Origin of the sequence: Pantoea phosphatilytica (assembly GCF_051025615.1) — a bacterium.
Lineage (GTDB): Bacteria > Pseudomonadota > Gammaproteobacteria > Enterobacterales > Enterobacteriaceae > Pantoea.
Window position 1 is genome coordinate 1 of sequence record NZ_JBPFDF010000007.1, and the last position, 115,343, is coordinate 115,343.

The following is a 115,343-nucleotide window of genomic DNA, read 5'->3' on the forward strand; positions in this document are numbered from 1 at the left end:
GACCTGATCCCTTCCACTGTTTATCAGCACAGTGACTTCCTGCTTAGAGGATGCCCCTACCCAGGTGTAAGTTTCGGGATCATGAGATCCAGACCGCATTCAGGGAAGCGATACGGCGCGATGACGTGGGCGCGCTGTTCTGTCACTCCCCGCGACTTTGCGACAGCACAACGCGCGTGGCAAATCAGTGAACCCTGTCTCTGCTTTCCGTGACATCTCCGTTGAGGCGGGGAAGTGCCGTCTGTGTCAGGTTGCCGCGATGCGCCTTTCAACGCGCCGCAGCACCAGAACAAAGATAAAGGCAGGCATCCCAGGGCCGGCCGCCGCTGAAAACGCCGGCCTGTTCTCCAGTCAGGCTCTGGAGGCAGACTGACGCTGTGCAGCCCGATCCTGATAGTTTGCACTGGTAACAGCGCTTTTCTCACAGGCGATGCTGGCCCGCTTCATCGCGATTTTGCGTTTTTTGAGCTTTATCTTCGGTAACCCTTCTTTAAACTGCGCTGTCAGCGAGGCGGCCTGCTGCTCATTTGCAACGCGACAGATGAACAGCTTGCTTTTGGTCTGGCGGCTGACATCGATGGCGTAGATCTCCACGCCTCTGCTGCACACTTCATATTCAACGTCCGTAAATTGCATGTGTGGCCAAAGACCGGTTCTGGTTTCAAATTGAGCTAAATTCATGACAACGACCTTTTTTATTGTACGCGTTATTGATTCCTGACAGGCTTAAGCCTGGTCGGGCCAGTGAGCATAGACCAGAATCAGCATTCCGCCAGCCGATTCACTGATTTAATCTGGCCCTGCCACAAATGGCTAAAATCTCAGCCTGTCGCGGTCAGCAGGCTGACCGCTGAGTTCGCTGTTAAGTTAAACAACCGCAGGGCAGCCTATTCGCGTCTCTTCTCTTTATGTCTGATCAGGCAGATTACCTGAACGTGCCTGAACCCGGAGGGCCATCTTATAGGTGACGATCCGATCGCCGGCAGCGTATCACTCCGGCAGGGAGACCAGAGCAGGGGCGAAAGGGTGTCGGATGCGCAGGGCTATACAGCAGAGAGAGGTAGCCCGGCATGGCCGGTGGCGTTGCCACCAATACCGCTAACAGTCGCACGCAGCCTGCAAGCGTCGGGCTCTTACTTAGTTCATTTTTTGACAGTCGCAAGATAAAAATAACGGCGCTGTGATCCGTTAAAGCCCCGCACTCGGCCGCCGATAAGAATGATCGGCATGTTGGCCATTTTTAGTTTTATCTTCTACCGGGGATCTCTTCATGACTATTACACAGCGTCTTATGCTAATCTTCTCACTGCTTGCAATGTCGCTGATTGCATTGGTGATTATTTCTTTATCTGTCATTTCGGGCTTTCAGTCGCGTTTCGAATATGTGCAGACTAATGCGGTGCCCAGCATTCGCGACCTGAACAAATCGATCAGCGTCACCAATCAGTTGGGCATCGCGCTTTATCGCCATCACAGCACCCGCGATGCGGAAAAGTTTCCGGCTGCGGAAGAGCGTATCGAGAATCTGCTGCAGCAGATTAAGGCGTTGAATGCCTATTACATGGCGAACGACATCTCGAATGAAGAAGACAGGGCATTAACTGAGCAGGCTGAAAAAGACCTGGATGCCGTGCGCAGCGCATTACCCGCCTTTCTGGCCGCATCGCGCGCCCATGATGACAACGTCACGTTGCCACTGCTACAGGGCGAGAATGGTATAGGTGCCGCAGCCCGCAAGCTGGAGTCCGATTACACCCGTCAGATTCAGTTGAATATCGACATTGGCGAACAGCTCCGCGCTGAGAACAAGCGCATCTACGCCCGGACCCTGTGGGGGATGTCGGGCGGCTCACTGCTGTTGATCCTGATACTGGCTGCCTTCTCCACCAGGGTTATCCTGGGCATCAGAAAAAGTCTGACTGGCATGGTCAATACCATGACGCAGGTGAGTCATACCCTTGACCTGACCCAGACGGCTGAGGTTCGCGGAAAGGATGAAATCAGCAAAACGGCGTCAGCCTTCAACCAGCTGCTGGCCCGGGTATCCGGCACGCTGCTCTCTGTCAGTCACGCAGCACAATCGGTCAGCACCGGTTCGACGCAGATCGCAGCGGGCAATGAAGATCTTTCGGCGCGTACCGAAGAGCAGGCGGCTTCGCTGGAGCAGACGTCCGCCAGTATGGCGACGCTGAGCGAAACGGTGCGGCAGAACGCAGAAGGCGCAAATCAGGCCAGCACACTGGCCAATAGCGCCAATCAGATGTCAATCCAGAATGGCACAGCCGTGAAGCAGATGCTGACAACGATGGATGATATCCGCGCCAGCTCGGCCAAAATCTCTGAAATCACCGGGCTGATCGAGGGTATCGCGTTTCAGACCAATATTCTGGCACTGAATGCGGCGGTTGAAGCGGCGCGTGCCGGTGAACATGGCCGCGGCTTTGCGGTGGTCGCCTCCGAAGTGCGTAACCTTGCACAGCGCTCCTCTTCTGCCGCACGCGAGATTAAGGATCTGATTTCAACGTCCGTTTCACAGGTTGAACAGGGCTTAGAGCAGGCAGGCGGAGTCGGTTCAAACAGTGAAAATGTCCGGCAGGCAATTCAGCAGGTCGCCGATCTGGTCAATGAGATTGCAGCGGCAACGTCTGAGCAGAGCAAAGGCATTGAGCAGGTTCATCAGGCGATTGGCCAGATGGATGAGGTGACACAGCAGAACGCCTCGCTGGTGGAAGAAGCGTCATCCGCCTCGAAATCGCTACAGGAGCAGGCGGAGACGCTGTCAGGCCTGGTCGCCAGCTTTACGCTGGAGAGTAACAGACGTGCCGCGCCGCAGCCGCAGGCGGCGTCTTTGCGTCGACCGGCTTTTCAGCCGCCCTGGCCTGAGCGCCAGCGCATCGATATGGCGCAGGCAAACTGGGAAAGCTTCTGATTGCTGATGCGTCATATCATGGCCTCCACACTATGGGGGCTTTTTTTATTCCTGCGAAAAGTAAAACAGACGCCTGTGTTAAAAATGGATGAAAACGATTTCATAATAAAAAAGGAAAGAACAGATTACCTCTTCAGAGGTACAGGCGGTGGCGGCGCTATTTCAGTTGAAAGAGGGGATAGTGGTTAATAGCGGAATGATAATTGATAAGACAGAGCGCGAAGCGCAGTTATCGGCGACGACCTGTTTATCTTGAATTTATTTTTTTTCATCGCACCCATGCTGAAGTCAGGCTAACGGCCAAAATGATTTAATGCAGTACTATTGATTTATCTCTCTGTTTTGTATGTATATTATCGGGTTTGGCTTAAGCGAAAGTTGCAGTAAATATCGTCATTTTATCCACTGTAAAATAACAGAACGCAACCTATACTCCTTTCCGTTGTGATATGTATTTCTGAACGTTTAAAGGAATCCCCTTTGTTCATAGCATTATTTCGCCAGATAGGGCGCGTATGGCTATGGCACAAAAAAGGTAAAAATAAAATTACATCACACATTTTGTGCATGGCTCCCCTGCACACCTCACACACATCAGAGCGGAAATAATGAAGAAAATACTCGACCGGATTAATTTACCTGCGAAGTTCCTGTTACTGGGTTCATTTGCGTTAATACTGTTTATTCTCCCTACCTTCCTGTTTATGCAGACGGGCAATGAACTTATTGAAACTAAAAATGTTGAGCTATCGGGTATACCGGTTGAGAAAAAAGTCCTGAAACTTCTCAACCTGTTGCAGCGCCATCGTGCAGAGAGCGCTATCGCCATCTCCCTGAATAAGGCAGATAACGCACCCCGTATGGAACTGGTAACACAAATCAACACGTTAATCCGGACGATTGAGGACGATCTGCGCAAGGATGATGAACAGGCGCCTCCGCTGAAGTTGCTGCAGCGGGTTACTCAGGAGTGGGATCAGTTGCAGAATGATATCAATGCGGGCCAGCTGACGCTGGCAACCAGCCTGACACGCCACGCGCATCTGATTCAGAGTCTGCTTGATACGAATCAGGATGTGCTGGATTTCTATCAGCTCTCGCTGGATGCAGATTTAAATACCTATCAGCTGATCGTCAGTATTTACAGCCGCCTGCCGCTGCTGACTGAAACCCTGGGTCAGATCCGCGCCAATGGCACCTCGCTGATTGCGTCCGGTAACATCTCAGATACCGATCGCAGTCGTCTGGCGTTTCAAATCGACAACGGCAGAACGGCGCTGACGCAGTTCAGCAAAAACATGGACAAAGTTTTTTCCATTGAACCGGCGCTGAAAAGTGCCTTTTCCGGGCTGGCTCAGGAAGCCGGTCAGCAGGCACAGGATGCGCTGCAGCTGGCGGATAGCATTTTTGTCAGCGGGCACGCCAGCGTGGCACCGGTTGAATATGTCCGGGTCTTCACGCAGGCGATCAACCGTTACGCCGAACTGGGCAACCAGAGCAGCATCCGGCTGGAGCAGATGATGGAGGTTCAGATCGAACAGAAACGCCAGTCACAGTATCTGCTGCTGGCAGGCCTGCTGACGGTGGCGCTGCTGGCCATTATTGTGGCTGTCATGATCACCCGCTCGGTAACGCGTCCGGTCAAAGAGGCGGTAGAAGTGGCCAGCCGTGTGGCAGCAGGCGACCTGACGGCACTGATGACCGTTTCCGGCAGCAACGAAATGGCGGAATTGCTGAATGCACTGCTGCGCATGCAGCAGCGTCTTTCCCAGCTGGTGTCCGATATCAAAACCAACGCTGCCACGATTGCAAATTCATCGGAAGAGATCGCGCGCGGCAATGGTGACCTGTCGTCACGCACCGAGGAGCAGGCGGCTTCACTGGCGGAAACGGCGGCCAGTATGGAGCAGCTGGCCGCCATCATTCAGCAGAATGCGGATAACACCCGCTTTGCCTCGGATCGCGCCGAGTCCGCGACCCAGGCGGCACTCTCCAGTGGGGCCGCCATGGATTCCGTGATGGAAACCATGCATAAAATCCGTGGCAGCTCGGGTAAAATTGAAGAGATTACCTCGGTCATCGACAGCATCGCCTTCCAGACCAATATTCTGGCGCTGAATGCGGCGGTGGAAGCGGCGCGTGCCGGTGAGCAGGGCAAAGGGTTTGCGGTGGTGGCCTCCGAAGTCCGGGCGCTGGCACAACGTTCGGCCAGTGCAGCAAAAGAGATCAAGGGCCTGATCGAGCAGTCAGTGGGTCATGCGCAGGAAGGCATTGCGATGGCGCAGAACGCCAGCGACAAGGTGAAGCAGAGCGTCAGCGCCATTGAACAGACCTCTCAGCTGATGCGTGATATCTCCTCCTCATCGGAAGAGCAGAGCAGCGGCATCCTGCAGGTCAATATTGCGGTGAACCAGATGGATCAGGTAACGCAGCAGAACGCCGTGCTGGTGGAAGAGTCAGCCTCGTCAGCCGATGAGCTGGCCGCGCGGGCAGGGCAGCTTCGCACGATGGTGGCCGTGTTCCAGACGGCATAACGGCGCCAGACAGCCACCTGCGGGTGGCTGTCTGCTTTCAGGCATTCCATCCCGCTATGCCTGATGATCCCGCAGACAGGCCAGATAGCGTTTTCCCGACCGCATCACCTTCTCTTTAGCCTGGTAAGGCATATCCTGACCGTCAAAAGCACCATAGAGCCGATCAAACGTCACGCCGGAAAGCCGGTGCAGAATATCGCCTGCCGTTGCGGCCGACAGCGGTAGCATATTGGGATAGCTCCACATAAAGGACGCGCCATGCGCACCCGGCGTAACCTGAATAATGTCACCCGCCAGCACGACGCCGCCATGCTCATCCCAGTGCAGCACGTTGCCGCCGGGAAAATGTCCGCCCAGTCGTATCAGCGTAACGGAGGGCATCAGCGTCAGTGATTCCCCCTCCCAGAAGCGGATATGCGGACTCTCCCGCACAATCCACTGCCGATCGCGGGCGTGCAGATGAATGGGCGCGTCAAAGGCTTCGGCCCACTCCTGCATGGTGGTGTAGTAATGCGGATGCGAAATCGCAATCGCATCAATGCCGCCCAGCGCCGTGATCAGGGTGCAGGTGGCGTCATCCAGATTGGCAATGCAGTCCCAGAGCACATTGCCGTGCGGGGTGCGCAGCAGAAAGGCGCGCTGATTAATGGCAAAGGCCGGCACGGTTTTGATACTCAGCAGCCTGTCGCTGTGCGCCTTCCACTGATTGGCATGGGTCGCGCGCAGCGCGTCCAGCGCGATCCAGTGCTGACCGTCGGCCGGAACAAACTGGCGCTCATCCTCACAGATTTTGCAGTGCGGATAGGTGGCCTGAAGAGGGTAACCGGTGCCGCAGGCGGTACATAACATCGTCATAGTGATCTCCTTTATCTCACTCAAGCTTATGCCGTCCGGCGAAATCCGCCCACTCATCGGCTGGCGAGAGGCTACTGCGGCTGACGACGCAGGGTGATCCGCGTCAGTTCCGAGGGGCGGCCCAGCCGGACCGCCATGCCCGGCCAGAGCGCCGTGCCGTTATTCACATAAAGCTGCATCCTATCGACCTGATAAAGCCCGGAGACGAAGCCAGCGTTGGGCTTCGCAAACAGCCGATCCAGCCCGATAATCAGGCCGCCATGCGTATGACCGGAGAGCTGCACATCCACGCCCCGTGCCGCGTTCTGACGGGCATTGCGGGGCTGATGATCCAGCAGGATCACGGGCGCGTCGTCTGGTGCCTGGTCCAGCGCGCGCGCCAGATCGGGTCCGGTCGCGTTTCTGCCGGGCGCGGAGGCATCCGGCAGACCGGCGATCACCAGCTTCGCGTTGCCGCGCCGGATGACGGTATGACTGTTAAGTAGCGGCTGCAGCCCGAGCGACGCCAGATGGGCTGTCCAGATCGCCTGATGAAAGAAATATTCGTGGTTGCCGGTAATTGCCCAGACGCCGTCAGGAGCGGCAAGCCCGCTCAGCGGCGCAACATCATGCCGCCGGTGCGCCAGGCTGCCATCAATGACATCGCCCGTCACTACGATCAGATCGGCGTTCAGGGACATCGCCCGTTCCACCATCGCGCGGGTCCAGGCGGCATTAAACAGCCGGGTAATGTGCAGGTCCGTCAGTTGCAGAAGCTGATAACCCTCGAACTCCGCGGGCAGGTTGGGTAACACCAGCGTCACCTCTTTCACCGGCGGAACCCGGATAGCCTGCTGCACCCCGACCACCGCCAGCCCCATCGCCAGGCAAACGGCCAGGTAGCGCACGCCGGGAACCAGCTCCAGCGGATGACGCAGCAGCAGGGCGAGCAGCATCACGGCATCCATCAGCATCTGTAACAGCGCCAGCAGCAGAACCGTGCTGTAAGCCCAGTTGAACAGAATGATGATGAGGCGGGGCATTTCAGCGGAGAAGAGGCCGCCCGACGTGAAGCGACTCACCAGCAGATACTGTGAGGCCAGCAGCACCAGAGCGGAGAGCAGGAGCTTCAGGGCCAGAGGCAGAGACAAAGGAATAATAACGCGCGCAATGACATACCAGCTGGGTAAGCTGAAAATCAGGTGAAACATGGCAATTTTCCGGTAGGGCGCTGACCGTCAGCGCAGGCAGTAAAGAGATGGTCGTTCATGAAAGCGGTATTCCGCTTTGTAGTGTATACGATGCCGCAACAGATGATGCTTCACGCGCTGTGCTTAACGGGAAAAACCGGCAAGGAAGAGGGGAGAAGCTGAGGAAAACAGCGTGACCAGGCGTCCGGTCACGCTGACAGAACAGGAGGTTAACGTAACATGCCCGAGGTGGTTTCGGTTTCGTCAGTGACACGCGTCATGGCGATGGGGATGCTCTTGTACGCCGGAATGCCGCTTTTGGTATCGTGACTGTCGAGCGGAACCATCACGTTGGCTTCCGGGTAGTAAGCGCCAACTGAACCTGGTGCCATATCGATAATCACGATGGTCAGGTTCTTCATCTGGCGCGACGTGGGATTACCCGCCGGATCCAGCGCCACCAGATCAACACGGTCACCGCTCCGCACCTGCCGTCTTTCCGCCTCTTCGCCGTTAATAAACAGCACATCGCGACGGCCCGTCACGCCACGATAGCGGTCATTAAGCCCGTAGAGGGTGGTGTTGTACTGGTCATGACTGCGCAGCGTGGTCAGCACCAGATCATGGCACTTGAGCGAGCGGGGATCTTCATTGATGCCCTGCATCACCTTAAACTGCGCACGGCCAGAAGGGGTCAGCCAGACGCGCTCTGACGCCGCGTTGTAGAGCCGGAAGCCGCCAGGATGTCTGATACGCTGGTTAAAGTTTTCAAACGCCGGGAAAACCGCCTCGATGGCGTCACGGATGCGGCTGTAGTCGGCAACCATGGCTGACCAGTCCACCACGCTGTCTGGCAGTGTTGCTTTGGCCAGCGAAGCGACCAGCGCCGGTTCAGATTTCAGATGCGGCGACGCCGGATCCAGTGAGCCGCGCGAGGCATGCACCATCGACATTGAATCTTCCACGGTCACGCTCTGTGCGCCGGTTGCCTGCATATCGGTTTCAGTACGGCCCAGCACCGGCAGCAGATAGTTGTGCTTACCCAGTAGCAGATGTGAACGGTTCAGCTTGGTTGCCATATGCACGACCAGATCGAGGTTGCGCATTGCCGGGAAGGTCACCTGAGGATCGGAAATCGCCTCCGCCAGGTTGCCGCCGAGGCAGAGCAGGGCTTTCGCTTTGCCATCGCGCATTGCCTTAATCGCCTCAATCGCGCCATGACCATGCTTCTGTGGCGGACGAAAACCAAACACTTTCTCCAGGTTATCCAGCAGCGATTGCGGCGGGATCTCGGTGATACCTACCGTGCGGTCGCCCTGCACGTTAGAGTGACCGCGTAACGGACAGATGCCCGCACCGGGCTTACCGATATTGCCGCGCATCAGAAGCAGGTTCGCGATTTGCTGAACGTTCTGGGTGCCATACTGATGCTGGGTGATCCCCATGCCGTAACAGATGATGGTGCGTTCGGCGCTGGCGTAAAGACGTGCGATATGCTGGATCTCTTCACGCGCCATGCCGGAGACTTTCAGGATATGCGCCCAGTCGGTGCTCTCCAGGTCCGCTTTCAGCGTCTCAAAGCCTTCTGTGTGTTCACGAATAAACGCTTCATCGATCACGCCGGGTTTGCCCGTGCTCAGCGCCTCTTCATGCATGCTAATCAGGATCTTCATCACTCCTTTCAGCATCGCCGCATCACCGCCAACCCGTACTTTGTAGTAGGTCGAAGCCAGCTCGGTCGAACTCATGGAGAGCATCTCGATCGGGCTCTGCGGCGAGGTGAATCGCTCCAGGCCGCGTTCCCGCAGCGGATTAATTGCGACGATCGTCGCCCCGCGTTTAGAGACTTCCCGCAGCGTGCCCAGCATGCGCGGATGGTTGGTGCCGGGGTTGTGGCCGATGCAGAGCACCAGATCGCAGTGATCGAAATCTTCCAGTTCGACCGTACCCTTTCCGACGCCAATCGACTCCGGCAGTCCGACGCTGGTCGGCTCATGGCACATGTTCGAACAGTCGGGGAAATTGTTGGTGCCATACTCGCGGGCGAAGAGCTGCCACAGAAACGCCGCTTCATTGGAGGCGCGGCCCGAGGTGTAGAACTCCACACTATCCGGGTCATCATAGCTGCGCAGATGCTCACCGATTTCGCGGAAGGCCGTCTCCCATTCGATGGGCTGATAGGTGTCGGTTGCGGCATCATATTTCATCGGATGGGTCAGGCGGCCTTCTCCCTCCAGATGCAGGGCACTGCGCTCCCACAACTCGCTTACCTTGTGTGCGGCAAAAAACTCTGGTGTGGTGCGTTTGCTGGTGGCTTCCCATGAAACAGCTTTTGCACCATTTTCACAGAACTCAAAAGAGGACGCGTGCTGCGGATCGGGCCAGGCGCAGCCAGGGCAGTCAAAACCCTGTGGCTGATTGACTTTGAAAAGGGCGATCACATCCTGTTTTACCGCCATCTGGCCGCGGATCGCGTCTGCAACGGCCTTTAAAGCCCCCCAGCCGCCAGCCGCTCCGCTATAGGGTGCGATGCCCTTTGTGCGATTTTGCTCTTTCATAATGCTCCACATTGTCTCTATTTTGTTATGGGTTAATTCTGGTACAGAAAAGCGCATAGCGATGTGGGTTCCGGCTATTATTTACCGAAAATCTTTCTCAAAATGTTTCGATAGACCGCTGCTGGCATAACAGACGCACGAAATAAGAAAAATCGCTTACGGGATTAACGGGGAAATAACCGGAACGGCCTGCCGGAAATTGTTCAAGACGTGGTGAAGGATTATGCTAAGCAACAGGCGGATTAAAGCTAATTGCCTGTTTTAAAATAGTCATTCCGGGAACCACTTATTTATGGTACGGAAATGCCTTTCTGCCAGGCTTCTGTTATGTGCGCATCGGCGTAAATCGGCGGCCCGGAAAGCGTTATTAGCGTAACGAAGGCAGGATAGTGCAGAAGTTTATGGGTAAATAACGGCGGGTTATTACCGCACGTTCTGTTCAGTGCATTATTTAACTGCAGATGACATACCCGGCTTCGGTTTATTGTTATCCGCGTCAGGGAGGCAAATAACGCTCTGGCCGATCGGCCATACCCGGTGGCGCTGACCGCCGGGTCAAGCGTTACTGATAAACCGGCCTGAACAGGCAGAAGGCGGGGCGGATGCTGCCGTCATGGCCTGAGCCGTTGTCCGGCTCACCTGTCAGGGAACATCGGTACGATCTCCCCGCGTAGTAGGATGGGAGATCACCATAAACTCTACCGGTTCATCGCGGTTATTGCGGGCCTGGTGCTTCGACTGTGGCGGGATCTCGATACCCTGCTGCGCAGCGATATCGTGGAGGGTGCCGTCCAGTTCCATTGTCAGCACACCCTGAAGGACAAAAAAGAACTGCCTGGATGAAGCATGAAAATGTCTTTGCTCACAGGTGCCGGGCGGCATTCTCTCGTGAATAATTAACATATCCGGACGGTTCATCAGGTACCAGCCATCGCAACCGTCGCCCCAGTTATAGTGCTCTGCGTTCTCTTTAGCGATCATCCTTCTGCTCCTCGTTTACTTTCGAATAGTGAGTCTGTTAACTCCTGACTGTTCATCCTGTCAGGTGCGCAGACCGCACAAATTTTATGGAACAGCGACACCGCCCCGGGAGAAGTGCGGGATCGCATGTTCAGGACGGAAATGTTCCTGTCAGACCAGACTGACGCGTCTGACAGGCAGCAGGAGCGGATCTTACTTCTTGCCGTTCAGCATCGACTTCAGGTCGGCGAACGGGTTGTAGGTCGCCTCACCCACATCTTTCTGAGCATCTTCGCCAGCCACCACGCGGGTACCATACTGATCGGCCTCGGTGTACTTCGAGTGCTCGTGGTCATGACAATAAAGACAGAGTAACTCCCAGTTACTGCCATCTTCCGGGTTGTTCGTATGGTCGTGATCGATGTGATGTACCGTCAGTTCACGCAGATTAGAGTAGACGAACTCGCGTGAGCAGCGTCCACAGACCCACGGATAGATTTTAAGGGCTTTCTCACGGTAGCCACTTTCCAGCCGCGAATAGTTTTTTGGGATCAGAGCCATTGCCGATGTTACCTGTTATCCAGAGATGTTCACGATAGTGCTGCCACTATATCGCACAAGACCGCCCGGGGAGAACTTCTGCTGCCGTGCGGCAACCGGAAAGATTTTAGCGGCCGCTATTCACCTTCCGTGGCGCAGAGAGCGGATGTCGTCAGGGCAGGGGCCGGATAACGTTAAATTCCAGATTTCCGGACCTGATTTATCATCACGATAGCGCTGATACGGGCGAGTTTTCCCGCTTTGCCGGTCATCCTGCCCTAAATGTAATTCAGAACGCCATAAACCGCCCAGAAGATGGCGTTAGCCCCCAGATAAGTCCAGCAGCCCCAGTAGGCAATAGGTTCGCGCCGGGTGCGAAGTTTGGGCAGAAACACCAGCAAATAGAGCGCAGAGGCGATAAGCGAAACGAAGTAGAAAAATTTCATCATTCTCTCCTGATAGTCATCCTTTCTTTCAGGATAGTCAGGGATCCCAGTTTTGCGTGCCCGGTACGGGAAGTTTCCTTCAGTCTGGCATCGCTGAATGGGAGCGGGGCGATGCTGTCAGCGGTAATGCCCGCCCGCAGATAACCGCAGGCGGGCGTGAAGAAGAGGGCAGCACTACAGATGTTGTTTAAAGAAGCGGGTCAGTTTGTCGAACGGGATCAGGTCAGTGCGATCATAGAGGTCGACATGGCCCGCATCAGGCACGATGTATAACTCTTTGGGCTCTGCCGCACGCTGATAGGCCTCTTCGCTGAACTCGCGTGAATGCGCCTGATCACCGGTAATAAAGAGCACTGGTCGCGGAGAGAGGGTATCGATGTCATCGAACGGATAGAAGTTCATGAACTTCACGTTGCTGGTAAGCGTCGGATGCGTGGTCAGCGCAGCGGAACTGCCTTTCGGCGTGAACTCCCCACGCGGCGTGCGGTAAAAGTCATAAAACTCTTTTTCGACGGGTGAGGACGCCGCATCGATTTTATGCGGCGTGCCGCCGGTGTACGCCGTTTTACCGCCGGTAAACTCTGCGTAACGCTGCTCTGCCGCCGCCGCAAGGATCTGTTTGCGCTGCGCCAGCGTCTGGCTTTTATTCAGCGCATGGCGATTAGCCGCGCCCATGTCATACATGCTGACGGTTGCAATCGCCTTCATGCGCGGATCAATTTTTGCGGCGCTGATGACGAAACTGCCACTGCCGCAGATCCCCAGCACACCAATCCGGTTGCGATCGACAAAATCGCGGGTGCCCAGATAATCCACAGCGGCACTGAAGTCTTCGGCGTAGATATCCGGCGAGACCGCGTTGCGCGGCTGACCGTCACTTTCGCCCCAGAATGAGAGGTCGATGGCCAGGGTAACAAAGCCCTGTTCGGCCATCTTCTGCGCGTAGAGGCTGGCACTCTGCTCTTTCACGGCCCCCATCGGATGGCCTACCACAATAGCCGGAAGGCGCGCGGTCTGACTGGCCGTTTTTGGCCGGAACAGCGTGCCGGTCACACCCATCTGATACTGATTTTTAAAGCTGACTTTTTCGCGTGTCACCTTATCGCTTTGATAAAAGTTATCGGCTCCGCGCGACATATCGGCCGCGCTGGCCCCAAAAGCACTGATCAACAGGCCAAACAGCAGGGTTAATGCTCTCATAACACGATCCTCAGAGGTTAACGACAGGGGGGCAACGGTGTGCCCGGTTAAACAGCAATCCGGTTATCAGATCCTGCGGGCCTGGCGGGCGGTGATCGTCACCATTCCGGCGGCTGCAATCAGCAGTGTGGCGCTGAGGACAAAGGTGATTTGCCAGCCCGCATGGTCAAAGGCGAGTCCTCCCAGCATTGATCCTGCGGCGATCGACAGCTGGACGATAGCAACCATCAGCCCGCCGCCGGCCTCCGCGTTGTCCGGAAAAGCGCGGGCGACCCAGGCCCACCATCCGGCAGGCGCGGCGGTGGCCACCAGCCCCCAGATCGCGAGCAGCGGCGTCACCTGCCACAGATGATGGCCCGACAGGATCAGCAGCATCGCCACGCCCGCCATCACCAGCGGGATCATCGTCAGGGTGAGATAGAACCCACGCTGTAAAACGCTCCCGACGATCACGGTTCCGGCAAATCCGGCCACGCCCAAAGTCAGCAATACCAGCGACAGCGTCGATACCTCAACCTGCGTAACGGTTTCCAGAAACGGGCGGAGATAGGTAAACAGGGTGAACTGACCCATAAACAGCAGGCCGCAGGCGGCCAGCCCGGATATGACTTGCTGCGAGCGCAGCAGCTGCAGAGGGCTTCTGCTGCGCGGCTGTGCCCGGTCAACCGGCATCGACGGCAGCGCCACTGCCTGCCAGAGCAGCGCGATCAGCGCCACCGGCATCAGGCTGAAAACAGCCCCGCGCCAGCCGATAACCGCGCCAAGATAGCTGCTCAGCGGAGCCGCGATGACCGTCGCCAGCGCATTGCCGCCGTTGAATATGGCCAGCGCGCGAGACACCTGCTCAGCTGGCACCAGCCGGATAGCCACCGCAGCTGACATCGACCAGAATCCGCCGATCACCACGCCTGTTAACGCCCGGCCAGCCATATAGGTCAGATAATCGGATGCCAGTGCCACAATCAGGCCGGACAGGGCCAGTAACAGCGTCAGCGCCAGCAACAGGATTCTGCGATCGAGATGACCGGCGAGCCGGGTAATGGAGAGGCTGGTGATCACCGCCAGCGCGCCAGAGATCGCAATGCCCTGTCCGGCCAGGCCTTCGCTGATCCGCAGATCCTGCGACAGGGGCGACAGCAGGCTGGCCGGCATAAACTCCGTGGCGATCAGCGTGAAGACACAGAGTGTCATCGCCCAGACGCCGCTCCAGTGCGCTGCTTGCTGTTGAGGGGAGGCGCTGAAGGTGCCGTCAGACGTCATGAGTTGTCCTGTTTCAGTGGTTGCCGTAATGAATGCAGGCAATCTTACTGTTTCGCTTTATATTGACTAGCTAATGAAACCTTAATGAGGTTATAACCAGAGCTTATTAATCGCAGAGAGAGTGGGCAGCATGAAGCGCAATATGAACGATCTGCAGGCGTTTGTTACCGTGGCGCGAGAGGGCAGCTTTACCCGCGCAGCGGCGCTGCTGGGTGTCACCCAGCCCGCGTTGAGCCAGACGATTACGGCACTGGAAAACCGGATGGCGATCCGCCTGCTGACCCGCACGACCCGCAACGTTTCACCTACCGCGGCGGGTGAGCGGTTGCTTGAGGCTATCGGTAACCGGTTCGATGAGATCGAAGCGGAGCTGGATATGCTGACCGCCTTGCGCGACAAGCCCGCCGGAACGGTCCGCATCACCTGCGGCCCCCATATTCTGAGCACGCTGCTGCTGCCGAAACTGACGCCACTGCTGGCGGCCTACCCTGATATCCGGCTCGAATTCGACGCCAGTCACGGCTTTCGCAATATCGTGGCCGATCGGTTTGATGCGGGCGTCAGAATGGGCGACACCATCGATAAAGATATGGTCGCGATGCCGATCAGCCCGCCGTTACGGATGGCCGCTGTGGCCACGCCCGACTACTTTCGTCGTCATCCTGCCCCCCGGGTGCCGCATGATCTGCTGCAGCACAACTGCATCAATATGCGGCAGGCATCGGCCGGGGGACTCTACGTCTGGGAGTTTGACGGTGAAGAGGGCCCGCTGAATGTGCGGGTGGATGGGCAGCTGACGTTTAATACATCGGCCCACATCGCCGAAGCGGCGCTTGCCGGACAGGGGATCGCTTTCCTGCCGGAACAGGAGTTTGCTGACGGGCTGGAGAAGGGCAAGCTGGTCCGGGTGCTGGAGCGCTGGTGTCAGCCCTTCCCCGGCTATTACCTCTATTATCCCAGTCGCAAACAGCATTCACCGGCCTTTGCGCTGGTCAGGGAGGCACTGCGGCTTAAAGAGGAAGAGTGAAGGCGCGAGATGCCACTCCATGGCGTAAAACGTCCTAAAGCGCTTTATTCAGAATTACTTAGAAGGGCGTCGACTGACCTTGCCTCCTTTCCGGCCGGCTTCCCTGGCTTTTTCATGATCATTTTTGAAATTGCCCCCACTGACTTTGCCTCCTGCACTGCCAGCTTCACTCGCACGTTCCGGATCGTTGGCAAAATTGCCGGCACCACCTCTGTACTTCTGTTGTGTCATAGGAAGACCTCATATCAATGTTCCGTTAGATAAAAAGGACTAGCTAGTCACAGCAGCAAGCATAGCCTTCCGCTTCGGTTATGCCAATTCGTGGCAAGACATCGTTGATAAGGCGGCGGTTTATCAGTCGCCCTGGTTTATGTGCAGCAGAGGAGCGATGAATAAACTACGCTTAAAGGCCTGAAGAAAAAGGAGAACGCTATGGCTGACGCGACCTTAATCGACACATTAGAGCTGGGTTCTGACGACCAGAAACAGAAATATGAAATCTACGGCGAGGATGCACAAACGCCCACGCATGCTGTGATCTACCGGCAGCAGGGCAGTGACTGGCAACCACTGGAGGAGACGCTCACCTTCGCCGCGCAGGATGAGCAGCAGGAAGCCACCGGATCGATGGGCTATGGTTCCGGTGATACGCTGCCGGACCTGCGCGATCTGCCTGCCGAAGCGCGCGAGCGTTGCGAACAGCACTTTCACGAGCAGCAGGGAGAGTAATTTCGCCTGTATCGCCTGGACGCACGGATGCGATGTAAACGCCATTCTGATGCGTCCGGCTCCCTTGTCTGCCGCAGGATAGATCGCCGTAAGCGGGAGTCGTCCCGCTTTTGACGCGGTCGTCACCCCCTTCGGGCACGCTCAGACCACCGACTTCCCCTCTGATTCTGTCCTTTCGAACGCTTCAATTATCGACAGCCTCGCAAGCTGTAAAAAAGTGTGACCTGAACCGCTGGATATCCTCTGCGCAATCGATGTATAAGCCTATCTTCTGCTACAAAAATGCAACAACTTCAGAGATTAAACTGATTGCAGCAATCGCTAAAGGTTTTCTCACTGCTGGCGATAACCCATTGGCGCTGAACACGTTGATCATTGATGAACCCGACCTTCAGCGCCGAGTTCTGAATGCGAACGGACCTGCCTTTAGCCCTCCCTTTACACACACCAGAAAGCGCTGACTCAGGCGCAGATTACTCAAATAAGAAGCGAAAATATTACTATGTCGATCCTGAAGACGATCAAAAGATGCCTGCCTGTTTCCCGTCTCCGGCGGAGCAGTCAGCCAGCCAATGGCACCTGGGATTGTCGTGCATTGCCGGATTCACTGAGCGCGATTGGATTAAGCTCACGCGCCGGCGGGATCCTGATGACCTTTGTGCCACCTGAGGCAGATTTTCAGCGGGTCAGTCAGGCGTGGCAGCGCTTCAATTCTTCCAGCCTGACGGTGCTGACGCTCTCCTCCAACGGGGCGCTGAGCAGCAGCCGGGCGCAGAGCACCTACTGTGACGGTCATGGCCCGGAGGGGAGCTACCTCTGGCTGCCGGACAGCCTGATTGCCCGTCATGAGACACATATCGTCGATCTGCACGTCAGCGACACGCAGACCGCCACTCAGCGCATCACAGCCATTCAGCAGGAGCTGATGCGACTGCAGGTTCGTATGCCGCTCTCGGCCGAGCACACGTTCGCGATGATTTACTGCGATGGGCTGTCAGCCTCAGAAGGCTTTCTGATGCAGGCCTGGTACAACAGCGGACGCTTTCCCTGCCTGGCGATTGGGGGTTCAGCGGGCGGAAAAGTGACGTTTGAGGGTACCTGGATCGGAGCCGGTGGCCGGGTGTTACAGGGCAAAGCCGTGATTATCTTCTGCCAGATGGCCGCCGGAAAATCCTTTGCGCCTTTCAAAAGCCAGAACTTTACGCCACGCGACCAGAGCTGGCTGATTGCCGAGGCCGATCCGATTGCGCGCAGCGTCACGTCGGTATTTAACAGCCAGGGGCAACAGCAGCCGTTTATTGCAACGCTGTGTGACTATCTCAGCTGCACCGAAGCGCAACTGACCGACCGGCTGAAGGGATTAACCTTTGGCGTGAAAGTTGGCGGCGAATTTTTTATTCGCTCGATCGCCAGAATTGAGCCGGGCGGCGTAACCTTCTTCTGCGATCTGGAGTTTGGCGACAGGCTTTACCTGATGCAGGAGAAGGATTTCCGCCAGGCAACGCAACAGGAGTGGCAGGCGTTTACCGCTCAGCATGGCAAACCGGCCGCTATTCTGATGAACGACTGTATCCTGCGTCGTATCGGTAACGCTGAACAGCTGCATAATGCCCATTTCTTCAAGGGGATCGCCGCCGCCGGTTTTTCCAGTTTTGGCGAAATCCTGGGCGTGCCTATTAATCAGACGCTCTCTGCGCTGGTGTTCTTCAACCATGATGTCAAAGCGATGCGTCAGTTTCCGGTCGAGTATGCCGGTTATGCCGCGCACTACGCCCAGCGGGCGTTACGTCGCTGGGAAGCCCTGAACAGTGTTCAGACGCGGGTGCTGGATCGGGTCATCAATTATCAGCAGGCACTAACGCCGCTGATGGAGGCCCTGCCGGTGCTGGAAACGGCGACCCAGAGCCAGGGCGAAACGCTGAGCCTCGCGGAAAGCAGCATCCGTAACATCAGTCATATTGCCACAGAGAGTCAGCAGGCACAGGGGCGGCTGGATAACGGGCTGGACGACCTGGAAAAAATCTCCCACGGCATTAACGAGATTACGCACGGCATCAGCAATATTGCTTTCCAGACAAATATTCTGGCGCTGAACGCTGCCGTGGAAGCGGCCCGCGCCGGGGAAGCGGGCCGGGGATTTGCGGTGGTCGCGGGCGAAGTGCGTCGTCTGGCGCACTCTTCAAAAGAGCAGGCCGAAGCCACAGCCAGTAACATCGGCGAAGCGGTTTCCACTATCTCGCGTATCCGTCTGGTCGCCAGCGACTCTGCGCAGACTGCCGCGCAGATGGCAGAGCGCAGCATCAGCGCGGCCGATACGCTGGCCGCCATGAATCAGCAGACCCGGCATGAGCGCGCCGATATTGCCAGACATCTCGGCAGTCTGCGTGAACTGACGCAGGGAATGGACGCGATGCAGGAGGCGGTCGCGCAGCTTAAAGTGTTACAAACGCTTTCCGGCGCGCAGGTTAAGGCCTGATTTATCTCAACAAAGTGACAATAAAATGCGGTATAAGCGTAACGGCCAGGCAAAGCCGCCGCCAGGTTGTTACACTTGTCGGTGATTAACCACGCAGAGGTAAGAATGAAAATCAAAAGTTATGCAGCCATGCAGGCTGGCCAGGCCCTTGAACTCTACGAATACGATGCCGCTGAACTGGCAGCCGAAGAAGTTGAAGTCCAGGTCGAGTACTGTGGTGTCTGCCACTCGGATTTGTCGATGATCGACAATGAGTGGGGCATCTCGCAGTTCCCGGTGATTGCAGGACATGAAGTGATTGGCCGCGTTTCTGCGCTGGGCGCTGCGGCTAAAAACAAAGGTCTCTCTGTTGGTCAGCGTGTAGGGATTGGCTGGACGGCGAAAAGCTGTCAGCACTGCGATGCCTGTATCAATGGCGAGCACGTTAACTGCCATCAGGGCAGCACGCCTACCATCATGAACAAAGGCGGATTTGCCGAGAAGCTGCGCGCAGACTGGCAGTGGGTGATCCCGCTGCCTGAAAAACTGGATGCCGAAACGGCGGGTCCGCTGCTGTGCGGCGGGATCACCGTCTTCAAACCGCTGCTGATGAGTAACATCTCTGTTTCCAGCCGCGTCGGCGTAATTGGTATCGGTGGCCTGGGCCATATCGCGATCAAAATTCTGCACGCGATGGGCGCGGAAGTGGTTGCATTCAGCTCCACGCCGGATAAGAAGCAGTCGATTCTGGATATGGGGGCGGATGAGGTGGTTAACAGCCGCGATCCTGAAGCCCTGAAGCAGCAGGCGGGCCGTTTTGACCTGATCCTGAGCACCGTTGCCGTCAATCTGGACTGGAAACCTTATTTCGCGGCGCTGGCGCCGCACGGCAGGTTCCATACCGTGGGTGCAGTGCTGAAGCCGATTGAAGTCAGTGCGTTTGAGCTGATCATGGGCGACAAAGCCGTCACCGGTTCGTCAACCGGCTCACCGGGCCAGCTGCGCTCGCTGCTGAAACTCGCTTCGCGTGCGGATATTGCGCCGCAGGTTGAGTTCTTCCCGATGTCAGACATCAATAAAGCGCTGGATCATGTTCGTGCCGGTAAAGCGAATTACCGTGTGGTACTGAAAGCCGATTTCTGATTTTAAAATGCCGCAGCGTACTGCGGCATTTTTTTTTGCATTTGTTAGCCATTTGCCTGTCCGGCTTGTGCGTGCAGCTGCACGCTGATACAGCAGGCTACCCGCCGGCCGAAAATTATTGCGCCGGGATCAGGAAATCATCCAGTGAGCCGCCATTATCAATAGCAGCTTTAATCACAGAGGGGGTGCGTCCCTGACCTGTCCAGTAACATTCCTGACCATTTGCATCGCTGTAGCGATATTTTGCCGGACGCTTTGCGCGTTTCTTTTTGCCGGTGTCGGCTGGAGAGAGGCTAATGATGAGTTCGGCAGGATTAATCCCCTCTTCCATTAACAGCTCCTGGTAAAACGCCAGTTTTTCCGCTTTTTCACGCGCTTCTGCTGCCCGCGCACTTTCTTCTTCACGGCGTTCATTTACCACGGTCTCAAATTTCTGGTGTAATTCTTCCAGCACAGCCAGCTCAATATTGCGCGCCCCGGCACGAAGAGTGCGGATATTGTTCAGGCTGTTCAGGTTCTTACTCATAAAATTCCTCAAATACTCAAGTTAATCAATTAAGTGCTAATTGTTCAGCGGGCAAGGGTAACATTACCCTGCCTGGAAATTGAAGCGTCAGTGTAGCTTTATTCGCTACTAAATTTTTATCAGAGATGCTGATTTAGCCGGTCAGGTATAGGATTTAAGCGAAATCTGCTGGATAAATGTAAATCAGCGCGATGGTGGCGTGATTAAAGACGGGGCATTTTTGCTTCTGGTTAACTGTGATTAAATCGTGCAAAAGGTTTATTAAGGACTGGCATGAATTTTCGCCGAAAAAATGATGGCCCGACACCTGAAATCTCGCCGCTGCTGAGAAGCATTATGCTCTCGGGAATATTGCTTACCGCAACCGTGGTTGGACTGGATCTGTGGACGCTGCGCGAAGACTGGTATGAAACCGTTGATAAAGCGGAAGATGCGGCGGTCAATCTGTCGTTATCACAGGCACGTCAGGCGGATGATACGTTTTTGCAGACCGAAATCGCGCTGCGTGAAGTCCAGCGCGAACTGGAAAAGCAGATGGCCACGACCGGTGTGGATGGGGAGGCGCTCAGTCAGACGATGCGGCTGTTACAGAGCCGCCTGCCGCAGCTTCACGGTCTGTTCTACTATGATGCCAAAGGCGCATGGGTTGCGACCTCGATGAGCAGCGTGCCGCCGGGGATTGATAACTCCGATCGCGAATATTTCGATTATCATCGTGCCAGTCCGCGCAATAATCTGCACGTCGGTCCGGTGCTGCGCAGCCGCACCACGCACGAGCTGGTTATTCCGGTTACGCTCCGCGTTAACGACGCTTTCAACAGCTTCCGGGGTGTCTTACTGGCCACCATCAAAGTGGACTATTTCCGTCGGTTCTACAGCTATTATGAGCTCAGCGAAGGGGATGTTCTGGTGCTGATGCTGGCCGACAGCACGGTGCTTTACGCCCGCCCGATGCCGGATAGTTACATCGGTAAAAATCTCTCCGTCAGTCCGCTGTTTCTCAGAATACTGGCGAACTCGGATAAGGGTAGCGGCCAGTGGACGGCCGCGCTGGATGGCAAACAGCGCATCTTCGGTTTTGTCCGCTCACAGCGCTATCCGCTGGTGGTGGCCGCGGGCTATGACAAACATGCGCTTTTCAGTCACTGGCTGAAGAGCTGGGTTCAGGATCTGATTCTGAATGCGGCGCTGCTGGGCGTGATCCTTTTGCTGGGTTCGTTTGTACTGCGTCAGGCCCGGCATACGCTGCGTTATCAGCTGGAGCTGACCCGATTACGTGATGAACTGACCGCGGCTAATCGCACACTGGAAAACCTGGCGCATAATGACGGGCTGACCGGAGTTGCCAACCGGCGTCATTTCAATGAAAAGCTGGCCGAAAGCCTGGAGCGCGCAGCGCGCAGCGGAAAGCCGGTGTCGTTAATCCTGTTCGATATCGATTACTTCAAACGCTATAACGACACCTATGGTCATGTCGCCGGTGACGACTGCCTGAAAAAAGTGGCCACTGTTATGAAAAACGCGGTCCGTCGCAGAGATGAACTTGCAGCCCGTTATGGCGGCGAAGAGTTCGCCATTATTCTGATGGAACAGCCGCTCTCTGCGGCGGTGAGTCTCGCGGAATCCATCACTGCGTCTGTCAGTAAGCTCGCCATACCACATCGGGCCTCTGAATTACCGCAAAAGCATGTCACGCTGAGTGCAGGCTGCGCCGTATATCTGATGTCTGATCCAGAAGGATGGAAAAAAACGCTGATAGAACGGGCAGACGAAGCGCTGTATCGGGCTAAGCGGGCAGGGCGTAATCAGGTTAAAAGCGAAGAACGTCAGGAGTAATCCATTGCCCGGTTTTCACGGGATAGGGTGGTATTAAGAGGAAACGGCAGCGGAGTTCATCAGACAATAGATGTTAAACAAACCGCCTGAGTACTCTCAGACGGTTGTCATTCGGGCAGCCGGTATCAGATGAGGAAATCGTCCAGCGATTTACCCGCATCAATCGCGGTTTTAATAGCAGAAGGCGTACGGCCCTGGCCTGTCCACTGTTTAACTTCGCCATTTTCATCAGTGTACTGATATTTAGCCGGGCGAGGCGCGCGCTTTTTCTTCTCTGTGGGTGCCGCCTGCATGCCGTTTAACAGTTCGTTTGGATCAATACCTTCCTGCAGCAGTAATTCACGATATTTTGCCAGTTTCTCTGCTTTTTCACGGTTAGCCGCTTCAGAAGCCTGCGCTTCTTCACGCCGCTCACTGACGACAACTGACAGTTTTTCAAGCATTTCTTCCAGGGCAGCAAGGTCAAGCTCGCGAGCATTGGCACGAAGGGTGCGGATATTATTCAAGCTGTTGAGAGTGTCACTCATCAAAGTCACCATAGTCATGTTCAGATAATAAAATACAGAAGAGCGGGTTCACGCTGATGCTTTTCGTCAGACCTGCTTTTTTGAGAATGCTTGCCTTCGAATAATCATAATACAGAACCGGGAGTTCAACGCTGACATATTAATCGCTTTCTCTGAGAGTTTAAACTCTAATTAACGTCTTCACCTTAAACAAAAGTAAAGTTACTCTTTTTTTACGATTATCGCTCAAAGTGACAAAAAGACGCATCAACTGATACGCCTGATAATTGAGTTCCGTGAGGGATTGTTCCCCCTTCCGGGGCATTTTTCGCCACCGTCGCTTCGCTAATCCCGAACTGCTGAGTTCTTCGGGTTAAATGGCGTGACCGGTGTAACCTGCTCAGTCTGATATGCGCTGGCGCTGAGCCTAATAGAGGAGAGGGGCGCTGGTAAAACGTCGAAAAATTAATTCATTGTCCGCTCATTAATTACGGTTATCTGTAACCTTATGATAATCAATTATTTTATTATTAACGATTCAGCCCGGCCGCTCTGGCTGCGCCGGGCTGGTGAGTGATTAGTGCTCAGAGAAGAGGAGGGGAAAAAATAAATGGACAGACACGCATCCCTCAGACGATAAACCGCGTTGTTTCTGAATAAACTATTTACGTGCGTAATGATTTCTGAACAGGCATGAGGGTAATGTGGCCGGTTTTATCCGGCAGATTTAATGGCTGCCCCCTATCAGGCCAGATTATTGTCTAAATCCGCTGCGTGTTATGTGTCGGGCTCTCTGGCGACCACGCGATAGTCATTCAGGACAATCTGAGGCTCACTGACGGACGCAAAGGCCAGGAATTATTGGCGCAGGTATCCAGGCAATCTATCAGGGCTTGCGGTTAATTTACTGTCGCCGTTTATTCATCTGATAAACAACGTGACGCAGAGTGTGTCAGAAGCGGTAGAAGATCAGAATCTGGCAGTAACAGAAATGACCTCAGGAAAGCCGCGAACTGACTTTGTGATATTCACCCTCTGGCTTATCGCAGAAGGCGATGGGCTATACTTACAACAGCTGCAGCAAAAGGCTTTATCAGAGGGGCTGACATGTTTAAAGGCAATAAAAAGTCGTTACCGGTTCGCTACTGTAAAACGTGCAAAAAACCGATGACGTGGCGGAAAAAATGGGAAAAGTGCTGGGATGAGGTGATGTACTGTTCAGAACGTTGCCGGCGACAGCGCAATCAACCGTCTGATGAGAATTCAGTGTCCGCCAGACGTGATAGCGGACACTGAATCGAGCGGGCCAGGGCGCAGCCCGCCCCGACCACCCCGCGTATGTTATTGCTGGACCTCTATCTGCTGCCAGCCTTTTCTGAACATACAATCTTTGACCAGAATTTCCCGCTGGCTCTCATTAGCATCGCTGGTTGAGTAGTCCGTGTCTGTGGTTTTGTACTTACTGTCTTTTGAGGTGTATTTACCGCTCACAATATTATCTGGCGGTAAGTCGCGCAGCGCCTGAGCCTGACAGGCCGTTTCTGCCACGGTTTCTTGCTGCTCTGATGCATCGGGTTTGACCCATTTATACTGCACGCAGCCGGTCAGACAGAGAGTAAAGAACATCAGCATAAACGTTTTCATAATCTGCCTCTCAGTAATCCCCGTCTGAGATAAGACGAGAAGAAGAGCAAGGAAACCAGACCCTGTAACGGCAGATTTCCTTGCGGTATCAGGTGGCATTGTTATCCGGCGTCAGAATGTCAGGCCGCCACCAATATAGGGGCCATCGATCAGGGTATGGCCCGGACGCCCGTCTTTGCCATCCACACCCGCATAGCGATAGCCTGCTTTCAGCACCAACGGTCCCAGCGGCGACCAGCTGATCCCGCCATCCGCTTCCACAAAGTTTTTGACGCTGTTGGCCAGCCCTTCAGGAGCGGAGTAGCCTTCGCCATAGATTGCAAAGTCAGCAGGGAGCGAGAGTTTTATGCCTCCCCCGACAGGAAAGGCGACGCCATCATCGCCTTTCTTACCACCGATGTAAGTGGCCTTTACGCCAGCGGTCAGCATCAGCGGACCAAGCTCCAGGTTATAGCCGGTTCCCGCCTGCCCAATCTGCACGCCATCCGAGGTGTTTTTGATCCACTGGCTGTCCAGGTAAATCCCGCCGGACGAACGCCCCATTTCTGCATCAAGCACAGAGTAATTTTTGCCCTGTTCTGCAGTCAGGCCCATCGCCATTGCAGAGGAAGAGACGCACAGCAGTACGCCAAGGCTGATAACTGACATTTTCATTGCTGATTTATTCCATAGGATAAGGTTTCAGGACGGCATAACCGATCGCTGTCTGAAACGAATTACTTTTGAACGATCTCTTTAACATCGTGCTGTTGCATCTGATGCGTATTTCCATCCGTGTCACGGTAGGAGATCATGCCGGTTTCTTTGTCTCTGGCTGGCTTGCCGTGGGTGGTAATCATATGCCCGTCATTGGTGGAGATCACATAATCACTGGAGCAGGCTGAGAGGGTGAGCGCGGACGTCATCATCACAATCGCGAAGGCGATTTTTTTGCCAGAATCTGAAGGTGTCATTTTACTTACCTGTCATTACTTTTTAAGAAGATGCGGCATTATTTGCTCTGATTGTTAAACGCTATGATAACAATACGCCTCTCCGGCTATTAATACGGGAAAGCATGATCTGGATCAATTTCGCAGGTGACGAGTAAAGAAAGTGATATTACAGCGCAGAAAGGGCAGGTGCGGGTCATTTTAAATATCAGTACTATGAAGAGGCAATACCTTTCCGTATTGTTTTCTTTATTTTCTCAGCAAGAGGTGGGAATAAGGGTGAAATAAAATAGAAATGTCATGTTTCAGTTAATCTTTGTGGGTTTTGTTTATTTAAATATATTGATGGCAGATAAACTGAATGGTCTGTTTTAAAAGGGATTTAACATATGAGAAAGACAATCATTTTGGCGGCACTTGCCTCATTGCCGTTTGCAGGATTTGCGGCGACAGATACCTGTCGGGTTCAGCTGGCCGATATTTCGACGAAAACGGAACTGGCCAAAAGCCGTGGGGATAGTGCGGCCGTTGCCCGACTCAACATTGCCCGTGATAAAGTACAGACATACTGTTCTGACGACCGCCAGGCAAGACGTGCTTCTCGCGATGTCGGCCAGCGCGTGAGAGAGGTAAAAAAGGCGGAGCTTGAGCTTCAGGAGGCCCAGCTGGAGCTGAAAGAAGCAAAAGCAGAGGGAGGTATCGACAAAATCAGAAAGAAGAGCAGCAGGGTTGAAGAGAAAAAACGCAGACTTGAATCCGCAAAAATGGAATTGCAGGACTCGCAGGCTGACGCACGGCGTCTGAACTAATTTCGTTATATTCTAAGGCTCAAGCAGTGAGCCTTAGATCCTCTACTGCTAATGGGATACAGTCAGCCCTGAGATCATCAGTACCTTTTCCGATTGAAATTCCGCCTATCCCCTCACAGAATTTACGCCTCATGCCGACAACACAGCCTCATGAAAAATCCGATACGCAATCCGGAGCTTTGCCGGTAAACAGCCTATCCAGACAGGCAGTTTTTTTGGCGGCATAGAGTAAAAAAAACCACTCCGAAGAGTGGTCGTAATCAATAAAAATACTCAACGAGCAAAATTGTTGAATAAAACTTTCAAGACTGGGATGCGTTTATGCAGGAAAATATTAGCGTCGAACGGCCAGATAACCGAAGCTTTTTTTTACGTAATATCAGACCACTGAATTTTAATGATTGTCAAATTCAATAACAGGTTAAAACTGCACCATAAAAATTAATGACTTGTTTATTGTTTATCCTGGTTGTTAATCCCGACTATTTTATCTTTTTATAGCCAAAGAAGAATCTCACCGCGATGTATTCAGTAATGCTCAGGAATAAATATCGATGACTACCGCCTGCTGGAGCAATCAGGCCCCACCAGGCGACAAGGTTCATCCCGACGGAGAACTGAGAGAAACCGGAAAGGCATAGAGGGAGGTGGAAACTGTCCCTGCCATTACGTGACATTAAAGTACAGCATAATCCTGACCTTCAATCTGGCTGCACTCTTCAGTGAATCCCCTGCAGAGCCGGGCAGCAGAGGAATCACCACAATAGATCAGAAACCCGGCTGCACAGGGGCTCTGATAGTCAGACACTGGCGGGACCATTACCTGCGAATCTGTGTCATTCACTCAAAGTAGCCGGGAGGGTAAGTGTTATCAGATATCGTCTGAGTTTTGTACAAAAGCAGAGGCGATTAGTTACAACACCCTATTTATTGTGACCTCAACCCTTAATAGTTCTGTAAACCCGTGCCTAAAACCTGAATGGAGCCGATCCGAAAATCCGAGTGCTCTTTGACAAGCCGCCCGCCGCGGCCCGAAGGGCCGTAAGGAAGTTTAAGCGGCTATGTATGATGTAACTAAATTGATTCTCGTTTCGTCAGGGCCGTGCGTCAGCTCTCCTATGCCACTCCGTTATCGCACCTCTGACTGCCTTTATTCACCGCCTGTTGAGCTGTTATTGACGCTGGCGACAATTTTCTCCGTTGCCAGGATGCCAGATCAAAAATCGAAACGCTTATCATTTATAGAATAAGTGCTTCTTACAGAGAGGCGGGGCGTGAAATGACAGTAAATATGGGCCGTACTTACCGGATTCTTGGCTATCGCTCTTCGGTTAATGCCGCCTGGCGCCAGAAATTGCTGACGATGGGCATCTTACCGGGCGCCACAATCGACATTATTCGTGTGGCACCCCTGGGCGACCCGGTGCAGATTCGTACCCGTCGTGTCAGTCTGGCAGTGCGACAGCGTGATTTGGCCGACATCATCCTGCAGGAGATTGTCTGATGAAAAAGATAACCATTGGGTTAATTGGCAATCCTAACACCGGTAAAACAACGCTCTTCAACCAACTTACCGGGGCCCGTCAACGGGTCGGTAACTGGGCTGGCGTCACGGTTGAGCGCAAAGAGGGTCAATTTTTCACGGCACGTTCCGATGTACGGCTCATTGATTTACCAGGCACCCGTTCGCTGACGACGCTATCCGCTGAAAGCTCAATTGATGAGAGCATCGCCTGTCAGTATCTCTTTCAGGATAACGCCGATCTGGTGATTAATGTTGTCGACGCGTCAAGTCTGGAAAGCAATCTGTTTCTGACTTTGCAGTTACTCGCGCTGGGTGTGCCCTGCATTGTCGCCCTGAATATGCAGGATATCGCTGCCAGCCAGAACATCGTTATCGATGTCGCTGCGCTGTCGGCCCGGCTGGGATGTCCGGTCGTCGCCCTGACCTCGACAAAAGGTGAGGGTATTGCCCGTCTTAAAGCGATGATCGATCAGCCTCATATTTATCAGGCTCCGCAACCGATCTCTTATCCGCCAGCGATTGAAAGAGCAGTTGAGCAGCTCTGCCAGCTGATGCCTGCTGAGATCGCTTCCCGGAAAGGTTACTGGCTGGCGCTACAGCTGCTGGAGGGCGATATTAATAGCCAGAAACTCTGTCCGGCACTGCTGCCGCATCTGCCCGAAGTCATGGCGCAGGCGGGGGGCGACCCGGGCGTGGAGATTGCCGATTACCGTTTTCGTGCCATCAGTGCCATCTGCACCGCCGTCAGTAACATCGATCAGGCTCTGCCGGCCACGCTGACCCAACAGATTGATAAAGTCGTTCTGAGCCGCTGGCTCGGCATTCCGATATTCCTGGCCGTGATGTACGTGATGTTCGTGCTTTCCATCAATATCGGGGCCGCACTGCAGCCCCTGTTTGACAGCAGCTCGGTAGCGATATTTATTCACGGTGCGCAGTGGCTGGGCTATACCTGCCATTTCCCGGACTGGCTGACGGTTTTTCTGGCACAAGGTATTGGGGCCGGGATCAATACGGTGCTGCCGATCATTCCGCAGATTGGCCTGATGTTCCTGTTCCTCGCGTTTCTGGAGGACTCCGGGTATATGGCGCGTGCCGCCTTTGTTATGGACCGTCTGATGCTGTCGCTGGGGCTACCGGGCAAATCCTTCGTGCCGCTGATTGTCGGTTTCGGCTGTAACGTTCCGGCCGTGATGGGGACGCGCACGCTGGACACGCCGCGTGAGCGACTGCTGACCATCCTGATCGCGCCTTTCATGTCATGTGGCGCACGGCTGGCCATCTTTGCAGTTTTCGCCGCCACCTTCTTTCACGTTCATAGCTCCAGCGTGGTTTTCTCGCTCTATCTGCTGGGTATCGTCGTCGCAGTCGTGACCGGCCTGATCCTTAAACACACCCTGCTGGATGGAGAAGCCACGCCGTTCATCATGGAAATGCCGGTTTATCACCGGCCTCATCTTAAAAGCCTTCTGCTGCAGACCTGGCAGCGACTAAAGATGTTCGTGATACGTGCGGGACAGGTCATCATTCTGGTGAGTATGCTGATTGGCCTGCTGAGCAGCTTTGCCTTTAATGGCCGGCTTGTGGATGACATCAACCATTCGGCGCTGGCAACAACCAGTAAAATGATCACTCCCGCACTCTTACCTATCGGGGTGACTGAGGATAACTGGCAGGCTACCGTGGGCCTGGTCAGTGGCATCATGGCGAAAGAAGTTGTGGTCGGTACCCTTAACAGCCTTTATACCACGGAGGCGCTTCAGAGCAGCGCGTTTGATCCACAAACGTTTAATCTGCCCGGTGAGCTGAAAGCCGCACTGGCAGAGACCCGGGCGGGGTTGTCTGCTGCGTTCAGCATTGATGCGCTGTCTCACCCCCTTGATGCCAGCAAAGGCGACGGCGAAATGGCATCCGGTCCGATGCGTGTGATGTCGGCTAAATTTGGCAGTGGTTTTGCGGCCTATAGCTACCTGATCTTCGTGCTGCTCTATGTTCCCTGTGTATCGGTGATGGGTGCCATCGCACGCGAAGCGGGTAAGACGTGGATGACCTTCTCCTTTTTCTGGGGGCTGAATATTGCCTACACCACGGCCACGCTGTTCTATCAGACGGTGACGTTTGCGAAACATCCCGCGTACAGTGCGATCTGTCTGCTGAGCGTGCTGGCAGTAAACGGCATCATCCTGCTGGCAATGCGCCATGCGGGTCGCCATTTTACGCTGCCGATAATACTCAAAAATGAGAAAGGTGGGTGTTCTGGCTGTCACGGCGGTTGTGAGAAGCAGGAAGGTCTTGCGCAGTGAGTTAAGAAAAAAAGAGTGTTCAGCGCTGTTGAAGAGCGAGTGAGACGCAAAAACGGCCCCCGTCTCAGGTTTATCTGTTATTACCTGTCGTCGGTTCAGAGACTTCTGTGCCAGCGACAGGCTGCCGAAGTTAAACGAACCGTTATCTTCTTTTGCCGTCCCCGGGCAGAGTAAATATACTGCCGACTGATTAGCAGAAAATGAAACGCCTTATTTACCATAAATTCCAGGAATAAACAGGTATGGTTTGTTAAAAATCGGTTATTTTAACCAGCCAGATGAAAATGCAGGGTAGCGTATAAGTAAACGGGCTACCGCTGATCGCAATGTAGAGTGTCATTAAGATGTCGTAGCAGAAAAGGGCGATAATGAAATTCAGGTTTATTATTTTTACAGGCGTCATGCTGCTGGCTGTTGTTTCAGTCATGGTACTTTCAGATATCATTTCTGGCCTGAAAAATTCACCCGAGATCGTTTTTTACAAAAGCCATCCGGAGCGGGCTTATGCCGTTTTCACTGTTTGCAAAAATCATCCTGATCCCATTGATGACTGCTATGCCGCCTACAGCGCCGCCGTTTCTCTGGCCGATTCAGAAGATTGCAGCGTAACGGGTAAAGAAACTAAACGACGATTCAAGCGGCTTGTCGAACATGCAAAGGAAGAGACGATTACTGAGGAAATAGACTCAGATTGCAATTCAGTTAAAGAACCCTCGTTTTTTGAGAAATGGAGCCGGAAAAAGGGATAGCGTCGTTAACGAAAAAGAGGTAGTGCTGCCGTCATCCGTCTGAAACAGCCCGAAATAAGTGACTGTTCTCACGATTGCAGCGGCTACCCAGTCGCACCAGTTGTGTTAACATTCTGCCAATGGGAACTCTATTAATTAGAGCTTATGTTAATCTGACTTTGGGTGGGTGCTATGAAAAAGACGCTTGTGATAACGCTAATCCTGACAGCGCTGACGGGTTGCGTTGACTATCAGTGGGTTAAACCGGGCATGGACAAACGGCAGGAAGAGATTGCGGAAACGCAGTGTAAAGCGCAGGCACTCAGAGACTTACCGCCTGACAACGAGATCACAGGTAAGTACACCTCCAGAGATGAAAAGCATAAAACCACGGACACCAGTTACTCATCAACCGATGAGAACGAGAGTAACCGTGATATTCTGGTGAAAGATTGCATGTACAGGAAAGGCTGGACGCAGATTGAAGTCCAGCAATAATCAACTTCACATCCTGATGCAGAAAACCCCACACCGGAATACGCTGTGGGGTGTGCTGGATTTATTTCTCAACCATATTACTGATCTGGTCGCGGTTAATTTCGTGTTTGTAGCCACCCGCGTCTTTGTAGGTTACGAGTCCGGTCGATTTATCGATTTCCGGCTTCCCTTTAGTAACAATCATTTCACCTGATTTGGTCTGCATAACATAGTCACTGGAACAACCCGCCAGCATGGTAACTGCTGCTGCAACAAAAGCGGCCATCACAAAAAATTTGCCCATCACTCGTTCCTTTTTATTGAGAAGATTATCAACATATTGCGTTATAATTTTATTAAAACCGCTGATATAAAGCCAGCATAGTCAAGCCTGCGCTTCTGAAATAGCACGTTCTGCCGATAGATCCTCAGAGTAATCATTCCGTCAGTTTTAAGTTAATACCTGTTAAAGTTTAGCGAAATTGTAGTCATTCGTGCACGATTAAATTCGTGCATTGCGTTGATGACAAATGGATAGATAGATTTCCGCCTGCGAAAAAATCCTCAGTGAATAACATCCTGAGGAAGCATTTCCACTCACAGTAGCTTATTAACTGAAGGGCATACATTGAACCCTATAATGCAGGCTTAATACGACTTAGCGCCACACGGACTTCCTTGCGGTAAAGGGAGCGACATCAAAAACGCTGGAGCAGCCTGAGTCGCGCTGGCACCTGGTCCTGTAAACGCTCTGAAATATCAGCTATGTGTGGCATGCTCAGCAGACGGCGGTACGCCTCTGTACCGGTTTACTCACAGCCTGTCCACTTTTTCTGTGGATAACTTCAGCCTGAAACGGGGCTGTCGTATCAGCCGGGGACGTCGGAGTCGGCGATCTGCTCCATAAATTCTACCATCGCCCCTTTATGCGCATCGACATGCCGGATATAGCGCATCAGGGTTTCCGGTTTTTTCCAGGTGCCTTCCTGCATAATCCGCGCAATCGGATAGCCTTTATCCGCCATATCCTGGGCTGCGCCGACCCTGGCACTGTGGCCACTCCAGCCGGTGTAGCGATTTTTATTGGCTTTGATCGCTCCACATTTTCCGGCGATGTCCCATGCCCGGCTGAAAATCTGCTCCAGTGCCCGCGTGCTCATTGGTTTTTCCATAATCTGAGCCCGCCCGGATCGATGCACGGCACAAAACAGATAGGCATCAGGATGGGCGGCCAGTCCGGAGACCTCCATCCACTCCTCCAGACGCTGAGTTGAACGACTGCTGAGTGCCTTAATCAGTCCACCGGTCTGCACAACCGTTTTTGTCCACGCAACGTCCAGGATGATTCGTCCATCAGCGGCACGCATGACATCGCGTACCCGTAATCGCGACAGCTCACTGATACGTAACAAAGTGGCATAGGCGACATGCAGGAAAGCCAGGTCGCGAAGCCACTGCGGGTTATCAGAACCTGACCACCGCTGATCAAGCAGCAGCAGATCGCCTAGTCTGAACGGAACCGCCTGGCCCGCCCGTTCGCCGTTTATCACTGCCACCCGGTTTATTTTCTTCATCGCACGAAAAACCAGTGGTGAGGCGTTGGGAACAGCAAGACCTGCGTTACGGTGTAACATCGAGATCAGTGCAGCGTGGGACGTGACGGTTGAAGAAGCCCGACCGCTCTCTGCCAGAAAGGCGAGATAGTCGCGAAGATCCTCTGCGCTCATCGGCAGAAAAGTGCGCTGATTATCTTCTGACCATTGATGACAGATCCGCATAACGCTGATCAGTTGTCGCCAGGTATTGGGAGAGAAAGCCTCTTTATCCTGAACGAACTGTCTGAGCCGTTCAGCGATATCACTATTCCGGGTCACCGTCAGGTTCGTTAGTGGTGCTGATTTACGCATTTTTGCTCACTTATTAACCTGCAATGCCAGCGATCGCGCTACATGAATTCTGAGAAGTTTGCAGGGCCGTAACCCGGCAGAATTTACGTAGCGTTGCCATTTTCGGGTACGCTTTTGAGGCGCTGTTTATGATAACCCGATGTCTGGTTGCTGTCATGACTTCGTATAAGAACAATTATACGAAGTCAGCTTTCGGGCTCTTAAAACTATCCTGCTGAACGTGTGGAGGAGGGAAGGTGAGGGATCGTGCATCTGCGCACATTTCAGTGAACAAACTATAAACAGCGAGATGGTAAAATTGGGGTTTTATACAAAACCGTATTCACGCTTTTAATAAAGATGATTAATTATCTGCGGAAATAATCGCTTAATTCTTTCATCCCTGCAGATGCGACAGGAGCATATGTTTATCACATTCAGGTGCAAAACGTGCTTACGCATCACCCCTTAAATTAAAGGTCGCTATCTGCATTCTGAAGCTATCACTGCTTTTAATACTTAACATGTCGCACACCATGCCAGTATAAAAAACTAACTTAATGAAAAAGGCGGGGCTTATAACTAAATCAAGCATACATCCAGATTTAAGTTTCAGGATTAGCATTTAATGCGCTACTTTCTCATTCGTGTTTGGGTGGTTTTTTTATATTTCCTTCTTAATTAGTGCAGAACCGGAGCGTTTACGTAAAAAATTTCTGTTATTTCGTGGCCAGACTGACGGACTCGTCATTTGCTGCCACCCAGGTTCATCGTGCCGATCCTGGTGATTATCTTATCCAGGACCGTATATCACTTTCTGGCGTAAAGGGATAAATCCGATGCGGTGAATACCCTGAGTGACGAAGCGGAAAAAAGGCGCGTAATATTTCTTTATAACGTCGTTAAGCACTGGTTGTAAGTCAGGTCACTGGTGGACCACGACAATCACTCTTGACAAAAATCAGGAAAAAATAATGAAAGCAAAATTTCTGGCCTTGTGCCTTATAGGTTTATCCTGTGCGCCTGCTGCTGCACTGGCAAAAAATTCAGTCACCTGTGTTAAAACGACTGAGCAGGATATTGCTACTCTTTTTGATAAATGGAATGATTCTTTGTCAACCGGAGACGCGACGAAAGTGTCGGAGCTGTATCTCAGCGATGCGGTTCTGCTGCCGACTATCTCGAACAAAGTGCGTCTGACTGATGAGGAGCGTGTTGACTATTTCAGGGCGTTCCTTAAAAAGGGGCCGACCGGTAAAATTAATTCACGCACAATCAGGATTGGATGTAATAAAGCGATCGATACCGGTGTTTATACCTTTAGTTTTAAAGATAATTCACACGTCACCGCGCGTTATACATTTACCTATGTCTGGGATGGACAAGAGTGGAAAATTTCTACGCACCACTCTTCAGCTATGCCAGAAAAATAAATATCCGTCTGGTGTGACAAAAAGCCCCTGAGCACTAAGCTGCAGGGGCTTTTTTTATCGGTCAGAAATAACCTGAGAAAAATAAAGCGTGACGCTGCACAGAACAAAAGGCCCCGGTGTCAACTATCCGCTGACCGCCGCACGTAGCCCGGCAGGGCGGTGCCTGAAAGAGATAACGCGTCATTGATTTTCCGTTAGCGCCGGGCAAATTTTCTGTGCTGTGAGGCGTCGATGTCTGGATTATCTGAACGGACTGCCTGCAGAAGGTGTTACGAGATTCGGCATCCGGCGCATACCGGCGGCATAAACGGGTTACTCTGCACAATATTTAACATAATTAGTATTGTGCGATTTAATTTGTCATCAGGTTAACTGGTTTCTTTCTCTAGTCTGATAACGTCAGCGTTTATGCCAGCCTTCGTAAACAGTTACTCAGATTAACAGATACTGTTATTCAGCTCATGACAGGCAATTTAATCCTGTTTCTCTGCGTTAAATCTGCTGACATTTAAGCTTATCTCTTCACTGACTGAATAGATTTCTGGCGCGGTCTGTCCCGCGATCGCAATAGCTCAGATGCGGCTCATTCAGGCAAATCAGAAATTTCTCTGGGAAAGGAATCATCAGTGCAATAGACCCATGACTGCCAAATAAAAATGCCTCACTTTAATGTGAGGCATTTTCTTGTTGCTGAACAGAATACTTATTTGAAATTGCCGTTCACAAAGTTGTTCAGGAACTGGGTGGCGATAGCATTGACAGAATCAGGATCATTCCAGCCCAATACTGCACCCAGGATAGAGCCACCGATAACCCCGATAATCGGACCAACGATAACGCCAACAAGCTGGCCGACGACGCCTACACCCAGCAAACCACCCTGATCGCCACCGTGGATACCGCCATAGGCTGCACCTGCCGCGAAACCGGTAGCGCCCAGAAGAATCGCGCTGCTCACTGCACTCCAGAAGCCCGCACCCGAAACCTCATTAATTTCCATTACATTCAATTCACGCATTTTATTATACCTTAAATAAATTTATTCCTGAAGACGGAGAAAATGTCAGGTTAATGAACATTTTGACTTCCGACGCGGAGAATAATGCATTTTTAGAGGAACAATTAATATAGAATTAATTCTAAATGTGCCGGGTAATTAACACACTACCCTGGAGAGGGTGTTATAAGTGTGTCAGCTTACAACAAGCTGAATTTTTTATTAGTTAAAGATTTAAGGCACGCTGTATTGCAGCCTGGATTAGCCTCATTTGGTGACTACCTGATTAATGAGACAACCTCAAATTTCAGGTGAAGCGATCGGCAGGTTATCCGCTTTTGATACTGCTTGCGGCCATTCTCCGCTTTAGCTCTCCTTGAGGAATCCCTCAGGATAACCTACCTTCTGTCATTATTCCTGACGCCGCACCCTTCAGATGCGGCAACGCAACCGGAGGTCAGATGACCCACAGCCATCCTTCTACCCCCTGCAGCGGCACGCTGTTTTTTGATGTTAATGAAACTCTGCTGGATACGTCAGGACTGAATCAGGCGGTGGCGCAGCGGCTTGGTAACAGGCCTGAGCGCGCCGAAGCCTGGTTCACCTCGGTGTTACATCATTCGCTGGTCGGGACCGTAACCGGCAGCTTCCACAATTTTGGTGATATCGCCGAAGCCGTACTGGAGATGACCGCCGCGCGATACGGTATCACCCTGCCGGAGGAGGCAACGCCGCTGGCCGAAATCATCGCCGCGATGCCTGCTTATCCGGATGTGGCCAGAGGGCTGACCGCTCTGCAGCAGCAGGGATATACGCTGGTCGCGCTTACCAACTCCTCTGCCGCGCTGGCGGAAAAGCAGCTGAGTTCCGCCGGGCTGGCCCCCCTGTTCACCCGTATTCTCAGCGTGGAACAGGTTCAGGTTTATAAACCCGATCTTAGGGTCTATCAGTGGGCGATGAAGGAGATGGGCCAGTCCGCGTCTGCCTGCATGATGGTGGCGGCGCATGGCTGGGATGTCGGCGGGGCAAAATGTGCTGGGATGAAAACGGCCTTTGTCGCCCGCCAGGGCCAGGCGCTCTATCCGCTGGCGCCCTCACCGGATCGCGTCGTCGATGATATCGTTGCGCTGGCTGCAGAGATCACCCCGCTCTGCTGAGCCGCATCAATGGATGTGCAGCGGTGTAGTGCACACTCACTGTTCTGTTTCAAACGCCGATCTGACCGCCTCGACGATACGCTGGGAGGTGGCATCATCCTCAAACAGCGGGAAGTTTTTTTTCAGCTTGCCGGAGACCTGCCAGCCATTCTCCTTCAGCGACCGGATGATGCGGCTGGCATCCTGATCGGGCATCTCAACGACCTCCTTCAGCTGCTGCTGAGCACGCTGAAACAGAACGAGCACCCGCGCTTCGTCGGCCATTTCGGTTCGCACGGTATGCTCGATCACTCTGCCCGTATAGAGGACATGCTCGGTCAGATCGGGGTAGCGCCAGGCAAAGCGGGCATCCTCATAGTCGCTGAAAATAAAGTTGCTTCGCGTGCCGTCCTGATAGGTTTTCAGCTCGCCAAAACGGTAGCAGCCCGCATAGCGTCGCATCAGCTTCTTAGAAAAGAGATCCAGCGTACGATCGTAGCCGACCCGGAAATCCATTGAGCTGGTGATGGTGGCGGAGACCGGCAGGATCACGCCATCCGGTATTGCGCCATCCCGGTTCAGCGTGTCATTGATGAGAAATCGATGGATACGCCCATTACCGTCGCGCATCGGATGGATATAGACGAAACCAAACGCGATAACGCCCGCCCGGGCCAGCGGCGCGGCACCCTGCGTCGCCTCTTCAAAGGCTTTCAGGCCCCGCATAAAGCGCGGGACATCCTCATAGTGTGGCGCAATATAGTGGACGATATCTTCGCGCATCGTCGACTGTCCGACAAACACCGGTGAACGTCGCAGCCCCAGGCCCAGCGCATCCTGCCCGAGGATCCCCTGCTGTATGGTGTGCAGACTCTCTTCGCTGAGCGGATCGTCAAGCTGACCGCAATACTGTGCAATGACATGCGCAAAGCGCTGAATGCGATCACCCTGATCAGACTCTTTTTCAATCAGAAAACTGGCGCGCGACTCTTTAAACGTCAGCCAGCTGGCGGTGCGCATCAGGACATCTGTACCAAAGGCATTGTCCAGGTCTCTGAGTGCCTCGTTCAGATCGAAGGCGAGCGCCTGTTCCACGGCAGGCGTCCTGCGCACCAGCGGACAGAAATCTGCCGATCCCGGCAGGTTATCGTTTATGCGCCAGCGTCGGTTACGCTTCAGCGTGGTACGGGTGAGATAAGCGCCGGATGAAATCGCCTCGACATAACCCCCATTGCTCACATCAGGCACCTCCAGCAGGTTACCGGTCAGCCATTCATAGAGAAATCCGGCCCGGCGCGCATACTGGCCAAACGGCTCCTGACGGCACCACTGTTCCAGTGGTTCAGGTCCGATGGCCGTAAACAGCCGGGCAAAGAACTCAAGATGGATCTCTTCATATTTGAGGCCAAAGGCGAAGTGACCGGCAAAGGAATCTTCCGGCTGGTAGCCAGGCGGATAGTGATTTTCTACCCGCCCCTGACTTTCATGGCGGGATCGTACCGTGCCGATGGCAGACTGCACGCGCAAAGGCTGCGCCAGTTCAATAGCATAACGTTCGCGCAGCGCGCTGAAGCCGACCAGCATGAGGGATCCTTTATCAATCTATTTAAAACGATAATAAAAAGGATATTTATCATGAAAACGCTAATTACTCTATCAGAAAAGCGTTAATGACCGATCGGAAACGATAACAGAAAGTGAAAACAGTGCGAAAATATTAACCCGTCCTCCGTCAGGGTTTAATTACGATGCAGAGCAGGCCAGCGACAATCATCACCACACCGGCCAGACTCTGCCAGCTGAAAGCCTCCTGAAACACCGGCAGGCTGACAGCCACCAGCCACACCAGTACGTAGCTGAGACTCAGCAGCGGATAGACCCGGTTGAGGGGGAAAAAGTGCAGCGCCCGGATCCAGCAGAGCATCGAGACACCATAAGCCCCCAGCCCGGCCAGCAGCATCAGGGCGGGCAGGATAGCCACCGCAGGCAGCGACAGGAGGTTGCTGACATCGGGCAGCCGCGGCATCGCCCAGCGCATCATTAACTGCGCGGCGGAAACCAGCAACACGCTACAGGCCACCCATCCATACCCTTTCATAGCTGACTCGCCATCAGTGCCACTCCGGTAACCACCAGCAACGTGCCCGCGATCTGGCGCAGCGTCAGCCGCTCGCGCCAGATAAAGCGTCCGGCCAGCGCGACGAAAATGAAATTAAGGCTCAGCATCGGATAGGCCTGGCTGACCGGCACCTGCTGCAGCACCCGCAGCCAGAGAAGCATGGCAACACCTAACAGCAGCACGCTGAGGGCAATCCAGCTTAAGCGCCCCTGGCGTGACAGCATATGGGTCGCCTGCTTCTGGCAGAGCTGGGCGCTGCAACTGAGCAGGCTGACCAGCACAATCAGCAGCAGCATCATTTCATCTGGCTATAGTAGAGGCCAACCAGCCTGCCCTGACGATACACCGCATCCGGCACCGGGACCTCCTCGCCGATATCGCTGTGAACTGAATCGACCAGCAGCAGCAGTGACACGCTGCCCAGACGGCGATGCTCGTCCAGCCAGTGGCTGAAGTCCGCCGCAGAAACGAAGCGGGATTGCGCATCAGGATAGCTCAGCCCATATTCCAGCTCGCCTCTGGCGTCATAGAAACCGATATCGCTGCGGTGCAGATGCCACGCTGCGGCAGAGGCCACACCGGGGTTATCCGCGAGGATAAAGCGGCTGGCCGCCAGGCGATCACTCATAGCTGAGACAAAGCTCTGCGGTTGCTTAGCGTCGCGGATTTTTGCCGGGATAGCAGAGCCGATTAACAGCGCCACACCCAGCGGGCAAAGCGCCGACGCCAGCCAGCGGTGCCGGGAAGATCGGCAGCTGTACGCGCCCACCGCGCCCCAGACCAGAAACGCCAGTGCCGCCAGTCCCAGCTTGAGTTTCTCCTGCGGGGCGAACAGCGGATGATGTGTCAGACTCCAGGGGGCCAGCACCAGCAGGACCGTCGCCACGGTCAGAATGCCAAAAATCAGGTTAATCCAGCCGTTGACGGTTAATGCCCGCCCTGCCCGTTGTGCCGTGTTCAGACCATAGTGCGCCATCAGCAGCGACAGCGGCACAAAACAGGGCAGGATATAGGTCGGCAGCTTGCCTTTTGCCAGGCTGAAGAAGAGCAGCGGCATCACCGTCCAGCTCAGCAGATAGAGCGCGCCAGGGTGCTGCTGACGCTGACGCCAGCCGATCATTAACGCACCAGGCAGCAGGGCCAGCCACGGCAGCGTGCCGAGCAGCAGAATCGGCAGGTAATACCAGAAAGGCGCTTTATGCTGCGCATTCTCCTCTGCAAAGCGCTGAATATGCTCCACCCAGAAGAAGTAGTGCCAGAAATCGGGTGCCTGATGATGGATAGCCAGCGCCCAGGGAGCGCTGATCGCCGCTGCCGAGAGCAGCGCCAGCGGACCATAGCAGAAGAGTTCCCGCAGCCGCTGCCGCCAGATTGTCCAGGGCAGGATCGCCAGAACCGGCACCACCAGCGCCAGAAAACCTTTGGTCATAAAGCCCATGCCGCAGGCGAGGCCCAGCAGCAGATACCCCCCCGCGCGCCGGGCGCGGCCGCTGGCCTCCGTCGCCAGCCAGAAGCTGCACATCGCCGCTGCCAGCCAGAGCATCAGCATGGGATCAAGCACCGCATAAGTGCCGACACCGTAGACCAGCAGCGAACTGAGGAATATCACGCTGCCGACTACGGCGGTGCGTGCAGAACCAAACAGCCGCCTGCCGAGCCAGTAAATCAGTAGCGCGGTGACCGTCGTGGAGACGATCGATCCCGCCCGCACACCAAAATTGTTATGGCCAAACAGCCATTGTCCCAGCGAGTTGATCCAGTAACCGGCCACCGGTTTTTCGAAGTAACGCAGGCCGAAGAAGTGTGGCGTGATCCAGTTTCCGCTTGCCAGCATCTCCCGGCTGATCTCCGCATAGCGGGTCTCATCGGGCTGCCAGAGATCGCGGAACATCGGCGGGAGCAGGTAATAAAGGATAAAAAAGCTGAAAAAAAGTAACCACGTCGTGTTGTTACGTATCCGCACTAGTTCGCCTCTTCAGTGAGTTTCTGACAACCCAGCCACCCTTCCCGGCCGGCGATTTCTCCTCTGACAACCCGGCCCAGCGGCAGGGTGTTCAGATCGGCGGGCAGCAGCTCGCTTAACGGGCAGAACTGAATGCCGTGGCGGGCCGCCGCCGTCAGCAGCCGGTCAAAGTCCGGGGCGCCGATAATGCCTTCCACTTCAGCATGGATGGTGTAAACCGCCCCCTCATCCGCAGCCAGCATCTTCGCCAGAATATAGTCGTTGTAGCCTTCTGCGCTGACCTCGCGGCCAACCACTTCATCCCATGTCGGCAGCGTCACCGGGATCTGAACAGTGCCGATCTGTCCGTCCGGCAGCAGGGGCCGGAAGGGGCCGGTGCCGCGACAGTCGCTGTTATAGTGGAAGCAGAAATCCTGCTTAGCCGCGAGCACCCGGCCATCGGCGCGCCAGCCGGCCACCGCCGAGCAGCTGACCGGATGGCCCAGGATCTCACTCAGCGTCTCCGTTCCACGCGCGATCTGCTCAACCAGCTTATCCTGCGGCCAGACACCCGCCCACGTCTGCCAGGCAAAATGGTCCCAGGCGTGCAGCCCCATCTCGTGATAGCGGGCGGTATCCTGAATGATATGCCGCAGGCCGCGTCCCATCTGCTTGCCTGGCCAGGCCGTTCCGGCGAGCAGAATGTCCCAGCCATAGAGCGATGCTGCGCGGGAGCGCAGCATCTTGATGAGGAAAGCCGGTTTGATCAGCCGCCAGAGATGGCGGCCCATGTTGTCCGGCCCGACGCTGAAGAAAAAGCTGGCCCGCACCGCATGACGCTGAAACAGCGCCAGCAGCGTCGGCACACCCTGCTGCGTGCCGCGCCAGGTATCTACGTCAATCCGCAGACCAATCTTTTTCATCACTTGTCAGCCTGTTGCTCAATGGTACGCAGGAAGAAGTCCAGCGTATTGTCGATCGTGACATCCATCGTGACGGTTGGCGTCCAGCCGAGTAAGCGGCGGGCGTTGCGGATAGCCGGTTTACGGTGCTCCACATCCTGGTAGCCTTTGCCGTAGTAGCTGCTGCTCTCCACTTCGCGGAAGCCGGCAAACGGCGGGAACTGACTGCGCAGCGGATGACGCTCGAAGCTCGACAGCAGCTGCTCGGCCAGCTCTTTGATACTGGCTTCGTTGTCCGGATTACCGATGTTGATGATCTGTCCGTCACAGTTCTGCTGCTTGTTTTCGATGATGCGGAACAGCGCTTCCACGCCATCCCGGATATCGGTGAAGCAGCGCTTCTGTTTGCCGCCATCAATCAGCTTGATGGGCGAGCCTTCCACCAGATTCAGGATCAGCTGCGTAATCGCGCGGGAACTGCCGATGCGCGCCGCATTGAGGTTATCCAGACGCGGCCCCATCCAGTTGAAAGGACGGAACAGGGTAAAACGCAGCCCCTCTTTTTCGCCGTAGGCCCAGATGACGCGGTCCAGCAGCTGTTTGGAAACCGAATAGATCCAGCGCTGCTTGTTAATCGGCCCCACCACCAGGTTAGAGGTGTCCTCATCGAAGCTGTCGTCCGTACACATGCCGTACACCTCAGAGGTGGACGGGAAAATGATACGCTTCTGGTACTTCACACAGTCGCGGATGATTTTCAGGTTCTCTTCGAAGTCGAGCTCAAAGACGCGCAGCGGATTACGGGTGTATTCGATCGGCGTGGCGATCGCCACCAGCGGCAGAATGACGTCACATTTTTTGATGTGATACTCAATCCATTCTGAGTGGATCGCGATATCCCCTTCCACAAAGTGGAAGCGCGGGTGATCGAGGAAGCGGCTGATGGCGTCGGAGCTGATATCCAGCCCGTAGACCTCAAAATGCTCATCCTGCAGCAGTCGCTCTGTAAGATGGTTGCCGATAAAGCCGTTGACGCCCAGGATCAGAACACGGGTACGACGCTGCAGAACGGATTGCGGTTTGGAATAGAGCAGCGCGCCCGGCACCATGCCTAGGCTCTGCGCCAGCTGGCTGCCGTTCATGTACACGCCATGCTCAGACTGCCCGGTCAGGATTTCAAGCGCGCCCTCACCGCAGGCGATCAGGAACGGCTGTTTAGAGATCACCGTGCCAGGCTTCGCCTGATGCTGCTGAGGATGAACCTGGCTCTTCCAGACGATAAATTTGACCGAACCGGCAAAGGCGAACGCGCCAGGCCAGGGATCGGTGACCGCTCTGACCAGATTGTGGATGGCTTCGGCGGGCTGATTCCAGTCGATACGGCCATCTTCTGCCGTACGACGACCCACGCGGGTCGCCTGGCTCTCATCCTGCGCCCACTCTGCGACGTCTCCCTGACGCAGGCGAGGCAGCACGTCGTCCAGCAACTGCTCCGCAGCCTGGGTCAGTTTACGGTGCAGCGTCAGCGCGTTGTCCTGCTCCGCAATGGCAACCTTCTGCTGAGCCAGAATATTCCCGGCATCGGCACGCTTCACCATGCGATGCAGCGTCACGCCCGTTTCGCGCTCGCCGTTCACCAGCGCCCAGTTCAGCGGAGCGCGGCCACGGTATTTCGGCAGCAGCGAGCCGTGCAGGTTAAAGGCCCCTTTTTCAGCACATTGCAGGATCTCATCGCTCAGCAGATTGCGATAGTAAAAGGAGAAGATCATCTCTGGCGCCATCGTGCGGATGCGGTCGAGCCAGATCGGATGATTTGCCTCGTCCGGTGCGTAGACCGGAATGCCGTGCTCTGCCGCCAGACGCGCTACCGAGCCGAAGAACGGATTTTCGGTCGCCACATCGTTGTGCGTAAAAATGGCGGTGATCTCGTAGCCTGCTTTCAGCAGTGCATTGATGCCGACACAGCCCATGTCGTGATAGGCGAAAACGAGGGTCTTCATGATTGAGTATCCTGTACTGAAGGCTCTTCAGGAGCCTGAACAATGCGTTGAACGAAATAGCGCGGACGCGCGCGAACATCGTTATAAATGCGCCCGATGTACTCCCCGAGCAGTCCCATACCCACAAACTGGGCGCCGATAAACATGAACAGCACAGCGAACAGGACGAAGACACCATCCCCCGCCCACGCCGCACCAAAGAAGAGTCGCAGGACGAGCAGCACCAGCGAGAAAGCGAAACCGGAGAGGGCGATCAGGCTGCCGACCACGCTGAGCAATCGCAGCGGCGTGGTGGTCAGACAGGTCACCAGGTCGTACATCAGGTTGATGAGCCGCATAAAACTGTATTTCGAGTCACCAAAGGCGCGCTCGGCATGGATCACCGGCAGCTCAATCGTGTGACGGGCGAAAGTGTTGGCCAGAATCGGGATGAAGGTGCTGCGTTCATGGCAGTTCAGCATCGCATCGACGATGTGGCGGCGATAGGCGCGCAGCATGCAGCCGTAATCACCCATCGCTTTGCCGGTCACGCGCTGAATTAACCGGTTGAGCGTGCGCGAGGCCTTACGACGGAACCAGGTGTCCTGGCGCTGCTGCCGGACAGTGCCCACCACGTCATACCCCTGACAGGCGGCCTCGACCAGACGCGGGATCTCTTCCGGCGGATTCTGCAGGTCGGCATCGAGCGTAATGATCAGATCGCCGCGAACCTGGCTGAATCCGGCCATGATGGCGGAGTGCTGACCGTAGTTACGGTTGAGCAGCACGCCCTTTATCCGGCTATCGGGTACAGTGGCAGCCTGTTCGATCAGTTCGGCTGAACGGTCGCTGCTGCCGTCATCCACCAGCAGAATTTCATACGCCAGGTCGAGGGTGTCGCAGGCGGCGCCGGTGCGCTGTAACAGCTCCGGCAGACTCTCTTCTTCGTTGTAGACCGGGATCACCACGGAAAGCATATTAATAGGTTGAATATCGCGCATCTCAGGCTCCGGCAATGTCATGCAGAGCCTGAATCACACGCTCAACATCCTGATCCGTCATGGACGGGAACAGCGGGATCGAACACATCTGCTGACTGTTGCGTTCGCTGGAGGGCAGCGACAGATCCGGATAGTGGTTGCGGTAATATTTATGGGTATGAGCGGCACGGAAATGCAGACCGCTGCCGATGTTTCGCGCTTTCAGCGCCTGCATCAGCGCATCGCGTGACAGGCCGCAACGCTGTTCATCTGCCCGGATAATAAACAGATGCCACGCATGCTCATGGGGCCAGTCGGGCAGTGACAGCGGCGTAAACGGCAGCGTGCGCAGCGCAGCCAGATAGCGTTCCGCAATCTCGCGACGGCGGGCGATAAAGCCCGGCAGTTTCTGCAGCTGCACCAGCGCGATCGCCGCGCTGATATCCGGCAGATTGTATTTGAAGCCCGGCATCATCACTTCCGCCTGCGGCAGCCGTCCCTGAGTCTGGCGATCGAAGGCATCGACCGCCAGGCCATGAAATTTCAGACTGCGAATGCGATCGGCGAGCGCGGCGTTATCCGTCACCACTAGGCCGCCTTCTGCGCAGGTGATGTTTTTGATGGCGTGAAAAGAGAATATCGCCGTGCCGCGATAGCCTATCGGCTGGCCATGATAGGTGGTGCCCACGGCGTGGGCGGCATCCTCAATAATGGCGATGCCATGCTGTTCAGCCAGCGCATAAATCGGGTCGAGATCGGCGGGGGCACCGGCATAATGCACCGGAATAATGGCGCGCGTCCGGGGGGTAATTGCCTGTGCAATCTGTTCCGGCGTCACCATCAGGTTGTCAGGATCGACATCAATCATAACCGGTGTGGCGCCGAGTAGCGTAATCAGGTTCAGGGTAGAGACCCAGGTCATGGAGGGGGTGATCACTTCATCGCCCGGCCCGATTCCCATGGCCATCAGCGTGACATGCATCCCCGCCGTGGCAGAGCTCACCGCAATGGCGTGCTGATTGCCGGTCAGCAGAACAAAAGCCTGCTCCAGTTCGGCGCATTTTGCTCCGGTGGTAATCCATCCCGACTCAAATACGGCCTTAACCGCAGCCAGCTCTTCATCACCGAACGAAGGGCGGGAAAAGGGCAAAAAATCCATGCTAAAACTCCTGCAGATCAAACCTATAAACTGTCGCGCGTTTTAATCAGGCACAACGCCGGAAAAAGGATTCAAATAGCGGTTTATTTACGCCCGGCAATTGTATTATCAAGCTCATACATCCCCGTTATGGAATTGAGGTTACCGAACTGCTAATACAAACTACCGCACGAAAGTTAACTGAACATTAAATGGATAGCGTGTATAACAATAAAATCAATGGGAAGTACATCAGGGATTTTCGAAAAAGTTCACTCACAGATTGCAGATAATCCCGCTTATCACCACTCTTTTTGTTTTATTGATAATGTGTTTATAAATCAGCAGATTTTACCGGTAACAGCCGCCGGAAAGGTGGCAGACGAAAAAGACCGCACCCGATACCGTGTTTCAGGTCACTGATTTTTATACGCCTGTCTGTGCCGGTGAGTCGCAACATGAGCGCCGGAAAGCAGCAGCATCGTGTGTGCCCGAAAGCCCCCCTTTAATACAAACGTCTTAATATAATCTTAATATTTACGATTATTCTTTTTATGACCTCACATGCATCGTCATTTTCTGGTGAAATGAGATGCCTCTCAGTTAATATCTTTCCAGTAAAATGTACCCGCAACGTAAAAACAGTGCTAAAAAATTGAATAGAATCGCGGAGTCAGGCGTTAACGTTGGGTCTGCCAGAAAAAGAGAAAATAGTGATGATACGTGCCGCCTGTTTATGCGCTCTGCTTGCCCTGTTAAGCCCGGTGATTTATGCCGCACCGAGGACCTATGCCATTATTCCGGATAAAACAACCATTGGTCTTTCCTGGCGTGCTTTCGGTCACGATTTTTCGCAGGCCAGGCTGCAGGGTGTAACCGGAACCGTGATACTCAATCCGGATGACGACCGTGATAACCATGTCGAAGTGAGTATTCCGGTCGGCACGCTGGTGGCGTCTAACAGCCTGCTCACCTGGCAGCTGAAGAGCGATCTGTTTTTTGATGCGGAGCACTATCCGCAGATTCACTTCGTCAGCAGCCGCGTCGTCGCGCTGGGTGGCGGTCAGTACCGGATTTTTGGCGTGCTGACGGTGAAAGATGTCAGCCGGCCGGTGATGATGCTCGCCTCGCTCGACAGCGGTGAGGCGATCGATCCGGCTTCACGCGCACTGGCTCTGCACGCATCGACCGCGATCTCCCGCACCGCGTTCCGGGTAGATCGGCTGGTCGGGGTGGTCGATGACCGGGTGAACATTGCGCTGGCGATTGCCGCGCAGGTAAACGCCCCGCTCCGCTGAAGGCGCAGCCAGACTAGGCGAGCGCGGCCTGCAGGGTGGTAGCGATGGCCGCCAGCTGGTGAGCCGGATTGCGGCCAATCAGCACATACTGGAAGCCATTCCGGTTCCACCAGGCCAGCGCCATTCCATGCCGCTGTTCACGCGCAATCGCCTCCCGGCCATGCGGGGTTGGTGAGATACAGAGCGCCATCGGGCCGTAATCCGCGTGCAGCCAGGCGATCTGCGCGATTGATGTCCGTTCATAGCGCAGGATCCTGACCATTTTCAGTTCAGCCCCCGGCAGGCGCAGCTGCTGCGGGTGCAGCTGTAAGCCTAAATCGAGCCGGGTCCGGTCCAGCCCCTTCTGCAACAGGGCGCCATCATCCGGCAGATCGGCCAGCGTTTCAGCACTGTAAAGCGACATATAGCGCGCTTCCAGATCGCGGATATTCTGGCTTTCATCTTCCCTCTCTTCGCCCGGTCTGGCCAGCAGACCGATGCCGCTGCCCACCAGCAGAAAACTCAGTGAAGCGGCAATCAGGGCGCGGCGGCTATAGGTTCTGGCAGGTGCCGGTGGCATGATGGCCGCCAGTCGTTCGGCCATTCTGGCCTGTGGCGCCTGCTCCAGCAGCGGGACAAATGCCTGCCCGAAGTCGAGGCTGCTTTGCCGGAACTGCTCAACCCGCCGGATCAGTTCGGGATCACCAGCCAGTGCCTGTTCAAACTGTCCGGCTTCCTGCGGCGTCATCTCACCATCCAGCCAGGCGACAATGGCTTCATCGCGCCAGGGTGGCGTAAACGTTTCTCTGCTCATCGCCGTTTCTCCAGCGGTGCGGGCGCGATCGACGGCTGCCTGGCCAGTGTGGCCCGGGCGGCGGCCAGACGGCTCATAATGGTGCCAATCGGGACGCAGAGCGTTTCTGCCGCCTCCTGATAGGTCAGTCCTTCAACGTAAACCAGAAACAGCGCATTACGCTGCGCCTCCGGTAAGGTGTTAACCTGCTGCATAATGCGCCTGAACTGGCGGTTATCATCGCTGAGAGCGTGGGTGTCACTGGCCAGCAGTACATCGGGGTCGGCAAATCCCTGCCCCTGGCGGACCTTTCGCGCCCGCAGATCGCTGATCCAGATGGAGTGAAGGATTGAGAAGAGCCATCGATCCATGCGGGTGCCTGGCGTGAACTGCGCGCTGCGTTCCAGCGCGCGTACGCAGGTTGACTGCACCAGCTCTTCTGCCAGGTCACGATCGTGTGACAGCACATAGCCGTAACGCCAGAGCCGGGTCAGGTGCTCTGCGAGATGGTGACGGATGTCGCTGTGAGTGATTTTACGCTCCTCCCTGCCAGATCAGACCTCAGGATGGCCCTGAATGGCGGCCTGCAGATCGCGATACTCCTCGCACTCTGTGCCACAGATGCCGGCAATCGTTTTCAGCTGCTCGCGCGCCAGATCCGGACGCCCTTTGATCAGCCAGGCTTCACCCAGATATTCACGCACCTTAGCGTAACGGGGATCGAGTGCAATTGCGCGCTGATAATAGCCTATTCCTTCATCCGTGCGCCCCAGCTTACGGGTGGCATAGCCACGATAGTTCCACGCTTCACGGGTATCGGGATTTTTCAGCGTATCCAGCAGGTTCAGCGCCGCCTGATACTCACCCTTTTTCGCCAGATGATACGCGTAGCGCGTTTTATCGCTGTCACTCAGCCTGCTGGTCTTTTCGGGCACGCAGCTTTTAGTCTGACTGTCATAGACCTGGCCTTTAGGGCAATCGGGCGTTTTTTTCTCGCTGTCGTTATCGCCCATCGCCATGCTCAGCGGCGCGTGCAGCATCAGTAACAGTGCCGGGACAGCAAACAGAGAAATACCAGAGCGCGTTGTCATCATTTATCCTCATCGGGGCTGTGGGGCAGACGCTGACGCCTGCCGGATACCGTGCGCGGTTGCAGCACTCTGTAGTAAACAGCTCAGCAGCGATTTCTATTCGATAAAAACAGCACTATTTTTTTCAGCCTGCCTGGCCCGACTGCAATTGCCCTTCTTCTGGCAGAAGGCCATGCGTGAGAAACCGCTTCAGTTCAACGACCTCAGGGCTGACGTATCCGTCCCTGCCGCAGGCTGAGCGCCGTTCAGCGTGTCGTTATACAGCGCCCTGACACCGCTCATTCAACATTTAAAACTAAATTATTTGTAAATTTCAAAATATAAATCTATATGCAGTCCCATTGATATTTTAAAGTTTCACCGTAAGTGCAGCCTGTTATTATTTTTCTGAATATGAGAGGACAAAGACGTGCAGATGCCTGAAGCGACGTTTGCCTGCCGTGCCGATTACCGATAAATCAGCCGACCAGGAACATGGCGTTGTGATTGCCCGGACGACGAAAGATTACTCCGTCATTAAAAATTGGCGGCTATAAAAGTTGATAAATACTAATCAGAATCGCGATTTTAAGGGCGATCCCCCCCCGGCCTTTCACATTCAGAAAAGGCGATGCTACATTCTCACCGTTTTGAAACAACGGTATTCGGGGTGTCTGTACAGCGTCATGTGACCACCGGGTTATTCTGCAACGCCGGGCATCCGTCGCAGAACCTGACTGATTTTTGAGAGTCTGATTTGGAATACGAGTCATTGCCGGTGCGTACCCGAACGGAAAGAGTGCTGTACGCGGTTATTTTTGAAGTCGTCGCTAATATTCTGGTTTTTATTATTCTGATGATCTGGGCCTCGGCTGCGCCTGCACAGTCAGCACTATTAACCCTGGCCTCATCTACGCTGGCGATGGGATGGAACTATCTGTTCAACCTGATGTTTGACAGCGTTCAGTTGCGAGTCGGATTTAAAAAAAACGGCTGGATACGCTGCCTGCATGCCGTTTTGTTTGAGGCGGGGCTGCTATGGGTGTTAATCCCCTTTGCCGCATGGTGGCTGGATATTTCGCTGCTCGCTGCGCTGAAACTGGAATGTGGCCTTGTGATCTTTTTTCTGGTTTATACGTGGCTGTTTACTCTGTTATGGGACTATGGTCGTGCTGCGCGCAGCAGAAGCTAGCCGCTTCAGGCCTGCGAATTACGCTTAGCTTCGATGAGTAAATATGAATTCACACTCTTCCATCTGATCGTTTCATTGAGATCTAAAAGGCAATCACAGACATCTGATGCCTTAATGGTGAGAGTGAACAGAAATATCGGCTGTCAGGAGTCACATTATTTTCTGATGGTTTAGATATTACCGCGAGTCAGCTTAGCCAAAGTGAAGACCGCGCTTCAGCTCATTTCTACAGGTTAAATTCAGCAAAATTTTATGAATAAAGTCTATTATCTGAATAAATTAAGAAATTGCCCGTCAACCGATATTCTGGAGATCGTAACCAGTTACATGCGGAAAAAACTGCCTTCTGATGATCTCTCCTCTTTCGAAGGGGCGTATGATCATCGCAAAGCGGAACTGATTATGAATGAGACTTACAGCGAAGTGCCGGCTGAAGTATGGCGGCTGGTGTGCTGAGTAGGGGTTGCGCTGCATAAAAAAACAGAGCATCACGCTGAACAGCGGTGATGCTCTGTGTTTAAAGCGCGGTATCAGAAATGCCAGGCCAGACCGACCTGACCGCTGTAATCCGTCTTAAATGTTCCGCCAAAACTGCTCTCAATGCTGGTGATGAGCGAGAGGCCAGGCGCAATCGCTCCCTGCACTCTCACGCTGCTGCGATAACGGTTGTCAGACCAGGCGCTGTAGTGACGGGTTGATTGCCGGTCCGAGAGCGTGGTGGTCGAACCGTTTTTGCCCGGTGAATATTGATACTCAATACTCGCGCTCAGATTGATCGCTGGCATCCAGGAACCCAGTCCGTGTTTTTGCGCCATAATCCCGGTTGTGGTGAAATAAGGCGTTGATGAACTTAGCGAAACATCGGCATCTTTGCCTTTGAGCGTATAGCCGGACATCACACCGCCACTGACGCCCACGTAAGGTGAAATAAACAACGTATCGCCAGCCAGCCCGAACCGGTAGCCGCTGCGCAGACTGCCAGCGAGCATATGGCTCTCTTTCCTGATGCCGCTGATGTTCAGCGTCGGATCCAGCGATAACGTCTGGCCGAGATAGAGATAGCGACTGGCCGCATCGATAAATCCCCCGCTATCAGACTGCCAGGCATAATAGAGGCCGACTGTACCCAGCCGGTGTTTTTCATGGCCCTGCCCTTTCACCTCACCGTGGGTGTAGCTGGCGCTGATACCTGCAGTCTGCGTCTCACTGCGGGTATCCCAGCCGATATTCAGGGTCTGCTGAGGGGTTTCCAGCCCGAGAAAGCGGCCTTTCCGCTGTTCAATAGAAGCCCATGAACCTGGGCTGTCTGGTGAGGCGCGCAGAGTGTCGGTGCGTTTATGTAACTGGCTGACAGCTTCGTTAAATATGTACTGACGTGATGCCATCAGGGCACGCGTGCGCTGGATCAGTGGCTGATTATCGTAAATAGTGAACCAGTCATCCGGGTTAAAAGCCGCTTTCCGTGCTTCCTCTTCGGCTTTTTTCCGGGCTTCCGCTTCTGCTTTTGCTTTCTCATTAGCTTCGGCTTTTTCTTTTGTTTCTGCCTCACCTTTCGCCTTTTCTTCAGCGTTTACTGCAGCTCCGGCTTCGGTGTTTTCGGCGGCATTCGCATTCTCAGCCTCCTGGTTTTCTGCTGGTGAAGAGGGAGCGTCAGGATCAGCCGTGACGTCCGGTGCAGGGGTCGCTTCGGGCTCCGGTGCTGGCTCAGGGGTTACCTCAGGCACTGGCTCAGGCGCTGGTTCTGGTTCAGGCGCTGGCTCCGGGATCGGTTCGGGCGCGGGCGTTGGTTCCGGCGCTGGCTCTGGTACCGGGGTCGGTTCGGGCTCGGGGGCTGGCACTGGCTCAGGCGCGGGCGTCGGTTCCGGCGCTGGCTCTGGTAACGGAGTCGGTTCGGGCACGGGGGCTGGTTCAGGTTCTGCCGCTTTGTTACTTTTGAGCACCCACTTCACCCGGTCGCTTTCCTCTTTCACCTGATAATTGGGCGTGTAAATGCTAAAACCGCTGTAACGGTCTGCAAAAGCGAAGTAACTGTGCGGAGTGCCCGCCGGTGCATCGACCATCACCAAATCCTGCGTCAGTGCAACCTGCTCTTCGTTGCCAATCAGCAGACTGACATCCAGCAGATTGTCGCTGCCTGTCGCCTTATGGTTAATGGTGAGCCTGTCGCTTTCCAGCGCAGACGGTTTAACGCCTAACGCCAGGTTCATCCCGGTCGCATCCAGCGTGTCGACGTTCAGATTTTTAGCGTACCAGTTACCCTCAGGCACCATGGAAAGCGTCGACCCGCGCTTCGCCAGTAACGAGGTGACATGACTGTTGCCTGTCATCATCCAGTTGGCATTTGCATCCATTGTCATCATGCTACTGCTGGCACCGGTCACGGCACCCTGGTAGTTCACTTTACCCAGGTAGAGTGACGCGTTGTTGCCCAACGTAACATCGCCGTCGACTTCACTGGCGGGCAGCTTTGCCAGTGCATCTGCATGGCGGACTGGCTGACTACAGCTGACATCACTCGTATAAATCACGGAATAGCAGCGCCAGCTTTTCTCCACCTTCCGCTGACTGTCGTTATAACCAAAAGAGAGCGTGGCTGCGTCCGCCGCAGTGACATTCGCTTTAACCCCCGCATACTCTCCTACCTGAAGATGAGCGCCTGCCCCCACATTGATATGATCGGCGGCAAACAGGGAGGTGTCCCAGTCATCATCAATGACGACGCCGTTTGCATGCGGAACCGGCTGACCGGAGAGAATCGCCGTGCCATTCTTAACATCAAGAATGCCATTCAAATTCATTCCGCCCGTCAGCGCCAGAAGCGCGGTAGTATTGCGCGGCATGATATTAACGTTCATGACGCCATTAAGCCTCTTTTTCAGCGTCTCACCCAGAAAGCCGCGGAATACCTGAACATTCAACTGTGTCAGCCGATGATCGATGGCCTTATCAGGATCGGTGCCGAGATAAGTCCAGGTAGACGTCGACGATTTATCCGTGGGGTAATACCAGTATGATGTTTTATTTAACTGAAAATACTCGGTTTCTTTGGTGTAGGGATTGTTATACACATAGATGGAACCGGGTGTACCTTTAGGATTACTACTCTGAAAGGTGTTAAAGGGGACGTCTGCCGCGCTGTATCCCGTAATGTTTAGGGTGGATGAGGAATCGCTATGGTTAACCAGCCTGGCGCCATCATCGGTATGGTTGATTTTTTTAACGCTGACTGTGTTGCCGTTCAAATCCAGGCGGCCACCACGATAACCAAAATAGATTTTATCGACAGAAATCTGACCCGGATCATTCAGCACAACAGTAGGCCGACCGCTGACCACGGTTATCGAAGAGAAAGTCCTTTTTTTGCCTTTGGCATCGGCACGCTGATCCAGAATCACGGTCCCATCACCCACGTTCAGCGAGCCCGGGTTTATTCCTTCGGCATTCACATGCAGAGTGCCCGCGCCGATTTTATGCAGGGAGTCGCCGGCTAATCCATTAACCTGCCACAGAACTTTTTTATCCTTATCCACGTCCACACCACCGCCTGCCCAGGTAGCATTGATGCCTTCGGCTGAGGTCAGCGTGTAATCATTCGAAAACTGTAATTTACCCGCACCCAGGTTTACCGGCGTGTTCAGTGAAATCACGCCACCTGCCCCATTGAACCGGAGATCTTTAGTCGCATCCAGTTCACTGAGGGTGGCGACAGAAGGCGCTGAACTTTCATACTTCTTAGCCAGTCCCTGCCATGTCCAGCTCTTCGCGTCCTGCGTAATAGCATCGCTGCCCCAGTTGATGAGCGCGTGGGGATCGCTGTCCGTCACATCTGGTGAGGTATTAGCGGTCTGAACGGAATTGACAAAATCTCCCTGAATATAAATGGCTGTTGCACGCTTTAAGTAGAGGCCGGCATCTCTGTCATAGCCCTGATGCACCGCGACAAGCTTCCACTGCTTTTCAACAGAATCGTACGCAAAAACCGGGCTGCCGCTATCGCCGCCATTGGCACCGATAGAGAGCGGTGTCGTGTCGGGATCGTCAGGTCCCAGATTGTAGTAGCGCAACACGCTGTTATTAGAAGTTTCGCGTACGCTCTCCGGGCTGATTGTGCCGCCTGACTTCCATTTATAGGCATTAGCCAGATGCACACGTTCTGTCTGGTCATCGTTAATCTGTTCCTGTGTTCCTGTGCCCAGGCGTGTATACCAGGCGTAGCGTGATTTGAAATCGGTCCGAAAGTCCGCTTCTGCGGCATAGTTATAGGGAACCGCCTCCGTTACCACCTTATTCAGACGCGGTACATGAAAATCTTTTGCACTGTCCTCATTGCGATTGATTAGCTTATATGTGGTGCTGTACGAAGCTCCATTGCCAAATGATACCGTTTTATAGCCGGTATTATGTTTCACACTGACGATATAAGAAGGAGAGATCAGGGTGGCATACCCTAAACTGGCGACCCCGCCAAAGTCCGGCATGGGAAAATCAAGAGTGCCAGAGAGAGAGCCCTTCTTGTTGTAGACGGGGATATTCTCCATGCCGACTCTATATTTTCCCAGGTTTTCAGCAAAATCACGATACTGCTGAACATCAATATTGTTGAGCATGATGCCAGCATAAGATTTGGTGCAGATAAAGAAGGTGCAGCAGATCGCTGCGCTTCCAAAGTATCTCAATGGTTCGCCCCCATAAAAATCTTATCTTTTAAGAAATTCCTTAATTAATTGAATTCTTAATTCGGGGCAATACTTAAATTATCGCAAACGCTCTTTATAAATTGATGCAAATCAAAGAACACACTTTCAGCCCTTTAAAAGAGCAACTAAAATATTGTTTTACAAGCAAATATAAATAAAAAATCAAATCGGCACAGATATAAATATTTAATAAAAAATCAAAAGCAGTACTTAAAAGGCAATGTCAGATGAGCTTTAAATAAATCAGAGAAAACATCTGATGCTAAAAAAATTATTATTATTCGGTGTAAATGTCCTGGCCCACCCGGAGCTTATATCCCGGAGGATGAGTCTGAATCTGATCAGACAAAAAAGCGCCAGCCTTCATCATCAGGTTACGCTGGCATCAGGCCAGCCGGATAGCATAGATCCGGCGTCCTGTTTTTCTGACTTCTGAGCTGTAGATCAGGTGGGGGTATCAGACTCCAGATCAGGGCTGACCGTGCGCTAGCAGTTTTTATTGATGCGGAGAATAAGAGCAGTGTGCTGAAGAGATCCCGCTCGCGGGCAACAGACAGAGACAGAGCCTGGGAGTTATTGCGGATGATCACGATGGAACAGCGCCCACTGCTCAACGCGTTCACCACCAGGCAGCAGACAGTAGTGTGTACTATCACTATCACCTTGTGCTGATGACTGTATCAGCTCTCCGCCGCGCTGGAGGCACCACACGCTGGCCGGATTACGCATTGCCAGTCTCTGTTGTCCGTCGCTGTGCGGTGCACAAGCCTGAAGGATAAGCACCATCAGCGAAAGAGTGATTAACCTGATACCTGTTTGCATAGAAGCCTCTTAGTCAGCATAAACCTGAATCGTAAAGCAGAAATTAACTGTCCTGCCAACACTGACGATCGTGAAACCGTCCAATGCCGGGAACTACAATAGCCAGCATTTTATTTTCAGCGCATGACAGGCCCCTCAGCTTTATCTTAAATCAAGCATAAGACATTACGTTTAAACAGCCATTTAACAGGGCTATTTTAATTTTATTACCCAATAGATATCCGGCCCAGCCGTCCATTAATAACAAAATGATACTGAACATTCACAAACTTAATCAGAAAATTCGACATCAGCCCGGCTGCCATAACCGGAATTGCATTATGGCAAAGAGCAGCTCTGCCATGCGTTGCAATTCTGTTGCGGGCACTCAGACAAATCAGCGCATCAAATCGCGGTCATTATCCTCATGGTTTTAGCTGGAAAGGGTAAAAGCCAGCAGCGCTGGCTTTTGGTTATCGGCTCGCAGGCGTCAACCTGCGATATAACTCTGCTCCTGCTCACTCATCAGGCAATACAAGTTAAGAGTGATTTTTCCAGTAAACTTCATGCTGCGTTGAGGCAGAAGGATGCTGCTCAGCCGCAGATGAGAAATAATTACCGTAGATATAGCTAAAAAGTAAAAAAACAATGCCCAGCAGAATGCCAGTAACAATACCAAAAGGAAAAATCAGCGTCCTGTTTCCTTTCTGTTCCTTTTTACTCATGAAAAGATTCCGGTTATAACTGTAAAATTTTTGTTACTTATAGCGCAACGCTTGTCATTAGAGATGACTGTCCTTAATTTACACTTCAGTTGAGCAGATCACGCCTTTATAAAGCTCAAGAAGAGAGATGTCGTTAATAAACGCATTGAACTCCATGTCTCCGCGAAGAGAAAACTTTTTCATCACATTATATTTATGTGCGTAGATGGTCTTGGCAGACAGATCCAGACGCTTTGCAGTCTGCCTTACACTGTAGCCTTTCTTCAAAAAACTCAGCACCTGCAGCTGAACGACAGTTATTCGGGCAAAATCACAATGCACACAGTCTGATGGCTCAAAACCCCGCACCCTATCCTGCAGATTAAGCCAGGCATGCAATAGCTTTCCTGCTATTTTTTTTACCGGGTCAAGACGAGAGACCACAACAAGAGATCGATAACATAAAGGGAGCTGTTCCATAATAATATCTTCAGACTCATCGACAAAAACTATTATGATGCTACCGGGTTTGCGATCACGATATGCTGGCTGGCACATATAAAGACGCCATTGCGAAACGTTGATCAGGATAAAATCTGCTTTCTCCAGACACTGTCTGTCAGATCCTGATAAAAATTTCACTTTAGCATCAGACTGAAGTGCCTCCTCAATTACTTTTGAAATGCCTAGTCTGAAGAAGTAGTTCTCATCTGTACAAAAAACTTTAAAATCCATTTTTTCCCTTAGGCATCTCAAAAATAAAATATCATCAGGTGAATTTTCCGTTGATCAAAACCAGCTCACCTTTTTCTTTCAGTTCTTTCAACACTCTGCAAATGGAGCTTTTCGAAAGATGCGAACTGTGCTCTATCAGATACAGCGCTGAGAAACGTTTCTTAAGATGTGGTGGCAGCTTTTTCCATCGACCAATTAAAGAAACAACCTCATCGTGTGAATTACCTTTTGGTAATTGGATGTAGCTCATCAGGTCTGAATATTGCCCCGACAGAATAGACATAGCATCATTGAAAATGTCTTTTTCAAAAATCAGACGCCAGAAGACATCATAATCAATGTAACTGATCTTACCGTAATCAATCCTTTCAAGATAAACCGGCGGCTCATCCAGCGCTGGCGTAACGCCCACAACAAAGGGAGCAGACAGGATATTCAGAACCTTATTTTCACCTTTTATTTTGAGCAAAAAATCGCCATCAAGAATGAACATAACACGCCGTACATTATCTTTTGTTAAATGATAACGGCGCTTACCTCGTGAAATCTCATCCGGATTGGCAACCTGTGCATATTCTGCTAAGGCACTGATAACTCGCTCATGATTTTCAGTCACTCTATACATAATAATCAACTCAATCTGACTAATACAAAATCAGTATTAGGAATAAATTTAATAAAATCTGTTTGTAATAGTGTCTTCTTTCGCCTGGTGTACTGCAAAGCTTTACTCGCCTCCAAAGTTCGAGCAAAATAACGTTGTTATGGGTTTCACTATAATAAAACCACTGCAGTAAAATTCAATACCACAAACAGGCAAAAAGGAAGCCGATAAAACCAACAATCGACATATCAACCAGATTTTACACCTTATAAAAATCAATTAATCAGCATATCAATCCAGGATGTGGCGACTTACTGATAGTGTTATAATTATTTTCTAAAAAAGGGAATATATCATTACCATTTGCAATCCAATGTTATAATACTGCTAATTTAGCCCTCCTTACCTGAAAAAAAATCCTTAGTCTGTTTTTATAAAGAAATGATTATTACCATATCGGAACCATTGTTAACTCTCTTCGTGAAAATAAAAAAACGCCTTACATCTTTTGTGAGAAGAATTAAAACACAACGATGTCAATCTGGACATTTAAATTGCAATTAACCATTTAATTAGTTTTTTATGCTGCTTAAAATAATATTTATACTTCTTTACTCCAGAGATGAGCCGCGCGTTTTGTCGCAGGATGGGGCCAGTACCTGCCATCCATGGTGGTTTCATACCCCCATGTTATTTAAGAAGAGTCTGGATCTTCTGGCAGCCAGCTTTATAGACCACTCGCTCTATGCGTTAACATCGTCGTTTGTTGATAACGCACGACGAAAACTGGCCTTACTGACTGAATTTTTCGATAACTATAAAGGCAGCGATAGCCTTCAGAACCCTGTCATTTTCTCACTATTGATTAATGCCTGACTTTAACGCTCTCGTATGCAGCTATCCTGCTCTTACGTTTTTCACATTCCACAGTGTCGGGAAACAGACCTGAGGTTGCTTATGGATAGAACAGAGCTCTTACTCTGAATAAGTCCGGGAAACCTTCAGGTAAAAGCAGGTCATCAGGTAAAAACCCTTATCTAACACTCTTCATTTGAGGATCATTACTGCATACATGCCCCGCTGTTACACCACGCCAGACAGAAAAAGCGCATCAGCGATTGACGCAGTTAGTATAGATTTCGGATGCGTTTTTTATTTCATCTATTACAAAAATAAAACTGGCCGTTCTGATTAACCTGCCAGGACCTTAAAGAAAATAATTCTGCAATATGCATACTTTTTCTTAACTTCCTATCTATTTTTGTAATGCGACCGAATCCCCAACCTGATACTGATTTCTTTCATCAATAAAACAGAGAGTTACCCCACCGCTGACAATCAACAAATAAACAGCAATAATGACTACATGGATTACAAAATAGGAAGCTTTAAAATGTGAACGGGTTGAATTAAGGATTGTTAAGATTACTTCATAAGCACCACAGCATACCTGGCCTTATCCTTCGCTCGCTGGAATAATTTTTATCCTGGCGGTTAGCGTGCGTTGTTAATTCGCATTGTTATAAACAGTCCAATTTAATAGGGAAATTTCATAATGAAAAAACTGGCTTTTTTATCCGCATCTTTAATGTCTGTTCTGTTTGCGTCTCAGGCATATGCAGTTTCAAATAATACTATCACCTTCCAGGGTGAAGTTACGTCCGAAACCTGCTCTGTAACAGTAAATGGTAATACCGCGAAACCTACGGTGCTGCTGCCGTCTGTTAATGTTTCAGCGCTGGATGCCAGCGGTAAAGTTGCAGGTCAGACTACGTTTGATATCGGTGTAACAGGTTGTACGGGAAGTGAGACAACAAGCACTGTCATCTCAACCGTATTCACCGGCAACAACGTGAGCGAGAAAGGTAACCTGAGCAACCTGGCTGCAACGGATGCGGCCGATAATGTTGAAATCCAGATTCTGGACACCAAAGGCACAGAAATTAACTTTAATGACGGTGCCTTCACGGGTGCTGGCGATCTGACTCTGGCTGCCGGTAAGAAAGATGCATCCGCAACCTATACAGCACAATACTACGCAACCGACGTTGCCACTGCCGGTGCGGTTGAAGCCACCATGCAGTACGCTGTTAGCTACAACTAATAATTATAGCCGCAGGGATGAAGATTTCTTCTGAAATATCCCGGATTAAATCGGGCCAGGGAAGGCCCACTTTTTCTGTTTGTCCAGGGTTGGCATTAAATTTTCATGGATAGCTATTATGTCTCGATTACTTAATAAAGATTCGTCATTTTGCCAGATTTGGGTTCTTTTGTTTTCTTTGCTTATTTGCCAGTCGGTGTATGGAAGTGTCGTCATGACAGGGTCGCGCGTAATTTATCCTTCAGAAGCAAAGTCTGTCGATGTCCAGTTAAGAAATAATGATGACTTCCCTTATATCATCCAGGCATGGTTTGACAGTGGTGACAATAAATCCACACCGGCAACGGGTAAGGCCCCGTTTGTTGTAGCACCGCCTGCTTTCAGGATTGCGCAAAAAGAGGGGCAGGTATTGCGTATTTTCTTTACCGGTGAAAAAGGCTTACCTCAGGATCGGGAATCTATTTTTTACTTTAACTTTCTCCAGGTCCCACCGGGTAATGTTGCGGGTGACAAAGGAAATCAAATGGTGGTTATGCTGAAAAACAGAATGAAACTGTTTTACCGCCCCGCCTCACTTAAAAGTAATCCAAAAAAAATATTTGACTATTTAACGTTCAGCAATATTTCATCATCCGGCATCCGTATTACCAATAACTCACCTTACTACGTTTCACTGAGCAAGGTTGCAGTCAGAGGGGCAGTAGCTAAAAAAGAACCCCCTATGCTCGCCCCGTTTACAACAACCGAAGTGGCATTGAAGGAAGGTAAGGCAAAACGTAGCGCCCAGGGAATTGAAATCGGTTTAATTAATGATTATGGGGCAGTGGTGACGCATGAATATCCAATTCAACACTAAAAAAACAGGATTTCGCCTGGCTGTCATCAGTTGCCTTGTTAAAGTCTCAGTGTTAACTCAGCATGTGCATGCTGAAGAATACCGTTTTGACAGTAATTTGCTGGCGGGTTCCGGCTTCTCGGAAGGCGTTGATCTTGAGCAATTCAATGAAAAACAGACCATCATCCCTGAAGGTCAGCAGATCCTTGATATCAGTCTGAACGGTACGATCATTAAGAGCCAGGTGCCGGTGAATTTCCGTAAAAAGAAAGCCGCCGACAAAAGTGCCCAGCCCTGCATTGATGCGGATATGAAAAAATTGCTTCAGCTGAAATCCGGGCTGCCAGAATCCGCTAATAATCAGTGTCTGTTACTTTCGGATCTGACTAAGCAGGGAAAATGGAATATCAAACAGTCCACGCTGACGCTCAACTTCCTGATCCCTCAGATCTTACTCAATCATCAGCCTCGTGACTATATTCCTGTTTCTGAGTGGGATGCCGGTACCCCACTGGTATTTTTACGCCATAACACAAGCTTTACGCGTAATATCCGTCGGGATACTCACTATAACTATTTATGGAGCCTGATTAACGCAGGCGGCAATCTCGGCATGTGGCAACTGCGCCATCAGGCTAATATGCGCTATATGGAGAGCAATTCCGGCAGTGCTCAGTACAAGTGGAACTCAGTACGCACCTGGGTACAGCGTCCATTGCCAGCTCTGTCCAGCGAACTCATGGTCGGCGATACTTTTACTGACGGTTCCATGTTCGGATCGATCTCTTTTAACGGGGTAAAACTCGCTACCGATCAACGCATGTGGCCGCAGGGTCGTCGTGGGTATGCGCCAGAAGTACGTGGCGTGGCGGCCAGTGATGCCCGTGTTCTGATAAGCCAGGCGGGTAATGTAATCTATGAAACCCAGGTGCCACCCGGACCGTTCCTGATTAACGATCTTTACAACACCCGCAGTCAGGGTGATCTGAAAGTCCAGATCATCGAAGCCGACGGCAAATCTTCATTTTTCACTGTGCCCTACGCTGCCGTTCCTGACTCAATGCGTCCGGGTAATGTGAGTTATCAGTTTGCCGCAGGTAAAGTCAGGAATTATTACGCCGTCCAGAACGCCTTCACGGAGGGTGTGCTGCAGTATGGTCTCAGCAACAGTTTCACTTATAACACCGGGGCGCGCCTTGCCAGTAATTATCAGGCATGGCTGCTGGGCGGCGTATACGCCTCCGAATTGGGTGCCCTGTCGTTAAACACCACCTGGTCGCACGCAAGGGTAGAAAATGATCTGACCCGAAGTGGCTGGCGCGCAGAAGCGTCATACAGCAAAACCTTCTCCACCAATACCAATCTGGTTCTGGCAGCCTATCGCTACTCCACCTCGGGCTATCGTGATCTTGAAGATGTACTGGGCATACGGCGCCAGCAGAAGAGTGGAACACATTACTACTCCGATACGCTTAAACAGCGTAACCGCTTTACGGCGACCGTCAGTCAGAACATGGCTGATTACGGCACCTTAGCACTGAGCGGAAGCAGCACTGATTATTACAACAATCGTTCACGTATCAGCGAATTACAGCTTTCCTATAACAATATGTGGCGTTCGGTAAGTTACAGCATCAACGCCGGAAGACAGCGCTCAAGCTGGAACAGCAACGATTTGTATAGCGTAAAGGATAGCGACTACGATTCAGGCCGTTATCAGAAATATACGGAGAACGTCGTCTCTGTCGGTATCTCCATCCCACTCGACTGGCGCGATAGCCGCTCAACCATCGCGCTGGATATGACGCGGGATAAAAATACCACGTCAGCAATGACCACGCTGTCAGGTTCGGCAGGTGAAAACAGTGACTTTACTTATGCACTCTATGCCGGTTACGACCGCTATCGTGATGACGCTCAGCGTAAAGACCATGACATGCGCTGGGGAAGTAACGTACAGGAACGCACGCGGGTGGGGACACTTCGCGCTTCCTATGCCCGCGGTGATAATTATCACCAGCTCGGTCTGGGCACGGCGGGTACCCTCGCGCTTCATGGCGGCGGCGTAACCTATGGCCCCTACGCCAGCGACACGTTTGCGCTGGTCGAGGCTAAAGGTGCCAGCGGCGCTCGCGTCAACAATGCGCAGGGGGCAAAAATCGATCCCTTCGGCTATGCCATCGTGCCTTCTCTGGCTCCCTATCGCCATAACACCATCAGCCTGGACAGCAACTCAATGTCCAGAGACGTCGAACTCGAAGGCGGCAATGTACGCGTCGTGCCGGTATTTGGCGGCGTACCAAAAGTGACATTCAAAACGCTGAGCGGTTCACCCGCCCTGATTTCGGCCACCCTGCATGATGGCATGCCCCTGCCGATGGGCGCTGAAGTCAAAGACAGCCAGGGCAACAGCATTGGAATGGCCGGTCAAAATGGTCAGATCTACGCCCGACTTCCTGATGCGTCTGGCACGCTGTTTGTGAGCTGGGGCAGCGGCAGGAAATGCCGCATCAACTACCAGTTACCGTCCGGAAAAGTGAGTGATGGCAGCTTCGTGCGTTTGAACGGCGTCTGCATCAAGTGAACTTCTTTCAATGAGAACCCCTATGAGACTCAACATCACTAAATCAAGACCCTGGCTGGTCGCCGGCCTCTTCATGGCCTGCGCAACAGATGTGCAGGCATTCTGCTCCAAGGTCACAGGTATTGGTACCGGCACTTCATCGATCCCGCAGGACGTGGCTGATATGGGCTATACCGCCGCACCCTGGGGGAACGGGGTATTGAATGCCGCAGCAGGCGTTATCTCCTTCGGAACCATTATTATGGGCACGGGCGCTGAAGCGCTGGTACCTGCCGGAACAGTGATCGCCTCTGCTGACCTGCCGTTTATCGATAAAGGGCTGAAAGAGCCGTACGCGGCCAATCAGATCGTGTTTAAGTGCGCGCTGAGTGATGCCGACGAGTTGTACGAGATATACGCCCTGGCGGGAGGATCAGGAATGTTTTATGGGGGCAAGGCCGTTTCGGATGTCGAAGGGGCTTATCAGACGCCAGCGACCGGAATCGCTTATCGGATTACCAATCAAAAGACCGGGCTTTACTACACCGGCTACTGGCAGGAACGCAAGATGACTCCCGATGACTATGTTGTTGTCGGTTCCACCCTCTACATACCCGCTTCGTCTTTCGATAGCGCCACCTTTGAGTTGCTCAAAACCGATGATATCTACGGCACGCCTACACGCAATGCCTTCTCTCAGATTGTTACCCCACAGGCCTATGAGGCACTCAGAGCGCCTAACATCAATAACAACGCCGCGACGGGCAGTCTGGCTTACTCCCCCACGCCAGCCATGACATCGGCAGTCTGGAGTATGCGAGGAGGATCAACGACCATCATCCACGGCAATGCCTGCACGCTGGCAGATTTTGATCAGGTCGTTAAGTTGCCGCCCATCAGCACTGGCGGTCTGCGCGACGGTGAGAAGAGCAGTAATACCTTTAATGTTGCAATCAGCTGCGAAAAAGGTGCGTACTCAGGCACCGATTCCAGCGTCAGCAATGCACCTGTGGCGGTAGGGTTTCTGGTGACGCAGCCCACCGCGCTCTCTCAGGCGAGTGCACTTGGTCTTCAGACTAGCGCTGGCGGCATCACGCATCTTCTGGACAACAATTACGGTGCCAGCGGTGTCGCTTCAGGTGTCGGGATTCGCCTTTATTCCTCAGCGGGCGCCGCGCTGAATCTGCTGTCCAGCACCGCGACTACAGGCACCGGGGCAGCTGCAGGCTGGTATGGCTATGCAGACCTGATGGGGGAGACCGGCGTAACGCCCGAGGGCGGCACTGAATATGCAGGAACCTTTACCGCTTCACTTGAACAACTTCCGGGATTAACCGCTCAGGCAGGATCAGTTAATGCGCAAGCACAGATTATTGTCAGCCTTCAGTAACCTGCTGATGACCGGTGCTCTCACGCTCTGCACAGGCCCCGCCTCTGCGGTTGTTAACAGCACACAAAGCCGGCTGGTATTTAATGAAAACAGTGAAGTGCAATCGCTGACCGTGGTGAACTCTTTAAGAGCGCCAGCGCTGGTACAGATGTGGACCGACGACAGCGATCCACTGAGTCCGCCAGAACGCATAAGTACCCCGCTGGTCGTCGTTCCACCACTGTTTAAATTAGCCCCGGCTGAATCCCGCACTCTGCGTGTAATGCTGCTTTCGCGGAAGGATATGCCCCAGGATCGTGAACGGCTGTACTGGCTGAATATTTATCAGATTCCGCCATATACCCGGCAGCAGACAGCACAGGAAAAGAAAGTCATTTTTCCGGTTCGTATCCGACTGAAGATTTTTATACGTCCAACAGGCGTGAAAGCACCGGACGAGGAAATTGGTGAGCAACTGAAATTTTCAATTAATAAACTGAACACTAAAAATAGCGAATTGCAGGTTCAAAACCTGACCCCCTATTATATGAATATCGGAAGTATCAGACTGGGTAACGAAACGCTGAAATCAGAGATGATTGCGCCCTTCTCTTCCCGTTCGCTTGCCCTGAAACAAACGACCGACAGTCATATTTTGAGCTGGTCTGTCATTGACGACTATGGCACACAGAAATCATATAAAAGAGAGCTGAGCAGCCCGTGAAATCTGATACGCTCAAAACGATAAATATGACATATTTTCACAAGTATCATATGTCATACGACTTGATAGCTTCATTCATCCGACATGAAATGAACATTGAGAATATTAATCTGCAACACTTCCCAAAACTGGAGGATCTTTTAACTGCCGTAGAAAAAAATAGCATTGACATCATCATTATCAACTCTTCATGTTTGTTTGATGGCTCTTTTCGCGAAAAAGAGATCAGACAAGTTCTGGCCGCATCGTGTGGTAACAAACATATCATCACGGTTTTTTTCGCTCAGAACATGAAATCTGCGCTGCTGAAAAAAATGCTCGGTGCGGGTGTCAATATTATCATCAGCCTGCAGGACAGGCCGCAGGAGCTGATTAAAGCACTGACTGACAGAATGGTCTCCTCAGACGAAAAAGCCTATATTTCTCAGTCTGTCTGTGAAAACTTACAGCAGGAGTGCACTGAACTGACGCCTAAAGAGTGGGAGGTCATTAACCTTATCCGGGAAGGATATTCACTGTCAGAAATTGCCTCTAAAAAATGTCGCGCCATGAGCACAATTTCAACACAGAAAAGAAATGCAATGAATAAACTTCATCTTCGGAATGAAAACGAGCTATTACGCTTTTTGCACCAGAACGAACTATTTTAATTTTTATCTTATTTTTTGGAAATTCATGTTTATTAAATTTATCATGCCACTGGCAGGAGGGCTCCTGCTGTCAACCTATGCCTGCGCACTGTCGCTGCAGGAATCGCTGATAGCGGCCAATATCTATAATGCCGAGATTAATGCTGCCCGAAGCGTCCATGATGCCGATGCACAGAAAAAATATCAGGGTTTTGCCGGGCTGTTACCCGCAGTATCGCTCGACGGATCATGGAGTAAAAGCGATCAGCCCGATGCGGCTTACTCTGCAGGTGTCACCCGCCATAACTACAGTGTCAATCTGACACAGCCCGTTTTTGACCTGGCAAAATATGCGACCTGGCGCAGAAGCGTAGTAACCGGTGATTTAGCCGATGTGAATTTGCTGATTGCTCAGCAAAAACTGATCGGTAATGTGACCAATGCTTTTTACGGTGTCGTTTATCAGCGCAGTGTACTTAATACTAAGCAGCGGATCCTTACCGCATTCAGTGCCAGACTGAAACAAACTCAGAAAGCACTTGAAGTGGGTGATGGTACTCGCCTTGATGTTGCAGAAGCACAGGCTAATTATGATAAAGCGGTCGCCGATGAGCTTGCGGCTGAAAACGATCTCAATGATGCCAGCGTCTATTTCCGTCATTTAACCGGCCGGGACCCGCAGGGTATTTCAGACAGCACTCTGCGCTGCGTGCGTTTTCAAGAGAGAATTATACCTGAACAATTAAAACGTGACGCCGCAGCCAATAATCTCGACGTTCTGGCCGCTATCGAAAGTCTTAAATCCAGCGAAGCTGATATTCTGACGGCGACTTCTGCTCATTTACCGGTCGTCACCTTTCAGGCTGGCTACGGCAAAAACTGGAGTCGCGCCGAAAATGGAAACTATCTCGACACCCTGTTTGGCACCACATCTAAAACGGATAATACGCAAATCAGTATTAATGTTTCAGTTCCGCTTTTTGCCGGAGGTGGGCAGATTTCTCAAAGTCTGGAAGCCGCACATCGCTATGAACAGAATAAAGATTTAGTCATTGAAGCCCGACGCAAAGCTGAACAGCAGGCAATACAGGCTGCATCCGGCATTCAGAATAGCCAGTCACGCATTAAAGCGTATGAACGCGCCATTGTCTCAGCCAGTAAACGACTGACGGCAACCCGGTATGGTCGTGAGATTGGCCAGCGGACCTTAATTGACGAGTTTAATGCGGAAAAAGATTACTTCCAGGCGATTGAGGATCTGGCTCATTCTCAGAATGCATTAATCCAGTCGATTGTTAATTTGAAGACAGCAACCGGCTCGCTGGATTACGCCGCGATGAAAGTTTTTAACTGTGGTACGGCATAATCGGGAGTTTCAACGTATGAGTAACGACTTATTTCGTAAAGAATCGCTGGATGCAAAAAGGACACGGGTATTAGGTTCTGTCGCGCTCTATTGTCCGCCCTTCCGCTGGGTGGTCATTATGCTGATTTGTTTGCTGGTAGCTGTCCTTATCGCTTTTTGCCTGTTTGGCAGTTATACCAAACGGGAAACAGCGCAGGGTGTATTAGTGCCTGAAAATGGCATGATGAATATCACCGCAATGAGTGCCGGTACGGTAATTTCCCTTCCCATTCGTGAAGGCGAGAGTCTGCAGAAAAACAGCCTAATCGCGACCGTTTCTTCCGAAATCTCCACTCGCTATGGTCAGACCCGCGAGGCGATCGCTACCCAGCTTGAGTTTCAGAAAGCCGGACTGAACAGCCAGCTGGTTAATCTGGCTCAGCTTAATAGCGAAACTATCAAATCGCTGCAGGAGAAGGTCAGTCTGCTCGGCCAGCAGGCGAAAGAACTGGACACCATATACCGTCAGCGTGCGCAGCAGATTGAATTGTCGAAAACCCAGCATCGCAAGATGAGTGCGATGCGCAAGGAAGGTTACGCCTCGAATACCCAGGTAGAACAGCTACAGAATGATCTCCTCGATGCCAGCGTACGCCTGCAAGACGTTGCTCGTCAGAGGATTGATGTCCGGCAGCAACTGGCTCAGGCTCGGCAACAGTTACGCGAACAGCCGATCAGTTACGACCGGCAGAAGAATGAACTGCAGCAAAAGCTCTCAGAGATTACGCAGTCGATTGTTGAGAACGAATCGCGTCGCTCAATTGAACTGCGCACACCCGAAAATGGCACCGTCAGCGCCGTTCTGGTTAAGCAGGGACAGGTAGTCACTGCCGGCCAGACACTGGCGACGGTACTCCCGGACAACGTCCGCCTTCAGGCACGCATCATGCTCAGCAGCCGCGCGATCGGTTTTATCCAGCCCGGTCAGCGTGTAGTGCTGCGCTATCAATCCTTTCCCTGGCAGAAATTTGGACAGCAGTACGGGACGGTACTGGAAATTTCCAAATCTGCGCTTTCACCACAGGAAGTGGCCTCCATCACGGGTGATAACCAGGTTAAAGAGTCGATGTATCAGGTGAAAGTCAGGCTGGATAAGCAGACGATTCAGGCTTATGGCAGACAGAACAGCCTTCGCGCCGGAAGCGGGCTTGAAGCGGACTTCATTATAGATAAGCGCCGCATCTACGAATGGGTTCTGGAACCGCTTAATGCACTTGGCAAGATGACGTCATTATAATTTCTATATTTTATCAGGGTTATCATGGATTTATTTCACAAACTCAATTTATCTTTTCACCAGAAGTTACCTGTTTTACGGCAGACACAGGCCGCAGAGTGTGGCCTGGCCTGTATTGGCATGATCGCCGGATTTTACGGTCATCATATCGACATGATTTCGCTGCGCCAGCGGTTTCCTACCTCTCTGAAAGGCAGCACGCTGGCGAATGTTATGTCATTCGCACAGAACTTAGGTCTGGGTTGCCGCGCCGTCAGACTGGAACTGGAAGAGCTCAATAAACTGAATACGCCCTGTGTGCTGCACTGGGACATGAATCATTTCGTGGTGCTCAAAGGGATCGCCGGAAACAAACTTATTATCCATGACCCGGCGCGCGGAGTGCGCAAAGTTCCTATGGATGAGGTTTCAGACTCTTTTACCGGCGTGGCGCTGGAACTCTATCCGGCAGCAACCTTTGAGAGGAAGAATGAAAAAAAATCTATCTCAATGCTCAGCCTGATAAGGAACGTCTCTGGGATAGGTTCAGCCTTCATCCAGGTCGCCCTGCTCTCACTGGCGCTGGAATTTTTCGGCATCATTACACCCTTTTATATGCAGTGGGTGATCGACCAGGTTCTGGTGTCGGCGGATCGCGATTTACTGACGCTGCTCGGCGTCGCGTTTATCTGCGTCACCCTATTCCAGAATCTTATTTCAGCCTTACGCAGCTGGGTGACTACCTGGTTCTCCAGCATGCTGAGCGTGCAATGGTCATCCAATCTTTGTGCGCATCTGCTGGGTCTGCCGCTCAGTTATTTTGAGGATCGCCATGTCGGCGACATTCTTTCACGCTTTGGCTCCATCAGTAATATTCAGAGCACGCTGACAGGCCGCTTTATATCATCCATTTTTGATGGCGTGATGGCCGTCATAACACTTGCCATGATTTTTACCTACAACGCTACTCTGACCTTTGTAGTCATCGGCCTTTTCCTGCTGTATGCGCTGATACGCTGGATCTCATTTGAACCCTTTCGTCAGGCCAACGAAGACCAGCTGATGGCTTCCGCCGTGGTCCAGTCACAATTGCTGGAATCTATCCGCGGCGTTCAGGCGATCAAACTGAATAACAAACAGGATTTTCGTGTCTCTGCTTACACCAATGAGACAGTGGAATCGACCAACAAAGGGATCACCACCCAGAAGCTTTCGATCGGCTTCAGTACATTGCAGGGCACGATTTCAGGCGTGGGCAAAATTATACTTATCTGGCTGGCAGCGGCACAGGTGCTGGATGGCAACTTTACCAGCGGTATGCTGGTGGCGTTTATCTCCTTCTCCGATCAGTTCATGTCACGCTCTGCCGGACTGATCAACGCACTTATCGAATTCAAAATGCTTCGCTTACATGGCGAACGTCTGTCCGATATTGTCCTGAGTGAGAAGGAGCAAAATATGGAAAGCCACGTCGAACTGGCGGAACAGAAAGGCCCTGTTCGCCTTGATATCAGCGATCTCTCCTTCCGCTACTCAGCCACAGACGAAGAGATCTTTTCTGGTTTTAACCTGAGCATCGAGGCCGGGGAATCTGTCGCGATCATTGGCCCATCCGGACAGGGAAAAACAACGCTGGCAAAACTGATGCTGGGCCTTCTGAAGCCTACCGCTGGCGTTATCAGTGTGAATGGCATCGATCACATCAAACTGGGCATGACCTGCTACAGGGATCTGATCGGCAGCGTCATGCAGAGCGACATGATGTTTGCCGGTTCTATCATGGACAATATCAGTTTCTTTGACGCCAGCCTCGACAAAGCTCAGGTCGAGCGAGCTGCCCGCATCGCCCAGATTCATGCCGACATTATGGCAATGCCTATGGGCTATAACAGCATGGTCGGCGACATGGGATCATCGCTCTCCGGCGGTCAGATACAGCGCGTCATTCTGGCCCGTGCGCTTTACCGCCAGCCACGGCTGCTCATCCTTGACGAGGCGACCAGCCACCTGGATGTGGTCAGGGAGGGTGCCATTAATGACGCCATCAGGCATATGAGTATGACGCGCGTCATTATTGCGCATCGCCCAGAGACGATTCTGAGCGCGGACCGCATCATTCATATCCATCGCCACGGTGTTAAGGAGATATCCAAAGCGGATTTTGCAGCATTAATTAACTCTTCACAGCTTCGTTCAGAAGCCAATAAAACAGACAGCACTGCGGCTGCCTGACCATTACCTCAAGGAGCAATTATGAATAACCGTTTAATCTGCCTGGAAGGCACACTTCATTTTGAAGAAGAAATTAAAACTCAGACGATTAATATGATCACGTTTAAAAATGGGCAGCAAATTACCCTTAACCGGGACATCCTTCCGGCTGGGAGTACCTTTTTCGGCCACATTTCTCAGCAGATAGGTAATGCCGAAAGGATTCTCAATAATTTTAACCTTGTCAAAATGGATGAAGTCAAAGACGGGACCTTTTTTACAGATACTATCCAGCTCATCTATAGCTTCTCCGCGGGTCCGGGTAGTGACAAACGCGTCTGGCAGGCCACCTACTCCTGTCTGATTTCAGAAAATGAGATCATTAACTTTGGTTCGATGTACCCTGACGAAACATCAATGAAAAATGAAATGCACCGTTTACATCACTGCGCAAGAAATTTCGAACCAAATGCAACTAAATTACCTTAAAATTTTACGAAAATGGCTTTAAATTAAATGACATAAGGTCACCACCTTCTTAAGTGTAGAAACAATCCTATTTAAATTCATTCACACCAGATGCATAATTAACGCGACCAGTTAATGGCACAAACACTAACTGATCACGATAATTAATTTAAAGAAAGCAACGTGCGTGATTTAAATATGATAACAATTGAGGCTGTATCAGCAGCGGGCTTTTGAGATGAAATCAACAGTAAAATCATCGGCGGCACACATGGCAGCGACGGCGGCGACATTCCGGATGCTGGCCCAATCGGTAAGCTGGCAGGTATAGTGAGCGGCGGCTTGTCGCCGGAACTGTCGATGACTTGATGGTGAGCTCGAATGGCGCGTCTGCAGTACTTGCGCTGGCACTCAATTTTAGCAAAACCCTGCCGGTACTTTATGTGACGGTCAGGCGGTTAAGTAAGCTGAGCAAAGGGGGGCTGACTAAGCCCCCTTTTTATTATCCGTAACGCTGCGGCTGATAGTTACCCATATGCTGGAAATCACGAGCAGTGAAAGGCGGTAATCGGTTCATCGCTTCTTCGCCTGAAACCGTGTAGTTTCGACAATGTTATTCAGATAAGAACAGTTAAAACCTGATGATTTCCGAGGAGATAAAAAGTGCGCCATACTCTCAAAAAGCAGAAGATTTCGTTCAGGCATCCTGAAATCCTCTTATCTGATGCATGATCTGTAGAGCCAATTATCGGCTGCTTTACAGCCTCCGGAGTGAAATATTTCCAGAACCGGTGATAGTGCCATACTGTTCCCAGGCAAAAAACGTTCTCAAATGAGAATGGATTATTTAAGATAATATCTCTTTAAGATAACTTCATAAGCATGAAAAAGTTAAACTCTTTTTTTATTCTGAGCACAGACAAATGCATAACTATTACATCATTAATGGCTTTATTGAGTTTCATCCGGCAGCCAGTACACTGCGAAACCTCAACGATCCGGAAAAGGTGGTGGTTCTGAACTCTCCTGCAGGACGCTGTCTGTTATTATTAATCAACCGGAATGATACGATCGTAACGCAACAAGAGTTTATGGAGATTGTCTGGGAAAAAAATGGCATGATGGTATCGCCGAATACCTTCTACCAGAATATTTCAATTCTGCGTAAAGGGTTAAGGAAAGCGGGTCTGATTGAAGATCCTGTCGTTACTATTCCTCGGGTCGGACTTACGCTGGCCAGTGGCACCGAAATCATAAAACGCAGCAGTGTAGAACCTGAACCTGATAGCTCCCGAAACTCACTTTCTGATGAAAAGCGCTCTTCTGAAGCTGCATTACGGGAGGAAAAGGGTCCGTTGCATTCCCCTGAAGCGGAAAAGGTCGACACGCCCCCTGAACAGCCGCTTTCCGCCCGTCGCGAAAATAGTCCCCAATCTGAAATCGCTCTTCATCGAAACACATCCGGCATGCTGCTGTGGACTGTGGGGCTTTTAATCGCCATTTTACTGACGGTGACAGTGAATTTTTACAGAAGCAGTGACAATAACCGACACTACTTCAGTAAATATTTTTTTCTGGCCAATATTCATGGTTGCCACGTCTTTTTCAGCAATAAGAATGCAACGCCGGATGCCCGAATCAGAATGAGGTCTCTGGCTGAAAATCTGAAGACAAGCTGTAGCCATTACCCCTGGATTTATATCACTTACTATTATATGCTGCCGAGGATATCTGTCATCCGTTGCAATAAACAGATGGATGAACCTAACATCTGCATTTCAGAATACTATTTCAGAGGCTTAGAACAAAGTGATTAAGAAACTAGCAGGCGCTCTGCTCTGCGTTATTATAATTTCTGAGAGCACTTATTTATTTTACGCTTACCTCCAGCTTCAGCGGATTGATAACTTTAACTGCACAGCCAATCTGCTCCAACATTACAGTGACGAAACATATTACCTCACCCTTAATTTTATTGTTAACGATAACTTTGGCGTCGTTCATATAACCGGAAGCTCGGACAAACACCCCGAAAAAATCGTTAATCGAAAAATATCCTTTAAACTACAGCGCAATCGCGATCTTTATTATATGACTTCGCAAAAAAAAATCAGCCTGCCGGATGACAACATCAGCGATGAAGATTTAAGCCATTATGTTCCTGCTTTTTTTGTCACCACTGAAAAGGATATTTATATGCAGATTCAACAACAGCATAATAAGAACTTCCTCTTTAAGATAGAATCGATTCCTACCTATGTGTGCAATGCGAATTCCGGCAAAAGCCGCTGAAAACTGTCCCGCACCAGGTATCACAGCATGGCGAAGGCGAACCACTAAACCGTCAAAACGCTTATGCTGTTTGCTTTTTACAACAGATACGTTTGTCGTCAGTTTTGCCTCAATAACGCTCACAGGTAAACAGATAGGAGAGCGGCCCGCTGATAAGATAACTCTTTTCATCGACCCTGGTGAGATCGAGTTGCAGGTAGGTCGGGTCCAGCGTAATTTCCGAAAACAGCAAATTAAATATGGCATCCGGTGTTGTATCGTTGGTTGCGGTTACAATCGTTCTGATCTTATAGCGGTAGGTATTTTTTTCTATTCTGTTACCATTACTCAACGCAATACGTCGGTTAAGTACCGTTACCGTATCTCCGGCCGTGACCTGACCATTCAGCAAAAGATAACCCGAATGCGGATCGATAAAGCGCAGGTCCTGCGAAACATAAAAGTCTAACCGTTTGCCTTCATGACGGCTGAGGTCATAACGGCTGAATGCTGAGCAGCGAAAAGGCAGGTCATTATCCTGACGTTTAAACATCACACCTGCGACAAGGGTCACAAACAGGGTCAGTGACAGCGTTATTGTCAGAATGAGGTTCCGTTTCAATTCATTCTCCAGTCAAGATAGTAGAAGTTATCACAGGAAATAATGTGACCAGCACTGTTCAGGTTGCAGGAAGAGAGAATGGTTCTGCCATAATTGGTGGTATTGAAAGAGGGATTCTTATCAAAATAAATTCGCCTTCCCGGCACGCAGGATTGATTATTTTCTCTCAGCATCTGCAGAATCTGTTTATCCAGCGACTGCTTCTCAAAGACATCCAGGCCCTGGATAATAACGGCCTCGCAGCCGCCGTCCAGTCTGATTGTACTCATTGATGCACCTCTGGCGGGCAGATTATGCGTAGTGTAATACCCGTAAGCTCCCCCCAGAACAGCCAGCACCACTAAGACAAATAGTGTCGTTCTCAAAGAGAGTAAAGACTTTTTAACTACCGGGCGGGTTATCACCGGCGCCGTAACGACCACATCCTCGCGATGAACGACTTCCTGCGCCTGTTCTTCACTCTGATCTTCCACGACCGCGCATGCAGGAGAAGATTCCCGTTCGATTTTGATTTCGCTGTTTAACCGGATGCCAATCTTCGGAATAGTGATAATCAGATTGTCGCACCCATACGCCGCCAGCGCTCTGCGCAGAATACTGAGGTACTGATTCAGATTACTGTTTGAACCACGTAAACCATATTTATCCCAGACCTCCGTCAGCAGAGTCTCGCGCGCCAGTATTTCGCCCTGAGAATTCAGCAGCTGCTCAAACAATCTGCCGGCTGAAATGCTCAGGCTCAGCGTTTCCTCAGTAGGAATATGGCTCAGCGTGCAGTCATCAGAATTGTAAGCAATCTGGTCATCGATAATGTAAATCATTAAGAATTCACTGAATTTATGCTCATTCCCGACAGTATAATTCAGCTTATTTAAAGAAGCACCAGGCAGACACCTTAGGTGAAAAGGCGCATGAGTGGGCTGCTCAGGCCAGATAAGCAGGTTGTTGAGGCAGATCAAATTTAACAGAGATAACGTCTTCACCGACTGACGCCTGAATGCGCATGTCAGGTAACCCGACAAATCACGACGGCTCAGCTGACAGAGAAATCCCGAAGGATCTGCACCTTTCCTGACAAAAATGGCCAGCGCCGCGCTGCCTGACAATTTTCAGCAGCACTACAATTAATCGGGAGAAAATCACCTCCGGGGACATCAATGAAAATAGCAGCTTTCGATATTGGCGGGACCTCATTAAAAATGGGCGTGGTGGACGATCAGGGCAACATTCTTGTCAGCGACAGTGCAGATATTTCGCATAACGCACGCGACAGGATACTTGATGAAATCCTGGTCTGGCTGGAAAAGAATCCCGGCTGTGCGGGGATCGCTGTCAGCACGCCCGGTTATGTCGACGCCGCCGCCGGATATATCGCCATGGGCGGCACGATCCGTGAATTTGACCGGTTTCATCTGAGCCAGTGGCTGTCTGAAAAAACGTCGCTGCCTGCCACGGTGGAAAATGATGCACACTGCGCTTTGCTGGCGGAGCAGTGGCTGGGTAAAGCCAGAAAGCTGGATGATTTTCTGATGTTAACGATCGGTACCGGACTAGGCGGCGCGGCTTTCTGTAACGGCGCACTGATTCGGGGTGGCCGGAATCGGGCGGGTGAGTTTGGCTGCCTGCTCACTTCGCGCCCCACCAGCAGCGATATTGAACGCCACACCATGAGCCAGAGTTGTACCATGACGGCCCTGCGAAAACATTACAGTCAGCGGCGAGGAGTGCCCATTGATGACGTCACGGGTAAAGATGTTTTCGATGCGTATGACAGAAACGAAGACGCTGCCCGGAAGACCGTCACTCAGTTTTACCAGGATCTTGCAGCCTGCTTATATAACCTGTTCAGCGTCTTTGATCCGCAGATGATTTTTATCGGGGGAGGAATAACAGCCCGCGAACCGTTTCTGGAGGAGTTGGGTGAACAGCTGGCGAAATATGATCTCGATATTCACATCGATGCCGCAACCTATGGCAATGACTCTGGCATGCTGGGCGCGACCTGGAATTTCCTGCAGCGACAGCCATCCACCAAAAGTTAAAGGATGGCTGAAATGTTGATATCGGGATAACCGGACCAGCTCAGGCTCAGTGCCGGAGTTTTGCCAGCTCGTCTGACGTCAGGCCCGTCATCTCCATAATGGTTTTATACTCCAGACCATTCTGTAACATGGCGCGCGCAATTTTCAGGGTGGCTTCGCGTTCACCTTCCGCGCGCCCTTTTTTCATCCCCTTCTCCATCCCTATATCAACGCCTTTCTGCTCGAGCTGCTGTGCAATGGTCATCAGTGCATCTCCGTGTTGTGGCACCCGTAGTGCCAGTTCGCGAACGAAAGCTTCATAGTCAGCTGACTCGCCAGCCTGCAGTAAATAGTTTATCAGCGTCAATACCTGGGGTGAAGAGAGATAATCGGCCATCAGCAAAGAGGAGAGACGGTCTGTCAGCGTTGCCATGTCACGTTGACGAATATGTTTCTGTAACAGCGTCAGCGCCGCCATACTGCGATGCGTCATGATCTCGTCATCCGGGATCACCGAAACGTCAACCAGCGGGAACGCGCCGCTATACAGCGCTTCGGCCACATGGGGATCCTCGAACTCGTCAAACCAGCAGGTTGACCAGGGATAGGGGGAGCGCTTTCCGGCATAGAACAAGATCGGGATCACCAGAGGCAGACGTTTATGCCCTGCATCAAGATGACGCTGCATCGCTGCCACCGCATAACGCAGCAGACGAAAGGCCATTTGCCTGTCCGGTGTAGACTGATGCTCAATCAGAACGTGGATATACCCGTCACCATTCAGGGTTCTGAGACTATAAAGAATGTCACTGTAGTACTGGCGCAGATCCTCTTCCACAAAAGAGCCTGACTCAAGTTTCAGGGTGTTAAGGTCACAGATCGCGAGCAGATTCTCCGGGAGATGAAGTTGCATAAAATCCCGCGCAACATCAGGATGCGTCAGAAACTGCCGGAAGGTGGCATCATGTGGTGTGGGATTATTTTTCTTTTCCATGTCCATATTTTGTGTTCCTTTTGTACGTTATTAACATCACAAAGTGAAAATAACCCACACATGACCAGCATCGTGACATTGCGCGGCTATTCATTTACCTGACACGAAGGCTTCTATTATTCATCGATGATGCTGGACGAACCCGATACTCGCGCCCCCCGGTAAGTAATGAGTCATAAAGACAATAAAATCAGAATGATGAAGAAAGCGATCTTATTGAAAGATTAAGTTCAGACATGAGGAGTGACAATATCGATACCGGTAAATAACGCCTGAAAGGCGCAGAATAATTATGCTCAAATGAAAACGCACACATATAAAAAACTTATTCGCGCGCCTGTTAACCCGATCTTTAAATTCAATAACGGTTATCGCCGACAGCCATTTCTGGCTGCCGTATCTGGAAGTTTGGTTTCGGCTAACGCTGCGGTGGGCTAGAGAAGTATTAATATGGCAGCCTGTTTTTTCCTGCTGAAAAACTTCAGACAGGGCACATGATGCCCTGCCGGCTAATACAGGCAGGATAAGCCTGGCAGCAACGCATTCGGATGGTGTCAGAAGGGTGGTCAGAACGAGTAGCTCAGTGCCAGCGTCGCGGATGCGTTGTTGCGCCGGGCAACGACAGGGCTATCTGAAGCGTGTTTATCCAGCCATGTGTAATCGCCGATGACGCTGGCAGCCCAGGCAGGCGTAAACTGATGGCTCCATGTCAGCGTGGTGTCGGTGCCATAAAACCCACCCGCCGCATCATAACGCTCAAACCCGCTCTGTGCGCTTTGCTGGCGGCTGACGCCATACCAGGTGTTCATATAGCGTCCATCGCCTGATAATGCCGCGACCTGAAGGGCCACGGTGTCGCTGCTGGTCTGCCAGGGAATCAGCGTTACCGAGGTCCGGTACTGTACCCCCTGGCTGTCACTCAGCGGCAGCGTCGCTTTCTCCTCCAGCACCAGCCAGGGGGTAACTGACCATCCCAGCGCCAGCGAGGTGTTCAGCGTCGGATCGATCTTCCCCATCCCTCTGAGCCGATCGTCACCGTCCCGCCAGGAGGAATTCCGGTCAGAACGCCCCAGCCCGTAGCCCAGGGTATGTTCAAGATAGAAGCCATTGTCCGTCTGCAGGTCATAACCCACTCCTTTCTGCGAATCGAAAAAGAGTGCGCCATCGCGAGCCTGGACCAGCGGCATCAGCTGCCAGTGCTGTTTATCTGCGCCGCTGTAACGCGGTGCATTGATCGCGGCGATGCCCAGCGTCACGCTGGGGGGCGGCGTCGCTGACGCATCCGCAATCGCATCAGCCGTCAACCAGCCCAGCGAAAAACAGACCATGTGAAGCGTTATTTTTCCGGTTATCATCACATCTCCTCATTATCACATCAGGGGCGGAGCTGAGGGATCCAGTGCCGCATCACCGCCCGGAGTATGCGCGGCGAGTGTCAATGAACGGCCAGGGATTTATGAAGAAACAGTCAAGGTGATCCGGAAATGCAGTCAAAACGTATACTGATTATTGAAGATGACGCCGATGCCGCGGGCGTGCTTGAGGCTTACCTGAAACGTGAAAATTATGAGGTCATGATTGCCGGTGACGGTCCGGGTGGGCTGGAGATAGCCAGACGCTGGCAGCCTGATCTGATCCTGCTGGATATCATGCTGCCGGGCATGAACGGCACCGAAGTGCTGACTGCGCTGCGGCGGCGTGATGACACACCGGTGATCATGGTGACGGCGATGGGCGATGCGCCGGATCGCATCGGCGCTCTGCGCTATGGCGCAGATGACTATGTGGTCAAACCCTACCATCCGGGTGAAGTGGTCGCGCGCGTGCAGGCTGTGCTGCGCCGCAGCCAGAGCCATGCACCGGTCAGTGAGACCCTGCGCTGGGCCGATCTCGTGGTAGATCCGGTGGCGCTCACCGCCGTGGTCGACAGCGGCAGTGCCACGCCGCGCCGTCTGGATCTGACGCCCACCGAATTTTCCCTGCTGGTCACCCTGATGCGCGCCCCGACGCGCCCGTTTACCCGCCTGTTCCTGCTGGAGCAGTGCCTGCCGGAGAGCGATGCGCTGGAGCGGGTGGTCGACACCCATGTCTATAACCTGCGCCGCAAACTGGAAGCCGCAGGCATCTCCGACGTTTTACCGGCGGTACGCAGCGTTGGCTATCGGTTCAGACAGCCATGAAGAGCGATACCCATACCTCGCTGTGGCGCTGGATCTGCCTGCGGGTGCTGTTTCTGGCCATCGGCAGCGTCATCCTGATCGCCATCTGTATGTGGCTGCGCTTTGCGATGCAGGCCTGGTGGGTTTATCACCGGATGCCCGCTGCGGTGGCAGAGGAGTTTACCCGGCTGCGTCTCCATCCCGCCAGCGATCCGACGCGTTTTCACCAGATTGTCGATCGCTGGTGGGGAATTACCTTTTCCGATCCCTCCCTGGCCTCTTCTGACTGGCTGACCGTGCTGGTGCTGGTCATGGTGGCCATTCCGTTTATGGTCCTGATGGCGCTGCGGTTTGCCCGTCCACTTTCGGCACAGTTCAGCCAGCTGGCTGGCGCAGCGCGCGCCGTATCGAAAGGCGAATTTGGCCGGACGGCCGCAGTAGTGAAAGAAGCCCCGCAGGAGCTGGTGCGCTTCACGGAGGACTTTAACCAGATGACGCAGCAGCTGGCCCGCTATGAGCGCGAGCTGCGCACCTCGCATGTGGCGATGGCCCACGAACTCCGCTCGCCCCTGACGGCGGCGATGGGCCGTCTGCAGGGCATTCTGGATGGCGTTTTTCCGGCCGAGCCGCAGCAGCTGGCAATGATCATGAAGCAGCTGACGCAGCTCAGTCGCCTGACCGACGAACTGCATCTGCTCTCACTGGCGGATGCGGGGCAGCTTACCCTGAACCGCGAGTGGATTGATCCCGGCGAGCTGCTGCGCGAGCGCAGCGGCTGGCTGCTGCCGCAGGCGGAACAGGCGGGGGTAACTATCAGCGTCAACTCGCCGGAAGATTTGCTGCTTTCTGGTGATCCCTTCCGCCTGGGTCAGGTCGTCACCATCCTCATTGAGAATGCGCTGCGCTACGCGGCAGAGGGTGGCGCATTACAGATCACGGCCAGCGCGCGCGATCGGGCGATTGTGCTGACCTTCCGTGATTACGGTCAGGGCGTGGAACCGGCGTTTCTGCCCCGGCTGTTTGACCGCTTTACCCGCGCCGACTCCTCCCGTGCCCGTCACTCCGGCGGCAGCGGCCTGGGATTGTCGATCGCCAAAGCGATCGTCGAGGCGCACGGCGGGTCACTTGAGGCCACGCTGCCTGCTGACGGCGGGCTGCTGATTAGGATCACGCTGCCAGTGGAATAAATCGTTCTGGCTTGACCGTTTCTTGATGGTTCATGGAACGTTTCTGGACACAAGCCGGGTTCAATGAGCACAACGCATTAAAGGAACCCGGTTATGACAGACTTCTTATCTGATGCTGCCCGTCAGGTGTGGCGTCATCTCTTCACCGTTCACATCGTTGCGCCCGTGGTGTTTGTCCTGCTCGGCGTGTTCATTCTGGCGGGCTGCCGGGATAATAATCCGCCGCCCGCCGCTGCGCCGATCCGCCCCGTCAGAACCACGATCGCCCCGCCGCCCAGTACCGATGCGTCACAGGTGCTGACCGGCGAAATCCGCGCCCATGAGGAGGTCGCGCTGGCGTTCCGGCTGGATGGCCGGGTTATCAGCCGCACGGCGGAACTGGGCGATCGCGTCAGCGTCGGCCAGCCACTGGCAGCACTGGAAAATGGTCAGTCCCGTAATGAACTGAGCAGTGCACAGGCCGAACTGGACAGCGCCCGCGCTGCTGAACAGGTCGCTGCGCTCAATCTGCACCGTATGGTGCTGCTGATGCCAGGCGGTGCCATCGCCCGCAGCCAGCTGGACAGCGCCCGGGCAGACTGGCAGAGCGCGCAGTCGCGCCGTGTCAGCAGCGAGGCTGCGCTGAAAAATGCCCGGGATAAACTCAGCTGGACGCAGCTTAACGCACCCGTTGCAGGCCGGATCACGTCGGTTTCAGTTCAGCCCGGTCAGGTGGTCAGCGCCGGGCAAACGGTGATGGCCCTGGCCGCAGATGATGCGCGCGATGCGGTGTTTGACCTGACCACGCCCGCCCTGCTACGCCCGGAGCAGGGCACGCCGCTGAAGGTAACGCTGCTCGCCGATCCGGGTGTTCAGGCCAGTGGCGCGGTGCGCGATATCAGCCCGCAGGCCGACCCACAGACCCGCACCTGGCGGCTGCGGATCGCTCTTCATCAGCCGCCTGAGGCGATGGCACCCGGATCCACGGTCATCGTCAGCCTGCCTGATGCGCAACCCCCGGTCATCGCCCTGCCCGCCAGCGCCCTGACCCGCTCAGCCGACCAACCCGCGCTGCTGGTGGTTGATGCCACTTCACGCTTACAGCTCCGGCCGATCGTACTGGCACGTTTCAGTGCTGAGCAGATCTTCGTCGCGTCGGGGCTACAACCAGGTGAACGCGTTGTCACCGCCGGTATCAGTACGCTGCAGCCCGGTGAAAAAGTGAAAGTGATGCAGGAGGCGTTATGAACAGACCGGCGGGCGTCAATCTCTCTGGCTGGGCGCTGACCCATCAGCAGCTGGTGATCTTTTTCATGTTGTTGATCATGGCTACAGGTGTCCTGAGTTACGAGCATCTGTCTCGCAATGAAGATCCGGCGTTCACCATCAAAACGGCGGTGATCTCGGCGCAGTGGCCCGGTGCAGATGTGAACACCACGGTGCAACTGCTCACTGACGTGCTGGAACAAAAAGTACAGGAGATCCCCTCACTGGATGCGGTTGAAAGCGAAACCCGCGCCGGACGGACGGTCATCTACGTCAACCTGCGAGATGACACACCGCCCTCGCAGGTGGCGGGCATCTGGTATCAGCTGCGCAAAAAGATGCAGGATGTCGCCCCCTCGCTGCCGCAGGGCGTGGTGGGTCCGGCAGTTAACGACGAATTTGATGATACCTTTGGCACGATTTATGGCTTTACCGCAGAGGGGTTTAGCGCCAGAGAGTTGCGCGATCGGGTCGATGCGCTGCGCCGGAGTCTCGCCAGTCTGCCCGACATCGGCAAAACGCGTCTGCTGGGCGTACAGGAGCAGCAGATCGTTATCGCCTTTTCTCCGCGCAAGCTCAACGGTATGGGGCTGGATTTGCAGCAGGTCAGCGATGCCATCCGGGCGCAGAACGACGTTGTTCCGGCAGGCAGCCTGCGCACCGATCGCGAGAATATCGCGCTGCGGGTCAGCGGCACCCTGACCTCCGTGGAGAGCCTGCAGGCGATAACCCTGCATATTGGCGACCGCTTTATACCGCTCACCGATCTGGCCACGATCACTCTGCAACCGGCCACCCCCCCGACACCAACGTTCCGGGTTAACGGCCAGCCCGCTATCGGGCTGGCGATCTCCATGGCTGCCAGCGGCAATATGCTCGATTTCGGTAAACAACTGAATCAACGCATGCAGACGCTGGCCGAACAGCTGCCGCACGGCATTACCCTCACCCGCGTGGCGGACCAGTCTTCTGTAGTGAAGAGTGCGGTCAGCGGGTTTGTGCGGATACTGGGCGAGGCGGTGGTCATCGTCCTGGCCGTCTCCTTTGTCTCGCTGGGTCTGCGTGCCGGGCTGGTGGTGGCCGCAGCTATCCCGCTGGTGCTGGCGATGACCTTTACCGGCATGTTACTGGCAGGCATCGGCCTGCAACGGATCTCACTCGGCGCACTGATCATCGCGCTGGGGCTGCTGGTGGATGATGCCATGATCACCGTCGAGACGATGGTGGCGCGGCTGGAAGCGGGCGACAGCCGATGGCAGGCTGCAACCTGGGCCTTTAAAACCACCGCATTCCCGATGCTGACGGGGACGCTGGTGATGATCGCCGGTTTTATTCCGGTCGGATTCGCCGCCTCCAGCGCGGGCGAGTATTGCTACTCCCTGTTTGTGGTGATCACCCTGGCGCTGCTCTGCTCCTGGGTCGTCGCGGTGATCTTCTCGCCGCTGACTGGCTGCTGGCTGCTGTCCGCGACGTCAATCAAGGCCCATCAGCCGGGCTGGCTGATGCGCGGCTATCATCGTCTGCTGGAGCGTATCCTGCGCTACCGGCTGGTGACGATTGGCGCGGCCCTGGGGATGCTGCTGGTCAGCCTTTACGCCACCAGCTTTATGCAGGGTGAATTTTTTCCTGCCTCCGATCGGCCGGAACTGCTGGTCAGCCTGACGCTGCCTGCCAGCGCGGCCCAGGCGGAAACCACCCGCCGTACCGCCCGGCTGGAACAGATATTGCGCGGCGATCGGGATGTGGCAAACTTCACCAGTTACGTGGGCTCGGGAGCGATACGCTTCTATCTGCCGATGGATGTGCTGCCTGACAATGAGAACATCGCGCAGCTGGTGGTGGTGGCGAAGGATCTGGCGGCGCGCGATCGACTGCGCAGCAGGCTGGAACAGACGCTGGCGGCGGATTTCGGTGACATCACCACCCGCGTCTCGCCGCTGGAGCTGGGCCCGCCGGTGGGCTGGCCGCTGAAATATCGCATCACCGGCCCGGACAATGCCCGGGTGCGGCAGGCTGCCAGCCAGCTGGCGGCGCGGCTTGCCCGCTCTCCGCTGACCCGCGACGTCAATCTCACCGCGGGCGAGCCGGAGCGGGTCATGACGCTGGCGGTTAATCAGACCGCCGCGCGCGCCGCCGGACTCGCCTCCGACACGATAGCCCAGGCGCTGAACACCCTGCTGTCCGGCAGCGTGGTGACCACCCTGCGCGATCGCAACCGGCTGATCGATGTGGTGCTGCGCAGCAATGACGCAGAGCGCCAGGATACTGATACGCTGGCCGGACTCATGATCACCAATGCCAGCGGAAAAAAGATCCCGCTGCGGCAGGTGGCGACGCTTAACTGGGGCGTGGATGATCCGGTCATCTGGCGACGTCAGCGGCTGGCCGCCATCACCGTACAGACGGATATTGCGCCCGGCCAGCGGGCGGAACAGGTTTCACAGCAGCTTGCTCCGGCCGTTGCCTCGCTGCGTGCCACGCTGCCCGCCGGATACCGCATCGAAGAGGGGGGCGTGGTGGCGGAGTCGGACAAAGGCAACGGTTCGGTGTTTGCGCTGCTGCCGATCACGCTCTGCGCCATGCTGCTCCTGCTGATGCTCCAGCTGCAGCGCTTTTCCGGCATGCTGCTGGCGCTGAGCATGGCGCCGTTTGGTCTGCCCGGTATTGTGCTGGCGATGCTTCCGGCGGGAACACCGCTGGGATTTGTGGCGCTGCTGGGCATTATTGCGCTGGCAGGCATTATCATCCGCAATGCGGTGATCATGATCAGTGAAGTAGATGCCAACCGACGCGCCGGACTGCCCGCCAGTGACGCGATCAGAGAAGCCGCGCATCACCGTGCGCGGCCTATTGTGCTGACCGCCTGTGCGGCTATCCTCGGCATGATCCCGATTGCCCATCAGGTGTTCTGGGGACCGATGGCGCTGGCGATTATCGGGGGACTGATCAGCGCAACGCTGGTGACGCTCACGGTACTGCCTGCGGCGTTAAGCCTGCTGTTGCAGCGCAGTGCGCGCTGAACCGCCGCCAGCGGGATCGCTGGCGGCAGTCAGTTCATCACCTCGACCAGTATCAGCGGGCACTTTCTGACTTTGCAGGCCTGACTGTAGGCCAGCGAGCAGACCGAACAGAGGTCGCGCACGTCAGACTGGTACTCATACTCCATGAAATAGCGGAACCGGCCGCCGGCAGAGTCTGTTCGCCAGAATCGCTGCGGCTCAAGAATTTCGTCCAGTTGCCTGAATGTCAGGGCTGACGGGTTATGAAACCCGACTCTTACGCGGTATGTTGTCATGCCCCGATTATTGGCATCCCGGCACCCTGCCGCCAGCTGATTATTGTTTTCAGTACGATAGCTGCCGCTTATCAACCGGTGTCGCCCGGGGCAGTTGGTGAGTCCGGCAACAGCGCCAGCAGATGCAGAACCGCCTTTGACGGATGATGGCGACGCCAGGCAAAGGCAACATCCGTAAACAGCGTGTTGTTTTCAATGTCGCTGAAGCGGACCTCGGGGTTATCGACGCAGCGCATCGACTCCGGAACCAGCGCGATGCCGCAGCCCGCCGCAACCATCCCCAGCGAAGTGGTGATCTGCGGCGCCTGCTGAAAAGTATGACGGGCGAACCCGGCCCGCAGACAGGCCGTTACGATCAGCTCATAAAGGCTGGGTGAAACGTCGCGCGGAAAGATAATCAGCGTCTCATCCGCCAGCGCGGAGAGCGCCAGCACAGGCGTGCCGCTGAGGGGATGGCTGCGCGGCAGGGCAATGAGCATTTTTTCCGTGGAGATGACGCGCAGATTAAATGCCTTGCTGCTTTCACATGGCAGCCGGATAAAGGCGGCATCCAGCAATCCCTCCTGCAGATCCTGCATCAGCAGGGCCATGTTCTCTTCCCGCGTCAGCAGCGTCATCGCCGGATAACGCGCCGTAAACTGACGGATCAGGGTAAAGATGCGCGGATTAAACGCCACCGAGCTGGCAAACCCCAGCGAGAGCTGACCGCTGATCCCACGCGCGATGCCGCGCGCATTCTCCAGCGCCTGGTCGGCAAGCTGCACGATCTGCACCGCATCCGTCAGAAAGGCTTCCCCCGCTTCCGTCAGCTCTACCCCACGTGTCAGCCGCTTTAACAGCGGCGTGCCAATCTCCTGCTCCAGCCGCAGTATCTGCTGACTCAGGGGCGGCTGCGAAATCCCCAGCATTTCGGCGGCCCGGGTAAAGTGAAGCGTCTCAGCAACGGCAACAAAATAACGCAGATGGCGCAGTTCCATATCAAAAACGTCTCAAAGTTAACAGGTTTCGCTATTGGACCCGACAGCGGAATCGGTTCACCATTAGGTTAACACGGCTTAACGGTTATTCGATGAGGCATCAAATGAGCAATTATGTAACTGATTGTTCCTGTGAGGATCAACTCAAACACACCGTCCTGAAACTTTCTCAGGATGCACCAGAAAGTGTTATCTATCAGACCTCTCTGATGAGTGCGCTGCTGAGCGGCGTGTACGACGGTAATGTCAGAATCGCTGACCTGTTGCGCAAAGGTGACTTCGGTCTGGGCACCTTTAACCGGCTGGATGGCGAGATGATCGCGTTCGACAGCAAGGTCTATCAGCTGCATGCCGACGGCAGCGCCCATCCGGCCGACCCGGCACAGAAAACCCCGTTTGCGGTGATGACCTTTTTCCGACCGCAGCACCGCTATGAGTTTGACCAGCCGCTGTCACGTGAGGCGATTCATCAGGTGATCGATCGCCAGATCACCTCTGATAACCAGTTCTGCGCGCTGCGTATCAGCGGTCATTTCAGCCGCGTCGACACCCGCACCGTGCCGTGCCAGTGCCGTCCCTATCGCTCAATGCCGGAAGTCCTGGGCGACCAGCCCACCTTTGCTTTTCGCCAGCGCGCGGGCGAGCTGATTGGTTTCCGCACGCCGCAGTATATGCAGGGGATCAACGTCGCGGGCTATCATGAACATTTCATTACCGACGACCGCCAGGGAGGGGGTCACATTCTCGACTACGCGCTGGAGCGGGGCACCCTCACCTTCGGTGCCATCAGCAAGCTGGTCGTGGATTTACCGCAGGACAGCGACTTTCTGAATGCCGACCTGAACCCCGCCAATCTTGACGCCGCGATTCGCGCGGTAGAAAGCTAATCAGAGGAAAGACGATGAAAACTCCAACCGATACCACGCTCTGGACCTGCGGCGCTGACCTGGTGGTTGCGCAGCTGGAAGCGCAGGGCGTGCAGCATGTCTTTGGTATTCCTGGCGCAAAAATCGACAAGGTTTTTGATTCGCTGCTGGACTCCTCTATCCGGACCATTCCGGTTCGCCATGAAGCTAACGCCGCGTTTATGGCCGCTGCGGTAGGCCGTCTCACCGGTAATGCGGGCGTGGCGCTGGTCACCTCCGGGCCGGGCTGCTCCAACCTGATCACCGGTATGGCCACCGCCACCAGCGAAGGGGATCCGGTGGTCGCCCTCGGCGGCCAGGTCAAACGCTCCGACAGTGCCAAGCAGGTCCATCAGAGCATGGACACGGTGGCGATGTTTCGCCCGGTCACCAAATATGCCGTTGAGGTCACCGATCCCGCGGCGCTTTCTGAATGTCTGTCGAACGCCTTTCGTCACGCCGAACATGGCCGGGGCGGCGGTGCCTTTATCAGCCTGCCGCAGGATATTGTCGACCAGCCGGTGACCGGCAAGGCGCTGAGCAGCAAAGGCCGCCCGGTGCTGGGTGCCGCGCCCGATGCGATGATCGACGCGGTCAGCCGGGCGATTGCCGGGGCAAAAAATCCGGTCATCCTGCTGGGCCTGATGGCGAGTCAGCCAGAGAACAGCGAGGCGATCCACGACCTGCTGACCCGCAGTCATATTCCGGTGACCAGCACCTATCAGGCAGCAGGGGCGGTCAGACAGGAGCACTTCTCACGTTTCGCCGGACGCGTCGGCCTGTTTAACAACCAGGCGGGCGATCGGCTGCTGCAACAGGCTGACCTCGTCATCACCATCGGCTACAGCCCGGTGGAATATGAACCGGCGATGTGGAACAGCGGCAGCGCCACCCTGATCCATATCGACGTTATCCCGGCTGAGGCCGACAACCGTTATCTGCCGGATGCCGAACTGGTGGGCGACATCGCCGCCACGGTGCGCAAACTGGCGGCACGGATCACCACCCCGCTGCAGCTGACCCCGGAAGCGGCCAGCATCCTGGAGGATCGGCAGCAGCAGCGTAAATTACTGGCGATGCAGGGGGCCAGCCTCAACCAGTTCGCCCTGCATCCCCTGCGCATCGTGCGCGCCATGCAGGACATCATCAACAGCGACGTGAGCCTGACGGTCGATATGGGCAGCTTCCACATCTGGATCGCCCGCTACCTCTACAGCTTCCGTGCCCGTCAGATCATGATCTCGAACGGTCAGCAGACGATGGGCGTGGCACTGCCGTGGGCGATTGGGGCCTGGCTGGTCGATCCGCAGCGCAAGGTGGTGTCGGTCTCCGGCGACGGCGGCTTCCTGCAGTCCAGCATGGAGCTGGAAACGGCCGTGCGCCTGAAAGCCAATATTCTGCATATCGTCTGGGTGGATAACGCTTACAACATGGTGGCGATGCAGGAGGAGAAAAAGTATCAGCGCGTCTCAGGCGTCAACTTTGGCCCGATCGATTTCAAAGCCTACGCCGAAGCGTTTGGCGCGGCGGGCTTTGCCGTAACCCGGGCAGCCGAACTGGAACCGATGCTGCGTCAGGCGATGGATGTTCAGGGTCCAGCGGTCGTGGCCGTGCCGGTCGATTACGCCGACAACCCGCTCCTGATGGGTCAGCTGCATCTGAGCCAGATTCTTTAATTTTACGTGAATAAGGAAAGGACGATGAAAAACAGAGTGGCACTGGTGACTGGCGCAGGCCAGGGGATTGGCGAAGCGATCGCCCTGCGCCTGGCCAGAGATGGCCTGGCCGTGGCGGTGGCCGATTTTAACGAGGAGACCGCCCACCAGGTGGCGGAGAAGATCAACCAGCAGGGCGGCAAAGCGATCGCCCTGAAGGTGGATGTCTCGCAGCGTGATCAGGTTATGGCCGCGGTTGAAGAGGCGCGTCTCGCCCTGGGCGGGTTTGATGTTATCGTCAACAACGCCGGTATCGCCCCCTCCACGCCCATTGCGGAGATCACCGAAGCGGTGGTCGACAAAGTCTATAACGTCAATGTCAAAGGGGTGATCTGGGGTATGCAGGCGGCGATTCAGGCTTTCGCCGCAGAGGGGCACGGCGGCAAAATCATCAACGCCTGTTCCCAGGCGGGTCACGTCGGCAACCCGGATCTGGCGGTTTACAGCTCCAGTAAGTTTGCAGTGCGCGGCCTGACACAGACCGCTGCCCGCGATTTGGCCCCGGCCGGTATCACGGTCAATGCCTTCTGTCCGGGTATTGTCAGAACGCCGATGTGGGAAGAGATAGACCGGCAGATCTCCGAAGCGGCCGGGAAACCGGCCGGTTATGGCACCGAGTCCTTTGCGAAACGCATTACGCTGGGTCGCCTCTCTGAGCCGGAGGATGTGGCCGCCTGCGTAGCCTATCTCGCCAGCTCCGACTCCGACTATATGACCGGTCAGTCGCTGCTGATCGACGGCGGCATGGTGTTTAACTGATGCTCATCGCCTGTTGCACCTTGACGCAACAGGCGCCCTTTCCGTTCAGGTAAACGTTAATTTTTTTTTATTTGAAAAGCGGTTAATCATCAGCGTGTTGCCCTTTTTCTGCGCATTCTGCTGCCTCAGCGATTAAAGCTGCTTATCACCCTGCCGATAAATCAGAGACTCCTCTCCCTGTCCGAAGCGACTATGTTAACCATCAATCATAACGAAGCCGCCGCTAACCTGAACAATGCGCGGTACAGCACTGAGTCGATTCTTGGACGAACGATTGAACGCTTATCATCAGGGATGCGGATTAACAGTGCAAAAGATGACGCGGCGGGTCAGGCGATTGCCAACCGCATGACGGCCAACATCAACGCCGATGCGGTGGTGGCGCGTGGCCTTAATGACGCGATCAGCTACTCCCAGACCGCCGATGGCGGCCTGAGCAGTATCGTCAATATGCTGGTCCAGGCTCGCGCACTTTCCGTTCAGGCCGCGAACGGTACACTGTCCGACGCCGACAGGCAAAGCGTCAACGACCAGTATCAGCAGATCCTGGCTGGCATCAACGACATCGCCGATCAGACCGAACTTTTTGGCCGCTACCCGCTGGCGACCAATAATCCCGATCTGCCACCCGCTAAACTGGGTAACGTCGACCCGATAAACACAAAATTCCCGGTGGCGGGCAAAAGCTACTCGTTTACCTCCGGCGTTATTCCGCTGGCCTATATTCCGGCAGGATCGACGGGCATATCCATCACCATCGACTCTCTGGGACAGGATGATGACCTTCAGCTGTTTACCCGTGATGGAAAGCATCTGGCCGGAACGCCGCTTGATGGTTCCGCGCCCGACTACACCTGGAGCAGCAAAGGCATAAACGATGCAGCAACCGCGGACGCCCGGCTGCTGACCAGCAAGAACGGTTTCACCCCCGGCGCGACCTATGACAGCTCGCAGCTGCTGGAAGGGGGGACGAGCTGGGCGCTGGCGGGCAGTAACAGCAGCAGCTACAACGGCATGAATATCACCTACAGCGGTGACGGCGATCGCTATGAAGATGTCGCCAGCGGCGATTTCAATAACGGCACCAACACCGGTACCCGGCTGGAGCGTATTTCGCTGGATACCGTCACTGAAGATCTGATTGTGGTTGTTGTGGGCAACGGCTCCTTCACCGCGAACCTGACCTGGGGAAACCTGCCGGAGCCCAAAGGCGTGCCCGCCACTCCGCCCCATGAGAGCCGCCCGCTGGAAGTTATCACCAGCGCCGATTATGGTCAGCCGGTGCAGTCGGATAGCATTCCCGCAACGCCGTCAGACACCAAAGCACTGGGGCTGAACAATACGACGCTGCTGACCAGTGGTGATATCACTGTCACGATGACGGCGCTGGATGGCGCGCTGGCGAAGGTCAGCGGCTATCAGTCCCTCTATGGCGCTAAGATCAATCGCTACGAGTCGAACCGTAACGTGTTAGCGCAGCAGGGTGTGGATACCGCCGCCGCACGCAGCCGTATTCAGGATGCCGATTATGCTGAAGAAGCAAGCCAGCTGGCGCGCAGCCAGATCATCCAGCAGGGTCAGACGGCCGTCAGTAAGATGACCAGTAAAACGCCGGAGATGATTATCCAGTTGTTAGGCAGCTAACCTTCTGAAAGGGCTGAGCATTCCGCTTCAGCCTTTTTTCCCACACCCGCATCACCACTTCTGATCCCACGCTGTGCTGGCCCTGGAGGCCGGATAACGCTGTCGTTCCCTTTGATCCCGATCACACATTCTCGTTTAAGATTCGTTTAAGAATGATGACGATCACCTTTTTTTGTTAAATAAATGCTAAATCCTGATAACTCTTTACTATCAGCTTTCTGTGCAGGGTTAACTAAAACAATAGCTTAATCGTTATCAGGCTAAGTAATTACCTGAATTCTCCTGCCTGAAGATAACTTTTCTATAACTTTTACACCATTGTGAGGGCTGTTACTTTGCTGACGATACTGGGTTTTTCCATGGTGGTCTGCTTCATGTACCTGATCATGACCAGGCGCATGTCCGCCCTGATTGCGCTGATCCTGATCCCCACCCTGTTTGCGCTGATAGGCGGTTTTCACGCGGGCCTGGGTGCCATGATGCTGGATGGCGTCAAAAAACTGGCCCCCACCGGCGTGATGCTGACCTTCTCCATACTCTATTTCGGTCTGATGATCGATGCCGGACTGTTTGATCCGCTGGTGCGTTTTATTCTCCGGCTGGTGCGCGGAGACCCGCTCAAAGTGCTGGTGGGAACGGCGATTTTAACCCTGCTGGTCTCGCTGGATGGTGACAGTTCGACCACCTATATGATCGCCATTGCCGCTTTCCTGCCGCTCTATCACCGGCTGGGTATGAACGTACTGATGATGACCTGCCTGGTCAATCTCGCCAGCGGTATCATGAACCTCTCACCCTGGGGCGGACCGACGGCCCGTGCTGCCGCGGCGCTGCGCATCGACGCTCTCGACATCTTTATTCCAATGCTGCCTGCCATGCTGCTGGCGTGCGCCAGTCTGGTGGCGATGGCGGTGCTGTTTGGTCTGCGTGAGCGTAAGCGTTTAGGCGTGATGAGCATGAAAGAGCATCATCTGGACAACATTGAGCTGGGGCTGGGCGACGCCGAAGAGTGCGCCGCCAACCGCCGTCCAAAGATGTTCTGGCCGAACTTCATTCTGACCACCGTGCTGCTGGTGCTGCTGGTCATCGGCTTAATGCCGATTCAGATCCTGTTTATGCTGGCGTTTGCGATTGCCGTCATGCTCAACTATCCGACGCTGGAGGAGCAGAAAGCCCGCATCAGCGCGCACGCCGGAAACGTGCTGGCAGTGACCTCGCTGATTTTTGCCGCAGGTATTTTCACCGGGATCCTCTCCGGGACCGGCATGGTCGATGCGATGGCGAAGAGCCTGCTGGCGGTGATCCCACACAGCTTCGGGCCTTACCTGGCGCTCTTTACCGCGCTGGTCAGCCTGCCTTTCACCTTCTTTATGTCGAATGACGCCTTTTACTTCGGCATTCTCCCGGTGATCGCCCAGACGGCGGCCAGCTACGGCATTACCGCAGAAGAGATCGCCCGCGCATCTATCGTCGGTCAGCCATTCCACCTGCTGAGCCCGCTGGTGCCATCCGTTTACCTGCTGGTTGGCCTGGCGAAGGTTGATATCGGTGACCACCAGCGTTTTGCCATCAAGTGGGGAATTCTGGTCAGTCTCGTCCTGATGGCGGGCGGCCTGATCACCGGCGCTTTCCCGCTGTTCCACCGTTAATCTTCCGTTTTCTGGCGGATAACCGACAATCCTGACCGGTTATCCGCTTCACCGCTCCGCCTACTGCTCCAACCCTCTCTACACTCTATAGCCAGGCTGAGATCTGTGTGCCGGACGGCACCCGCCTCGGATCATTTCCCGTTAACGCAATGGAGCTTCGATGAAAATTCACCATCTTAACTGCGGCTGTATGTGCCCGCTGGGCGGCGCGTTCTACGATGGATTCAGCAAAGGCCTCAGGGCGCATCTGGTCTGCCACTGTCTGCTAATCGAGACCGACCGCGATGGGCTGGTGCTGGTGGATACCGGATTCGGACGGCAGGATGTCCATGCGCCCGGCAGCCGTCTGTCCGGCTTTTTTCGTGCGCTGAACAATATTCAGCGACGCGACGATCTCACTGCGCTGTCCCAGATCACGGCGCGGGGATTCCGGGCGGAAGATGTACGCCATATCATCCTGACCCATCTCGATTTTGACCATGCCGGCGGGCTGACCGATTTTCCGCAGGCGCGCCTCCATCTGTTGCAGCAGGAGGTTGATACCGCCCATCGCCGTCATAGCTGGCTGTCGCGTGAACGTTACCGTCCAGGACAATGGGGCGGGATCAGCCAGTGGGAAACCTATCAGCCGCAGGGAGAAACCTGGTTTGGTTTTGAGGCCGTCAATCGCCTGCGTGACCTGCCGCCAGAGATTCTGCTGGTGCCGCTGGCAGGCCATACACCCGGTCACGCGGGTATCGCCATCCGGCAGCCCGATGGCTGGCTGTTGCACGGCGGCGATGCCTGGTTTTATCGCGGTGAGATGCGCCAGCAGACGCGACACTGCACGCCGGGGCTGCGCTTTTACCAGTGGATGATGGGAATGGATAACCGGGCCAGGCGGCATAATCAGCAGCGACTGCGGGATCTCTCCTGCCAGCATGGAGGTGAGATTACCTTTTTCTGCAGTCATGACGTCCGCGAACTGGATGGATTGCAGGCTAATGCACCACTGCGCTGATAAAATCCCGGTCTCCACTGATCAGGGCAGCAGGATGAACGGGGCAGACAGGCCGTCAGTGCGAACGCGCTGTTAACCGCCTCCTGCCGGGATCATTACTGACGGGCTCAGAAGCTGACTTCCGGGCCCTTCTGCTACTGCCGTTTCAGCCGCGGCGTCCGGTGCTGTCAGCTTATGCCGGATCGCCCGTCCGCTTTTTCAGCTGCGCAGCCAGCCAGGGGGCGGTAAGACTCTGTTTCGCGCGGCTGACCGCCTCCGGTGACCCGGCTGAGACAATCCGCCCGCCCTTCAGCCCGGAACCGGGCCCCAGATCGATGACCCAGTCTGCCTCGGCCACAATCCGCATCGTGTGTTCCGCCATCACCACGGTATGGCCGCGCATCACCAGCTCATCCAGCACGACCAGCAGTTTATCCATGTCCGACGGATGCAGACCTGTCGAAGGCTCATCCAGCAGATAGAGCGTGGCGGTGCGCTGCACGCGCTGCAGTTCCCAGGCGAGCTTGATGCGCTGACACTCGCCACCGGAGAGTTCCGTGGCGGGCTGCCCTAGCGTCAGATAGCCCAGGCCCAGGGACGTCAGCGCCGTCAGGGAACGCTGGATCCCGTCATATTCCCGGAACAGTTCGCTGGCCTCATCGACGGTAAGATCGAGCACGTCGGCGATCGTGAGGTTATTCCATGTCACCTCAAGCGTTTCAGGATTATAACGGCGTCCCTCACAGACCGAGCAGGTTGCCGTCGCGCTCGGCATAAAGAGCAGCTCAATGGAAATCTGCCCCTGCCCTTCACACGCCGGACAGCGCCCGGCGGGCAGGTTGAATGAAAAGCGGCTGGCGCTGAACCCTCTGGCTTTCGCGGCGGGCGTGTCGGCAAAGAGCCGGCGGATGATGTCGAAAAATCCGGTGTAGGTGGCAAGATTCGAGCGTGGCGTCCGACCGATCGGACGCTGATCGATCCTGACCAGCCGGCCGATGGCATCACCGCCACTGGTTATCTGGCCTGTCACATCAGGCACCGGCTCCTCTTCCTCGCCCTCCTGGCTGTCAGGTGGCGTATCAAAACGTCCGAGCAATTCCGGCAGTACGCGATTCAGCAGGGTGGATTTGCCCGATCCCGAAATCCCGGTGACAGCGGTCATTCTCGCCAGCGGGATAGCAATATCGACGCCGACGATATTGTTGCAGACGATCTGCGCCAGCCTGAGCCAGTGCTCAGCAGGCCGACGCTGACGCAGCCCGCTGTAGCTGCGGGCAAAGAGATATTCCGCGGTCGGCGAGGCGCTGACCGCTTCCAGTCCGGCTGGCACCCCGTTATAGACGATCGCGCCGCCATGACTGCCCGGACCCGGCCCGACCTCCACCAGCCAGTCCGCCCCGGCAATCAGGTCCGTATTATGCTCGACGACAACCAGTGAGTTGCCTGCCCGGACCAGGTTTTTCAGTGAGACCTGCAGCGATCGGACATCGTCGGGATGCAGCCCCGCTGAAGGCTCATCCAGCACGTAGAGTACGCCGAACAGATGGGAAATCAGCTGGGTGGCCAGACGTACGCGCTGCAGCTCACCAGAGGAAAGCTGCGTGGTACGGCGTCCCGGCGCGAGATGTCCCAGCCCCAGCGTCTCCAGCTGACCAAGCCGCGTGCAGATATCGGCGGTCATGCGGAGCACCGCCTCGCGCAGCGCCGCTTCGGCGGGCATATCCGGCGAGACGCCCTGTGCATAGGGTTTCAGCCGCTCACGCAGTTCAGAGACCGGAAGCTCACTCAGGCTGGCGATATCCTCTCCGGCAAAAGTGACGGAGAGCGCATCCCGGTTGAGCCTTTTGCCGTGGCATTCCGGACAGGGCGCGACCGTCACAAAGCGCGCCAGCCGTTTCTTCGTGGTTTCGCTGCCACCCGCATAGCCCTGCAGCACAATTTTTGCCGCACTGGTGTAGGTGCCGGTATAGGCGGGCTCTTCGCCCGTCGCCAGCGCTTTTTCCCGCTGCGCCGCGTTCAGCCCGACAAAAATCGGCACGGAGGGTTGTTCATCGGTCAGCAGTATCCACTGCCGATCGCGGGATGAAAGCGTGTGCCAGGGCGCATCGACGTCATAGCCGAGCGTCTCCAGGATGCTGCGCAGATTCTTGTTGTGCCAGCCTCTGGGCCATGAGGCAATCGCGCCTTCGCGGATGCTGAGTGATTCATCCGGCACCATCGCTTCGGTTCTGACGGTATGCACCCGGCCAAGTCCCTGACAATGCGGACAGGCGCCTTTGGGATGGTTGGGGGAAAAATAGTCGGCCGTCATGAAGGGCACGCCCTCTGGCCTTACGCCCGCACGGGAAAACAGCAGGCGCAGCGTGACGGAAATGCGGGTCAGGCTGCCCACCGTTGAGCGTTCCTGGGCACCCGTCCGGCTCTGCTGAAGCGCCACGGCAGGCGGAAGCCCGTCGATATTGTCCACATCCGGCGCAGCGGCCTGATCGATGAGACGGCGGGCGTGAGGCGAAACCGACTCAATAAACCGGCGCTGCGCTTCCGCATAGAGGGTGTCAAAAGCGAGTGAGGACTTGCCGGAGCCGGAGACCCCGGTAAAGACCACCAGCGCATTCCGGGGGAACCGCAGCGACACATCTTTAAGATTGTGTGTTCTGGCACCCTGAACCGAGACATAAGGATCAATGTGCTCATCAGCGCGGTAAGGATCGGTGGAGCTTTTTTCTTTCATGATGTCCCTGTTTGATCATCTCTGGCAGGCTAAGGCTCGCCTGCCGGTAGTCGCTGAAAGTGGTGATGGCCGATTGGGTGTTCAGGCGATGCGGCCCGCTCCGGCCCCGGCACCCAGGCAAGGGTAGTCAGGGATCCTGGGATGTACAACGCAGTGGGGAGGTATTTGATGCGGGAGGAGAGGTGCCGCATTAACCGGCTCTCATCTCAGGAGGCGGGGGGATTTCCTGAACGGACCCGGAACCGGTATTCTGGCTGGCTCTTCTTCCGCACCTGACACAAGGGGGGGCGGATCATCGGAAGCGGCAGCTCGCGCCTGTTGTTCAGCCCTTCATGAACGCAATCAGGGTGCCCGGTTGCCGGTAACAGATCTCATACGATCAGTCTCAGCTGCTCCCTGCAAATTTTAATCGCGTCTGCCGGATCGGATGTCCTGATGAGAAAAGGTTTCTGCGCATAGTGTTCGATAAGCAGAATCATCACTGTCAGCTCCCCTTACGGATTAATCCACTCGCTTGCCAGTAATGCCCCCTCAGCGGCATAGCGAAACAGCGCGCGCTGGTTGTCATTTCGCTGAAGCTGATAAGCGTCAAGCCTGCTGGTGTGAAGGATCACCACGCCGAAGCGGGATTCTCCGGCTTCCGGGTCCGTTAATTCATCTGGCTGATGCGCTGTTACCCGCACCCCGCCAGGCGCTCCACCGCTGTATGTCTGCCGGGTATGCGACGGCAGCGCACGCCAGGTGCTCCGGGCGATCTCACTGCCTGCCGCATAAAGGTGAACCTGCCCGGCCAGGCGCAGTTGCAGGCGGCGCTCATGGCAATATCCCAGTACGGTGACCTGCGGGTTCGCCGCCATCTCCTGCCATTTCGGGCTGCGGACATCGGTATGAAATGTCAGCCTCCGGCGCGCATCATCGCATTCGCGCAGTACCACGATGCGCGCCTGAGGCCGCTGCGCGGTATCGGCCGTGCAGAGCGTCACATACCGGAATCCGGCGTGCGGATCGGCGGCCGCGTCCATCAGTCCCGTCCAGGCGTCAGCTTCAAACGTTTTCAGATCCATAGGGCTACTCTCATCAGCGTCAACATTCAGCTATCGGACTAAGCGTAGCAATGAAGCGGGAAGATGACCTGCCAGCACAGTTATGAATAACTCCTGTGAGCAGTCGCCAGCAGAGGCGAATGCGAAAAACAGGAAAATATCCCGACCTTGCGTGGCGCTTCGCATCGTGACGCGATCGCCTGCCGTTCGTCTTTAATAGTGTGGTATTTTTGCTCCATCACCTCACTAATCCGATTCCCAGGAAGTGACCGCATGTCAACGGACGCGTCTGAAACCCCGCCACAGGTAATCTCGCCCCGCCTCACCTACCGTCCGCTGCGTCAGCAGGACTGGCCTTTCTATCTGGCAGTCAGTCAGGACCGATCGGTGATGCAATACATCAGCGACCCGCGCAGCGCCGAAGAGATCAGAACACACTCTTTTGATGTGCGGCTGCCCGCCTGGTACAGGGGCTGTCCGCACTGGCTATGTCTGGTGATTGAGGAGAAAACCTCCGGGCTTCCGGTGGGCCTGTGCGGGTTTATCGATCGCGGAGACGGGATAGCTGAGGCGGGTTTTCTGCTGGCCGCAGAGGCGCAGGGTAAAGGCTACGGCAGCGAGTCGCTGCGGGCCACGATCGCCTTCTGCTTTGAGCAGCAGAATTACCGTAAAATGGTCGCCACCGTCACGGCGGGTAACGCGGCATCATGCCGGACCCTGCTGTCGGCCGGTTTTATTCAGGAAGGCACCTTACGGCAGAACTTCTTTCTCGACGGCAGATGGCAGGATGACTGGATCTTCGGCTTGCTGAAAGAGGAATACCGGCCAGCAGCACGCTGATGAGTGGCCAGCGCGCCGCCGTACAGGACGAACCGGTCAGCGTGGCGTGACGCCGTAACCGCTGACAGCAGGCAGCACAGGGGCTTCCTGATCCAGCATCGCCTCAAAGTCCTCTGGCGTCAGTGGCTGACATAACCCATTTCCCTGCATCACGTTGCATCCGGCTGTCGTGACAAAAGCGATCTGATCTTTCTCCTCCACGCCTTCTGCCGCGACCTGAATACCCAGGCTTTTCCCCAGCGCGGTCATGGCGCGAAACATCATCCGCACCCGCATACTGGAATCCAGTTCCAGCGTCAGCGACTTATCGATCTTGAAGCCCGACACAAAGCTGTAGCGCAGCAGATTAAGCGCCCCCAGCGTCCGACCGTAGTGATCGATAACAAAGGAGGCGCCCGTCCGGCGCACGGCCTCCACCTGCGCGGGCATATCCTGCACCAGCACCGCCAGCAGCGGCTCATCCACCTCCAGCTCGACGAAACCGGCATCGCCTCCGGCGCTTTCACGGATCACCGCTTCCAGCGTCTGTCCGGTCAGCTGACGCGGAAACAGGTTGATGCTGACGCGAAGCGCGGGAAAACGCACCTGCCACTGCCGGACCTGAGCCAGCGCACTGCGGATAATCCACTCCCCGAGCGTGACGGAAAGCGGAGTCTTCACCAGCATACCGATGAACTCCGCGGGCAACAGCAAGCCGCGCGTCGGATGCTGCCAGCGCACCAGGGTCTCGCAGCCCACGAGTCTGCCGCTTTCCACGTCGTAGCGGGGCTGATAATAAAGCGTGAACTGCTGCTGCCGTACCGCCGTTTCCAGTTCGCGCTCAAAGCGACGACGCTGCTGTTCGGCATCCCGGAATGCGGGCATAAACAGAATGCTGCACCCTTTGCCCGAGGCCTTGGCGCGATAGAGCGCCAGGTCCGCGGCAGACATCACCGAAGAGGGATCGCGGCCATGCTCAGGATAAGAGGCGATGCCAGTGCTGGCTCCCACCACAACGGGTGAGTCGTGGTAACGGAACGGCGTCTGCACGGCCGCAATCAGTTTTTCCGCCATGATTGCCGCTTCGGCGCTGCCACCCGCCAGCAGGATCACAAATTCATCACCGCCCAGACGCGCAGCCGTTACGGCGCTGGTACAGACCGCCCGAATCTGTTCGGCGACGTGACACAGCAGCGCATCCCCGGCGGCATGTCCCAGCGTGTCATTGACCTCCTTGAAGCCATCGAGGTCGGTCATCAGTAGCGTATAGGGCACGCCCGCTTTGGTCAGCTGAGCCACCTGCTCCATAAAGGCGCTGCGGCTGGCGAGTCGCGTCAGCATATCCAGAGAGGCCAGTTCACAGAGTCGCGCTTCACTCTCATAGCGGGCCGTGACATCACGGATAATCATTCCCACCAGCCGCTCGCCCTCTTCACACCAGCCGGAAAAAGAGACCTCGGCCGGAAATTCGCGACCGTTCCGGGTCACGCCCCAGATCTGTAACGAGCGCGGCAGAGAGATCGCCGCATCATCCGCGGTGATACGAGCCAGTTCGGTGCGATAATCGGTCTGGCAGCGCGCCGGAATCAGCTCGCTGACGTACTGGCCCCGCATCTCTTCGGCGGTGTAGCCAAACAGCGCCGTCGCGGCCGGATTCCAGAAGATGATGCCGCGCCGCAGGTCGGTGCAGACAATGGCGTCAGGCGAGGTCGATGAGATCGCCTGAAGCCGCTGCTGGCTGGTGTAACGCAGCAATTCCAGACGGTGCATCTCCATGCGATCCATCACCAGGGCGGCGATGTCGGCCAGATGCTGCCGATCCTCCGCCGTCAGCGGCTCACGCGGATGGCTGTCGGTCAGGCAGACGGTGCCAATGTGATGACCATCGGGGGTTGAGAGCGGGATCCCGGCGTAAAAGCGGATAAAGGGATAGCCATGCACCAGCGGACTGTCGCAAAAGCGCGGATCCTTCAGCGTATCGGGCACACAGAGGATGTCGCCTTTCGCCAGCGTATGATTGCAGAAAGCGACGTTACGCGCGGTGCCGGAGATATTCAGACCGTAGCGGGAGGCGAAGAATTGCCGCTTCTCATCAATCAGCGACACAAAGGCGACCGGCACCTTAAACAGGCGCGCGGCCAGCGTGGTGAGGCGGTCCAGCGCATCGGTCGGCGGTGTATCCATCAGATGATACTGTTTGAGTGCGTCGAGGCGAGCGGCCTCGGCATCATGATAAACGGGACGTTTCAACGTCATCTCCCCTCTGATGTTATCTGCTGTGGCCGGCATGACACAGCATAAAGAGGACACGTTCAATCAGACAGGACGGACAGATTGCACTGCCGACCCGCTGCCGGAAGAAAGGCCCGTCAGTGAGCCCGGCAGCAACAGATTGCCGCACAGAGCCCGATAAAGCTGGTGCCGCCAGAAGCGGACGCCAGTTAACACGTTCTGCCCGGCTGAGAGGTCGCGACGCAGCAGCGCCTGTTTGCGGACCGCGCCAGCCAGAACCGGCCGGGGCATATCAGACGAGCGGGATAATGCGCTTCGTTTAGCTATATATCGGCCTGACATAACTTTACTTCAGCGAAAACAGAGGCTGACGATCCTACTTTTTCGGTTTCGGGACCAGCTCATAGTAGGGATGCTCTCCGGCCAGCAGCATCAGCAGCTCATATTCCCCCTGGCTGAGCAGCGCAGGATTTTTCGATGCTTCTTTGGTCTGCCAGACCCGCTGGCTGAGATCAAACCGCTCTGCCGCAATCTCCTGTGAGAGTCCGGCTGCCTTACGCAGTTCACGCACGTTGTGCTGCACAACGACGGGCTGCTGAAAAATCTGATTTCTCATATGAACGCTCCGCATACGGTGCCCCGATCCGATGGCCGGACAGAAGGATCTGCCTGCAGCCAACATATAAATTTGAGTTAAGTTTTAAATCCCGGGTATTTTTCGTGTCAGGAAAGCGTAAAAAATCAGCAAACGTGCTGGAATTAAGTGAAATTATATTTTCCGTTCTCATCGGACAATTCCTGCCCGGCTTGAATCATTATTTTCATTCTGAATCGCAAAAATGGCTTTGCGATGATCGGCGTCAATAACACTTAAAATAAATGACGCATTTATTCATCTTTAAAATAAGCCGGAAAGCTGGCCGCGATTAATACATGTACGGCCAGCCCGGACTTAATGAGAGGGCGTTCAGGCTAGGCCTGACTGAAGGCGGCCCAGCCACCCGGCTGCTCCACGGGCCTGCTGACCGCAGAAGCAGGCTGTTGTGGCAGGGTAAAACGCGTAATCACGCTTCCCAGCGTTTCGGTCTGTCCACTGAGGCTGCCAGCCGTTGCAGAAACCTGCTGAACCAGCGTCGCATTCTGCTGGGTCACGCGGTCCAGTTCAGCCACGGCCACCGTCACCTGGGCAATCCCCTTACTCTGCTCATCCGATGCCAGCGCAATCTGTCCGATGCGCTCGTTAACACCGCCGACGCCACGCAGCACCGCTTCCATCGTGGTCCCTGCGCTCTCGGCCGCACGCCTGCCGTCATCGACACGCGCGACCGTTTCGGTAATCAGCTCTTCAATCTCTTTAGAGGCGGCCGCGCTGCGCTGCGCCAGTGAACGGACCTCGCTGGCAACCACCGCAAAACCGCGGCCCTGCTCACCCGCACGGGCCGCTTCGACGGCGGCGTTCAGCGCCAGGATATTGGTCTGAAACGCAATGCCGTTGATAGTGGCAGTGAACTGGCGGATTTTTTCTGAGCCCTGCGCAATGCTGGCAATAGCCGTCGCGACTGTCCGGACCAGCGCCACACCCTCGCGGGTGGTATCCGTGGTGCTGACGGCCAGTTCCCGCGCCTCGCGGGCGTTCTGCGCGTTGTTGCGTACGGTGACGGTGATCTCCTCCATGCTGGCCGCCGTCTGCTCCAGCGCCGCAGCCTGGGTCGAAGTCCGGTCAGAGAGGTCCGCATTGCCTGCAGCAATGTCACCCGCTTCGCGATGAAGGATCGCCGCGTTATCGTGAATGGCACTGACCGTTTCCAGCAGACTGTGCTGCATCTCTTTCACCAGCGGCACCAGCTGACCAACGCAGTTGCGCCCCAGATCTTCAGGTTCACGGGTCAGATCGCCGTCCGCGATTACTTTCAGGTGCGCGCGGATCTTACCTACCGGACGCACCAGATGAACCACCAGATAGCGGTCACAGAACAGCAGCAATGCCACGGACATCAGCAGCGCGGCCAGCAGTGCGCCTTCCAGCTTACGGCGGTCAGCCCTGAGCGGAGCCTGACTTTGTGCCAGTTGCTGCGTCAGCTGATTAAGCTGTTCGCGGGCAGCGGACGGGAAGTCTGCAGGGGCGGCCAGGAGGGTTGTACGCAGACCATCCCATTCAGGGCCGGCCGGCATCGCGGCAATGAGCGCATCTTTCTCGGCCGGACGGCCGCTCTGCATAACGAGAGCACTCTGCGCCAGCACGCTCAGCTGCTGCGACAGGAGGTCGGCGCGTTCCGTCTGGCGAAAGATATCGCGTACGACCTGGTTGCTGTAACCGCCCGCCAGCGCGATCACGCCGACGGATACGATCATCATCCACAGCACAACGCGGCGAATGGTGAAATGCCTGAGTGAATTCATGAGGGTTTCCCTGATGTTGTTTTGGTGTAGTTAAAAAAGGCAATAATGAGTTTTGTCATCTACTTTAATGCGTTATTATATAGCGCACTATTTTTATGCCTTCTATCCTGGCAGGGTATTTCAGAAATTAAAAGTTTCTGACGACAAAATAATAGAATCGTGATTAGTAAAATATTTCGTTAAAGAAAAAAGCCCTGCTATCCTGGTCAGGAGTGGCGCACAGTGAACTAAAAAAATAAACTGTCAGGGCTATTCCCTTTTTAAGAAATTGCCTGTAGTGATCACGCCATATCATTAAATTTATCTGTTTAATTTCGCTCCGTAACCAGACGGTGCGGAGGGATCCATGCTTACATGTTCAGGCGGCGACGACGATTGCCGCGCGCGCACGCTGAATGCGCTGTTGAGTTACGACGAAAGTCGTGACCAGGTTTTGCGGCAGTTTGTCCGGCTGGCCAGCCAGGCGCTCGGTATTCCGGGAAGTTTTATCTCCGTGCTGGATGATGAGATGCAGTACGTCAGGGCAGCGCATAATTTCACGCTGACGCACTCTTCCCGCCAGGATTCGCTCTGCCGTTACGCCGTAGACAGTGACAGTATCGTGGTGGTGCCTGATACGCTGCTCGACGCACGCTTTGCGGAACATCCGCTGATCCTGGGCGCGCCGTTTATTCGCTTCTATGCCGGCGTGCCGCTGAAGAGCAGCACCGGCCTCATTCTGGGAACGTTGTGCGTCACCGACGTGGCACCTCATCGCTTCGGTAGCGAGCAGGTGGCGATGCTCACCATGCTGGCGGCGCTGGTAATGTCTTTTCTGGAAGCCTGGTATTCGGCGGGCTTTGCCGATCCGGTTACGGGCCTGCCTAACCGTCAGCGTCTGATCCGCGATCTGCAGTTTCTGGCCGCCTCCGGCGACACCACGCCACGGCGGCTGGTTCTGATTGACTGCATCGATATGCCGCGCGCCTATGAGCTTGCGCGCTCAATGGGAATGGGCCCGGTTGAAAGCCTGCTGAAAGATGTTGCCACCCTGCTGCCGCTGCGTCTGCGGCCCGCGCCGGGTGAAATGCTCTACACGGTGGCAACCGGGCGTTTTGCGCTGCTGACACGTCAGGAGAGCAGGATGACGGCCAACTGGGTGGCAGATAAGCTGACGGGGATCAGCGCCGATCTCGGCGACGGACTGTCGGTAGCGCTGGTGACTCACACCGGGGAAGCCGGGTTCAACACCGGGGAACTGCCGCCGCAGGAGATCCTGCGACGTGCCGTCAGCGCCCTGCATGAGGCGATTACCCGTGACGTTCCCTCCATGCTTTTCAGCAAGGATACCGATACCCGCCATACCCAGGATTTCACCCTGATGCATGATCTGGCCGCAGCCATCCGCCAGAATAAAGGGCTATGGCTCGCCTATCAGCCTAAAATCTGTCTGCACAGCGGCAAGCCCATCGGCCTGGAAGCGCTTATCCGCTGGAAACATCCCCAGCACGGCGAACTCTCACCGGCGCAGTTTCTGCCTTTTGCCGGACAAACCGAACTGCTCAGCGAGCTGACAGCCTGGGTGACCGATCAGGCTATCACCCGCCTCGCACGGCTGCGCGACAGTTATATTCAGCTGCCGGTCACCATTAACGTCAGCAGCAGCGATTTTTCCCGCGACGGTTTTGCCGACCAACTGGAGGATCAGATGATCAGAGCGAAGCTGCCGGTTTCGCTGCTGGGCATTGAGTGTCTGGAGACCGAACGGATCCTGGAAAGCCCGGCCGCGATGCAGGGGCTTGAGATGCTGAAACTGCGTGGCTTCGGAATTTCGCTGGATGATTTCGGTACGGGCTACAGTAACATCAGCTATCTGCGACGCATGCCGCTGGACGTGATCAAGCTCGACCGCTCGCTGATCAGCGAGATTTCATCGGATACCGCTTCGCGCGTTATTGCCCGCAGCATAATCGCTATGCTCAAGGATCTGGATTACACAGTGCTGGCCGAAGGCGTGGAGAGTGCGGAAACCGAAACGGCACTGACCGAGTTTGGCTGCGATCAGGCGCAGGGCTTTTTCTATGCCCGACCGTTGCCGGAAATGGCGCTGGATGAGTGGCTCGGCTGGCGACTTCGCAGCAAGTGCTGAGCCCCCTCATCCCCTGAAGCGTTATCAGACCGGGGCAAAGGCGATGAACCCTTCAGGCCTCGCCATTATCACCCTGTTACGTCCGGCGGCTTTGGCCTTGTAGAGTGCTTCATCGGCACGCCGTATCAGAGACTCACGGTCACTCCCCTCCTCTGTCAGCGAGGCGACCCCAGCAGAGATCGTCATCGTGCCGGCAAACGGAAAGGTCGTGGCGCTGACGGTTTCACGGATACGCTCCGCGATACCGGCGGCGTCAGCCAGGGTGGTGTGTGGCAGCAAAAGAATAAACTCCTCGCCGCCGAACCGGCTGACAACATCGCCTGTGCGACAGGCCTGACGCAGTAACGAAGCCAGCCTGACCAGTGCCGCATCGCCGGCATCATGCCCGTAGAGATCGTTAATCTTTTTAAAATGGTCAATATCAATCGCGATCACGCACTGCTCATGCTGGCTGTCTGAGGCTGTCGCCAGCGCCGTAAAACCGCGCCGGTTGCACAAGCCCGTCAGCGGATCGGTCATCGCCTCGTTATTCAGCGCCGCCAGACGCCGGGCAACGATATAGCGGTACTCCTGCGCGGCCTCTTTCAGCCGATCGGCCTCGTAATACCAGGTTTTCACCGCCGAAAGAGATCCGCTCTGCGGGTCGTTGCCCTCGTTGCGAACCTGGTCCGCCAGCTTTTCGAGGGGCGAGGCGATTCGCCCGGCCAGTGACGCAATAATCGCTGCTGTCAGGGCGATGATGATCAGAATGAACCAGAGGGCATTCTCGGCTGACTTGATCTGAATCGTTCTGACCGTTTCAGAGGAGCCGGTGACAAAGATGTTCCAGCCCGTGCTGCGCAGCGTTCCGTAACCGGTCAGAAAGTCCCGTCCGTCTCGTTCCAGCGTGAAATGGCCGTTCTCGGTCGATGCGAGCTGCTTCTGAAGCGCCGGGCTGAGGGGCATCTTTGTGCCCACGCGCGCCGGATCGTGACTGAAAATAACCAGCCCGTCATTGCTGACCACGCTGACTGTCGACCCTTTGGTATAGAAATGCTGGCTCAGGATGTCACTCAGTATGCTGTGTTTTTTGAGGTAGATCGTCCCGCCCACATAGCCGAGATAATGCCCTTCCGGGCTGAAGAGCGGCTGAGACAGGAACACCACATAATTTCCGGAGGCCGAGGTAAAAGGATTAGAGATAAAGGGCTTTTGCGTCGTAATGGCCTGCTGACTGGCGGGTGAGTCGAGTCTGACCCCCTTCAGATTCAGGCTTTCGGGGGAGATGGCGGTCACGATGGCATGACTGTTAACCACCAGCACCGAGTTGAAAATGCCCGACTGCATCCGCAGCCGCTCGGTTTCCGCTTTCAGCAGTTGCGTGTCGCTGAGCCCCCTGATCTGGGTGGCGCTCCACGCCAGTTCACGCTGTGCTGTCGCCAGATAGCGATCGGTGGTGTCTGCCAGTTTACTGGCATACGCAATGTTGCCTTCCAGCAGGCTCTCTTCGATGTTGGCCTTCTGAAACAGCAGCAGCGCGCCCAGCAGCAGACCCGAGGTCAGTATAACCCCGCCAATTGAAAGTAAAGTCAGCAGTGAGCGAAGACGGATTTTTTCTTGATGCATCAGAGTCGGGGTCCGCATTGAGATTAATCTGAGTGTATCAGCCGCAACCCGATTCAAAGAAGGGAACAGAAGACGATTTACCCCTGATAACGATTTATTGCCCGGTGTTGTCTGCAACCCCGCAGTCCGGCTGAATCAATGGATGACAATGTGCTGAACGCGATAAAACTTAGCCGTGAATAATGAGGGCGAGTTGCGGCGGAATCCGTGGCCTTGTCCACCGCTATTATCAGGGGTACCGATGACAGTACCGGTTTAAGGGGAAAATAGCGGGGCAGCGTTTGCCCCGCTGAACAGACCAGATGAATCAGCTTCAGGAGAGTAAAAGCAGAGATCGCGATAAACGTTCAGATAAGCCTCTGCTAAATACATTACGATAATTAACGCCAGAATGATCGGATATAAGATCGGCTGCTGAGTCTTTTAATAAAATGATAGGGGCAGGTAAATCTTTGTCCATCCCACTCCAGATTAAACCACTGAAACTCATCATCTTTAATTGTATCCAACAGTGTCATTGCCTGCATGGGCGTCTGAAAAGCATAAGCTTTCATTACGCCCTCTTTGGTACATAAATCAATATGAACCATATAACCCCCGGGTGGTAAAAGAACTGAATATTTTATAATTATCTGACGACCCCTAAAGCATAAGCTATTTATTGCCGGCTGATTATCTGATTCCGTCATATTTTCGTAAAAGTTATGCTGACCCGGCATTCTTAATATTTTTGTGCAACTATGCCTTATATCATCAATTAATTTGACCATGCGGAAATAATCCGGCCTGAATCTCAGGAAATAAATCCTGAATTTATGATCAGCACCATCATCGGGGAGGACTAATCCGCGCGCAGAGCGATATGCTGCCGGGATTTTCATCAGGGCCTGACAGATCGTGCGGCACGGGCACGGGCATGAAAGACGCTACCGATGCGTTAGTGATGGTCATAAAGCGCGCACTTCGTTTACACTCTCAGCAGCCACATCTGCCTCTCTGCGCTCCGGCAGAGCCACAGAGAAGCGGGCGATCGCTGACGGCGGCCAAATAAGGACTCGTATGCTGAATTATATGGTGTCGCTTTATCGTACCGTTCCGGTCTCTTCTGCCTGCCTCAGCGACTGGCTGACCCGCTGGCTGGCACAGGAGGCGTTAAGATGTCACGATCATCATTTCTCGGCCGCTTTTCCCTGGCGTGAAACCGGCCTGCCTCAGCACACCTTTCTGCAGCGTGAACTGACGATCAACGGTCAGCGTTATCTCACCGGTCCCCGTTATCTGGGTGGCGACCTCGCCCAGCCTTTTATTGAAGTCGTGGCGCGGGACGGAGAGCTGGATCATACCGTTGCCAGCGCCATCATGCAGGCCTGGCAGCCGCTGAAGCCTCTGAAACTGCGTATTCTGTTACCTGCTTCCATGCCTGATATCGGCATCACAGACCAGCTGATCTTCGGCAGCGAGCCGGCATCATCCTGCGCACCCGGCGATCCGGCACTTTCGCTGGTCAGAGCCAGCCACAGGGATTATCCCGTTTGTATGACGGCGATTAACCGCGCCTACCGCGCCAGCTGGCAGACATTGCCCCATCTGCGCGGGCAGCTGCTGGCTACCAGCAGTCAGGAGCTGCGTGACGATATCGCCGGGGGGCATGTCTGTCTGATCGTCTGGCAGGGTAGCGTGGCCGGGCTGATAATCTGTGTGCCGCGGCGGCTGGCATTTATGGAGGGATTCCAGATTATGGATGAGGTGATTACGCCTGCGTATCAGGGCCGCGGGCTGGCCGCGCGTGCTCAGCGCTGCCTGCAGCAGCAGCTTAATCAGTGCTATGACCCGGCGGCACTGCTGACCGGTACGATTCTGCCGGGTAATACCCCTTCTCTGCGCAGCGCGCAGAATGCCGGGCGGCGCTGCCTGCTGAAATATCACTTTTTTACGCCCGCCGATCTGCGCACCGCCCGGCGCGCAATTTAATTGCACGGCGCTTCTGACCGTGACAGATCAGACGGCCCGGAAAGCCCCTCCGGCAGAATCGGATATGGCATCGGGTTACGCTGGAAACAGCCTGCCAGCATGGCATTCAGAGATGAATTTTTTATGAAAAAACGCAATCTGATTAACGATATAGTGCGATCGTCTGCATCAACGCACTCATTCACATTTTGAAAACAAAATAATCACACTAAGTTATTTTTTCATGCATAAATCAGTGCCAGTTTTCATTAACGGAGCAGGCAGATGACACAATTTGTGGCTGTTTTTCTCTCTTCACTGTTTTTATGCAGCAACGCTTTCGCGGGATCGGTTTCATCCGACGCCATCTCAGCAGCACTGAATGAACGCATGCAGATTATGAAAGCCGTTGCCGGTTATAAAGCCCGGCACCATTTGCCTGTAGAAGATCTGCCTCGTGAGCAGGTTGTGCTGGATAAGATGCTGAGCAACGCGCAGCAGACAGGGCTTGAACCGCAGTCGGTGGCCCCCTTTATTCATGCCCTGATGAACGCCGGTAAAGCGATACAGTACCGCTATCTGGCAGACTGGCTCTCCACGCCTGAAAACGCCCGCGCACCCGCAGACCTGGCGGAAACACGGCAACAGATAGAACGGCTGGATAGAGAACTGCTTAGTGCGATCAGCCAGCGTCTGAAGGCGGGCCCGCTGACGGAGCCGGATCGACGCGGGCTGATGGCGGCGCTTGCAGCGCCTCATCTCAGTGAGGCCGATAAAACCAGCCTTGTGACCTCTCTTTCGCGCATCCGGCGCAAAACGGAGTGACGCCATTGACCGGAAAAGGATCTGCCTGCTATCCGCGCAGTCGCAGCGTGGCGGGCAGGACCAGTTGACGCCGGAGGGGTTCCTCACCCGCAATCATCGTGGTCAGCAGAGAAAAACTGGCCTGCGCCAGCTCAGGGACATTCTGCTCTACCGTATCAATCGGGATCGAGAGCGAATCATAGAGATAGTGATCGTCAAAACTGGCAATACGGATGTCGCTGTTCAGCAGGTTATGCTCGCTCATGTAGCGCAGCACCCCCTCAAGCAGGCCACAGGCAGCGGTGAACATCGCTTTCGGCGGGCGTCCCAGCTGGCTGCAGAGCGTGGCAAACATCTCATAGCCGCTGCCGGGATGATAGTTACCCTGGATTATCCACTCCGGCTGCGCTGTCACCCCTGCCCGCGCCAGACCCTGCCTGAATCCGGCCAGACGATCCTGTGTCGGCGAGAGTGCGGACTGACCGCCCAGAAAGTAGATCTCTTCCGGGCAGGCACGAGCCAGCTTTTCAACCAGTTCAGCCGTTGGCGTAACCGAGTCGGTAATGACCCAGGGCAGCTTCGTATTATTCATATGGCGGTCAAACAGCAGCACCGGCAGCTGTTCGCTGAGGCTGAGATAGTCGCTGTCGCTCAGCATACTGGAGGCGACGATCAGCCCATCAACCTGACGCGACACCAGGTTACTGACCACAACGCGCTCCTGGATGGCATTTTCGTCGGTACAGGCGATCAGCAACTGCAGGCCCGCCGCGCGGCAGAGATTTTCCAGCGCGTGAGAAAAAGCGGCGAAACCGTGGTTCGTGATCTCCGGCACGACCAGCCCCAGCGTATGACTGCGGGCATCATGCAGCATCCGGGCGTGAATGCTGGGCTGATAGTGATGCTCCCTGGCCAGAGCCAGAACCCGTTCGCGCGTCTCTTTCGCGACCCGTAACTCTTCACCACGGCCGTTGAGCACCAGGCTGGCCGTGGCTTTTGAAACCCCGGCCAGTCCGGCGATGTCACTGATGGTAACGCGTTTTGTTTTTCTCACGACAAGGCATCGGTTAATGAAACAGGCGCTTATTCTACCATGCAGCGACGTAACGACCAGTAGCGCACCTGCAGTTCTGCGTCTCCGTGCAGGGTCAGCCTCGCCGGATGCTCAGGGAAATAGCGGCTGCTCATCACTCCTTCGCCATCATTGATGAAGATCTCAACGCTGGAGTGGTCGCACAGGATCTGCAACCGGCGGGCGGCTCCGGTCCAGTAACGGGTCATCCACTCTCCCGTCACCAGGCTGCGGCGCGTCAGCCGCAGTTCCTCCTGCTGCCACGTCAGGATCAACGTATCCGCGAAGCGGAGTTCGATGCCGCCCTCGCTCTCCAGCATCAGCTCCAGTCGCCGCGCGGCGATCGCGGGCGCGTCACTGGCACGGCCCAGATAGTGCTGCTCCTTTTCCCGCAGCGCCTGCAGCTCGGCGATCGGTTGCTGGCAGAGCCGGCCGTTACGCGAACTCAGCTCGCGTATACAGGTCATCTGATGGATCCACCCCTGCGCAATCGTGGGCTGGGCCATCTCTTCACCATCCGGCGTGCCCATCCAGCCCACCAGCAGACGCCGGCCGTCCGCCGTCAGCGTGGTCTGCGGGGCATAAAATTCAAACCCGGCATCCATCTCATTCAGCGATCCATGCACAAAGGCTGGCTGCGCATAATCCAGCGATCCGCTCAGCCAGGCGCAGGCGTGGCTGTTCAGATAGCGCTTCTCTTCGCGCGCCACGCCCTGCGGGCAGCAGATCAGATAGGTGCTGTCGCCCAGCCTGAACATATCAGGACACTCCCACATGTAGCCCGCGGCTGCCAGCCCGCCCCGTTCGCTGCCCGTAATCTCACCGAGATTCTGCCACGTTCGCAAATCGTCAGAACGCAGCAGCAGCACCCTGCCCTGTCGCTCTGTCGTCTGCGCGGCCAGCACCATGTACCAGCGATCTTCATGCCGCCACACTTTGGGATCGCGAACGTGGCCGGTGTAGCCCTCGGGCACCGCGATGACCGGCCCTAGCTTATCAAAGCCGCCTGCGCTGTTCTGCTGCGCCAGGCACTGCCACGCGGTACGCGAGCCATCCTCAAATTTCACATTACCGGTGTAGATCAGCGTCAGGACACCTTCATCCTCCACTGCGCTGCCGGAGTAGCAGCCGCTGCGGTCATACGCCTCATCCGGCATCAGGGCAAGGGGCTGATGCACCCAGTGCAGCAGATCGGCTGATCGCCAGTGTCCCCAGCATTTGTGCTGATGGGCGCAGCCAAGCGCATTCCACTGGTAAAAGAGATGATACTCACCCCCGGACTGGATAAAGCCATTGGGATCGTTCAGCAGGCCCGTAACCGGTGCCAGATGCCAGCCGGGATAGTGGCTGTCGCTGAGCGCCTTTGGCATCCCCTGCATGACCGCCTGCAGAATGGCGGCCAGACGTGTTGATGAAACCATTATTCTGCATCCGTTTTGTATTTAAGCAGATAAGAGATCACGAACGCGGCCGTGAACGCGATGACGATACCGATAATATAGTTCAGCAGCGATCCGGCCTGGACAATCGCCATACCCGGCAGACCGGTCAGCCCTACCGCCGTCATATAAACATGCACCGAGACGACCCAGGCACCGCCCAGCGCACCGCCCACTAATCCGGCGATAAAGGGTTTCATAAAGCGCAGGTTGATACCAAAAATGGCTGCCTCGGTGATCCCCAGCAGCGCGGAAAATGCCGAGGGCAGTGAGATCGCTTTAATTTTTGCATCGCGGGTTTTAAACCAGACCGCCAGACAGGCACCGCCCTGCGCGACGTTCGCCATCGCCCAGATGGGCAGCAGGAAATTCACCCCAATTGAAGGGTTGCCCAGCAGTCCTGCTTCGATAGCGTGAAAGCTGTGATGCACACCGGTAATCACAATTACCGAGTAAAGTCCGCCAAACACCAGTCCGGCCAGCCAGCCCGCATGCGCAATCAGCGTGCTGAGGACAAATGAGATCCCATCGCCCAGCATACGGCCGGCCGGGCCGATAATCAGCAGCGCGATAAAGCCGGAGATGATGACCGTCAGGAACGGCGTGAGGATCAGATCCAGCGCATCCGGGATAATCCGGCGCAGCTGCTTTTCCAGCAGGCTCATAAACCACACTGCCAGCAGCACCGGGAACACCGTGCCCTGATAGCCAATCATCGCCACTTCGATGCCGAAGAAGTTCATGGTGTGGAAACCGGCGGCGACACCCCAGGCGTTGGTCAGTGCCGGATGCGTGAGGATCCCGCCCAGGGTCGCGCCCAGAAACGGATTGCCGCCAAACTCACGGGCAGCCGTGAAGCCAATCAGGATCGGCAGGATGATAAAGGCCGCCGAACTGCACATGTCCAGCATGATGTAGAGCGCATTTTCTGGATTGACCCAGCCGTAGGTTTTGACCATTCCCAGCAGGCCCATCAGCAGACCTGACGCCACAATCGCCGGGATAATGGGCACGAAAATATTGGATAACAGGCGGGCGATGCGCTGGAAAGGGTTGAGCTTGCGGGCGGCAATGTCGGCGGCTTCAGATTTGCTCGACTCACTGATGCCTGCCTCGGCAATAAAGGCCGCGTAGACTTTGTTCACCACGCCGGTGCCGAAGATCACCTGCAGCTGTCCGGCGTTGCGGAAACAGCCTTTAACGCCCTCAACGCGGCCAATGGCGGCAGTGTCCGCTTTCTCATCGTCTGCCAGCACCAGCCGCAGGCGCGTGGCACAGTGGGCGGCGCTGGCGATGTTCTCTTTGCCTCCCATCAGCGGCAGGAGTGCCCGGGCGATTTTTACGTAATCCATAGATACCTCAGTCTTGTTATGTTTTTATCCGCATGGCGTAATGGCCCCGGCTGCCGGGGCCGCCTGTTCAGAACCAGGTTTCCATCTGTACGCCGAAGTTCCATTCGCCGCCGGCATCGAAGCCTTTGCTGCCGAATGCATCGTCACTGGCGTAGTTATCCAGCCGGTGATCCCAGTCCATCCAGGTGGCGAAGAGACGGATTTCCGGCCGTTTAAGGAAGTCACCGACATCCCCGGCTTTCAGGGTCGGGGCGACGGTCAGTTTGGTAAAGCTGCCGCTGACCGCGTTGCGGTTGTTGTAACCGGCCGGACGCAGATCCATGTACTGATATGAACCCTCATACTGCATCTCAAAGTTCTGCGTGATCTCCTGAATCAGGCGCAGGTTGACTGTTGCCCAGTCATAACTGTCACCTTTGACATAACGATCGTCACTGCGCTGTGCCAGCAGCGCAGGCGCAATGTGCCAGCCGCCACCCAGCGGCGTGATGCCATAACTCGCCAGACGCCAGGTGTTTGCCTCCGGCAGCAGCGCCCCGTCGGAGCCAATGGATTTCACTTCCGCACCCAGTCCGTGACCATAAAGCAGCGCGGTTTTTGCGGTACCTTCTGTCAGCCCGTAAAAGCTGTCGTTGTGGAGCCCCAGCAGAGCATGGACGCCGGTTTCTGCCGCGTCGCTTTTCACCCTAAGACCGTCAATGTCGCGGCGATCGTCATTATCTTTCGCCCGCATGCCGCTGACCATCAGCTGCACTGGCCCGACAAAGTTATTCAGCGACAGGATGTAGTTCTGCGCGGTGTTCTCATTGTTCTCAATATCACCGAAGGTACGGCCATACAGCGAGAGGTTACTTCGCGCCTGCTCGCCCCATTTCATGTCGTAAATACCGGCGCCGGTTCCGGCCAGGAACACGACATCGGAGTCAATCCAGTGGATATCGAAGTTATCCCGGTCAAAACGCTTACCGGCCCAGACTGTGGCGTTATCGAACGCGCCGCTGAAGGTAGGAAGCTGACCGAGTTCGACAAACGCCTGGCGCAGATTGAGATCGCTGCTGGCAGCAGTCCAGTCATTGTAGGTGCGCTGCCCGTCCGCCAGCATCGCTTTGAAGCGGGTAGTCGCTCCATTGTCCAGCGTCTGTTTATGCTCCAGGTTAAGTTCAACGTAGGTGTCCGGTTCGTTACCCAGCCGTCCTACATGACCGCCGGTTTCCCCGGCAGGGGTAACGGTTGGCCCGCCCTGTGTCCGGGCAGCCGAGCTGTTCATCAGCAGACCAGAACGGGCATAGCCGTGAAATTCGAAGCCCCCGTTATCCGCAGGCGTCGGTTCCGGTTTCGCGCTGTTCTTTGCGACCTGAGCGGCAGCCGCCTGATTCTGCTGCTGTACTGCCGCCAGCTGCTGAGCCTGCTTTTCAGCATTCTCAGCACGGGTTTCTGCGGCACTCGCCCGCTGCTCGGCAGCCTGGAGTCGCTGCTCCATGGCCGCCAGGCGAGCTTCAATGCTGCTCATGCTGGGATCGGCCCAGACAGGTGTGGAAAGGAGAAGTGCAGAGAGGGTCACTGCCAGCGTGCTTTTTTTCATTTTTATGTCCCCGAGGAGAGTGGCTATCATCACCAGCTTTTGCTAAACCGGTTTAGGCGCAAATCATAGCCACGGGTAATTTCCCTTCGCAACGAAAATAGCTAAACCGGTTTAGTGATTGTGAGACAGCTCGCAAAACAGGGGCAATAAATGACCGTCAGCCAGCCAGATCGTCCAATTGGTGAAGCCAGGGAAGCGCCGTCATCGCCCCTTTAGCCGTGGTCGCCAGGGCACCACAGTGCTGTGCGCTGGCAAGACAGCGCGCTAACTGCGATTCGTCGGCTGGCAGCCCGTGCTGCGCCAGCTTCCAGAGCAGCCCCGCGACAAAAGCATCCCCAGCACCTGTGGTATCAACGCTGGTAACCGGCGAAGTCGTGTAATGCTTTATCTGGTCCTGAAAACAGGCGATGACCCCTTCCCTGCCCCGGGTGACCAGCAGCAATTTAAGGCCAAACTGCGCCGCCAGCTGCGGCATGCTGACTGACGGCTCCCGATCCGGGCAGAGAAACGCCAGCTCATCGTCCGACAGCTTCACGACGTCGGCAAAGCTCAGCGCCTCACTGACCACCGCACGCAGCTGCGCCGGATCGGGCCAGAGATCCTGGCGCAGATTTAAATCGAAGCTGACATGACCGCCTGCTGACCGGATCTGCTGCATCGCCGTCAGGGTTGTGCTGCGCGAAGGCTCAGCGGCCAGGGCGATCGAACAGCAGTGCAGCCACTCGCCGGAACGGAAAGCAGGCAAATCCGCAGCCGCGAGGAAC

General features: G+C 54.6%; 97 protein-coding genes (1 of these 97 running past the window's edge). 45 read left to right on the forward strand and 52 right to left on the reverse strand.

All coding sequences use genetic code 11. From position 1 onward, the window contains the following. Nucleotides 1–351: 351 nt before the first annotated feature. Entirely contained in the window at nucleotides 352–636 is a 285-nt protein-coding gene (locus tag ACR6AS_RS18980) for a hypothetical protein (RefSeq protein WP_233498941.1), read from the reverse strand. A 634-nt stretch (nucleotides 637–1,270) separates the two neighbouring features. On the opposite strand from ACR6AS_RS18980, the gene ACR6AS_RS18985 reads away from it, so the two are divergent. Then, nucleotides 1,271–2,929, forward strand: coding sequence for a methyl-accepting chemotaxis protein (locus ACR6AS_RS18985; RefSeq protein WP_111138330.1), 1,659 nt, complete (start codon nucleotides 1,271–1,273; stop codon nucleotides 2,927–2,929). 608 nt (nucleotides 2,930–3,537) lie between these two features. After that, nucleotides 3,538–5,463, forward strand: a complete 1,926-nt coding sequence (locus ACR6AS_RS18990; protein WP_434163504.1) for a methyl-accepting chemotaxis protein — start codon at nucleotides 3,538–3,540, stop codon at nucleotides 5,461–5,463. 54 nt (nucleotides 5,464–5,517) lie between these two features. On the opposite strand, the gene ACR6AS_RS18995 is transcribed toward ACR6AS_RS18990, so the two are convergent. From ACR6AS_RS18995 to ACR6AS_RS19030, 8 genes are all read right to left on the reverse strand, one after another. Then, entirely contained in the window at nucleotides 5,518–6,318 is an 801-nt protein-coding gene (locus ACR6AS_RS18995) for an MBL fold metallo-hydrolase (protein WP_418799603.1), read from the reverse strand. A gap of 71 nt (nucleotides 6,319–6,389) precedes the next feature. Then, nucleotides 6,390–7,508 carry a metallophosphoesterase gene (locus ACR6AS_RS19000; protein ID WP_434163505.1) on the reverse strand — a complete coding sequence of 373 codons (1,119 nt, stop codon included), beginning with the start codon at nucleotides 7,506–7,508 and terminating at the stop codon, nucleotides 6,390–6,392. Between the two features lie 209 nt (nucleotides 7,509–7,717). Beyond that, nucleotides 7,718–10,045, reverse strand: coding sequence for an FdhF/YdeP family oxidoreductase (locus ACR6AS_RS19005; RefSeq protein ID WP_418799609.1), 2,328 nt, complete (start codon nucleotides 10,043–10,045; stop codon nucleotides 7,718–7,720). 642 nt (nucleotides 10,046–10,687) lie between these two features. Beyond that, nucleotides 10,688–11,026, reverse strand: coding sequence for a cupin domain-containing protein (locus tag ACR6AS_RS19010; protein ID WP_111138325.1), 339 nt, complete (start codon nucleotides 11,024–11,026; stop codon nucleotides 10,688–10,690). 192 nt (nucleotides 11,027–11,218) lie between these two features. Beyond that, the gene (gene yajD / locus ACR6AS_RS19015; RefSeq protein ID WP_434163506.1) at nucleotides 11,219–11,566 is read right to left on the reverse strand and encodes an HNH nuclease YajD; all 348 of its coding nucleotides are present in this window, start codon (nucleotides 11,564–11,566) and stop codon (nucleotides 11,219–11,221) included. 257 nt (nucleotides 11,567–11,823) lie between these two features. Continuing rightward, nucleotides 11,824–11,994 carry a hypothetical protein gene (locus tag ACR6AS_RS19020; RefSeq protein ID WP_158527479.1) on the reverse strand — a complete coding sequence of 57 codons (171 nt, stop codon included), beginning with the start codon at nucleotides 11,992–11,994 and terminating at the stop codon, nucleotides 11,824–11,826. A 171-nt stretch (nucleotides 11,995–12,165) separates the two neighbouring features. Further along, nucleotides 12,166–13,191, reverse strand: coding sequence for an alpha/beta hydrolase (locus tag ACR6AS_RS19025; RefSeq protein ID WP_111138323.1), 1,026 nt, complete (start codon nucleotides 13,189–13,191; stop codon nucleotides 12,166–12,168). A gap of 66 nt (nucleotides 13,192–13,257) precedes the next feature. Next, nucleotides 13,258–14,451, reverse strand: coding sequence for an MFS transporter (locus tag ACR6AS_RS19030; RefSeq protein ID WP_434163507.1), 1,194 nt, complete (start codon nucleotides 14,449–14,451; stop codon nucleotides 13,258–13,260). 130 nt (nucleotides 14,452–14,581) lie between these two features. Between ACR6AS_RS19030 and ACR6AS_RS19035 the strand changes: the two genes are divergently transcribed. After that, complete coding sequence (locus ACR6AS_RS19035; RefSeq protein WP_111138322.1) at nucleotides 14,582–15,478, forward strand: LysR family transcriptional regulator; 897 nt, start codon at nucleotides 14,582–14,584, stop codon at nucleotides 15,476–15,478. Nucleotides 15,479–15,532: 54 nt separating this feature from the next. Here ACR6AS_RS19035 and ACR6AS_RS19040 read toward each other — a convergent pair whose 3' ends face one another. Continuing rightward, a complete protein-coding gene (locus ACR6AS_RS19040) occupies nucleotides 15,533–15,709 on the reverse strand; it encodes a con-10 family general stress protein (RefSeq protein ID WP_111138321.1) in 177 nt (58 codons plus the stop codon). Between the two features lie 201 nt (nucleotides 15,710–15,910). On the opposite strand from ACR6AS_RS19040, the gene ACR6AS_RS19045 reads away from it, so the two are divergent. The 3 genes from ACR6AS_RS19045 (at nucleotide 15,911) to ahr (ending at nucleotide 19,805) form a co-directional block, all read left to right on the forward strand. After that, the gene (locus ACR6AS_RS19045) at nucleotides 15,911–16,207 is read left to right on the forward strand and encodes a hypothetical protein (protein ID WP_111138320.1); all 297 of its coding nucleotides are present in this window, start codon (nucleotides 15,911–15,913) and stop codon (nucleotides 16,205–16,207) included. A 502-nt stretch (nucleotides 16,208–16,709) separates the two neighbouring features. Then, nucleotides 16,710–18,683 carry a methyl-accepting chemotaxis protein gene (locus tag ACR6AS_RS19050; RefSeq protein WP_434163508.1) on the forward strand — a complete coding sequence of 658 codons (1,974 nt, stop codon included), beginning with the start codon at nucleotides 16,710–16,712 and terminating at the stop codon, nucleotides 18,681–18,683. Nucleotides 18,684–18,788: 105 nt separating this feature from the next. Further along, nucleotides 18,789–19,805 (forward strand): NADPH-dependent aldehyde reductase Ahr, encoded by a 1,017-nt coding sequence (gene ahr / locus ACR6AS_RS19055; RefSeq protein WP_111138318.1) that lies wholly within the window; start codon nucleotides 18,789–18,791, stop codon nucleotides 19,803–19,805. A 115-nt stretch (nucleotides 19,806–19,920) separates the two neighbouring features. Here the strand turns inward: ahr and ACR6AS_RS19060 are convergent, their stop codons facing one another. Then, nucleotides 19,921–20,331, reverse strand: coding sequence for an H-NS family histone-like protein (locus tag ACR6AS_RS19060; protein WP_111138317.1), 411 nt, complete (start codon nucleotides 20,329–20,331; stop codon nucleotides 19,921–19,923). Nucleotides 20,332–20,604: 273 nt separating this feature from the next. On the opposite strand from ACR6AS_RS19060, the gene ACR6AS_RS19065 reads away from it, so the two are divergent. After that, a complete protein-coding gene (locus tag ACR6AS_RS19065) occupies nucleotides 20,605–22,167 on the forward strand; it encodes a sensor domain-containing diguanylate cyclase (RefSeq protein ID WP_418804134.1) in 1,563 nt (520 codons plus the stop codon). A gap of 125 nt (nucleotides 22,168–22,292) precedes the next feature. On the opposite strand, the gene ACR6AS_RS19070 is transcribed toward ACR6AS_RS19065, so the two are convergent. Beyond that, nucleotides 22,293–22,694 carry an H-NS family histone-like protein gene (locus ACR6AS_RS19070; protein WP_111138315.1) on the reverse strand — a complete coding sequence of 134 codons (402 nt, stop codon included), beginning with the start codon at nucleotides 22,692–22,694 and terminating at the stop codon, nucleotides 22,293–22,295. 1,086 nt (nucleotides 22,695–23,780) lie between these two features. On the opposite strand from ACR6AS_RS19070, the gene ACR6AS_RS19075 reads away from it, so the two are divergent. Further along, nucleotides 23,781–23,969 carry a DUF2256 domain-containing protein gene (locus ACR6AS_RS19075; RefSeq protein ID WP_111138314.1) on the forward strand — a complete coding sequence of 63 codons (189 nt, stop codon included), beginning with the start codon at nucleotides 23,781–23,783 and terminating at the stop codon, nucleotides 23,967–23,969. A gap of 45 nt (nucleotides 23,970–24,014) precedes the next feature. Here ACR6AS_RS19075 and ACR6AS_RS19080 read toward each other — a convergent pair whose 3' ends face one another. From ACR6AS_RS19080 to ACR6AS_RS19090, 3 genes are all read right to left on the reverse strand, one after another. Next, nucleotides 24,015–24,317 (reverse strand): hypothetical protein, encoded by a 303-nt coding sequence (locus ACR6AS_RS19080; RefSeq protein WP_111138313.1) that lies wholly within the window; start codon nucleotides 24,315–24,317, stop codon nucleotides 24,015–24,017. A gap of 111 nt (nucleotides 24,318–24,428) precedes the next feature. Continuing rightward, nucleotides 24,429–24,971, reverse strand: a complete 543-nt coding sequence (locus ACR6AS_RS19085; RefSeq protein WP_111138312.1) for a YfaZ family outer membrane protein — start codon at nucleotides 24,969–24,971, stop codon at nucleotides 24,429–24,431. 62 nt (nucleotides 24,972–25,033) lie between these two features. Next, nucleotides 25,034–25,270 carry a YgdI/YgdR family lipoprotein gene (locus ACR6AS_RS19090; protein WP_418799629.1) on the reverse strand — a complete coding sequence of 79 codons (237 nt, stop codon included), beginning with the start codon at nucleotides 25,268–25,270 and terminating at the stop codon, nucleotides 25,034–25,036. Between the two features lie 368 nt (nucleotides 25,271–25,638). Here ACR6AS_RS19090 and ACR6AS_RS19095 point away from each other — a divergent pair, with 368 nt between their 5' ends. The 5 genes from ACR6AS_RS19095 (at nucleotide 25,639) to ACR6AS_RS19115 (ending at nucleotide 31,112) form a co-directional block, all read left to right on the forward strand. Continuing rightward, nucleotides 25,639–26,058, forward strand: a complete 420-nt coding sequence (locus tag ACR6AS_RS19095) for a DUF1090 family protein (RefSeq protein ID WP_434163509.1) — start codon at nucleotides 25,639–25,641, stop codon at nucleotides 26,056–26,058. A gap of 1,279 nt (nucleotides 26,059–27,337) precedes the next feature. Beyond that, entirely contained in the window at nucleotides 27,338–27,562 is a 225-nt protein-coding gene (locus tag ACR6AS_RS19100) for a FeoA domain-containing protein (protein ID WP_111138309.1), read from the forward strand. Continuing rightward, entirely contained in the window at nucleotides 27,562–29,886 is a 2,325-nt protein-coding gene (feoB, locus tag ACR6AS_RS19105) for a Fe(2+) transporter permease subunit FeoB (RefSeq protein WP_434163510.1), read from the forward strand. Before ACR6AS_RS19100 ends, feoB begins: the two co-directional genes overlap by 1 nt. Nucleotides 29,887–30,254: 368 nt before the next feature. Next, complete coding sequence (locus ACR6AS_RS19110; protein ID WP_146240814.1) at nucleotides 30,255–30,635, forward strand: hypothetical protein; 381 nt, start codon at nucleotides 30,255–30,257, stop codon at nucleotides 30,633–30,635. Nucleotides 30,636–30,806: 171 nt separating this feature from the next. Continuing rightward, the gene (locus ACR6AS_RS19115) at nucleotides 30,807–31,112 is read left to right on the forward strand and encodes a membrane lipoprotein lipid attachment site-containing protein (protein ID WP_111138307.1); all 306 of its coding nucleotides are present in this window, start codon (nucleotides 30,807–30,809) and stop codon (nucleotides 31,110–31,112) included. A gap of 61 nt (nucleotides 31,113–31,173) precedes the next feature. Here the strand turns inward: ACR6AS_RS19115 and ACR6AS_RS19120 are convergent, their stop codons facing one another. Both ACR6AS_RS19120 and ACR6AS_RS19125 read right to left on the reverse strand, forming a co-directional pair. After that, nucleotides 31,174–31,395, reverse strand: coding sequence for a YgdI/YgdR family lipoprotein (locus ACR6AS_RS19120; RefSeq protein WP_111138306.1), 222 nt, complete (start codon nucleotides 31,393–31,395; stop codon nucleotides 31,174–31,176). Between the two features lie 565 nt (nucleotides 31,396–31,960). Then, nucleotides 31,961–32,998: a tyrosine-type recombinase/integrase gene (locus ACR6AS_RS19125; protein WP_111138305.1), complete on the reverse strand. Its 1,038-nt coding sequence runs from the start codon at nucleotides 32,996–32,998 to the stop codon at nucleotides 31,961–31,963. 953 nt (nucleotides 32,999–33,951) lie between these two features. Between ACR6AS_RS19125 and ACR6AS_RS19130 the strand changes: the two genes are divergently transcribed. Then, entirely contained in the window at nucleotides 33,952–34,410 is a 459-nt protein-coding gene (locus ACR6AS_RS19130; protein WP_111138304.1) for an SgcJ/EcaC family oxidoreductase, read from the forward strand. Between the two features lie 703 nt (nucleotides 34,411–35,113). On the opposite strand, the gene ACR6AS_RS19135 is transcribed toward ACR6AS_RS19130, so the two are convergent. Next, nucleotides 35,114–35,428 (reverse strand): colicin V synthesis protein, encoded by a 315-nt coding sequence (locus ACR6AS_RS19135; RefSeq protein WP_111138303.1) that lies wholly within the window; start codon nucleotides 35,426–35,428, stop codon nucleotides 35,114–35,116. 440 nt (nucleotides 35,429–35,868) lie between these two features. Here ACR6AS_RS19135 and ACR6AS_RS19140 point away from each other — a divergent pair, with 440 nt between their 5' ends. Continuing rightward, the gene (locus tag ACR6AS_RS19140) at nucleotides 35,869–36,564 is read left to right on the forward strand and encodes a haloacid dehalogenase type II (RefSeq protein WP_111138302.1); all 696 of its coding nucleotides are present in this window, start codon (nucleotides 35,869–35,871) and stop codon (nucleotides 36,562–36,564) included. Nucleotides 36,565–36,600: 36 nt separating this feature from the next. Here the strand turns inward: ACR6AS_RS19140 and ACR6AS_RS19145 are convergent, their stop codons facing one another. The 8 genes from ACR6AS_RS19145 to arnB form a co-directional block, all read right to left on the reverse strand. Continuing rightward, a complete protein-coding gene (locus tag ACR6AS_RS19145; protein ID WP_111138301.1) occupies nucleotides 36,601–38,127 on the reverse strand; it encodes a Fic family protein in 1,527 nt (508 codons plus the stop codon). 148 nt (nucleotides 38,128–38,275) lie between these two features. Then, complete coding sequence (gene arnF / locus ACR6AS_RS19150) at nucleotides 38,276–38,641, reverse strand: 4-amino-4-deoxy-L-arabinose-phosphoundecaprenol flippase subunit ArnF (protein ID WP_434163511.1); 366 nt, start codon at nucleotides 38,639–38,641, stop codon at nucleotides 38,276–38,278. Then, entirely contained in the window at nucleotides 38,638–38,958 is a 321-nt protein-coding gene (gene arnE, locus ACR6AS_RS19155; RefSeq protein WP_367396402.1) for a 4-amino-4-deoxy-L-arabinose-phosphoundecaprenol flippase subunit ArnE, read from the reverse strand. Before arnE ends, arnF begins: the two co-directional genes overlap by 4 nt. Continuing rightward, nucleotides 38,958–40,625 carry a lipid IV(A) 4-amino-4-deoxy-L-arabinosyltransferase gene (gene arnT, locus ACR6AS_RS19160; RefSeq protein WP_367396391.1) on the reverse strand — a complete coding sequence of 556 codons (1,668 nt, stop codon included), beginning with the start codon at nucleotides 40,623–40,625 and terminating at the stop codon, nucleotides 38,958–38,960. The genes arnE and arnT overlap by 1 nt, the downstream gene beginning before the upstream one ends. Next, a complete protein-coding gene (gene arnD, locus ACR6AS_RS19165; protein ID WP_111138297.1) occupies nucleotides 40,625–41,527 on the reverse strand; it encodes a 4-deoxy-4-formamido-L-arabinose-phosphoundecaprenol deformylase in 903 nt (300 codons plus the stop codon). The genes arnT and arnD overlap by 1 nt, the downstream gene beginning before the upstream one ends. Further along, nucleotides 41,527–43,506, reverse strand: a complete 1,980-nt coding sequence (gene arnA, locus ACR6AS_RS19170; RefSeq protein ID WP_418804143.1) for a bifunctional UDP-4-amino-4-deoxy-L-arabinose formyltransferase/UDP-glucuronic acid oxidase ArnA — start codon at nucleotides 43,504–43,506, stop codon at nucleotides 41,527–41,529. Before arnA ends, arnD begins: the two co-directional genes overlap by 1 nt. Next, nucleotides 43,503–44,486: an undecaprenyl-phosphate 4-deoxy-4-formamido-L-arabinose transferase gene (gene arnC / locus ACR6AS_RS19175; protein ID WP_111138295.1), complete on the reverse strand. Its 984-nt coding sequence runs from the start codon at nucleotides 44,484–44,486 to the stop codon at nucleotides 43,503–43,505. Before arnC ends, arnA begins: the two co-directional genes overlap by 4 nt. Nucleotide 44,487: 1 nt before the next feature. Further along, nucleotides 44,488–45,624: a UDP-4-amino-4-deoxy-L-arabinose aminotransferase gene (arnB, locus tag ACR6AS_RS19180; RefSeq protein WP_434163512.1), complete on the reverse strand. Its 1,137-nt coding sequence runs from the start codon at nucleotides 45,622–45,624 to the stop codon at nucleotides 44,488–44,490. Between the two features lie 695 nt (nucleotides 45,625–46,319). On the opposite strand from arnB, the gene ACR6AS_RS19185 reads away from it, so the two are divergent. Beyond that, complete coding sequence (locus ACR6AS_RS19185) at nucleotides 46,320–46,901, forward strand: YceI family protein (protein WP_111138362.1); 582 nt, start codon at nucleotides 46,320–46,322, stop codon at nucleotides 46,899–46,901. Between the two features lie 13 nt (nucleotides 46,902–46,914). Here the strand turns inward: ACR6AS_RS19185 and ACR6AS_RS19190 are convergent, their stop codons facing one another. The 3 genes from ACR6AS_RS19190 to ACR6AS_RS19200 form a co-directional block, all read right to left on the reverse strand. Next, nucleotides 46,915–47,694, reverse strand: a complete 780-nt coding sequence (locus ACR6AS_RS19190; RefSeq protein ID WP_434163513.1) for an anti-sigma factor family protein — start codon at nucleotides 47,692–47,694, stop codon at nucleotides 46,915–46,917. Next, entirely contained in the window at nucleotides 47,691–48,140 is a 450-nt protein-coding gene (locus ACR6AS_RS19195) for a sigma-70 family RNA polymerase sigma factor (RefSeq protein ID WP_233498939.1), read from the reverse strand. Before ACR6AS_RS19195 ends, ACR6AS_RS19190 begins: the two co-directional genes overlap by 4 nt. An 87-nt stretch (nucleotides 48,141–48,227) precedes the next feature. Beyond that, nucleotides 48,228–48,764 carry a tetratricopeptide repeat protein gene (locus tag ACR6AS_RS19200; protein WP_111138291.1) on the reverse strand — a complete coding sequence of 179 codons (537 nt, stop codon included), beginning with the start codon at nucleotides 48,762–48,764 and terminating at the stop codon, nucleotides 48,228–48,230. Between the two features lie 757 nt (nucleotides 48,765–49,521). Here ACR6AS_RS19200 and ACR6AS_RS19205 point away from each other — a divergent pair. Both ACR6AS_RS19205 and ACR6AS_RS19210 read left to right on the forward strand, forming a co-directional pair. Next, entirely contained in the window at nucleotides 49,522–49,935 is a 414-nt protein-coding gene (locus ACR6AS_RS19205; RefSeq protein ID WP_233498944.1) for a PACE efflux transporter, read from the forward strand. A 252-nt stretch (nucleotides 49,936–50,187) separates the two neighbouring features. Then, nucleotides 50,188–50,391, forward strand: coding sequence for an Hha/YmoA family nucleoid-associated regulatory protein (locus ACR6AS_RS19210; protein WP_111138289.1), 204 nt, complete (start codon nucleotides 50,188–50,190; stop codon nucleotides 50,389–50,391). Nucleotides 50,392–50,465: 74 nt separating this feature from the next. Here the strand turns inward: ACR6AS_RS19210 and ACR6AS_RS19215 are convergent, their stop codons facing one another. The 5 genes from ACR6AS_RS19215 to ACR6AS_RS19235 all read right to left on the reverse strand — a co-directional run bounded on the left by ACR6AS_RS19215 (nucleotide 50,466) and on the right by ACR6AS_RS19235 (nucleotide 57,497). Next, nucleotides 50,466–54,611, reverse strand: coding sequence for a S6 family peptidase (locus ACR6AS_RS19215; protein ID WP_434163514.1), 4,146 nt, complete (start codon nucleotides 54,609–54,611; stop codon nucleotides 50,466–50,468). Nucleotides 54,612–55,205: 594 nt separating this feature from the next. Continuing rightward, the gene (locus tag ACR6AS_RS19220; RefSeq protein ID WP_434163515.1) at nucleotides 55,206–55,454 is read right to left on the reverse strand and encodes a putative hemolysin; all 249 of its coding nucleotides are present in this window, start codon (nucleotides 55,452–55,454) and stop codon (nucleotides 55,206–55,208) included. Between the two features lie 518 nt (nucleotides 55,455–55,972). Next, a complete protein-coding gene (locus ACR6AS_RS19225) occupies nucleotides 55,973–56,158 on the reverse strand; it encodes a hypothetical protein (RefSeq protein ID WP_367396386.1) in 186 nt (61 codons plus the stop codon). Nucleotides 56,159–56,236: 78 nt separating this feature from the next. Further along, nucleotides 56,237–56,872, reverse strand: coding sequence for a helix-turn-helix transcriptional regulator (locus tag ACR6AS_RS19230; protein ID WP_111138286.1), 636 nt, complete (start codon nucleotides 56,870–56,872; stop codon nucleotides 56,237–56,239). A gap of 34 nt (nucleotides 56,873–56,906) precedes the next feature. After that, entirely contained in the window at nucleotides 56,907–57,497 is a 591-nt protein-coding gene (locus tag ACR6AS_RS19235; RefSeq protein WP_111138285.1) for a transcriptional regulator, read from the reverse strand. 1,534 nt (nucleotides 57,498–59,031) lie between these two features. Here ACR6AS_RS19235 and ACR6AS_RS19240 point away from each other — a divergent pair. From ACR6AS_RS19240 to ACR6AS_RS19295, 12 genes are all read left to right on the forward strand, one after another. After that, nucleotides 59,032–59,580, forward strand: a complete 549-nt coding sequence (locus ACR6AS_RS19240; protein WP_111138284.1) for a fimbrial protein — start codon at nucleotides 59,032–59,034, stop codon at nucleotides 59,578–59,580. A gap of 118 nt (nucleotides 59,581–59,698) precedes the next feature. After that, the gene (locus ACR6AS_RS19245; protein ID WP_111138283.1) at nucleotides 59,699–60,436 is read left to right on the forward strand and encodes a fimbria/pilus periplasmic chaperone; all 738 of its coding nucleotides are present in this window, start codon (nucleotides 59,699–59,701) and stop codon (nucleotides 60,434–60,436) included. Further along, entirely contained in the window at nucleotides 60,414–62,999 is a 2,586-nt protein-coding gene (locus ACR6AS_RS19250) for a fimbrial outer membrane usher protein (protein WP_434163516.1), read from the forward strand. Before ACR6AS_RS19245 ends, ACR6AS_RS19250 begins: the two co-directional genes overlap by 23 nt. A gap of 22 nt (nucleotides 63,000–63,021) precedes the next feature. Then, nucleotides 63,022–64,368 (forward strand): fimbrial protein, encoded by a 1,347-nt coding sequence (locus ACR6AS_RS19255; protein WP_158527478.1) that lies wholly within the window; start codon nucleotides 63,022–63,024, stop codon nucleotides 64,366–64,368. Further along, complete coding sequence (locus ACR6AS_RS19260; protein WP_434163517.1) at nucleotides 64,334–65,071, forward strand: fimbria/pilus periplasmic chaperone; 738 nt, start codon at nucleotides 64,334–64,336, stop codon at nucleotides 65,069–65,071. Before ACR6AS_RS19255 ends, ACR6AS_RS19260 begins: the two co-directional genes overlap by 35 nt. A gap of 89 nt (nucleotides 65,072–65,160) precedes the next feature. Then, nucleotides 65,161–65,721 (forward strand): LuxR C-terminal-related transcriptional regulator, encoded by a 561-nt coding sequence (locus ACR6AS_RS19265; RefSeq protein WP_158527477.1) that lies wholly within the window; start codon nucleotides 65,161–65,163, stop codon nucleotides 65,719–65,721. Nucleotides 65,722–65,746: 25 nt separating this feature from the next. After that, entirely contained in the window at nucleotides 65,747–67,066 is a 1,320-nt protein-coding gene (locus tag ACR6AS_RS19270; RefSeq protein ID WP_434163518.1) for a TolC family outer membrane protein, read from the forward strand. Between the two features lie 16 nt (nucleotides 67,067–67,082). Further along, on the forward strand, nucleotides 67,083–68,342 hold the full coding sequence (locus tag ACR6AS_RS19275; protein ID WP_434163519.1) for an HlyD family secretion protein: 1,260 nt from the start codon (nucleotides 67,083–67,085) through the stop codon (nucleotides 68,340–68,342). Nucleotides 68,343–68,366: 24 nt separating this feature from the next. Further along, the gene (locus ACR6AS_RS19280) at nucleotides 68,367–70,553 is read left to right on the forward strand and encodes a peptidase domain-containing ABC transporter (protein WP_434163520.1); all 2,187 of its coding nucleotides are present in this window, start codon (nucleotides 68,367–68,369) and stop codon (nucleotides 70,551–70,553) included. Nucleotides 70,554–70,574: 21 nt separating this feature from the next. Further along, nucleotides 70,575–71,021, forward strand: coding sequence for a DcrB-related protein (locus ACR6AS_RS19285; protein ID WP_434163521.1), 447 nt, complete (start codon nucleotides 70,575–70,577; stop codon nucleotides 71,019–71,021). Nucleotides 71,022–71,923: 902 nt separating this feature from the next. Then, nucleotides 71,924–72,817 (forward strand): winged helix-turn-helix domain-containing protein, encoded by an 894-nt coding sequence (locus ACR6AS_RS19290; RefSeq protein ID WP_434163522.1) that lies wholly within the window; start codon nucleotides 71,924–71,926, stop codon nucleotides 72,815–72,817. After that, entirely contained in the window at nucleotides 72,810–73,292 is a 483-nt protein-coding gene (locus ACR6AS_RS19295) for a YqeJ family protein (RefSeq protein WP_434163523.1), read from the forward strand. The genes ACR6AS_RS19290 and ACR6AS_RS19295 overlap by 8 nt, the downstream gene beginning before the upstream one ends. A gap of 109 nt (nucleotides 73,293–73,401) precedes the next feature. Here the strand turns inward: ACR6AS_RS19295 and ACR6AS_RS19300 are convergent, their stop codons facing one another. Both ACR6AS_RS19300 and ACR6AS_RS19305 read right to left on the reverse strand, forming a co-directional pair. Then, the gene (locus tag ACR6AS_RS19300) at nucleotides 73,402–73,824 is read right to left on the reverse strand and encodes a FidL-like protein (protein ID WP_367396381.1); all 423 of its coding nucleotides are present in this window, start codon (nucleotides 73,822–73,824) and stop codon (nucleotides 73,402–73,404) included. 65 nt (nucleotides 73,825–73,889) lie between these two features. Next, complete coding sequence (locus ACR6AS_RS19305) at nucleotides 73,890–74,714, reverse strand: winged helix-turn-helix domain-containing protein (protein ID WP_111138271.1); 825 nt, start codon at nucleotides 74,712–74,714, stop codon at nucleotides 73,890–73,892. Between the two features lie 336 nt (nucleotides 74,715–75,050). On the opposite strand from ACR6AS_RS19305, the gene ACR6AS_RS19310 reads away from it, so the two are divergent. Further along, entirely contained in the window at nucleotides 75,051–75,935 is an 885-nt protein-coding gene (locus tag ACR6AS_RS19310; RefSeq protein ID WP_367396379.1) for an ROK family protein, read from the forward strand. A gap of 46 nt (nucleotides 75,936–75,981) precedes the next feature. Here the strand turns inward: ACR6AS_RS19310 and ACR6AS_RS19315 are convergent, their stop codons facing one another. Then, nucleotides 75,982–76,908 (reverse strand): Rpn family recombination-promoting nuclease/putative transposase, encoded by a 927-nt coding sequence (locus ACR6AS_RS19315; protein ID WP_434163533.1) that lies wholly within the window; start codon nucleotides 76,906–76,908, stop codon nucleotides 75,982–75,984. 566 nt (nucleotides 76,909–77,474) lie between these two features. Continuing rightward, complete coding sequence (locus tag ACR6AS_RS19320) at nucleotides 77,475–78,263, reverse strand: MipA/OmpV family protein (protein ID WP_367396378.1); 789 nt, start codon at nucleotides 78,261–78,263, stop codon at nucleotides 77,475–77,477. A 129-nt stretch (nucleotides 78,264–78,392) separates the two neighbouring features. On the opposite strand from ACR6AS_RS19320, the gene ACR6AS_RS19325 reads away from it, so the two are divergent. The 4 genes from ACR6AS_RS19325 (at nucleotide 78,393) to ACR6AS_RS19340 (ending at nucleotide 84,519) form a co-directional block, all read left to right on the forward strand. Then, nucleotides 78,393–79,088 (forward strand): response regulator, encoded by a 696-nt coding sequence (locus ACR6AS_RS19325; protein ID WP_111138268.1) that lies wholly within the window; start codon nucleotides 78,393–78,395, stop codon nucleotides 79,086–79,088. Beyond that, the gene (locus ACR6AS_RS19330) at nucleotides 79,085–80,254 is read left to right on the forward strand and encodes a sensor histidine kinase (protein WP_367396377.1); all 1,170 of its coding nucleotides are present in this window, start codon (nucleotides 79,085–79,087) and stop codon (nucleotides 80,252–80,254) included. The genes ACR6AS_RS19325 and ACR6AS_RS19330 overlap by 4 nt, the downstream gene beginning before the upstream one ends. 93 nt (nucleotides 80,255–80,347) lie before the next feature. Continuing rightward, complete coding sequence (locus tag ACR6AS_RS19335) at nucleotides 80,348–81,481, forward strand: efflux RND transporter periplasmic adaptor subunit (RefSeq protein WP_434163524.1); 1,134 nt, start codon at nucleotides 80,348–80,350, stop codon at nucleotides 81,479–81,481. Beyond that, complete coding sequence (locus ACR6AS_RS19340) at nucleotides 81,478–84,519, forward strand: efflux RND transporter permease subunit (protein ID WP_418799695.1); 3,042 nt, start codon at nucleotides 81,478–81,480, stop codon at nucleotides 84,517–84,519. Before ACR6AS_RS19335 ends, ACR6AS_RS19340 begins: the two co-directional genes overlap by 4 nt. Before the next feature lie 29 nt (nucleotides 84,520–84,548). Here the strand turns inward: ACR6AS_RS19340 and ACR6AS_RS19345 are convergent, their stop codons facing one another. Beyond that, a complete protein-coding gene (locus ACR6AS_RS19345) occupies nucleotides 84,549–84,794 on the reverse strand; it encodes a hypothetical protein (protein WP_111138264.1) in 246 nt (81 codons plus the stop codon). 71 nt (nucleotides 84,795–84,865) lie between these two features. Beyond that, nucleotides 84,866–85,771: a LysR family transcriptional regulator gene (locus ACR6AS_RS19350; protein ID WP_434163525.1), complete on the reverse strand. Its 906-nt coding sequence runs from the start codon at nucleotides 85,769–85,771 to the stop codon at nucleotides 84,866–84,868. 104 nt (nucleotides 85,772–85,875) lie between these two features. Here ACR6AS_RS19350 and budA point away from each other — a divergent pair, with 104 nt between their 5' ends. From budA to ACR6AS_RS19380, 6 genes are all read left to right on the forward strand, one after another. Next, nucleotides 85,876–86,658: an acetolactate decarboxylase gene (gene budA / locus ACR6AS_RS19355; RefSeq protein WP_367396374.1), complete on the forward strand. Its 783-nt coding sequence runs from the start codon at nucleotides 85,876–85,878 to the stop codon at nucleotides 86,656–86,658. A gap of 14 nt (nucleotides 86,659–86,672) precedes the next feature. Then, nucleotides 86,673–88,352: an acetolactate synthase AlsS gene (gene alsS / locus ACR6AS_RS19360; RefSeq protein ID WP_418799703.1), complete on the forward strand. Its 1,680-nt coding sequence runs from the start codon at nucleotides 86,673–86,675 to the stop codon at nucleotides 88,350–88,352. 24 nt (nucleotides 88,353–88,376) lie between these two features. Beyond that, nucleotides 88,377–89,150: a (S)-acetoin forming diacetyl reductase gene (locus ACR6AS_RS19365; protein WP_367396372.1), complete on the forward strand. Its 774-nt coding sequence runs from the start codon at nucleotides 88,377–88,379 to the stop codon at nucleotides 89,148–89,150. Between the two features lie 192 nt (nucleotides 89,151–89,342). Continuing rightward, a complete protein-coding gene (locus tag ACR6AS_RS19370) occupies nucleotides 89,343–90,794 on the forward strand; it encodes a flagellin N-terminal helical domain-containing protein (RefSeq protein ID WP_434163526.1) in 1,452 nt (483 codons plus the stop codon). Between the two features lie 335 nt (nucleotides 90,795–91,129). After that, entirely contained in the window at nucleotides 91,130–92,443 is a 1,314-nt protein-coding gene (locus ACR6AS_RS19375) for a CitMHS family transporter (protein ID WP_367396370.1), read from the forward strand. A gap of 160 nt (nucleotides 92,444–92,603) precedes the next feature. After that, nucleotides 92,604–93,443: an MBL fold metallo-hydrolase gene (locus ACR6AS_RS19380; RefSeq protein WP_111138358.1), complete on the forward strand. Its 840-nt coding sequence runs from the start codon at nucleotides 92,604–92,606 to the stop codon at nucleotides 93,441–93,443. A gap of 172 nt (nucleotides 93,444–93,615) precedes the next feature. Here the strand turns inward: ACR6AS_RS19380 and ACR6AS_RS19385 are convergent, their stop codons facing one another. Continuing rightward, nucleotides 93,616–96,153 carry an excinuclease ABC subunit UvrA gene (locus tag ACR6AS_RS19385; RefSeq protein ID WP_111138357.1) on the reverse strand — a complete coding sequence of 846 codons (2,538 nt, stop codon included), beginning with the start codon at nucleotides 96,151–96,153 and terminating at the stop codon, nucleotides 93,616–93,618. 494 nt (nucleotides 96,154–96,647) lie between these two features. Further along, complete coding sequence (locus ACR6AS_RS19390) at nucleotides 96,648–97,217, reverse strand: pyridoxamine 5'-phosphate oxidase family protein (RefSeq protein ID WP_111138356.1); 570 nt, start codon at nucleotides 97,215–97,217, stop codon at nucleotides 96,648–96,650. 252 nt (nucleotides 97,218–97,469) lie between these two features. On the opposite strand from ACR6AS_RS19390, the gene ACR6AS_RS19395 reads away from it, so the two are divergent. Continuing rightward, nucleotides 97,470–98,036 (forward strand): GNAT family N-acetyltransferase, encoded by a 567-nt coding sequence (locus ACR6AS_RS19395; protein ID WP_111138355.1) that lies wholly within the window; start codon nucleotides 97,470–97,472, stop codon nucleotides 98,034–98,036. Nucleotides 98,037–98,072: 36 nt separating this feature from the next. Here ACR6AS_RS19395 and ACR6AS_RS19400 read toward each other — a convergent pair whose 3' ends face one another. From ACR6AS_RS19400 to ACR6AS_RS19410, 3 genes are all read right to left on the reverse strand, one after another. After that, a complete protein-coding gene (locus tag ACR6AS_RS19400) occupies nucleotides 98,073–100,199 on the reverse strand; it encodes a sensor domain-containing phosphodiesterase (RefSeq protein WP_434163534.1) in 2,127 nt (708 codons plus the stop codon). A 424-nt stretch (nucleotides 100,200–100,623) separates the two neighbouring features. Next, a complete protein-coding gene (locus ACR6AS_RS19405; protein WP_111138353.1) occupies nucleotides 100,624–100,863 on the reverse strand; it encodes a transcriptional regulator in 240 nt (79 codons plus the stop codon). A 356-nt stretch (nucleotides 100,864–101,219) separates the two neighbouring features. Then, nucleotides 101,220–102,647 (reverse strand): methyl-accepting chemotaxis protein, encoded by a 1,428-nt coding sequence (locus ACR6AS_RS19410; RefSeq protein ID WP_418799714.1) that lies wholly within the window; start codon nucleotides 102,645–102,647, stop codon nucleotides 101,220–101,222. A 346-nt stretch (nucleotides 102,648–102,993) separates the two neighbouring features. Here ACR6AS_RS19410 and ACR6AS_RS19415 point away from each other — a divergent pair, with 346 nt between their 5' ends. After that, on the forward strand, nucleotides 102,994–104,775 hold the full coding sequence (locus ACR6AS_RS19415; RefSeq protein ID WP_367396367.1) for an EAL domain-containing protein: 1,782 nt from the start codon (nucleotides 102,994–102,996) through the stop codon (nucleotides 104,773–104,775). A 24-nt stretch (nucleotides 104,776–104,799) separates the two neighbouring features. Here ACR6AS_RS19415 and ACR6AS_RS19420 read toward each other — a convergent pair whose 3' ends face one another. After that, the gene (locus ACR6AS_RS19420) at nucleotides 104,800–106,380 is read right to left on the reverse strand and encodes a sensor domain-containing diguanylate cyclase (RefSeq protein ID WP_418799718.1); all 1,581 of its coding nucleotides are present in this window, start codon (nucleotides 106,378–106,380) and stop codon (nucleotides 104,800–104,802) included. 380 nt (nucleotides 106,381–106,760) lie between these two features. Further along, nucleotides 106,761–107,261, reverse strand: coding sequence for a hypothetical protein (locus ACR6AS_RS19425; RefSeq protein WP_233498942.1), 501 nt, complete (start codon nucleotides 107,259–107,261; stop codon nucleotides 106,761–106,763). A gap of 178 nt (nucleotides 107,262–107,439) precedes the next feature. Between ACR6AS_RS19425 and ACR6AS_RS19430 the strand changes: the two genes are divergently transcribed. Next, nucleotides 107,440–108,351, forward strand: coding sequence for an N-acetyltransferase (locus tag ACR6AS_RS19430; protein WP_111138350.1), 912 nt, complete (start codon nucleotides 107,440–107,442; stop codon nucleotides 108,349–108,351). 264 nt (nucleotides 108,352–108,615) lie between these two features. Beyond that, nucleotides 108,616–109,155, forward strand: coding sequence for a chorismate mutase (locus ACR6AS_RS19435; protein ID WP_434163527.1), 540 nt, complete (start codon nucleotides 108,616–108,618; stop codon nucleotides 109,153–109,155). Between the two features lie 28 nt (nucleotides 109,156–109,183). Here ACR6AS_RS19435 and ACR6AS_RS19440 read toward each other — a convergent pair whose 3' ends face one another. From ACR6AS_RS19440 to cscK, 5 genes are all read right to left on the reverse strand, one after another. Beyond that, nucleotides 109,184–110,188, reverse strand: a complete 1,005-nt coding sequence (locus ACR6AS_RS19440) for a substrate-binding domain-containing protein (RefSeq protein ID WP_367396364.1) — start codon at nucleotides 110,186–110,188, stop codon at nucleotides 109,184–109,186. Between the two features lie 29 nt (nucleotides 110,189–110,217). Then, nucleotides 110,218–111,627, reverse strand: a complete 1,410-nt coding sequence (locus ACR6AS_RS19445) for a sucrose-6-phosphate hydrolase (RefSeq protein WP_434163528.1) — start codon at nucleotides 111,625–111,627, stop codon at nucleotides 110,218–110,220. Then, nucleotides 111,627–112,997 (reverse strand): sucrose-specific PTS transporter subunit IIBC, encoded by a 1,371-nt coding sequence (locus ACR6AS_RS19450; RefSeq protein WP_367396363.1) that lies wholly within the window; start codon nucleotides 112,995–112,997, stop codon nucleotides 111,627–111,629. Before ACR6AS_RS19450 ends, ACR6AS_RS19445 begins: the two co-directional genes overlap by 1 nt. A 67-nt stretch (nucleotides 112,998–113,064) precedes the next feature. Beyond that, the gene (locus tag ACR6AS_RS19455; protein ID WP_111138345.1) at nucleotides 113,065–114,579 is read right to left on the reverse strand and encodes a carbohydrate porin; all 1,515 of its coding nucleotides are present in this window, start codon (nucleotides 114,577–114,579) and stop codon (nucleotides 113,065–113,067) included. A 157-nt stretch (nucleotides 114,580–114,736) separates the two neighbouring features. Next, on the reverse strand, nucleotides 114,737–115,343 hold the 3' portion of the coding sequence (gene cscK / locus ACR6AS_RS19460; RefSeq protein ID WP_111138344.1) for a fructokinase. It continues 320 nt past the right edge of the window; the window shows 607 of its 927 coding nt (coding positions 321–927); the start codon falls outside the window, past its right edge — the gene reads right to left on this strand; its stop codon occupies nucleotides 114,737–114,739.

Bases quoted from the DNA above. Each gene is read 5' to 3' on its own strand.
- ACR6AS_RS18980 (WP_233498941.1), bottom strand. From the start codon at position 636: ATGCAATTTACGGACGTTGAATATGAAGTGTGCAGCAGAGGCGTGGAG.
- ACR6AS_RS18985 (WP_111138330.1), top strand. From the start codon at position 1,271: ATGACTATTACACAGCGTCTTATGCTAATCTTCTCACTGCTTGCAATG.
- ACR6AS_RS18990 (WP_434163504.1), top strand. From the start codon at position 3,538: ATGAAGAAAATACTCGACCGGATTAATTTACCTGCGAAGTTCCTGTTA.
- ACR6AS_RS18995 (WP_418799603.1), bottom strand. From the start codon at position 6,318: ATGACGATGTTATGTACCGCCTGCGGCACCGGTTACCCTCTTCAGGCC.
- ACR6AS_RS19000 (WP_434163505.1), bottom strand. From the start codon at position 7,508: ATGTTTCACCTGATTTTCAGCTTACCCAGCTGGTATGTCATTGCGCGC.
- ACR6AS_RS19005 (WP_418799609.1), bottom strand. From the start codon at position 10,045: ATGAAAGAGCAAAATCGCACAAAGGGCATCGCACCCTATAGCGGAGCG.
- ACR6AS_RS19010 (WP_111138325.1), bottom strand. From the start codon at position 11,026: ATGATCGCTAAAGAGAACGCAGAGCACTATAACTGGGGCGACGGTTGC.
- yajD (WP_434163506.1), bottom strand. From the start codon at position 11,566: ATGGCTCTGATCCCAAAAAACTATTCGCGGCTGGAAAGTGGCTACCGT.
- ACR6AS_RS19020 (WP_158527479.1), bottom strand. From the start codon at position 11,994: ATGATGAAATTTTTCTACTTCGTTTCGCTTATCGCCTCTGCGCTCTAT.
- ACR6AS_RS19025 (WP_111138323.1), bottom strand. From the start codon at position 13,191: ATGAGAGCATTAACCCTGCTGTTTGGCCTGTTGATCAGTGCTTTTGGG.
- ACR6AS_RS19030 (WP_434163507.1), bottom strand. From the start codon at position 14,451: ATGACGTCTGACGGCACCTTCAGCGCCTCCCCTCAACAGCAAGCAGCG.
- ACR6AS_RS19035 (WP_111138322.1), top strand. From the start codon at position 14,582: ATGAAGCGCAATATGAACGATCTGCAGGCGTTTGTTACCGTGGCGCGA.
- ACR6AS_RS19040 (WP_111138321.1), bottom strand. From the start codon at position 15,709: ATGACACAACAGAAGTACAGAGGTGGTGCCGGCAATTTTGCCAACGAT.
- ACR6AS_RS19045 (WP_111138320.1), top strand. From the start codon at position 15,911: ATGGCTGACGCGACCTTAATCGACACATTAGAGCTGGGTTCTGACGAC.
- ACR6AS_RS19050 (WP_434163508.1), top strand. From the start codon at position 16,710: ATGTCGATCCTGAAGACGATCAAAAGATGCCTGCCTGTTTCCCGTCTC.
- ahr (WP_111138318.1), top strand. From the start codon at position 18,789: ATGAAAATCAAAAGTTATGCAGCCATGCAGGCTGGCCAGGCCCTTGAA.
- ACR6AS_RS19060 (WP_111138317.1), bottom strand. From the start codon at position 20,331: ATGAGTAAGAACCTGAACAGCCTGAACAATATCCGCACTCTTCGTGCC.
- ACR6AS_RS19065 (WP_418804134.1), top strand. From the start codon at position 20,605: ATGAATTTTCGCCGAAAAAATGATGGCCCGACACCTGAAATCTCGCCG.
- ACR6AS_RS19070 (WP_111138315.1), bottom strand. From the start codon at position 22,694: ATGAGTGACACTCTCAACAGCTTGAATAATATCCGCACCCTTCGTGCC.
- ACR6AS_RS19075 (WP_111138314.1), top strand. From the start codon at position 23,781: ATGTTTAAAGGCAATAAAAAGTCGTTACCGGTTCGCTACTGTAAAACG.
- ACR6AS_RS19080 (WP_111138313.1), bottom strand. From the start codon at position 24,317: ATGAAAACGTTTATGCTGATGTTCTTTACTCTCTGTCTGACCGGCTGC.
- ACR6AS_RS19085 (WP_111138312.1), bottom strand. From the start codon at position 24,971: ATGAAAATGTCAGTTATCAGCCTTGGCGTACTGCTGTGCGTCTCTTCC.
- ACR6AS_RS19090 (WP_418799629.1), bottom strand. From the start codon at position 25,270: ATGACACCTTCAGATTCTGGCAAAAAAATCGCCTTCGCGATTGTGATG.
- ACR6AS_RS19095 (WP_434163509.1), top strand. From the start codon at position 25,639: ATGAGAAAGACAATCATTTTGGCGGCACTTGCCTCATTGCCGTTTGCA.
- ACR6AS_RS19100 (WP_111138309.1), top strand. From the start codon at position 27,338: ATGACAGTAAATATGGGCCGTACTTACCGGATTCTTGGCTATCGCTCT.
- feoB (WP_434163510.1), top strand. From the start codon at position 27,562: ATGAAAAAGATAACCATTGGGTTAATTGGCAATCCTAACACCGGTAAA.
- ACR6AS_RS19110 (WP_146240814.1), top strand. From the start codon at position 30,255: ATGAAATTCAGGTTTATTATTTTTACAGGCGTCATGCTGCTGGCTGTT.
- ACR6AS_RS19115 (WP_111138307.1), top strand. From the start codon at position 30,807: ATGAAAAAGACGCTTGTGATAACGCTAATCCTGACAGCGCTGACGGGT.
- ACR6AS_RS19120 (WP_111138306.1), bottom strand. From the start codon at position 31,395: ATGGGCAAATTTTTTGTGATGGCCGCTTTTGTTGCAGCAGCAGTTACC.
- ACR6AS_RS19125 (WP_111138305.1), bottom strand. From the start codon at position 32,998: ATGCGTAAATCAGCACCACTAACGAACCTGACGGTGACCCGGAATAGT.
- ACR6AS_RS19130 (WP_111138304.1), top strand. From the start codon at position 33,952: ATGAAAGCAAAATTTCTGGCCTTGTGCCTTATAGGTTTATCCTGTGCG.
- ACR6AS_RS19135 (WP_111138303.1), bottom strand. From the start codon at position 35,428: ATGCGTGAATTGAATGTAATGGAAATTAATGAGGTTTCGGGTGCGGGC.
- ACR6AS_RS19140 (WP_111138302.1), top strand. From the start codon at position 35,869: ATGACCCACAGCCATCCTTCTACCCCCTGCAGCGGCACGCTGTTTTTT.
- ACR6AS_RS19145 (WP_111138301.1), bottom strand. From the start codon at position 38,127: ATGCTGGTCGGCTTCAGCGCGCTGCGCGAACGTTATGCTATTGAACTG.
- arnF (WP_434163511.1), bottom strand. From the start codon at position 38,641: ATGAAAGGGTATGGATGGGTGGCCTGTAGCGTGTTGCTGGTTTCCGCC.
- arnE (WP_367396402.1), bottom strand. From the start codon at position 38,958: ATGCTGCTGCTGATTGTGCTGGTCAGCCTGCTCAGTTGCAGCGCCCAG.
- arnD (WP_111138297.1), bottom strand. From the start codon at position 41,527: ATGAAAAAGATTGGTCTGCGGATTGACGTAGATACCTGGCGCGGCACG.
- arnA (WP_418804143.1), bottom strand. From the start codon at position 43,506: ATGAAGACCCTCGTTTTCGCCTATCACGACATGGGCTGTGTCGGCATC.
- arnC (WP_111138295.1), bottom strand. From the start codon at position 44,486: ATGCGCGATATTCAACCTATTAATATGCTTTCCGTGGTGATCCCGGTC.
- arnB (WP_434163512.1), bottom strand. From the start codon at position 45,624: ATGGATTTTTTGCCCTTTTCCCGCCCTTCGTTCGGTGATGAAGAGCTG.
- ACR6AS_RS19185 (WP_111138362.1), top strand. From the start codon at position 46,320: ATGATACGTGCCGCCTGTTTATGCGCTCTGCTTGCCCTGTTAAGCCCG.
- ACR6AS_RS19190 (WP_434163513.1), bottom strand. From the start codon at position 47,694: ATGAGCAGAGAAACGTTTACGCCACCCTGGCGCGATGAAGCCATTGTC.
- ACR6AS_RS19200 (WP_111138291.1), bottom strand. From the start codon at position 48,764: ATGACAACGCGCTCTGGTATTTCTCTGTTTGCTGTCCCGGCACTGTTA.
- ACR6AS_RS19210 (WP_111138289.1), top strand. From the start codon at position 50,188: ATGAATAAAGTCTATTATCTGAATAAATTAAGAAATTGCCCGTCAACC.
- ACR6AS_RS19220 (WP_434163515.1), bottom strand. From the start codon at position 55,454: ATGCAAACAGGTATCAGGTTAATCACTCTTTCGCTGATGGTGCTTATC.
- ACR6AS_RS19225 (WP_367396386.1), bottom strand. From the start codon at position 56,158: ATGAGTAAAAAGGAACAGAAAGGAAACAGGACGCTGATTTTTCCTTTT.
- ACR6AS_RS19230 (WP_111138286.1), bottom strand. From the start codon at position 56,872: ATGGATTTTAAAGTTTTTTGTACAGATGAGAACTACTTCTTCAGACTA.
- ACR6AS_RS19235 (WP_111138285.1), bottom strand. From the start codon at position 57,497: ATGTATAGAGTGACTGAAAATCATGAGCGAGTTATCAGTGCCTTAGCA.
- ACR6AS_RS19240 (WP_111138284.1), top strand. From the start codon at position 59,032: ATGAAAAAACTGGCTTTTTTATCCGCATCTTTAATGTCTGTTCTGTTT.
- ACR6AS_RS19245 (WP_111138283.1), top strand. From the start codon at position 59,699: ATGTCTCGATTACTTAATAAAGATTCGTCATTTTGCCAGATTTGGGTT.
- ACR6AS_RS19250 (WP_434163516.1), top strand. From the start codon at position 60,414: ATGAATATCCAATTCAACACTAAAAAAACAGGATTTCGCCTGGCTGTC.
- ACR6AS_RS19255 (WP_158527478.1), top strand. From the start codon at position 63,022: ATGAGACTCAACATCACTAAATCAAGACCCTGGCTGGTCGCCGGCCTC.
- ACR6AS_RS19260 (WP_434163517.1), top strand. From the start codon at position 64,334: ATGCGCAAGCACAGATTATTGTCAGCCTTCAGTAACCTGCTGATGACC.
- ACR6AS_RS19265 (WP_158527477.1), top strand. From the start codon at position 65,161: ATGAACATTGAGAATATTAATCTGCAACACTTCCCAAAACTGGAGGAT.
- ACR6AS_RS19270 (WP_434163518.1), top strand. From the start codon at position 65,747: ATGTTTATTAAATTTATCATGCCACTGGCAGGAGGGCTCCTGCTGTCA.
- ACR6AS_RS19275 (WP_434163519.1), top strand. From the start codon at position 67,083: ATGAGTAACGACTTATTTCGTAAAGAATCGCTGGATGCAAAAAGGACA.
- ACR6AS_RS19280 (WP_434163520.1), top strand. From the start codon at position 68,367: ATGGATTTATTTCACAAACTCAATTTATCTTTTCACCAGAAGTTACCT.
- ACR6AS_RS19285 (WP_434163521.1), top strand. From the start codon at position 70,575: ATGAATAACCGTTTAATCTGCCTGGAAGGCACACTTCATTTTGAAGAA.
- ACR6AS_RS19290 (WP_434163522.1), top strand. From the start codon at position 71,924: ATGCATAACTATTACATCATTAATGGCTTTATTGAGTTTCATCCGGCA.
- ACR6AS_RS19300 (WP_367396381.1), bottom strand. From the start codon at position 73,824: ATGTTTAAACGTCAGGATAATGACCTGCCTTTTCGCTGCTCAGCATTC.
- ACR6AS_RS19305 (WP_111138271.1), bottom strand. From the start codon at position 74,714: ATGATTTACATTATCGATGACCAGATTGCTTACAATTCTGATGACTGC.
- ACR6AS_RS19310 (WP_367396379.1), top strand. From the start codon at position 75,051: ATGAAAATAGCAGCTTTCGATATTGGCGGGACCTCATTAAAAATGGGC.
- ACR6AS_RS19315 (WP_434163533.1), bottom strand. From the start codon at position 76,908: ATGGAAAAGAAAAATAATCCCACACCACATGATGCCACCTTCCGGCAG.
- ACR6AS_RS19320 (WP_367396378.1), bottom strand. From the start codon at position 78,263: ATGATAACCGGAAAAATAACGCTTCACATGGTCTGTTTTTCGCTGGGC.
- ACR6AS_RS19325 (WP_111138268.1), top strand. From the start codon at position 78,393: ATGCAGTCAAAACGTATACTGATTATTGAAGATGACGCCGATGCCGCG.
- ACR6AS_RS19330 (WP_367396377.1), top strand. From the start codon at position 79,085: ATGAAGAGCGATACCCATACCTCGCTGTGGCGCTGGATCTGCCTGCGG.
- ACR6AS_RS19335 (WP_434163524.1), top strand. From the start codon at position 80,348: ATGACAGACTTCTTATCTGATGCTGCCCGTCAGGTGTGGCGTCATCTC.
- ACR6AS_RS19340 (WP_418799695.1), top strand. From the start codon at position 81,478: ATGAACAGACCGGCGGGCGTCAATCTCTCTGGCTGGGCGCTGACCCAT.
- ACR6AS_RS19345 (WP_111138264.1), bottom strand. From the start codon at position 84,794: ATGACAACATACCGCGTAAGAGTCGGGTTTCATAACCCGTCAGCCCTG.
- ACR6AS_RS19350 (WP_434163525.1), bottom strand. From the start codon at position 85,771: ATGGAACTGCGCCATCTGCGTTATTTTGTTGCCGTTGCTGAGACGCTT.
- budA (WP_367396374.1), top strand. From the start codon at position 85,876: ATGAGCAATTATGTAACTGATTGTTCCTGTGAGGATCAACTCAAACAC.
- alsS (WP_418799703.1), top strand. From the start codon at position 86,673: ATGAAAACTCCAACCGATACCACGCTCTGGACCTGCGGCGCTGACCTG.
- ACR6AS_RS19365 (WP_367396372.1), top strand. From the start codon at position 88,377: ATGAAAAACAGAGTGGCACTGGTGACTGGCGCAGGCCAGGGGATTGGC.
- ACR6AS_RS19370 (WP_434163526.1), top strand. From the start codon at position 89,343: ATGTTAACCATCAATCATAACGAAGCCGCCGCTAACCTGAACAATGCG.
- ACR6AS_RS19380 (WP_111138358.1), top strand. From the start codon at position 92,604: ATGAAAATTCACCATCTTAACTGCGGCTGTATGTGCCCGCTGGGCGGC.
- ACR6AS_RS19385 (WP_111138357.1), bottom strand. From the start codon at position 96,153: ATGAAAGAAAAAAGCTCCACCGATCCTTACCGCGCTGATGAGCACATT.
- ACR6AS_RS19390 (WP_111138356.1), bottom strand. From the start codon at position 97,217: ATGGATCTGAAAACGTTTGAAGCTGACGCCTGGACGGGACTGATGGAC.
- ACR6AS_RS19395 (WP_111138355.1), top strand. From the start codon at position 97,470: ATGTCAACGGACGCGTCTGAAACCCCGCCACAGGTAATCTCGCCCCGC.
- ACR6AS_RS19400 (WP_434163534.1), bottom strand. From the start codon at position 100,199: ATGGATACACCGCCGACCGATGCGCTGGACCGCCTCACCACGCTGGCC.
- ACR6AS_RS19405 (WP_111138353.1), bottom strand. From the start codon at position 100,863: ATGAGAAATCAGATTTTTCAGCAGCCCGTCGTTGTGCAGCACAACGTG.
- ACR6AS_RS19410 (WP_418799714.1), bottom strand. From the start codon at position 102,647: ATGAATTCACTCAGGCATTTCACCATTCGCCGCGTTGTGCTGTGGATG.
- ACR6AS_RS19415 (WP_367396367.1), top strand. From the start codon at position 102,994: ATGCTTACATGTTCAGGCGGCGACGACGATTGCCGCGCGCGCACGCTG.
- ACR6AS_RS19420 (WP_418799718.1), bottom strand. From the start codon at position 106,380: ATGCATCAAGAAAAAATCCGTCTTCGCTCACTGCTGACTTTACTTTCA.
- ACR6AS_RS19425 (WP_233498942.1), bottom strand. From the start codon at position 107,261: ATGAAAATCCCGGCAGCATATCGCTCTGCGCGCGGATTAGTCCTCCCC.
- ACR6AS_RS19430 (WP_111138350.1), top strand. From the start codon at position 107,440: ATGCTGAATTATATGGTGTCGCTTTATCGTACCGTTCCGGTCTCTTCT.
- ACR6AS_RS19435 (WP_434163527.1), top strand. From the start codon at position 108,616: ATGACACAATTTGTGGCTGTTTTTCTCTCTTCACTGTTTTTATGCAGC.
- ACR6AS_RS19445 (WP_434163528.1), bottom strand. From the start codon at position 111,627: ATGGTTTCATCAACACGTCTGGCCGCCATTCTGCAGGCGGTCATGCAG.
- ACR6AS_RS19450 (WP_367396363.1), bottom strand. From the start codon at position 112,997: ATGGATTACGTAAAAATCGCCCGGGCACTCCTGCCGCTGATGGGAGGC.
- ACR6AS_RS19455 (WP_111138345.1), bottom strand. From the start codon at position 114,579: ATGAAAAAAAGCACGCTGGCAGTGACCCTCTCTGCACTTCTCCTTTCC.